This is a genomic window from Vibrio sp. 1401 (assembly GCF_033340295.1).
On the sequence record NZ_JAWOWF010000008.1, the window covers coordinates 57,672 to 140,568 of the forward strand.

The following is an 82,897-nucleotide window of genomic DNA, read 5'->3' on the forward strand; positions in this document are numbered from 1 at the left end:
AGACAATAGAAAGCCAGTGTACGCTGCAAGCACGATGGCTAAGAAGCCCAAGAACAATTCAATTGCGTTGTTGGCTTTCCCCGCCTTAATCAAAATGCCATCGGCAAAATCCAACAGTTTGCTCGGTAACTTACCCTCACAAAAGCTGATGATTTGATGGCGGAAGATAACGCCAATCCAAACAAACAGCACTAGCATGTACACTTGGAACAAGATCACGCCCATCGACATCACAGACGTTGGGTTGTAGTAGATCATGATCTTCCAAAACTCTAAAGGCTTGGTTAAATGGAAAATCAAAATTGCCAACCCAGCAATGATGCCAAATGGCGCAAGCCAAGCCATAGCTTTCATGATGCCGTTGTTTGCGGGATCACCTTCAATCACTTTGCGTTTTAAATAGATAGAAATCATCACCGCACCTGCTGACATCCCAGCAAGGAATAAGTAAATCGCGATGATCCAATCCCAGACTAACGAGTCAAAGTGGAATGCACTTTCGAAGCCGTTCATGATGACACCTCCCCTTTGCTATGCGGAATTTTGTACAGTTTAGGTTGCGTACCTAAATGCGATTTATCGCGATAGACAACATGGCTTTCGATAGCTTTGCTCACCTCGCTAGTTGGGTCATTCAAATCACCAAAGATGAGTGCTTTTGTTGGGCAAGATTCCACGCAAGCTGGCTGTTTACCTTGCGCTAGGTTGGTATCACGGCAGAAGTTACATTTATCCGCAGAGTGATCGACTGGATTAAAGAAGCGCACTTGGTAAGGGCAAGCGGCAAGGCAATAACCACATCCGACACATTTCTCTTTGTGTACATCCACGATGCCGGTCGCTTCATCTTTGTATGCAGCGCCTGTTGGACAAACGTATACACATGGTGGGTTATCACAGTGCTGACAGGATTCACGAGTAAACTGGTATTCCACATCTGGGAACTCGCCAATCGGTTCACTGCGATGAATTTTAAGTCGCGTTACGCCTTCAGGGACTTTATTTACTTCGCGACAAGCATCAGTACAGGCGGTACAGCCAATACAGGCATTTTCATCATGAACCATACCCATGCGTTTCGCTTGTTCACTGTTGCTGGCATAAAGAGAGGAGCTAACAACGGAAGTGCCTGCAACGCCTGTAGTTAAAATCAACGCGCCGCTGCCGGCTAAAAAGTTTCTTCTTGAACATTTCATGCTATCTCTCCTCTTCTTTGGCAAGTTCAGGTTCGACGGCAAATTCAGAGTGACAATCCACACACTGCTTGATCAGTTGTTTTCTGTCGTACGACAAGGCTTTGGTTTTCGCTGCGTGTACATCGTGGCAATTTGAACAAGTGAGGTTTTTGGCGTGCACATCGTGCGTCCAGTGGCTTTCTCTCAGCTGTGTCGGTGCGTGGCAATCCACACATTGGCTGTTAGCTTTAAGAATCATGCTTGGATCAAGGAACACTTTGTCGTGTACCTCTTTCGATTGCGCGGCAGAAAACTTAATCACATCAGGCGCACCTTCACGATGGTCGGGACCAATGTTGCTATGGCAATTGGTGCAATTAAGTTGCTTCCCTTGGCTGAGTAGAGCTTGCGGGTCATGCGAAAGGTTCAGAGTCTCTTTTGCATCCTTATGACATTGCAGACACTTGTAGTCACGGTCACGGATCAACTCGACTTGATGACGCTCAGCTTGAGCACCTTCAATCGGCTCTGAAGAAGTCGCATGGGCGGCGATGGAGAAACCATAGATGGCAAAGACGAAGAGAAGTTTCAGCATTGTCTCTATGGTCAATTTTATATTGCCCATATTGTTCTTTCCTTAGCTCGATAATAATTGATAACTATTCTCAATTATTTATTTGAGCGACAATTAATTTCCTCTGAAGATATTTTTTAGATCTTCAAATGACATCAATTCTTATTTCGGAAAGCCACAACGCTAAACCTATATTTATAATACCTCTATTATTCATAAGGGGTAGAAACGCCTGCTCAAAAAGCGAACCAAATCACCCTATTTTTAAAAAGGTTAAAAACCCAAAGCATTGCAGAACAATGACTTAACAACTACCACTTTAGAGGTGTACAAATTCAAACATGACTGAGATCACTGGTGTAAATTGATCTAAAACAAGACAAGATTCACTCACTATTTCATCTATCCAATTAAGCAATATTATTAATCGTAGATCTCCAGTTCTTATTTGGAATAGCTCCTCACAACGCTGCTAATAAAAACGAATATGGAGATAACACTGTGAGCATAAAACACTGGATGAGCGCACCTATTGCGGTTGCGACCTTATTCGCCAGCCAATTATTTTTGGTTGACGCTCCGTTAGCGGCAGAAGAGAAGGATTTTATCGATCCTCGTAACGATGTCTTTGAACAGAACCACCCTGATCAATACCATTCTTGGAAAGCAACATCCGAAAGTGAGCACATTGAAGATGCTCTAAGTGAAGACCCAAACATGGTTATCCTGTGGGCAGGTTATGGCTTCGCGAAAGACTACAACAAAGCGCGCGGTCACTTTTACGCACTTGATGATGTTCGCCAAACCTTACGTACCGGCGCACCAACCGACGAGAAGTCCGGGCCTATGCCGATGGCGTGCTGGAGCTGTAAAAGCCCAGACGTTGCTCGCGTGATTGATGAACGTGGTGAAGACGGTTATTTCGAAGGTAAATGGGCACGCTTAGGCTCAGAAATCGTCAACCCTATCGGTTGTTCCGATTGCCACAACACAGGCTCTGAAGCCTTCAAGAAAGACGAACCTGCGCTAGCACTGACTCGCCCATACGTCGAGCGTGCTTTTGATACTATTGGTAAAAACTTTGATGAACAGTCTCGCCTAGATAAGCAAGCATCGGTCTGCGCTCAATGTCACGTTGAATACTACTTCACCGGCCCAACTAAAGCGGTTAAATTCCCATGGGATATGGGCACCACCGTTAATGACATGGAGAAATACTACGACGCGTTGAATTTCAAAGATTGGACGCATGCCGTATCTAAAGCGCCGATGCTAAAAGCGCAACATCCAGGTTTCGAAACTTGGAGAGCGGGTATTCATGGTAAAAACAAAGTGGTGTGTGTGGACTGCCACATGCCTAAAGTGACCAAAGAAGACGGTACGGTGTACACAGACCACAAAGTGGGTAACCCATTTGATCGTTTTGAAGACACCTGTGCGCAATGCCATACCCAAACTAAAGAGCAGCTACAAGGCATCGTCTCGACTCGCAAAGCGCAAGTACTGAACATGAAGCTAACCGCCGAGAAGCAAATCGTAGCGGCACACTTTGAAGCAGGAGCAGCGTGGAAAGCAGGTGCAACAGAAGCAGAGATGGAACCTATCCTACAAGATATTCGCCATGCACAATGGCGTTGGGACTACGCGATTGCTTCTCACGGTGTTCACATGCATGCTCCTGAGGTAGCACTTGAAGTACTAGGTACTGCAGTTGACCGCGCTGCTGACGCCCGTACCAAATTGGTTCGTTTACTGGCAACCAAAGGCATTACTGACCCTGTTCAAATTCCAGATATCTCGACCAAAGCGAAAGCACAACAAGCACTGGGCATGGATATGGATAAGATGAACGCAGACAAGAAACACTTCCTAGAAACAGTAGCGCCAGAGTGGGATAAAGCAGCAGCTGAACGCGAAGCCACGTATTAGTCTAACTGGCAACGGTTAACTTATAGATACAACAAGGGGCGTACTGAACGCCCCTTTTCTTTCTTTATTATCTTTATCTCTTCATCCTGATTCTATCGAGAGACAAAAATCGAATGTACTAGCGACGAGGAAGCCTAGGTCTAGGTTGAATATTTGGACGTGCTTTAGGTATCTGCACATTTGGACGAGCAACTGGACGCTGGATCTTCGTTTCCGGTAATGCTTTTCTTTGTTGAACCTTTTCTTTCACCGCCTTGCCTTGTAAAGTCGCTGGTTCAATATGCTCCGGACGATTCTCCCATTGGGTTCGAATCTCTTGCTTTTGCTCGTCAGGCAGTGATTGCCAATGATCGTCAAGTTGGCGTTTCATGTTATCGATATTGGCGGACATATCGTCGTCTTTCCAATCTTCGATTTTGTCTTTGATGGATTGCTGTTGGTCTTCATCTAAACCATTCCACCACTCTTCCAGTTTCTCTTTGTATTCATCGTCGTTATCGCAACAGCCCGGATAGTAATAAATCCAGTAGTCGTCATGATCGTACCACCACGGGTCGTAGTAACCCGATGAATAATAAACCGTAGAGGAAGAGCCAGAATGATCGGAAGAGCTACAACCCGACAGCACAGAGCCGCACAGCAAAACCAATATGCTTAGTGCTTTATTTTTCATTCGTTGCCCACCTTTCCCTCTATTGCTTGTTAAATTGTACGCTTACAACAGCTCTTTTGCTTTGTTAATAGAGTTAATGATTTGCACCCTATCTAAATTTGGATCATTAGAATCTAATAATAGTACCCAGGCATCAATCGCTTCCTGAAATCGGAATGACAGAAAATGATCATTTGCGATCAAAGACAAAGCGGCTTCATTGTGCGGTTCTATCTGCAAAGCTTGCTCCAAAAGCAAGCTAACTTCTTGCGTCATTGATTGCTGGTGAATGTAGTACAAGGTCGTCGCTTTTGCGGCAAGTTGCGTGGCACTGACTGGCTCAGTCAGTTGGATCGCGTAATCAAAACAAATCAGCGCGCCATCAAATTCCCCCTCTAGCAGGTAGCCCTGCCCGAGTTGGAACCACAATTCAGCGTTGTTCGGATCTTCACGCAACTGGTCTTGAATCTCTTTCATGATGTCACGAGCAGTCATCATTCGTGACATTTCCGCTTGTATTGATTTAGGCGGAGTTTGATGCAGCAATAAGAAACTGGCACTCGTCACGACAAGTACTAACAGGCAAAAGCCAAACCATTGAGCAGGTTTAACTTTTGATGCACTCAGTGATAAGAGTACGATAAACAGCCCCATCAGAGTGATGGCAGCGAAAAACCAAACAGACATAACACGTCCTGTAAACAAAGATAACGTCAGTGTACGCATTTCTTACTTTAAATGCGTTGATACAGATACAAAAAAGCCGAGCAACTAAGGCTCGGCTTTTCATATCAGGATAACGATGTAAGATTACTCTTCGTTACCTTCCTCTGCATCATCAGCAGCTGGAGCGTCTTGCTGCGTATTTTCGTCTGTTGACTCTAACGCTTCTGCATCTTCATCAGCAGGCAGCTCTTCATCATCAACTTCTTCAATACGTTGCAAACCAACAACTGATTCATCTTCCGCAGTACGGATAAGCGTTACACCTTGTGTGTTACGACCAACTTGGCTAACTTCACCCACACGAGTACGTACTAACGTGCCAGCGTCGGTGATCATCATCATTTCATCACCTTCAACAACCTGGATAGCACCAACTACCGGGCCATTTCGCTCAGAAACTTTGATAGAAACTACACCTTGAGTGCCACGACCTTTTGTCGGGTACTCGCTAAGTGCTGTGCGTTTACCATAACCGTTTTCTGTAACCGTTAGGATGTCGCCTTCGTGCGAAGGAACAATAAGTGATACAACTTGGTCATTTTCAGCCAGTTTCATACCACGAACACCAGAGGCGGTACGACCCATAGGACGAACACCTTTAAACTTGATCTCTGGCTGACCATTCTCATCAAGAACTGGTTTACCATTTTCATCAAGTACTGGAATCTCTTCTGCTTCTTTAAAGCGAACCACTTTACCCGCTTTAGAGAACAGCATGATTTCATTTTCGCCGTTAGTGATATCCACACCGATTAACGAATCGTCTTCACGTAGGTTCACAGCGATTAGGCCGTTTGAACGTACGTTTGCAAACTGGTTCAACGGCGTTTTCTTAACCGTACCGTCACCTGTTGCCATGAAGATGAATTTGTCTTCAGAGAATTCATCAACACGTAGAATCGCGGTAATGCGCTCACCTTCTTCGAGTGGAAGGATGTTTACGATTGGCTTACCACGCGCAGTACGGCTCGCTAGAGGCAATTGGTAAACTTTCAGGCGGTATGTTTTACCACGAGTAGAGAAACACAAGATGTTATCGTGGGTATTCGCCACTAGAAGACGCTCGATATGGTCTTCATCTTTCATCTTAGTCGCACTCTTGCCTTTACCACCACGGCGCTGTGACTCGTAGTCGCTCAGTACTTGGTACTTAACGTAACCACCGTGAGATAGAGTAACCACAACGTCTTCACGTGCGATCAGCTCTTCCATGTCAATATCATGGCTCGCAGCTGTGATTTCTGTACGACGAGCGTCACCAAAGCCGTCACGAACCGCTTCAAGTTCTTCACGGATCACTTCCATCAAACGCTCAGTGCTCGCAAGGATATGCATGAGTTCAGCGATTTCTTCTAGAAGTGTTTTGTATTCGCCAAGAATCTTCTCGTGTTCTAGACCTGTTAGTTTATGTAAACGTAGATCTAGGATAGCTTGTGCTTGTTGCTCAGTCAGGAAGTACTGACCATCACGAATACCGTATTCAGGCTCTAGCCATTCAGGGCGCGCAGCATCTGTACCAGCACGCTCTAGCATTGCTGAAACGTTGCCTAAATCCCAACCACGAGCGATAAGACCCGCTTTTGCTTCAGCCGGTGTAGGTGCCTTACGGATAAGCTCAATAATTTCATCAATGTTAGCAAGCGCTAGAGCTAAACCTTCAAGGATATGAGCACGTTCACGCGCTTTACGCAGTTCGAAAATAGTACGGCGTGTCACAACTTCACGACGGTGATCAACAAAGCACTTCAACATATCTTTTAGGTTGAATAGCTGTGGCTGGCCATTGTTTAGGGCCACCATGTTGATACCGAAAGTGGTTTGCAGCTGAGTCTGAGCGTAAAGGTTGTTTAGAACTACTTCGCCCACAGCATCGCGCTTACACTCAATAACAATGCGCATACCGTCTTTATCTGACTCGTCGCGCAGTGCACTGATACCTTCTACTTTCTTATCTTTAACTAGCTCAGCGATCTTTTCGATCAAGCGAGCTTTGTTCACCTGGTAAGGAATTTCAGTGACGATAATGATCTCTTTACCATTCTTCTCCACTTCGATGTCCGCTTTCGAACGCATGTAGATTTTGCCGCGACCTGTTTTGTACGCGTCTACAATGCCTTTACGACCGCTGATAAGCGCCGCCGTTGGGAAATCAGGACCAGGAATGTAATCCATTAGTTCATCAATAGTGATTTCTTCATTATTGATGTATGCAAGACAGCCATCAATCACTTCGCCAAGGTTATGAGGCGGGATGTTGGTTGCCATACCTACTGCGATACCAGAAGCACCGTTAACCAATAGGTTTGGAATTTTAGTTGGAAGAACCGCTGGGATCTGCTCAGTACCGTCGTAGTTTGGTACGTAGTCTACGGTTTCTTTATCTAGGTCAGCCAATAGTTCATGGGCAATTTTTGCCATTCGAACTTCGGTGTAACGCATTGCCGCAGCAGAGTCGCCATCGATCGAGCCAAAGTTACCTTGACCATCGACCAGCATGTAACGAAGCGAGAACGGCTGAGCCATACGTACGATTGTGTCGTACACAGCACTATCACCATGTGGGTGATATTTACCGATTACGTCGCCGACAACACGGGCTGATTTTTTATATGGTTTGTTCCAATCGTTGCCTAGTACGTTCATCGCGAATAAAACGCGGCGGTGTACTGGTTTTAGGCCATCACGCACATCTGGAAGAGCACGACCCACGATGACTGACATCGCATAGTCTAGATATGAACCTCTAAGCTCATCTTCAATGTTTACGGGCGTGATCTCTTTAGCTAAATCGCTCATAGAGCCATTATCCCTCTATTATCTGATCGTAATTACGATACGTGTAAGGTGCAAAAATATAACACACAATTCATCACTTCGGCATCACTTTCCCTCTCCTTTTATCAGGTTGTGAGCTTGGTTATGAATCAAATGTCGAGAATTTGCACACTCATCCCATATCTTTCTGATTAGTGGTTATATTTCGGTCAATATTGAGCAAAATCGGACTCTTTACGCGGAAAAGCGAGGTAAATTCCTTTAACCACACAACGCGAAAATGCAGGTTTTAGAGTTATTGTCACTGGCACTAGTTCAAGGATGAACCAAAAACAATAGCTAGCGCTTTAAAAATTACAGGCACCTGTCTCGATTGCCGCGCCAGTGAACTCTGTCATTGTCCCTTAACTAAGCACATCGAGGTTGTTTGGGTGTAAAACGTTGGAGTATACTGGCGCCCTCTAAAGGACTCAGATTGAATGCAATAAAACCAATTATGACTAAAGCACAAAACGTCGACCCAAGTGAAATTAAGAAATTCGAGGACATGGCTTCTCGATGGTGGGATTTAGAAGGCGAGTTTAAGCCGCTTCATCAAATTAACCCACTTCGTTTGAACTATGTACTTGAAAAAGCAAATGGCTTGTTTGGCAAGCGAACACTTGATGTCGGCTGTGGTGGTGGCATTCTTGCTGAAAGCATGGCAAAAGAAGGCGCTATTGTGACGGGGCTTGATATGGGTAAAGAACCATTAGAAGTCGCGCGACTACATGCATTAGAAACAGGCACTCAACTGACCTACATTCAGAGCACAATAGAAGACCACGCTATAGAAAACGCAGGAACTTACGATGTCGTGACTTGTATGGAGATGCTTGAACACGTTCCAGATCCTCTCTCCGTTATCCGCTCTTGTGCTGCGCTAGTCAAACCCGGTGGTCACGTGTTTTTCTCAACTTTGAACCGAAACATTAAGTCGTACTTATTTGCTATTGTCGGTGCTGAGAAGCTTCTTAAGATTGTTCCTGAAGGCACTCATGAGCACGATAAGTTTATCAAGCCAGCCGAAATGATGAAGATGATAGACCAAACTGACCTGACGGAAATGGGCATTACTGGGCTTCATTACAACCCTCTAAATGACAGCTACAAACTCGGTCGTAATGTAGATGTAAACTACATCGTTCATACTAAAAAATACTGAACGCTATTAAGTTAAAAAATGAGTTTTGTGATTGACATTTTTTAAAGAAAATGAATCGGAAGCGGTAGCACAAAGTTGCCGCTTTTTTTGTCTTTTTATGGCTAAAATTCGTGCTCTAGATTCCATTTTGACCAAGCCATTTTTCGTAGATAAAAACGGCCAAAGATCAAGGAAAATATTTTTGCATGCGGTTATTTCTAAACCGATCTCGAAACCGTACTTTTAACCATTCAAGTCTGCCCTTTTCTCATCGGTTAGTGTTCACTTACTGATTTTTTTCATTTTGTCAGTTATCCACAAGTCATCCCCGATCTGTACCTTGATAAATCAGTGTAATAGCACTATCTTGTAACCCGCAAACAAATGAACCCCTATATGTTGTGTTTAAGCGACAATATATAGATAGACTTTGATCACAAAGCCGCCGCAAGCTTTACTCATATTGCACATAAACAAACAAAAATACGGCTTTTATCAGTTTTCTTAGGGAAATAAAGCAGAATGAACCAACAACTTACCGTCACCAAGCGTGATGGCCGTAAAGAAAGTATCGATCTGGATAAAATCCACCGCGTTATCACTTGGGCTGCAGAAGGTCTAGATAATGTTTCGGTTTCTCAAGTAGAACTTCGCGCTCACATCCAGTTTTACGACGGCATCACAACGACAGATATTCACGAGACAATCATCAAGTCTGCGGCAGACCTGATCTCTGAAGAGACTCCGGATTACCAATACCTAGCTGCTCGCCTAGCGGTATTCCATCTGCGTAAAAAAGCGTATGGCCAATACGAGCCACCAACGCTTTATGATCACGTGTCTCGCCTCGTCGATATGGGTAAGTACGATCAACATATTCTAGAAGACTACACAAAAGCAGAACTCGACGAACTTGATGCGTACCTCGACCATAAACGCGACCTAAATTTCTCATACGCGGCAGTTAAGCAGCTAGAGGGTAAGTACTTCGTACAGAACCGTGTTACGGGCCAAATTTACGAAAGTGCTCAGTTCTTATACATCCTTGTAGCAGCGTGCTTATTTGCGAAATATCCAAAAGCGACACGTCTTGATTACATCAAACGTTTCTACGATGCGACATCGACATTTAAGATTTCTCTACCTACGCCAATTATGTCTGGCGTGCGTACCCCTACTCGCCAGTTCAGCTCATGTGTTCTGATCGAGTGTGGCGACAGTCTTGATTCTATTAACGCAACAGCAAGCTCAATTGTTCGTTACGTATCTCAGCGCGCTGGTATTGGTATCAACGCAGGTCGTATCCGTGCATTAGGCTCAGAGATTCGCGGTGGTGAAGCATTCCACACTGGTTGTATTCCGTTCTACAAGTACTTCCAAACAGCAGTAAAATGTTGTTCACAAGGTGGTGTACGTGGTGGCGCAGCTACTGTGTTCTACCCAATGTGGCACGGTGAAGCACGCTCACTAATGGTACTTAAGAACAACCGTGGTGTTGAAGAAAACCGTGTTCGTCACATGGACTACGGTGTTCAGTTAAACAAACTGATGTACCAACGTTTAGTTGAAGGCGGCAATATTACGCTATTCTCACCATCTGATGTACCTGGTCTGTACGACGCATTCTTCGAAAACCAAGAAGAGTTTGAGCGTCTATACGTGAAGTACGAGAACGATCCTTCAATCAAGAAAGAAACGGTTAAAGCGATTGAAATGTTCACTCTGCTAATGCAAGAGCGTGCATCAACGGGTCGTATCTACATCCAGAACGTGGACCACTGTAATACTCACAGCCCATTTGATTCTGAAGTTGCTCCAGTTCGTCAGTCGAACCTATGTTTAGAAATCGCACTACCAACGAAACCATTAACTAACGTTGAAGATGACTCAGGCGAGATCGCACTGTGTACGCTTTCTGCATTCAACTTAGGTGCTATCAAGTCTCTAGATGATTTCGAAGAGCTATCCGATCTTGTTGTTCGTGCGTTAGATGCACTGCTTGATTACCAAGATTACCCTCTACCAGCGGCATACAAATCGACTATGAACCGTCGTACGCTAGGTGTTGGTGTGATTAACTTTGCTTACTACTTAGCGAAGAATGGCGTGAAATACTCTGACGGTAGCGCGAACGGCCTAACTCACCGTACGTTCGAAGCAATGCAGTACTACCTATTGAAAGCATCTGTAGCACTGGCGAAAGAACAAGGTAAGTGTCCTTCATTCGACGAGACGAACTACGCGAAAGGCTTACTGCCGATTGATACGTATAAGAAAGATATCGATCTAATTTGTGACGAAGCGCTGCACTACGACTGGGACAGCCTACGTAAAGAAATTATGGAGCACGGCCTACGTAACTCAACACTGACTGCACTAATGCCTTCTGAGACTTCTTCTCAGATTTCAAACGCAACTAACGGTATTGAGCCACCACGTGGTTACGTTTCAGTAAAAGCTTCGAAAGACGGTATCCTGAAGCAAGTTGTACCTGAGTTCACAGAACTTAAAGACAGCTATGAACTGCTTTGGAATATCGGTTCGAACGACGGTTATCTACACCTTGTGGGTATTATGCAGAAGTTTGTTGACCAAGCTATCTCTGCTAATACTAACTACGACCCGTCACGTTACGAGACTGGCAAGGTTCCAATGAAGAAACTACTTCAAGACCTGCTAACAGCGTATAAGTTTGGTGTGAAAACGCTTTACTACCACAACACTCGTGATGGCGCGAAAGATGAACAGAAAGACGCTGTTCAACCACAAGATGACGATTGTGCTGGCGGCGGTTGTAAGATTTAATCTTCCCGTACCTAGCGAACCCGTAAAGACAGACTATCGATAACCTCCCCCTTACGGGGAGGTTTAAAAGGAATTGAGGCATTATGGCTTACAGTACTTTTAACCAAAAAAAGAATGACCAATTGAAGGAACCAATGTTCCTAGGTCAATCAGTAAACGTTGCACGTTACGACCAACAAAAGTTTGAGATTTTCGAAAAACTTATCGAGAAACAACTTTCTTTCTTCTGGCGTCCAGAAGAAGTAGACGTATCTAGCGACCGTATCGATTACAACAAACTGCCAGATCACGAGAAGCACATCTTCATCTCTAACTTGAAGTACCAAACGCTTCTTGACTCTATCCAAGGCCGCAGCCCTAACGTGGCACTGCTGCCGCTTGTGTCTCTACCAGAACTAGAGACTTGGATTGAGACTTGGTCTTTCTCTGAAACGATTCACTCTCGTTCTTACACACACATTATTCGTAACATCGTGAACGACCCTGCTGTAGTGTTTGATGATATCGTTGAGAACGAGCACATTCTGAAGCGTGCAAAAGACATCGCGCACTACTACGACGATTTGATTCAAGCGACGAATGATTACCATCGCTACGGTGAAGGTGAGCATGTCCTTAACGGTGAAACGGTTAAGGTTAGTCTGTACGATCTTAAGAAGAAGCTGTACATCTGTCTGATGTCTGTTAACGCATTAGAAGCTATTCGTTTTTACGTAAGTTTCGCATGTTCTTTCGCTTTCGCAGAACGCGAACTAATGGAAGGTAACGCGAAAATCATCAAGCTGATCGCTCGTGACGAAGCACTTCACTTAAATGGCACGCAGCACATGATCAACCTGCTACGTAACGGTCAAGATGACTTCACTTTCATGCAAATCGCAGAAGAGGCAAAACAGGACTGTTTTGACCTATTCAAAGAAGCGGCTGAGCAAGAAAAAGAGTGGGCAGAGTATCTATTCAAAGATGGCTCTATGATCGGTCTAAACAAAGACATCCTAAGCCAATACGTTGAATACATCACAAATATTCGTATGCAAGCGGTAGGTCTACCAGCAGCGTATCCAGAAGCAACAACTAACCCAATTCCATGGATTAACGCTTGGTTGTCTTCAGATAACGTTCAAGTTGCGCCTCAAGAAGCAGAAATCTCTTCTTACCTTGTGGGTCAAATTGACAATGAAGTTCGCGCAGATGACTTCGAAGGATTCGAGCTGTAATGGCAACACTCAAAATCAACAAACTGATCAGCATTGAATCCAACCCTTCCAATACGATTTTGGAAACAATGGAGCAAGCTGGCCTATTACCAGAATACAACTGCCGTGATGGGCACTGCGGCGCCTGTCGCTGCAAATTGGAGTCTGGTGAAGTGGAGTATGTTGGTTTTGCCATGGCTTACACACAAAGTGATGAAATATTACCTTGTATCTGTAAAGCAAAATCAGATTTGTCACTTAGCGGCGTTAACTACGCGATGAAAGAAAAGCAGCGCGCATAACGTTGACTCGACGGTATAAAATGCAAAAGCCAAGGTAATCACCTTGGCTTTTTTGTCTCTGTGTTTTGTCTCTCAGACTACTGTATAGAGCTTTGGTTATAAAGCACTGCTCGGGAGGTGCATCTCTTTAACTTTCTCTAAAAATGCATAATGCGCAAACATCGGTTTACGTTCTAGGTAGCGACGCAACAAGTCTAGTGCTGCCGTGCTGATCACTTTAACTTGATCACTGCGCTGATACTTTTTCGAGAGTTTATATAATGCTCCCCACTCGCCTGACGGTGTCGATAAAGCGACGGAAAAAACACCCTCTTCAATATGGCCAGTAACGAGTGATAAATCCGTCCCACACTTCTCTCGCGTAGCGCCAGCCAGAGCAAACGTCTCTGCTAATGGATCTCCGCTGTTGGCCATCGCTTGAGTCAGGCTCGGTAGTATCCAACCATGCCCTAGTTGCTTTTCAGCGTTTTCATCGCCGTTTAGCCAGTACGTTAAGTATCCTCCGCTACTTTTTTCGGAGGTCGACACCGTTAGTCCTTTATCGACCAACAACTGGCCGACATTTTCAACCATAGGTAAGTCAATACTAACGGTATTACTCTCAAGGTGTTTATTAATTATCTGTACTAGTTTCAAACGCTGTTCAATCTGATCTGAAGGACCAAAAAGTTTCACTTCAATAAAAGGCAAGTAAGAGCGATACCCTAGCTCATAGCCTTGAGGAAGTTTTAGCTGATCTAGCTTATCTGAAATACCGGATTCAGACAGACCAAACGTGTAGATTCGACTACAACATGAACCTTGAACATCGGGAAACACTCTTCTCAGATCGGGAAGAATTTGCGTCTCTGCCATGAGCTTAAATTCACTTGGTACACCCGGTGTGAAATAAAAAATGGCATCATTAATCAGCATTTTGAAACCGCAAGCAGTGCCTATCGGGTTGTCCAATATCTCTGCCGTTTCTGGCAGCATTGCTTGCTTTAAATTACTGTCCGGCATAGGGATGCCACGTCGAGCATACAAACTTTCTAGATGCTGCAACCACTCTTGGAATAGCACCAGTTTACAATCGGCGGCTCTCGCGGCGGCGGCAGCACTCATGTCATCCGTTGTAGGGCCTAAACCACCATTAACAATAACCACATCGTTGTTAAAGCTGAGCATTAAAAACTCTTCAACCAAACTCGATAGGCTATCACCAACCGTTGAGCGCTTTGTTAAGCCAAATCCATGTTGATAAAACAGGCTAGACAACCATGCCGCATTAGTATCAACAATATCACCGTGGAGGACTTCCTCACCAGTACTAAGCATTGCTATTTTCACAACTGACTCCTGAACGTAAGCACAATCCTATTTTCGTTATAGCGCTTATTTTTCTTTTTATTTGGACAAATCTCGCCGAGGTTTGTTGGGACTAAATAAGGGTCAAGTGTTTAAATGATTGATGTTTTGAGGGATAATTACGAGCCCGAACATACACCATTAACTCGGAGACCTTTGTGTCAAAATCATCCATGTTCAAGACGACTCTAACAGGCCTTTGCTTGGCTTCGTCAGCGCTTGCGCACGCAAGTCACTATGATCTAAGCCGTCATACAGAGTTTTCTTACACACCTGATTGCTTGTCAGGTTACTGCGAAACGACGACTCTGTACACCTTCGAGGCTCAAAATCGCGGTGTTATGTATGAACAGAATAATGATGATTCGCTAAACCTTGACGCAGGGCTTCAGCCTAAACATCTCATCATCCCTCAAGATAAAGACTGGGATTACCTGATGGGTCAAACCTACACCATTCTAGGTCTCAGTATCGCGACCGTAGGCATGATGACTTTTCTTCCAGAAAGTATCACCAAATGGGACGAAGAAGACCGAGACATGAGTAAGTTGGGGCAAAAGTGGAAAGATAATGTCTCTGACGGCCCTGTTTGGGATCGCGATGAACATGTCCTCAACTACATCATGCACCCATATTTTGGCGGCGTTTACTACACGGCAGCACGTCACGCTGGCTATAATGAATTTCAGTCGTTTTTGTACTCCGCAACTATGTCGACGTTCTTTTGGGAGTATGGCGTGGAGGCGTTCGCAGAAGTACCATCTTGGCAGGATATTTTTATCACACCATTCTTTGGTGCTGTTGTTGGTGAAATGATGTTAACGGCTGAGCAAGACATTATTGCAAACGGCGGCGAAGTTATGGGCTCTGAAACCGCAGGTGATGTTTCGCTCTTCTTCTTAAACCCTGTTGGACATATTCATTATTGGGTAACTGATGCATGGGGCGGTAGTGCAGAACTACAATTCAATTCATCACCTTGGTTTGGAAACCAAGATGTTGCAAAATTCGCCATGGACGCAGGCGCAAACTATGACAGTCAATTTTATGGTGTCGAGTTAAAAGTAACCTTCTAATCCTAAGTTGATACTCGGTAAAAAGCAGCCTTACGATGGCTGCTTTTTTTGTGCTCTGAACATTGTTTTAATTATTTGCATCACGAATTAGTGTTAAAAATTGACTTTCATCAAACATTACCCGCCCTTAGCACCTACACTAAATAAAAGGATTTATTCCAATAACTTAAGTAGCACGTTTATTCGTACTGCGTCCAAACCTTGATTCCAGGAGGGGACATTATGAACACCGTATTTATTGTTAATTTTGTCGGACAAGCGTCACCCGCCACGATTAAAGAGCTCGCTGCAATCACACACGAAAACGGCGGGAAATGGCTGATCAGCAAAGTAAACTTTATCGAAGACCAAGTTGCAGGTGTCATCAAAGTAGAGCTTCCAAGAGAAAATGCCGACATCGTTAAACAGGCGTTCTCTTCTTGTCAGACTCTTGTTGTTAGGTTCGTCGACTCTGAACCTCATTCATATCGTGAAGACACTATCTTCCAACTTCGTTTAGATGCCAACGATAGAGCGGGTATTGTGAATGAAATTACTCACGTTCTCGATAATCAAGGTATCTCAATTTTAGATATGGATTGTCAGCGTGTATTCATTGCTGGAGGCGGAGGGGTAAGCTCTAGCTTATTCAGCGCTAAAATGGCGATAAAACTACCTAGCGAGCTAGAAATTGAAGACATAGCCAATGAGTTAGAATCTCTGAGTGAAGACACTCGTGTAATTGTAGAAAGCTAACTGCATACCTTTAACGCTTCCCCAATAAAAAGAGCAGCAATTCAGCTGCTCTTTGTCGTTCTAATACTCAATACGTTTTATTTCACTGACCACTGAGACAGTGAACGTTTGAAATCAGAGTAGTCAAATTCATTCAGTTTTTGAATGTCACCATTCGAGCGTTCACAGTAGACCGACGGCATACGTAGACCGTTAAACCAGTTCAGTTTCACCATGGTGTAACCGGCACTATCTAGAATATGCAGACGCTGTCCTATCTCTAGAGGCTGTTCGAAGTTCGCCACGCAGAACTGGTCACCAGCCAAACAAGAGCACGAGCCGATCACATACTCATGTTCACCATTTTCAGATGCTTCAAGAATTGACGCTGGCTCATTGTAGATCAACGTATCTAAGCGGTGAGCTTCTGTGGCTGAATCGACAATCGCCGTCTTCTTTACGTTCTCTACAATATCAACCACTGTTACAACGAGATCAGTTGTCTTAGTAATTATCGCTTCACCCGGCTCTAAATACATTTGTACGCCGTGTTTCTCTGAGAACGCTTTAAGTGCTAACCCCAACTTCTCGATATCGTACCCCGGCCATGTGAAGAACACGCCGCCGCCCATGCTTACCCAGTCCAGCTTATCTAGGTACTCGCCAAACTGATCTGAAATAGCATCGAGTAAGCCGATAAACGCATCCACGTCTTTGTTCTCACAGTTCATGTGGAACATTACGCCATCAATACCATCAAAAATTTCCGGTTTGATGTGATCAGCCTGAACACCAAGACGAGAGAATTGACGCGCTGGGTTTGCTAAGTCTTGCCCTGCATAGCTCACACCTGGGTTTAGGCGCAAGCCAATCGATGCTTTGCCTTCGACAATATGACGATAAGCCGCTAGCTGTGACTGAGAGTTAAAGATCATCTTGTCACAGATGTCCGCCACATCGCGAACGTCATCTTCGCTGTAACCCACACTGTATGCGTGTGTCTCACCACCGAACGTTTCGTAGCCAAGCTTCACTTCAAACGGGCCAGAACTTGTTGTTCCGTCTAGGTAAGGCTTGATGATGTCGAATACACCCCATGTTGAGAAGCACTTCAGTGCTAATACAAGCTTCACACCAGAGATGTCTTTTAGCTGTTTTGCTTTCTCTAGGTTCTCAATCAGCTTGTCTTCATTGATCATGAAGTATGGCGTTTTTAGTTCGTTTTGTTGCATTTTGATACCTTACGTCCCTTCGCCTTAGCAAAGACACTATAAAATCGAACAAAGCCGACGCAAGTGCATCGGCTTAAACGTACAAATAAGAGTCGCTAAATTCTTACTTCAATTTATGGATAACAGGTTGTCCTGGATCCAGTTCTTGAACATGCCAATCTAGACCAATAGATGGCATGGTTTCTAGGAATGGGTCTGGATCTAGCTGCTCCATGTTGAACACGCCTTTGTCTGCCCATTTGCCACGGAAGAACTGCAAAGCCGCAGTGATCGCTGGTACGCCAGTGGTGTATGAGATAGCTTGGTGTTCAACATCTTCGTATGCGACTTCGTGATCAGCGTTGTTGTAAATAAATACACTGCGCTCTTTACCATCTTTCTTACCTTGAACCCAAGTACCGATACACGTTAGGCCAGTGTAGCCTGGCGCGAGTGATGTTGGATCTGGTAGTAGTGCTTTTAGCACGTGCAAAGGTTGAACAACCGTACCGTCATGAAGCGTTAGTGGATCTGGGCTGAGTAGACCGATGTCGCGCATCACATTGAAGTAGTTTAGGTAACGGTCACCAAAGCCCATCCAGAATTCGATGCGTTTCGCCGGGATGAACTCTTGCATAGATCGAACTTCGTCGTGCGCCATTGAGTACACTTTGTGTGAACCACAATTCGGGAATTCAAACTCAAGCATACGTGAGTGACAAGGTACTTGTTTCCACTCGCCGTTTTCCCAGTAGAACGAATCGCCTTGAATCTCAAGCATGTTCGTTTCTGGATCAAAGTTAGTTGCGAACTTCTTACCGTGGTCGCCTGCGTTTACATCCATTACGTCGATAGTATCGATTTCATCGAACAGATGTTTCACTGCGTATGCGGCAAACACCGATACTACGCCCGGATCGAAACCAGCACCAAGAATACCTGTAATGCCCGCTTCTTCAAACTTCTCACGGTAACCCCACTGCCAATCGTAAGCTTGAGGTACTTGTTGGCCTTCAGAGCACAAATCAACCGCAACAGATGTATCAAGGTATGACACTTTAGCTTGGTAACATGCTTCCATAATAGACATGTTCACCCAAGGAGGACCTGCGTTGATCACTAAGTCAGGTTGTACTTCTTTAATTAAAGCAACTAAAGAATCTACGTCGTCCGCGTTTACCGCTCGCGCTTCTAATTTCTTAGTTGAATCTTTCAGATTGTTTTTCTTCTGAATCGATTCGATGATTTTCTCACACTTACCTACGGTACGTGATGCGATTGTGATATCACCCAGAACGTCGTTGTTTTGTGCTGCTTTATGTGCAACTACCCAGCCAACGCCGCCTGCACCAATCTGTAGAATTGCCATAGTTTTCCGTTACCTTTGTTAAACTAGCTCTGCCGCTAGCGTATTGATTTTTGAGAGCAAAGATTCAAAGTCCACCGTCGTCAGACACGGGTTCAAAATCGTAAATTTCAATGCAGTTTTATCGTCGACAATGGTTTCACCCAATACCGCGATACCGCGTGTTAACGCTTCTAAGCGCAACGTTTTGTTCAGTTCATCAAGATCCGCTGATTCATGTGTCGCGCGGAACAGAACCGTAGATAGTGATGGTTCAGCCAACAACTCAAAGTGTTTGTTATCTCGAATCATGTCCGCCACTTCAAGCGTCTGTTCAAGCAAATGATCATACATATCGCCTAGGGCTTTTGGCCCTACGCTTTGCATCGTCATAAACACTTTGAGCGCATCAAAACGCTTAGTTGTCGCAATAGACTTATCCACCAAGTTCGGTAGTTCGTCGTGTTCGCGGTTCAAATAGTCTGCATGGTGAAGCAGGAATTTAAAGTTAGACTTGTCATTTACCAATAGCGCACCACAACTGATGGTTTGGTAAAACAGCTTATGGAAGTCTACGCTGATGGAATGTGCACGCTCACAACCTTTCAGACGCGCTTTTTGGCTACTTAGAATCAGAGCTCCACCGTATGCACCGTCGACGTGCATCCACATGTCATGTTTCGCTGCGATATCGGCGATAAAGTCTAAGTCATCAATAGCACCGTGATCCGTTGTACCCGCAGTGCCAACAATGGCAAATGGGATTAAACCTTCTGCTTTGGCCTGATTGAGAACTTCGTCTAACTTAGTGACATCCATCGTTCCATCGGCATTAGCATCGACGGCCATGACCGCTTTTTCCCCCAATCCCATCCAAGACGCTGATTTTTGAACCGTGAAGTGGGATTTTTTCGAACATACAATACGTAGCTTGTCTGCGTATTCAGGAAGGCCAAGCTTTTGAATTGAGTGTGCACTGAGTTTGTCAGCAATCCAATCTCGCGCAAGCATCAAACCCATTTGGTTACTTTGCGTGCCGCCGCTCGTGAAGATACCGTCCGCTTTTTCACCTAACTCATATTTATCGCATAGCCAGTTCACAACTTTCTGTTCAACATAAGTCGCTGATGAAGCTTGATCCCATGAGTCCATCGACTGGTTCAAAGCCGCAATCATTGCCTCTGCCGCAATCGCTGGCATCAACGGTGGAGTATGCAGGTGAGCAATACAATCTGGATGTTGAGTAAAAATTGCGTTTTTCGCGACCAGATCAGCAGCATCGTCGATAACGGATTTAAGAGGCGCATTTCCATTATCAAGATCAACGTCGTGAATTGCTGCTTCCAATGCTTTTGGATCCATACCTGAATACGGTGCAGTCACTTGTTCAAACACTGACTTCATTGCCGTAGTAGTGTGATTCATCACCGAAGCAAATTCATTGCTGCCCATCTCTCCAGTGTGGATGAAATGCTTCTTCCATTCATCTTGTGGCTGAGTTTCGATGTGACTACCGCCAGCGGCTAAAATCGCGTCTTCAAATACACGTAAAGCAAAGTCGATTTGCTCAAACGAGATGATAAGAGGAGGAAGGAAACGAATTACTGCGCCTTCGCGTCCACCTTTCTCAACGATCAAGCCACGCTCGAGTGCTGCGCGTTGAATAGAAAGTGTAAGTTCACTATCCGCTTGAGGTTCACCAAATTTATTGAGCTCACCGTTTGGAGTTTTAATCTCCACGCCTAGCATCAAACCTTTGCCACGAACCTCTGCGATACAGTTCACACGCTTTTGAATACTTTCAAGGCCGTAGCGCAAGTACTGACCCGCAATATTGGCATGCTCAACAAGATTATCACGCTGGATAATTTCTAATGCTTTCGCACCAGAGACCATGGCTAACTGGTTACCACGAAATGTACCTGTGTGCTCGCCCGGCTTCCATGTATCATGTTGCTTATTGATAACCAATAGCGACATTGGTAATCCACCGCCAATTGCTTTTGATAAACACAGAATATCTGGAACAATGCCCGACTCTTCGAACGCGAAATTGTAGCCAGTTTTACCAACACCACACTGGATCTCATCGAAGATCAGTAAGATACCGTGTTCATCACAAATACGACGTAACTCTCGTAGCCAGAATGCTGGCGCAGGAACAACACCACCCTCACCTTGCACTGGCTCCACGATAATCGCGGCAGGCTTCATAATGCCTGACTCATCATCGTTTAAAAGACGATCGATATAGCGAATACTTGCTTTCGCACCTTCATCACCGCCAAGCCCAAAAGGACAACGCAGGTTGTATGGGAAAGGCATAAAGTGCACATCCGACATCAAACCAGTTCGACGCGCTTTCGTGCCTAAGTTACCCATCATCCCCATCGTACCATTAGTCATACCATGGTATGCGCCACGGAAGGCAAACATAGTGTTGCGACCGGTAGTCTGTTTCGCGAGCTTGATAGCAGCTTCAACCGCATCAGCTCCAGACGGGCCACAAAATTGGATAACGCTGTTCTCGCTTAACTCTTGAGGAAGAAAAGATTTAACAGATTGAATAAACGTCGTTTTTGCTGATGTTGCAATATCTAGCGTCTGATATGGCAGTCCTGAATCTAATTGCTCTTTCAGAGCTTGGTTTATTTCAGGATGGTTATACCCCAAAGCTAGAGTGCCTGCCCCCGCAAGGCAGTCTAGAAAGATCTGTCCACGCGTATCTTCAACCAAGCACCCAAAGGCTTGTTTAATTGCGATCGGCAAACGACGTGGATAAGAACGTACTTCAGATTCATGCTCAGCCTGATCAATCAATACTTGATCTGGCGTTAAGTCATACGTTCCCTCAACGATAGGAACCTGAGACGAAAAAATGTTTGCGATATTGCTATCGACTTCAAAGGCAGTGCTCATACTACATAATCCCTTGAATTATAATAATTCTGTATCCTGTATTAATAATCATTAGAATGAAATTACAGGAGGTGTGAATACCCCTCCGCATTTGTCAGTGCATAAATGACAAATACAGATCATCCACCACGATACTCGCGGCTTTATATGTAAAAGGGATTAATCAAGGTTCTGTAATGCACCCGTTTTGTAAAACAGGACATTTCGGCAGTATGAAGCTGATTAGTGTGTGTTTATTCAAAGGTTTCAATGTTGGGTTTCCCATTAATATGCCGCGTTTACAGCATTAGTATCCCGTCTATCGACAAAAGGCTTTGCCGATACCTACCCTACGCAGTGTCACAATCAGCTTGAATGGTCACTACGCGTATCCCCCAGAGATCAAACGTTGTTAATTACGCTCCGAGATTGCGCGCGAATTTATCACAAAATAAAATCTTCTGGCAACGATTTTTCATATTAGTAACAGTGATGTAAATCACAACAAAACATACCCCATTGCAACTCACATGTTCATATTCATGAGCTATGCTTTTCTGCTTCTCTCAAATAGCTGTTATTTAAACAAATATTCTTGAGATATCATCACCTCATCTAAACAGAGGTTTAAGGTTGTGCTGCTTAATCGTAAAACATTCCTTTCTATATCCGGAACATTTAAAAAGATAGCATTCTCGTCACAGCTTTGCCTGGTTCAAGAGTGGTTATTCTCCACAAGTGATGGTTTAAACATAGACTAGTAGGAATGGCTAAGATGCTTTGCAATGGCAGAATGAACAATCACTTGAGTCAATGAGACAAAGGGTTCGTTACTTAACGAAGTCTGTGACAGAAAAGAAGTTTGAGATTTTCAAAAAATACGAAAAAGGCCTAACATTTTCATGTTAGGCCTTAAATCTGGAGCGACACACGAGGTTCGAACTCGTGACCTCAACCTTGGCAAGGTTGCGCTCTACCAACTGAGCTAGTGTCGCATTTAATATGAGATGGTGCCCCGGGCCGGACTTGAACCGGCACAACGCGAACGTCGAGGGATTTTAAATCCCTTGTGTCTACCAATTCCACCACCAGGGCACACAAATATTCTTTGTGATGCCTTTACAGAAAAGTAAAACACCATCTGATACCGCTAATGCCATATCAATAAAACTTGGAGCGACACACGAGGTTCGAACTCGTGACCTCAACCTTGGCAAGGTTGCGCTCTACCAACTGAGCTAGTGTCGCATTCATTCTCGAAAGCCATTCGCTCTCAAAAGAATAATGGAGGCGCCTCCCGGAGTCGAACCGAGGTCCACGGATTTGCAATCCGCTGCATAGCCACTCTGCCAAGGCGCCTAATTTGTGAATAAAGCTAAGCTTTTTCACAACCCTTTTGAGCCGCGCTCTCTTGGGTACGGGATGCATTCTACGGATTCGAGCGATCGAGTCAACACTATTTTTATTTTTTTAAATCGTTTGACTAGAATTTGTGCGAAAGACGATGGATTGCTTAGTTTTAATACTAAAAATCGCTTAAATACACTTGTTTATCATAAAACTTTGGCTACGCCTTACACTGCTGGCCGTGCGTTGCGTGCATTGAAGTATTAATAATCAGAAGACTCGCCTCTCTAAGACTCTCCAAGGACAAAAACAAGACTTAGATCACAAATAGAACTCTATCGAAGCAAAAGCCCCAGATACAAATTGCAAACATGGCCGTTAGCAAGCATTGAAAAGCGAGAGAAGCCAAAAAATGCTGTAGATTGTCTTAGATACAAAAAAGCAGGCTATTAAGCCTGCTTTCTAACATCAGAATTTAATGGTGCTCTTCATTCAACAGATCGTCTTTCGCAGCAGCCAAATATTGAATCATTGACCAATATGTCAAGAAAGTTGCCACATACAAGGCCGCAAAGCCTAGCCAAACCATCCATTCATCGTAACGCCATATCAACACCCATAAGGCGAACATTTGCGAAACAGTTTTTACTTTGCCAACCCAAGATACCGCAACACTTGCTCGCTTACCGATTTCAGCCATCCATTCTCGCAATGCTGAGATAATGATTTCTCGCGCAATCATCGTTACCGCAGGAATGGTCACCCAAATTGAATGATAATGTTCCGTGATTAGAATCAATGCCGTTGCCACTAGCACTTTATCAGCGACAGGATCAATAAACGCGCCAAAACGAGAAGTTTGGCCAAGTTTACGGGCCAACATGCCGTCAAGCCAGTCAGTAAAACCCGCTACCCAAAACACCATTGCTGCTGCAAACGGTGCCCATGAATAAGGTAGATAAAAGACAACCACAAAAACAGGGATTAGGAACAGTCTAAGAAGAGACAGAATGTTCGGGATATTCAAACGCATTTTATTATTCTCTTACACATTGCGGCTTAATGTTGCGCGATTTTCCTTATTGTTTCAATGCTTGGAAAATAATTTCTGCTAAAGAGTGACTTATTCCCGGTACTTTGGCGATTTCTTCGACACTTGCACGTTTAAGTTCTTGTAACCCACCCATGTACTTGAGTAACGCCTGACGTCGTTTAGGGCCGATTCCCTCAATCCCTTCGAGTGCACTCGTACGTCTGGTTTTACCTCGCTTAGCACGGTGCCCCGCTATAGCATGGTTATGGCTTTCATCACGAATATGTTGGATAAGGTGCAGCGCAGGAGCATCGCTTGGTAAATGAAACTCCTCCCCATCGACTGTAATCAGCGTTTCTAAACCTGGTTTGCGAGTAACGCCTTTTGCAATACCAATCATGATGGGACGCTTTGGCCAATCCCCCCAATATTGCGAAATGATGTCATGCGCACGATTTAACTGACCTTTACCGCCATCGATAAAGATGATGTCGGGAATTTTCTCTACGTCCAATTGCTTCGAATAACGGCGCTCCAACGCTTGTCCCATTGCTGCGTAATCATCACCACCGGTAATCCCAGTAATGTTGTAGCGACGATACTCTTGCTTTACGGGGCCTTCGTTGTTGAACACCACACATGACGCAATCGTGCTTTCCCCCATCGTATGGGAGATATCAAAACATTCCATTCGAGCTATAGACTCCAACTTCAATGTTTCGCGAAGCGCATGAAAACGCTGATTAATTGTCATCTTGTGATTGATTTTGGTGGTAATCGCCGTTAGTGCATTCGTGTTCGAAAGCTTGAGATACCTTGCTCGAGAGCCAGTTGGCGACGTATGAAAATGAACCTTACGGCCTGCCACTTCACTTAACGCTTTCTGTATTGGCGCAATATCTTCTGCCAACTCTTGATTCAAAATAATACGAGAAGGAATTGTACGTGCTTCGTTATGGCTCAAATAGTATTGAGTCAGAAAACTATCGAACACTTCCTGCTGGCTTGTATTTTGTGGGATTTTCGGAAAATGGCTACGGCTACCAAGCACTTTGCCTTGGCGTATCATCAGGATATGGATACACGCGATACCATTCTCCTGAGCAAACCCGAGTACATCCATATCATCCATGCTGTCTTCTGAGACGTACTGCTGCTCTTGAACACGCCTAATCGCTTGGATTTGATCGCGAAATTTAGCGGCATCTTCAAAGCGCAATTGCTGACTGGCAACTTCCATTTTCTCGATCAGTTGTTTGAGTACTTGCTGATCTTTGCCTTGCAAAAACATTCGCACAAAGCCAACCAACTCTGCATATTCTTCATCAGAAATGATGGTATTAACGCATGGTCCTGCACAACGACCAATTTGGTACATCAAACATGGGCGCGTTCGGTTGGAATAGACAGTGTCTTCACACTGGCGCACAGGAAATATCTTTTGCAGCAAATGCAATGTTTCTCTTACTGCACCAGAATCTGGGTAGGGGCCAAAATATTCACCTTTGCGCTTCTTGGCGCCACGGTGGATAGAAAGCCGTGGGTGCTTATGACCGCTAATAAAGATATAAGGGTAAGACTTATCATCTCGCAGCAACACATTGTATTTCGGTAAATACTGCTTGATGTAGTTATGCTCTAAGATCAGCGCTTCTGTCTCAGTGTGAGTCACCGTGACGTCTATTTTGGCGATATTACTGACAAGCGCGCGAGTTTTCTCACTGTCTACTTTTTTTCGAAAGTAGCTTGAAAGGCGCTTTTTAAGGTCTTTGGCTTTACCTACGTAGATTACAACAGCTTCGGCGTTGTACATTCTGTAAACGCCGGGCTGATGAGTTACTGTCTTGAGAAAGGAAGCCGAATCGAAAGGAGGATTCACGCTAAAGGGTCTCGGTGTCCAGCATTCCGTGGCGAATCGCTAAGTGAGTTAACTCAACGTCACCATTAATGTCCAATTTACTAAAGAGTCGGTAGCGATAGCTGTTGACTGTCTTTGGACTTAAATTAAGTTGCTCAGAAATATCCGTTACCTTTTGGCCTTTGGTGATCATAAGCATGATCTGCAATTCACGTTCGGATAAGTCTTTAAAAGGGTTCTCAGAGGCTGGAGAAAATTGACTCAATGCCATCTGCTGCGCAATCTCTGGCGAGATGTAACGCTGCCCACTATTAACTACACGAATCGCATTCACCATTTCGTCAGGGCCAGCACCTTTGGTTAAATAACCAGACGCACCTGCCTGCATCACCTTGGTTGGAAACGGGTTTTCTGTATGAACGGTAAGTACGATGATTTTCACATCAGGATTCACGCGAAGAATTTTTTTAGTGGCTTCCAAGCCGCCAATTCCTGGCATGTTCATGTCCATTAAAACGACGTCAGCATGATTACTGCGACACCATTTTACTGCATCTTCACCGCTGTCAGCTTCTCCTGCTACGTTCATTCCACGGACGTCTTCAATAATACGTCGTATCCCTGTGCGAACCAGCTCGTGATCATCTACAAGGAAAACATTTATCAAACTTGTATCTCCACACTTTGTATTGGTTCTGCACCCACATAACCATTATTTGTTAAATGTGGATATCAGTATGACTGCCTATATACTAACGTAATCGACAAAAAATTGCTTTCTATGAATATGTGCTGAAACGCAAACTTTAGCAAGAACTTATTCATAAACCACTCTATTATTTTAGAGCGTGATGAGCAGAACCGAAATCTAAGAAAAGACAATTAACAACATTAAGTACAATAAATCAAGTAACTAGATTTCATATTGCCCAGAGAAACACGCTATAACTTAAAATGACACTGTCCCTCTTGCACCAAAGACTAACTTGTAATCACTAATTCCAGCAAAAATTGAGACGCTTTCTTTACTGGTTATTTTTACAGTTCTTAGTGTTAAACTAACGTTCTTCAAGTTTTCTAAGGTTTCTCACATTTGAATATCCAACAAGGCTTTCTGCTTACTCGACAGGCACGAGACATCAAAGGTCAAACTCAAATCGAGTTGTGGCTTTCGACAGAAGCAGGTCCTACTCAGTTACTTATTAATGGTGAGAAGCCAGTATTTTTCATCGCTCAGAAACACTCAGAGCAAGCAAAGACACTCGCACGAGAAAAAAACATATTCGTCGACATCCGCCTTTTGGATCTCAAAACGTTTGAACATACGCCTCTTGCTGCCTGCTATACCAATGTAACCAGAGACGCTCTCGCACTCAAAGACACATTCGCTCAAAAAGATATCACTACGTACGAAAGTGATATTCGCCTCGCCGATCGCTACCTAATGGAGCGTTTTATCAAAGGCAGTATCGAGTTTACAGGCAATGTGACTCGCACCAATGGCTACCAACGCGTCCAGAGCGCAAAATGCCGTGCGGGGCAATATGAGCCGAAGTTAAACGTTGTCTCGCTAGATATAGAATGCTCTGAGAAAGGCATTCTTTACTCAATCGGATTAGACAGCGTCATGGATTCCCGCGTTATCATGATCGGAGAAGCAGAACCTTCGGAGACACCGATACAATGGGTTAAGGATGAAAAAGCGCTTCTAGAAGCACTCATCGTTTGGTTTAAACAGTTCGACCCCGATGTCATTGTCGGTTGGAACGTCATTGATTTTGACTTTCGTCTGCTACACAAACGAGCAGAATGGCACAACATGAAGCTAATGCTTGGTAGAGCAGACCAAGCCAGCTTTTTCAGAAGTTCATCTCAAAGCCAACAAGGGTTTATTTCCATTCCAGGGCGAGTTGTAATGGACGGTATCGATACGTTAAAAACGGCGACTTATCACTTTCGGTCTTGGTCATTAGAGTCTGTATCTCAAGAACTCTTAGGGGAAGGGAAAGAAATCCACAACGTTCATGACCGCATGGATGAGATCAATCGTATGTACCGCTCCGACAAACCATCGCTGGCTAAATATAATTTACAAGACTGCGTGTTAGTGAATAAGATTTTCAATCACACTCACCTGCTTGACTTTGCAATAGAGCGCTCTCGTCTCACTGGTGTCGAACTGGATCGTGTCGGCGGTTCGGTTGCAGCATTCACAAACCTATACATGCCTCAGATACACCGAGCAGGCTACGTTGCCCCAAACCTACACCCTGAAAGTTGGATTGCGAGCCCAGGCGGTTACGTGATGGACTCCATCCCTAACCTATATGATTCTGTTTTAGTATTGGATTTTAAGAGTCTATATCCATCGATTATTCGCTCTTTCTTGATTGATCCTATGGGTTTAGTTGAGGGGTTATTGCTCGATATTGGAAAAGAAGAAAATCAGGCTGTACCTGGCTTTCGCGGTGGGCAGTTCCATCGTACGAAACACTTTTTACCAGAAATGATTGAACAGCTTTGGGCAGCACGTGATGTTGCAAAGAAGAACAATGAAAAAGCTTTTTCTCAGGCAATCAAAATCATCATGAACTCCTTTTATGGCGTACTGGGCTCATCGGGATGTCGTTTCTTTGATACTCGGTTAGCTTCTAGTATTACCATGCGCGGACATGAAATCATGAAGCAAACCAAGGTGCTGATCGAGGAGCAAGGATATCAAGTGATTTACGGCGATACGGATTCCACATTCGTGTCGTTGAATCGACCATACAGTCAAGTAGAAGCTGACGCTGTTGGAAATCAATTAGTTGATTACATCAACTCTTGGTGGCAAGAACACCTGCGTTCTGAGTACAACCTAACATCTATGTTGGAAATCGAGTATGAAACCCATTATCGCAGATTCCTTATGCCAACGATTCGTGGCGCAGAAACTGGCTCGAAAAAGCGCTATGCGGGTTTAATCGGTGAAGGAGAGCAAGAACGGATTGTATTTAAAGGGTTAGAAAGTGCCCGTACTGACTGGACCTCGTTAGCACAGAAATTTCAAAATACACTCTATAGCATGATTTTCCATGGTGAAGATCCAAGCGACTATGTCCGAGAGATGGTTGAGAAAACTAACAACGGTGAATTTGATGAACAGTTGGTGTATCAAAAGCGACTGCGCAGAAAACTGCATGAGTATCAGAAGAACGTCCCGCCACAAGTGCGTGCAGCTCGTTTAGCGGATGAGATAAATGCCAAGCTTGGCCGCCCATTACAGTATCAAAACCAAGGACGAATTGAATACATTATTACCGTGAACGGCCCTGAACCTTATGAGTACCTCAATAGCCCGATTGATTATCAACATTACATTGATAAACAACTCAAACCCGTTGCAGATGCGATTCTCCCTTTCATTGGGACGGACTTTGACAGGCTTTCAGCGCCGCAAATGGGGTTGTTTTAGCCGATACGAAACTCTGTTTTCTGGTACTGTTTGACTAACCAATCACCAAACGCATCAATTAGCCCGATAACAGAACGCTTGGGAATCCCCCGGCCAGAAAGTAAAATTTCTAGCCGCTCGATCTCAAGCTGCTTTTCAGGATGATAAGTTAAGAATACCTTGCCACACTCTACGGGGTCATCAAACCAACGTTTATCTCGATACATCACCAAAGAGTATGACGCTCTTAGTAACTTTTTAGCAATCACGCGCTGGGCGGCCACCTGCTCTTCTATCGTCTTCGCTTGTACGATTTTTTTGCGATAAGCCGTAATCCAATCTTCCACATCCATATTCCAGTGCTTAGCAATTTCCCAACTTGGGACGTAATCACCAAAACAGTCTGCTAGATCATCACCATAAACACAGACACAGCAATGCTTAAGCATAAAGCCCCAAGTGAAAATACTGTCTAAATTAGCTACTTCGCTCACTAAGGCTGTACGGACCGATACACCATTAACGTGAGGGTAACTCTGCTGCGCACGCCACTTAATTGTGTTGAGCAAAGTCGCGCTATTGTGCTCAAAGGATGATTGAGTAACGACAACCAAGTCTAAGTTCGACTTCCCAACGATCGCTGTTTTGCGAGCAACACTACCGTATACATAAACGCTGTGTAAGTTTTGCCCCAGTCCACCTTTGAGACAAGCGGTGACTTCCCTAATTAAAGGCGCAAACTCTGGTTGAAATGGTTGTTTAGGATCGATAACAGGCAGAGACATGACTTAAAACGTGTTCTCAGATGGTTCCAGAAGTTGGGCTATATGTTCTCTTAGCCGACTCACCGAATCAAGTCCATTCAGGTGTTTAGTCATGGGAGTAACAACAAATTTCTGCAATGAATTTTAATGCTAGGCGGCTAACTTAGCGCTATAATCACCGAGTTTTGCTTAATAAGTATGAATAGGAATATACAATGCCAAAGGCAAGTGAAATCAAAAAAGGCTTCGCAATCGAGTCTAATGGTAAAACTCTTCTAGTTAAAGACATCGAAGTAACGACTCCTGGCGGTCGTGGCGGCGCTAAAATCTACAAAATGCGTTGTACAGATCTAAACACGGGCGCACGTGTAGATGAGCGTTACAAGTCTGATGACGTTGTTGAAACGGTAGAAATGAACAAACGTGCAGTTGTGTACTCATACGCTGACGGCGATGAGCACATCTTCATGGATAACGAAGACTACTCACAATACACATTCAAGCACAATGAAGTTGAAGACGACATGCTGTTCATCAACGAAGATACACAAGGTATCCACATTATCCTTGTTAACGGTGCTGCAGTGGGTATTGAACTACCATCTTCTGTTGAGCTAGTGATTGAAGAAACTGACCCTTCAATCAAAGGTGCTTCTGCATCTGCTCGCACTAAGCCAGCACGCTTCGCTTCAGGTCTTGTCATCCAGGTTCCTGAGTACATTGCAACTGGTGACCGTGTTATCATTAACACAGCTGAACGTAAATACATGAGCCGAGCATAAGCATGTCTGATTTGATTTCTTACGACGACGTCATCGACGCAGCGTACGACATTTTCCTTGAGATGGCTCCAGATAACCTAGAGCCTGCTGACGTGATTCTGTTTACTGCGCAATTTGAAGATCGTGGTGCCGCAGAACTTGTTGAAACCAGTGATGACTGGGTTGAACATGTTGGCTTCGAGATCGACAAAGAAGTATATGCAGAGGTTCGTATCGGCCTAGTAAATGAGGAAAATGACGTTCTTGATGACGTATTTGCTCGTATGCTAATCAGCCGAGACCCTGAACATAAGTTCTGCCATATGCTTTGGAAACGCGATTAACGTTTCTTCATCATGAACAAAGATACCAGCCTAGTGCTGGTATTTTTTTATCTGTTATTTTCGTCTAGCTGAGATATTTGTTTATACAAAGCACCCTGCTCTATATAGGCTTTAGACCCTTTTGTTATGTAACAGATAAGAAAAAGGCTTGCCGAATTGGCAAGCCTTTCTGATGTTTTGCTATCGATTAACGATGCTTGTTGCGTGCGCCTTGGTCACCAGCAGTCTTCTTCGGCTTACGACGAGAAGGGTTGTTGCTGCGACCTTTTGGCGTGTTAACACGCTCTTCATGGCGCTTAACTGCGCGACGAATTTTTTGGCTGCGTGCACGCTCACGTTTGCGTGACGTGTTGTCTTTGTTCAGATCAAGCATGGTTTCTTTCTCTGGACGAAGCTCTACAAGCTCACGCAAGTAGTTTACTTCTTTCAGGTCAAGCTCCATCCAACCGCCACGAGGCAGTTTCTTGTCTAAGAAGATGTCGCCGTAACGAACACGTTTCAGACGGCTAACGGTACACTCTTGCGATTCCCATAGTCGACGAACTTCGCGGTTACGACCTTCGTTGATAACAACGTAAAACGTGTGGTTCATGCCTTCACCACCCGCGTAAACAACATCTTCAAAGCGAGCTAAACCGTCTTCCAGTTCAACACCTTTTACTAGATTACGAACTTTCTGTTCAGTTACTTCACCGAACACACGTACTAGGTATTCACGTTCAACTTGGCGGCTTGGGTGCATTAAGCGGTTCGCCAGTTCACCATCCGTTGTGAAAAGTAGAAGACCAGAAGTGTTCGCATCCAGACGACCAACTGAAATCCAACGAGAGCCACGAATTTTTGGCAGACGATCAAAAACAGTACGACGACCTTCTGGATCGTGACGAGTACACAGTTCACCCTCAGGTTTGTAGTACGCAAGTACACGACAAATCACTTCTTCTTGAATCTTTGCAGAGACAATGTGACCATCGATACGAACTACGCTGCTCTCGTCTTCAAGTCTTTCACCAAGCTTAGCGACTACACCGTTCACGCTAACGCGACCAGATTTAATTAACGATTCAATCTCACGACGAGAACCGTGACCAGCACGTGCTAATACTTTTTGTAACTTTTCGCTCATTTATCTACCTATGTGTCGTCTTCACAGACGTCTAGACCAGGATTGGTCTGCATTTTGCTATTTACCCATTTCAGTGGGATTTTTCGGTCGGACATTATACGTAACTTTCTTAGTTAATGTAAGCTAAATCGGCGCCATTCTCTACACCAAAATTCACTTCAAAAATGACCGAAATATTTGTCCTATTCTGCAACTTTTTTACTACTTAAAGCAGTCATTGCTCAACGAGAATCCCACTAATATCGGTCTTCCTGAACCACTTTAACCACGCGGTACCTGATAAAATTGTCAGGGTTACAACAATAACCACTTGGGGTGTGTTTACTGTTCGTATTGCTAGAAAACAACGAAGAATAAGCCGTCCCGGTTTGCTGCTAAGTAATACCAATCACCGCAGACAATGAGCGCTCATAGCAAAGCACGGTCGTGGGTAACAAGACAAAAATTGTCTTTAAGTCATTAGTTCACATCAAAAATAACACTAATGCTATCGTGTACTCTGACTCACTCGGTTCGCTCTGCACTCTCGGCGATTGGCATAAATCAGACAAAAAGGAATAGAACAATGTCTATGCTAAATCTCGACCTAAATTGGATTTTTGGGACATCTCAAGATGACGATATGACAGGCACAAAAGGCTCTGAAACAACCGATATTTTCTTCGGCTTCTGTGGTGATGATAAGTTTGTAGGATACGGAGGTAATGATATTGTCTTCGGTGGCTGGGGAGACGATACCTTGCTTGGTGGCCGAGGTAACGACTTTGTTTCTGGCGGCTTTGGAAACGATTTCCTATCCGGAGGATTAGGAAACGACAAACTCTTTGGTGGCTGTGGCGACGACACAATTTTTGATTATTCAGGCAACAACTACTTGAGTGGTGGCTGGGGTAACGACACCCTCGTTGTTGGTGATGGTGAATCAGTACTGAGCGGTGGCTGTGGAGACGACACCTTCGTGCTTACAAACCGCCTGGCTATTGGTGTACCTGATCAGCCAGTATCTTCCAACGATATTGATGTCAAAGCCGACATTGTCGATTTTAATATTTTCCATGACAAACTTGTCTTTGATATGGGCCGAGACACTGATAACGATGGCATTCGAGATACGTTCTTGGATTCAGCGGATGATCTGACTTTATCTTACAATGAATGTGGCTGGGCAGTATTCTCAAGTGATGAATACAATGTTGAAGTGACACTAAACGGTGTGAGCTCTGCATACATCAACTATGCAGAACAAAATGGTATCGACATTTTCGATTTTGCTTAACCTCAATCAGTTAAGTTCAATGAGATATTCGATATGACAACTAAAATAGGAGGCGCGATGCCTCCTATTTTGTTTGGCGGTGGTGCGTCTACTATTCGAATGGTGCAGGGTCACCTGATCCCAAACGAACTACAACAGGTTCACCTTCGCTAAAGTCAATTACAGTCGTAGGTTGTTCACCTAGGTAACCGCCATTAAGAATCACATCAACCGCATGTTCTAGTTTATCGCGAATATCCTCTGGATCAGATTCTGTTACGTCACTGCCAGGTAGAATCAACGACGTAGACATCATCGGTTCACCTAATGCTTCCAACAAGTCCAAGGCAATTTGATTGTCTGGGACACGGATACCGATGGTCTTACGTTTTGCATTCATCAAACGACGCGGCACTTCTTTTGTGCCTTTGAAGATGAAGGTGTAAGGACCTGGTGTGTTATTTTTCAGCAGTCGGAATGCAGAGTTATCCACTCGCGCATAGAGAGAAAGCTCCGACAAATCACGACACAGTAAAGTAAAGTTATGCTTATCATCCAGACGACGAATCTGACAGATTCGTTCCAGTGCTTGTTTGTTCTCCAACTGACAGCCAAGTGCGTACCCTGAATCAGTAGGGTAAACCACAACGCCGCCGTTACGAATGATTGCTACTGCTTGATTAATCAAGCGAGCCTGTGGGTTTTCTGGGTGAACGTAAAAAAACTGGCTCATTGTAATTCCTCATTATCGAGCCTCTCGGCTCTATATTTTTATGGGTTCTCGACTTCGTATTACTGAGTATTATTCAACGAAGGATCTATTCCCCAATCTTTCCAAACTGGTTCGACGCCAGCAGGCAACCATAGGTTCCTTCCTAGCTCCATCCACGGTGATGGGTAGTGAAAATCACTGCCTTGAGAGGCTAATAGTTTGTATTGTATAGCATAATCAGCCAAGTTGCGCCTTTCTTGTTGCGCTTGCTGTGGCTGTGCAACTTCCATCGCATCACCACCTGCTTCGACAAACGCTGCTAGAAGACGCTTAATCCACTTCGCTGTCAACTTATATCTGCCAGGATGCGCTAATACCGCCATTCCACCAGCCGCATGGATAGCATCAACCGCATCCTTCATCGAACACCAATTCGGTGGTACATAACCTGGGTTATTACGCGTTAGGTATTTTTTAAACACCATTTGCATGGTTTTTGCGTAACCATTATCTACCAACCATTTCGCGAAATGCGCTCTTGTCACTGGAGCATCACCGGCGATTTGCCTTACCTCTTCAAGCACACCTACTCGAGTTGCTTTTTGTAGTCGCTCTGCAATTAACTCAGATCGTGTTATGCGATGCTGCTTCTGCTGTTCTATGAGGGCAGATAATTGTTCATTTTCCGGATCAATATTCAGGCCGACAATATGAATGTCTTTGTTTTGCCAGACGGTCGATATCTCAATGCCATTGATGATTTTTATCGGCAAATTATTATCTTGAACGTATTGCTTAGCTAACGCCAAACCGTCAACCGTATCGTGATCAGTGATCGCCAAAACCTCGATATCAAAACTCAGCGCCCTTTCCACTAAATCTTTAGGTTCTAACCGACCGTCCGATGCAGTGGTGTGACTATGTAAATCAATTCTCATATTTTTATCGTTTTAATGCCGTTTTGGGGTTGACTTTTTACTCTCGCACTAGTTAACTAGTACACAAATACAAAGTACGTAATTTAAGGTTCACCATGTTACAAGAATTTAACCAAAACCAAAAAGCGAAAGTTGCGGTTTGTCTTAATAAGGCAAACTCATCAGATCTTGCTTGGTGGCGCACTTGGACTAGTTCTTGGTGGGCAAACGTATACTTCTAGTTTATAGAACCAAACGTTGTAAAGCCCGCTACTTAAGCGGGCTTTTTTGTTTTGTTGCTCATTTCACATTCAACTGCCTAAACATTAATCGAATATGGCCAACTCTAGATTGGGAGAACGTTTGCTTTATGCGACTATGTACGGCAGGAAGATTTAAACAGCTACAAGGAGGTCTTGTGAACAAGGCCATTGAAATTAAGAAACTTGGACAGCTTGAAGTGCTAACGGCTTCCGTCCCTTATACTCAAGACCCGACTCGCTTGTTCCACACACTATGTGAGAACAAAACTGACAGCCTATTGCTGGAATCTGCTGAGATCGATTCAAAGCAAAATTTAAAATCCCTGCTGATCGTAGATTCAGCGGTTCGCATTGTTTGCTTCGGCCATACCGTTAGCATGCACGCCTTGACCAATAACGGTAAAAACCTACTGTCTCACCTAAACCAAAACATCCGTGGTGACGTTGAGAGCAAGTTCGATGGCGAAACGCTAACTTTGGAGTTTAACCAGCCATGCGACACGTTAGATGAAGACTCTCGCCTACGTGAAGCCTCTTCTTTCGATGCGCTGCGTTTGGTTCAGCATAGTTTTGATATTTCGCAGCAAGACAAGCACGCGATTTTCCTTGGTGGTCTGTTTGCCTACGACTTAGTCGCAAACTTCGAGCCGCTTGGTAATGCAAAAGCAACAAATCAGTGTCCAGATTACGTTTTCTACGTAGCGGAAACACTACTTGTTGTCGACCATCAAACGGAATCTTGCCAGCTTCAAGCGACGTTGTTTGTTGATGGTTCAGAGAAAACAACGTTAGAGACTCGTATTGCAGAAATTAGCGTCCAGTGTGCAGCGCCAAAACTGTTGCCGAGTGCAGAGCAAATAACAGATGTAACGGTAGAACCTAGCGTGTCTGATACAGACTTCTGCCAAACCGTTCGCGACTTAAAAGAGTTCGTAGTGAAAGGCGATGTATTCCAAGTTGTACCGTCTCGTAGATTCACTCTACCTTGCCCTTCTCCACTCGCGGCTTACAAAGAACTGAAACAAAGTAACCCAAGCCCTTACATGTTTTACATGCAAGATGAGCTGTTCACTCTGTTTGGCGCATCACCAGAAAGTGCGCTTAAGTACGAAACACACACTAACCAAATTGAAATCTACCCAATAGCAGGCACACGTCGCCGTGGTAAGCGCCCTAACGGCGAGATTGATTTCGACCTAGATAGTCGCATCGAACTTGAACTGCGCACCGACATGAAAGAAAACGCAGAACACATGATGTTGGTTGACTTGGCACGTAACGACGTCGCTCGTATTGCTCAATCTGGTACTCGCCACGTAGCAGACCTTCTAAAAGTCGACCGCTACAGCCACGTAATGCACTTGGTGTCTCGTGTGGTTGGTCAACTGCGTGAAGACCTAGACGCGCTGCACGCATACCAAGCATGTATGAACATGGGTACGCTCACCGGCGCACCTAAGATTCGTGCCATGCAGTTGATTCGCGATGTAGAAGGCGCACGACGCGGTAGCTACGGCGGCGCTGTTGGCTACCTCACTGGTGAAGGCACACTCGACACCTGTATCGTGATCCGCTCAGCGTACGTTGAGAACGGCATTGCTCAAGTTCAAGCTGGTGCTGGCGTGGTGTTCGACTCTGATCCACAAGCGGAAGCAGACGAAACGCGCGGCAAAGCACAAGCGGTAATCTCTGCTATCCAAGCAGCGCATAATTCACAATAAGGAATAGGGTTCAGAGATGGCTAATATCATTTTTATCGACAACTTTGACTCGTTCACCTACAACCTTGTGGATCAATTCCGCTCGCTAGGTCACTCAGTCAAGATTTACCGAAACAACATCCCAGCAGAAACCATTGAACAAGCGGTAAATGAGCTTGAAAACCCAGTGGTTCTGCTATCACCAGGTCCTGGTGCACCTTCAGAGGCAGGCTCAATGCCAGAGCTTATCCAACGTATGAAAGGCAAAGTGCCGATGATCGGCATTTGTCTTGGTCACCAAGCGATTGTTGAAGCGTACGGCGGTACTGTTGCTGGCGCGGGCGAAATCATTCACGGTAAGGTCTCTATGATGGAGCACCAAAACCATGCGATTTACCAAAACCTACCATCACCACTTGCAATTGCACGTTACCACTCGCTGGTTGCGACCAAGGTTCCTGAGAGCCTAACCATCACAGCAGAAGTGGATGACTTGGTAATGTCTGTTGTACATGAAGAAGATAAAGTTTGCGGGTTCCAGTTCCACCCGGAATCTATTATGACGACCTACGGAGCAACACTGTTGGCCAATGCCATTGAATGGGCACTTGAAGAACAAACTTCAACGAACCCACTCACTGCTTAAAAAGCACTTGGCACATAAGAAATTTAGGAGAGGAAATATGGAAGCAATCATCAACCCTATTATTACCAAACTGTACGAGCAAGAATCGCTTACTCAGGAAGAGAGCCAACAGCTATTCGACATCATTATCCGTGGTGAACTAGACCCAATTTTGATGGCATCAGCACTGACTGCACTAAAAATCAAAGGCGAAACGCCGGATGAAATAGCAGGCGCGGCAAAAGCACTACTGGCAAACGCAAACCCATTCCCTCGCCCAGATTACGATTTCGCAGATATCGTAGGCACTGGCGGCGACGGTCACAACACCATCAACATTTCAACCACTGCGGCGTTTGTTGCTGCAGCATGTGGTCTAAAAGTAGCGAAACACGGTAACCGCAGCGTTTCAAGCAAATCTGGTTCTTCTGACCTTCTTGATTCATTTGGTATCAACCTAGCTATGAGCGCAGAAGATACGCGCAAAGCGGTAGACGAGATCGGTGTTGCTTTCCTATTTGCACCTCAGTACCACGGTGGTGTGCGCCATGCGATGCCAGTGCGTCAAACCATGAAAACACGCACCATCTTTAACATCCTTGGTCCACTGATTAACCCTGCTCGTCCTAACATCGAATTGATGGGCGTTTACAGTGAAGAACTGGTTCGTCCTATCGCAGAAACCATGCTACAAATGGGTATGAAGCGCGCCGCTGTAGTTCACGGCAGTGGCTTGGACGAAGTAGCAATTCACGGTGAAACAACCGTTGCCGAAATCAAAGACGGTAAGATCACAGAGTACACGCTAACGCCTGCAGACTTCGGTCTAGACGCGCACCCGCTAGAAGCGATCAAAGGTGGCGATCCTGAAGAAAACAAAGCGATCATTACCAATATTCTGACGGGTAAAGGTACAGATGCACAATTGGGTGCAGTGGCAGTAAACGTTGCTCTGCTAATGCGTCTATTCGGCCACGAAGATTTAAAAGCCAACACGCAACAAGCGCTTGAGGCAATGAACTCAGGCAAGGCGTACCATTTGGTACAACAACTTGCCGCACACGCTTAAGGAATTGAAGAAGATGACTGACTTCAACACTCAGCAAGCTGACAACCTGTCTGAACACGTTTCTAAGAAAGAAGCAGAAATGGCAGAAGTACTGGCGAAAATTGTCCGCGACAAATATCAGTGGGTAGCAGACCGTAAGGTGTCTCAACCGCTAAGCACATTTCAGTCTGATTTGCTGCCATCGGACCGCAGCTTCTACAATGCTCTGAGTGGCGAAAAGACGGCATTCATCACCGAATGTAAGAAGGCATCTCCTTCTAAAGGTTTGATTCGTGATCACTTCGACTTGGATTACATTGCATCGGTTTACAACAACCATGCTGATGCGATTTCAGTCCTAACAGACGAGAAGTACTTCCAAGGTAACTTTGACTTTCTTCCTCAAGTGCGTGGTCAAGTCAAACAACCAGTTATTTGTAAAGACTTCATGATAGACACCTACCAAGTTTACCTAGCACGTCATTACAGTGCTGATGCTGTGCTATTGATGCTTTCTGTCCTGAATGACGAAGAGTACAAAGCGCTAGAGGAGGCAGCACACAGCCTGAACATGGGTATCTTGACCGAAGTCAGCAACGAAGAAGAGCTTCATCGTGCCGTTAAGCTTGGCGCACGCGTTATCGGCATCAATAACCGTAACCTTCGCGACCTAAGTACTGATTTGAATCGTACTAAAGAACTGGCACCGACAATTCGCGAACTGGCTCCTAACGCAACAGTAATCTCAGAATCTGGCATTTATACACATAAACAAGTTCGTGATTTAGCGGAATACGCAGACGGCTTCTTGATTGGTAGTTCACTGATGGCGGAAGACAACCTAGAACTTGCTGTACGTAAAGTGACGTTAGGCGAAAACAAAGTGTGTGGCTTAACGCATCCAGATGACGCAGCAAAAGCATATCAAGCTGGCGCGGTATTTGGTGGCCTGATTTTTGTCGAGAAGTCGAAGCGTGCGGTTGACCTTGAAGGTGCTCGCTTAACCATGAGCGGTGCTCCACTGAACTATGTAGGCGTTTTCCAAAATCACGATATCGATTTTGTTGCTTCTGTCGTCACCTCTTTGGGTTTAAAAGCGGTGCAACTGCACGGTCAAGAAGACCAAGCTTACGTAAACCAACTCAAAGCCGAACTGCCAGCAACGGTAGAAATTTGGAAAGCTTACGGCGTGACTGATGCCAAGCCAGAACTGCTAGCAGACAACATTGATCGCCATTTATTAGATGCGCAAGTTGGCACTCAAACTGGCGGAACTGGTCAAGTGTTCGACTGGTCACTGATCGGCGACCCAAGTCAAATTATGCTAGCGGGCGGACTGTCGCCAGAAAATGCTCAACAAGCAGCGACACTAGGTTGCTTGGGATTAGATTTAAACTCTGGTGTAGAAAGCGCACCAGGCAAAAAAGATTCACAGAAGTTGCTCGCGGCATTCACCGCTATTCGCAGCTACTAAAGCTGGATATCAGCTAAAAAATTTAAAGCTATTCGTAGCGAAAAATACGAGAAGGAATATAACGATGGCAAAACTGAATGCCTACTTTGGCGAATACGGCGGTCAGTACGTTCCGCAAATTCTAGTTCCAGCACTGGAGCAACTAGAGCAAGCGTTTATCGACGCGCAAGAAGATCCAGAATTCCGCAGCGAATTCATGACGCTTCTTCAAGAGTATGCGGGCCGCCCAACGGCTTTAACTCTAACTCGTAACCTAACCAAAGGTACGAAAACCAAACTGTACCTAAAACGTGAAGACCTACTTCACGGTGGTGCCCACAAGACTAACCAAGTGTTGGGTCAAGCGCTACTTGCGAAACGCATGGGCAAAAACGAAATCATCGCTGAAACTGGCGCAGGTCAACACGGTGTTGCAACCGCACTAGCATGTGCACTGCTTGGCCTTAAGTGTCGCGTGTACATGGGTGCAAAAGACGTTGAGCGTCAAAGCCCGAACGTATTCCGTATGAAGCTAATGGGCGCAGAAGTTATTCCTGTCCACTCGGGCTCTGCGACACTTAAAGATGCATGTAACGAAGCGCTACGCGACTGGTCTGCAACTTATGAAGACGCGCACTACCTACTAGGTACAGCGGCAGGCCCTCACCCATTCCCAACGATCGTGCGTGACTTCCAACGCATGATTGGTGAAGAAACGAAGAATCAGATTTTGGCACGTGAAGGTCGTCTTCCTGATGCGGTTATCGCATGTGTGGGCGGTGGTTCAAACGCGATTGGTATGTTTGCTGACTTCATCGAAGAAGAAAGCGTTCGCCTAATTGGTGTTGAGCCAGCAGGTAAAGGTATCGATACTGACCAGCACGGTGCACCACTTAAACATGGTAAAACGGGTATTTTCTTTGGTATGAAAGCGCCATTGATGCAAGATCCAAACGGTCAGGTTGAAGAGTCATACTCTGTCTCTGCTGGTCTTGATTTCCCTTCAGTTGGTCCACAGCACGCACACCTAAACGCAATTGGCCGTGCTGAATACGACAACGTGACAGACGATGAAGCGCTAGAAGCATTCCAAGAGATTGCACGCCATGAAGGCATCATCCCTGCACTTGAATCTTCTCACGCCGTGGCACACGCACTGCGTATGGCACGTGAGAATCCAGAAAAAGAGCAATTGCTGGTTGTTAACCTATCTGGTCGTGGTGATAAAGATATCTTCACTGTACATGCCATCCTAGAAGAAAAAGGAGCGATCTAATGAGCCGTTATGAGAAGATGTTTGCGCGCCTAAACGAAAAGAACCAAGGCGCATTTGTACCGTTCGTAACGGTTTGCGATCCAAACGCAGAGCAGTCTTACAAAATCATGGAAACACTGGTTGAGTCTGGCGCAGATGCCCTTGAACTTGGTATTCCATTCTCAGATCCGCTTGCGGATGGCCCGACTATCCAAGGTGCGAACATTCGTGCTCTAGATTCAGGCGCAACACCGGATATCTGCTTCGAACAAATTGGTAAGATCCGAGCTAAGTACCCAGAGCTACCTATTGGCCTTCTGATGTACGCGAACCTTGTTTACTCTCGTGGTATCGAGAACTTCTATGAGCGTTGTGCAAAAGCAGGCATCGATTCTGTTTTGATTGCAGACGTACCAACTAATGAAAGTGCTGAATTTGTTGCTGCTGCAGAAAAGTTTGGTATTCACCCAATCTTCATCGCACCACCAACGGCAAGTGATGAAACACTGAAGCAAGTATCAGAGTTGGGTGGCGGATACACTTACCTACTCTCTCGTGCAGGTGTTACTGGCGCAGAAACCAAAGCAAACATGCCTGTAGGTCATATGCTCGATAGACTGAACCAATTTGATGCACCACCAGCGCTACTTGGTTTTGGCATCTCTGAGCCTGCACAGGTGAAACAAGCACTAGAATCTGGTGCGGCTGGTGCAATTTCTGGTTCAGCCGTGGTAAAAATCATTGAAGCGAACGTTGAGCAGCCACAAATTATGCTCGACAAGCTAGGTGAATTCGTTTCTACAATGAAAGCTGCCACTCAAAAATAATTTCAGTTTGATATGACACAACAACGCCCGCTTAACATTATGTTTAGTGGGCGTTTTCTTACTATCGCGTTTATACCACGTCATTTTTTGTTCAACGCCCGCACTTTCCAAATCTATCTCAAGCAGAGCACTCAAAGAGTGTTAAGCTTGGGTAACTTAACTAACTCAATAAAGCAATGTGCAGTAAGGTTGCTACATGGAAGAAGTCAAAACACTGCTAGCCAAATGTCCTGTACTATCAGGGCTGCCAGATAAAGGGCTTAGTGAAGCAGCGCAAATGACTAAGGTTCGCTGCTTCGACGAAAAAGCACTGATTTGCAATAAAGGTGCGCTTCAATCTTCTCTTATGGTCATAGCTCAAGGTGCAGTGAGAGTGAACTCAATTAGTTCAAAAGGCAAAGAAGTCACACTGATGATTTTCGAAGCTGGTGGCTGGTTTGGAGACAATGTTTTTTCTCCCGGCATGCCTCGTATTTTTGGTGCGACCGCGCATTCTGACGTGACTGTAATGGAGCTTCCTGGAGATAAATTTCGCCAATTACTCGCCAAATACCCTCAAAGTTACCCCACTATACTCGACTTACTTAGCCGCCGCTTGTGGTCTGCTATTTCTGTTATCGAAGATGACGCGATTAGAGGAATTGAAGAACGAGTCGCCAAAAGGTTGCTGCTGCTTGCTGAATACCAACTTAATCAAGCGATCGATACTCGACCATGCGTTGTCAGGGTAACAAGAGAACATATCGCTAATATGATGGGGCTAACTCGTCAGAGTGTACACAAGATACTAAAACGATTAGAAAGTATCGGGATGCTAGAGCTAAACTATGGCTCAGTAACCATTACCAATCCGAAGCGCTTAGAAGAATACTTTAAAAAACTCGAGCAATAGATCCATTCAACAAACGGTAAGTATTGTCTAACGATAGCTAAAAAACTTATGCATCTAATTAGTTAAGAGCACAACACCATTTGCGCTTAGGCAAGTGGCGCTGTGACACAAAAACCATTGAATTGACTAAGCTATATTCAATTCAGATTTCAACTCACGTTTCAAAATCTTTCCTGTCGCACTCATCGGGAGGTGTTCACGAATTTCGACATAACGAGGATACTTAAACGAGGCTAATTGCTCTTTACCCCACTTATGTAATGAATCGGCGTCAATGTATTCTTTTGGTTTAAGTACAACGTAGGCTTTTATCTCTTCGCCATACTCTTCATTTGGAATCCCTATCACAGCTACCATTGAAACTGCAGGATGAGTCATGAAAACTTCTTCAATTTCTCTGGGATAAACATTAAATCCACCTCGAATGATCAGATCTTTCATTCTATCGACAATAAATAAATTACCTGAACTGTCAAAGCGGCCCACATCACCAGTATGGAACCAACCATTTTGTAGCGCAGATTCAGTAACTTCTGGGCGGTCAAGATATCCCTTCATAACATTATGACCACGCACAACAATCTCACCTTCTTCGCCTATCGGTAGTGCATTACCTTCAATATCGATAACTTTTACTTCGACACCTTGAACCGGTTGACCTACCGAGCCTGGTATGCGCTCCTGATCCAAATGATTAAAACATGCAATAGGACTTGTCTCCGATAACCCGTATCCTTCTAAGATCGGCACATTAAATGTTTCTTCAAAGGTTCGAAAGATTTCGGTTGGCAATGGCGCACCACCGCTTACTGCAACACGCAATGACGAGGTATCAAATTGATGCTGCACATGAAGCAGACCGATGTACATCGTTGGCACACCAGCAAATATCGTCACCCTATGTTTTTCCACCAGCTCAAGAACATGTTTAGGCTCAAACCTAGGCACTAACACCAATGTTGCCCCGCCCAAAACACTAGCATTTAAGTGGACGGTTTGACCAAATGTATGAAATAAAGGCAAAGTTACTAAGTGAATATCATCGGCCTGGCTGCCCATAATGTTTTGTGCCACCAGAGCGTTCATTATGATGTTCTGCTGAGTCAGTTCAGCGCCTTTTGGTAAGCCTGTCGTCCCTGATGTATACAAAATCACACATGTATCATCCGCATTACGCGGTATATAATCCGGCAACGGTTGGACATCGGCTATAAACGCATTGAGAGTTATTACACCATTCCAATAGCTTTCATCTTGAGATTGAGTCAATACGACTATGCCTTCGCATGTATCGACTTGTTCAAAGGCTTTGACACCCTCTTTTGCCATTGGCAGTTCTTTCGTCCCTTCAAAGCAGAAATAAAACTTCGCTTTTGAATCTTCTAAGTGATACTTAATTTCTCGCGCTTTCAAAAGCACATTTAATGGGACTGCAACCGCGCCAGCTTTTTGTATTGCATAATAAACAAACGCGAAAAAAGGAATGTTTGGGCATGAAATCGCAACGCGGTCACCTGGCTTTACGCCTTTATTGATTAAAGACGCTGCGATCTTGCCGGCGGTCGCATCAAACTGCGCATAATTTATCTTTTCAGTGCCACATATCAACGCCGTTTTATCTGGTTTACTCGCAGCATTTCTTTGTAACGCAGCAGCAAGATTCATCATAGTCTCTTCACCTCTTACTTGTCTTTCTCGTCTAATCAGCTCAGGAGCATTAACTAAGCAAGTTATCTCTAACACTGGATCGTCAGCATTTGAGTCTCACCAGTCATTACAATTTAACATTATGTTTACAACGCAATTAGAGCCAAGAATGTAAAGCAATTAACATTTCAGAAGGCAAATTAATAAAAGTGTGAGCTTGAAAGAGATGAATTGTTATAAATATCAACCCAAGTCACTAAAAACTCTGACTGCAATAGCAAATACAAAAGCGGTTAAAATTAACAAAAAGAAAACAAATAAAGAAAAATAAACTTGAACAATCCTAAGCGCGACCCTTATAAGAAAAATCAATAGCAAACGTTTGCTATTGAACAAAACTTTATCGTTCGTCAATAAAATATCGATTAATCCATCAATAATACCTTGCTGCATATTGCCAATTGTAAACGATAAGTGTAAAAAGCAAGGCGAGATAATTATCCGTAAATCCATTTATGGTTAGTGGGTAATTTTAGGATTTTACATTTTATTAGCACAGAGGTTATGGAAGTGTTAAAAGAAAAGAGTTTGCTAAACAACATTGGCGTACAAGTCGTAATCGCCATGATCGTGGGCACAGCCGTTGGTGCCATGATGGGTCATGATGCGACAGTGCTCGCTCCTTTAGGTGCTATCTTTATCAACTTAATCAAAATGTTGGTTATTCCTTTGGTCGCTGTAGCCTTGATTTCTGGCGCCGCTGGTCTTGGGAACAGCCAGTCAGCAGGTAAAGTTGGCATCGTCACTCTAGGTTATTTTGGTTTAACATCCGCCCTAGCCGTTGCGCTTGCACTATTTATGGGTGAAGTATTCCAACCAGGCATGGGTATCGACGTCTCTGGCGTTGAAGGCATGTTCTCAGCAGAATACGCTTCAAAAGGTGAACTACCTACTTTCTGGGCAACCATCACTGGTATGATCCCAACCAACGTTTTCCAATCACTAAATGAAGCAAACATCCTACAGATCCTCGTTTTCTGTATGTTCTTTGGTATTGCGATTTCTAAGCAAGCAAAAGAGCGTCGTGAACCAATCATCAATGGTGTTAACTGCATCGTTGACGCAATGGTTTGGATGATCAACAAAGTAATGATCATTGCACCTATCGGTGTATTTGGTCTGATGGCAGAAGCCGTCGGTACGTTCGGTTTTGGTGCGCTAATGGTGGTGTTTAAACTGTTCGTTGTTTACGTTGCCGCCATCCTAATCTTCGGTTTCGTTGTTTACCCAGCAATGGTGCATGTTTTCACGAAGACATCTGCGAAGAAATTCCTGTCTTCAATGAAGAAACCGCAAGCAGTTGCGCTTTCAACAGCGTCTTCTATGGCAACACTGCCTGTTACAATGGACACCTGTGAAAAAGAGCTGGGCGTAAAAAATTCAACTGCATCATTTGTTCTGCCTCTAGGCGCAACGATCAACATGTCAGGTAATGCGATTTACTATGGCTTGGTTGCTATCTTCTTTGCTCAACTGTTCAATATCGATCTAGGCATGGGCGCTTACATTGCAATTATCGTAACGTCTACATTGGGTGCGGTTGGTCAAGCGGGTGTTCCTGGCCCTTCTTTCCTAGTGGTTGCCGTGCTTCTTGCCGCTGGCATTCCAATTGAAGGTCTACCGCTGCTATTCGCTCTTGACCGTATTTTCGATATGATTCGTACAGCACTGAACATCACAGGTGATGCTGCATGTGCAGTTATCGTTGATGCGCTAATTGAAGAAGAAACGGCAGAAGCTGAGCTAAAAAAGCAAGAAGCCTAACCCTTTCTTGAATAGACCAAAAACCGCTCATAATGAGCGGTTTTTTTGTCTTTTCTTGCATTACGTAACTATACAAATAGAAACCGATGGCATAAATTTTTCAAAATGATATAAACCATTACAAAATATAACAAAACGTTAGAGCTAGGTTTTATCATGAGTCTTGAGCAATCTTTGGAATATCTCACCAAAATAAATTTGCCGATCGAATCAAAGCAGCAGGCCCTGGTTGACTCAGTTATTCTTACCCTAACGAAACAAAAACGAGATGCTCTTTTTCAACAGGTTGCTCTGTATCGAATAAAACTGCTTAAATCTCTCTTTCCTAAACACGCATCAAAAAGTCTTTCTGCACTATTTGAGTTAATGGATTATCGAGATTTAGTGCAACAGTATCCGACAGGTTTCTCCAAAGAGATTCGTTTACTTGAACAACTTGCCGCAGATTGTTACCCGCATTGGATGGTTTTCTGGTGTCAATGCGAGATCGAAGCAATCAAGCAAAAATATCCTTCAAACGAAGCTGCGATTCCTACTCCGCTTCCGTTTGACGACCACAGCTATACTAGCGTGTTAATTGAAGATATCGCAGATTGCGATCTTGAGGTAATGCTGCCAAATCATGCAGCGTTAATGCCGATTTCCGAAGCGATCACACTGAGTAATCTTGAGCTTTTCGTCCAAACTGAACAATGGTTTGAAATCTTGCCTCTTTTATCACTCTCGCAAAAAGGGCAGCACTTTGCCCTCTTGCTCAAATCGTCATCTTCACCAATCATGGTCTCCTCCGCTTTAGTGCAAAGCTGGCATCAACGAAATAACTGGCTCAGTTACTCACCACAGTTTAGTAACGAACAATGGCAGTTTTGCTTTCCTAATCATGGGTACAGTGTTCTCAATCAACTGGGTATTTTGGAGTGTCGTGCTCTAACTCATGAGCACACTCTTATTGAGTTTGATGCTCAGTTTCAATCTCGTGTAAAGAACAGTGAAGCGGTTTGCGAAGTACTGCGTCTTACGGTGGGAGGCAACATTCAACAAAAGCTGTATTTTTTGTATCTGGCGCAAAAAACTATGATGAGCGAGCTCTATAAAGCAGGCTATAAGCTCGGCTTTACCATTATTGAGCAAGTATTTATGTTAAATTTCTATCAATCTATTGATTTAAGTGCCTACTTTCACTCAGGATACCGCGACATTAACGGTGACGGTACCAAGACATACCGCGGTTTCTGGAATTTAGGTATGATGGTTGAAGCATTTCAAGACATACAATTTCGCGACTACAAACATTGCGTACGAACAAAAAGAATGGATAAAAAGGTGAATGAGCATGCTTGATGTTCATTTGCACGGTCTCTTTTACCCAAAAGCAATGGCATTGTACGCGACTGTACTAATAGTATTCGCTTGGCTACTGTATTACTGCTATCGCCTAAAACAGAAGAGTGAATCAATCTTAGGCTCGCATCACGCGCCTTACATCGCTTATTCCAGCTGTATCATTGTTTGGATAAGCAGCAACGCCTATTTCCATACCGATTTATTGCCAGAATTAGGCTCTGTTGGTGGCATTTTTATGGCTAAGTTAGCGAACTTAGCGTCTTTTTTCGCCTTTGCGTTTGCATTCTATTTTTCTTGCCAGTTAACCGCAGATGTTAAAAAAACAGCGGTCAAAGTCTGGCAAAAAGTCGTCTTTGTCGCACTAGCAACGTATTCACTGTACATCAACTTAGTGCCGAATCTTACTGTCGAAAATGTCACCATTAGTGGTCCAAGCCAGTTCGTCATTGAATTTGGCCCACATACCTCATATTTTTTCATTAGTTTGCTAGCTTTCGTGGTACTAACGCTGCTTAACTTGATTGCCATGCGCGCTAACAGCAGTAAGCTCACGCTAGCAAAAAGCAACTATATGATCGCTGGCATTTTGGTATTCATGTTATCTACGGCAGTGATACACCTTGGAATGACGTATTTCCTTGGCGACTTCTCCCTAACTTGGTTACCACCAGCACTTTCAATCAGCGAAATGTTGTTTTTGGGCTATGCCCTACTTACCTCTCGCTTCTACAGCGCTAAATATCTCACGTACTTAACGGTAAGCGCGCTCTTAGTCTGCGCCATTTTTGTTCTGCCGCTAGGGGCGATATTTATTCCTATCTCTGAAGATAACCAATGGCTTGTTGCGGTACCTTTATGCGCGCTTATCGGTATCACTTGGCACTTGCTTTTTAAGCGAGTCAGTCGTTTCGCTTCGTATTTTATTTATGGGAAACGACACACTCCCGTTCAGCAAATCCTTGGGTTAGAGGAAGAGTTTAAACGCTCAATAGATGATGCTATGCGTCAGTTGGCATCGTTACTTAACATACCAAACAACAAGCTACAGCTAGTCACTAGCAATTACACAGAAACGTTTTACGAAGAGTACCTGCCGTCAAGCAAGTCAGTTCTCGTGCTAGATGAGTTGTCTGAAGAAATTGATTATGCCTCCTCTTCTAAAGGGTCGATGAGAAAGCTCTACGAGCGCATGCGCTCAAGCAATACTGCGCTCGTTATGCCTCTCTTCGGTCGTGGAAAGTCTGTTACTCACTTACTAATTTCTTCACATAAAATAGATAATAAGCTGTTTTCTAATGAAGAAATCTCAGCTCTGCAAACGTTATTAGTTCGCATCCAGAGCACCATTGAAGCCGATAGAAAGGTACGCCAAAGCCGTGCGCTGGCTAACTCCATTGCACATGAAATGCGTAACCCTCTCGCTCAAGTACAATTACAATTTGAAGCTTTAAAACAGCATATAGAGTCAAACGCCTCACTGGATACGCTAAAAAGAGAAATTGATAAAGGTGAAGCCGCTATACAACGCGGTAGACAACTTATCGATATTATTTTACGAGAAGTTAGCGACAGTTCACCAGAGCATGAGCCTTTAGCTCTCACTTCCATACATAAAGCCATCGACCAAGCAGTAAGCCGTTATGGTTTTGAAAACGATCAAATAATAGAGAGAATTAACCTGCCACAGGCACACGATTTTGTCGCGAAGTTAAATGAGACCCTGTTTAACTTTGTCATTTTCAATTTGATTCGTAACGCTATCTACTATTTTGATTCTTATCCCGACAGTCAAATTGAGATTCGTACCCAGACGGGGGCTTACGAAAACATTCTGATCTTCCGAGATAGTGGGCCAGGTATAGATAGCAGTATCTTACACAAGATATTTGATGACTTTTTCTCGTATCAAAAAAGCGGAGGCAGTGGCTTAGGTTTGGGCTATTGCCAACGTGTTATGCGCTCCTTCGGAGGACGAATAGAGTGCCAGTCTGAATTGAACGAGTTCACAGAATTCTACTTGTATTTCCCAGTCGTACCAAACGCACCAAAACCAGAGACATTAAGAGCACCGGACTTTGATAGCTGGAAAGCAACTGCATCACATTCTGAAAATCATTCAGCTCAACACGTACAAGTATGTAAAGATGCACCAACAGTGCTCATTGTAGATGACAAAGAGGTGCAACGCACCTTGGTACAGATGTATTTAAAAAGATTGGGAGTCAACAGCTTACAAGCAAATAATGGAGCCTCTGCGGTAGAACTATTCCACTCTCACAAGATTGATCTCGTTCTTATGGATGTCCAAATGCCGGTAATGAATGGATTTGACGCCAGCCAGCGGATTAAGCAAATCACATCCTCCGTTCCAATCATTGCCTTATCTGGTGAGTCTGGAGCTAGAGAGTTGGAGCTAATTTCGAAACTCATGGATGACAGGCTCGAAAAGCCCACCACGTTAAATGCACTTCAAGTCGTCATCCAAAGATGGTTACAGAACGAGAATTTTGCACCTTCCAGCACTTTTTAATTTGCAAATATAGAATTGGCACTAGATGTGCATTATTGGAGTAAATCGAATTATCCAGAAGGTCAAGCAGGCTGCAAATGAGTAGCGTATGAGCTTGATAAGGAGATCGCCATGTTACTTCATCGACATACATACTACGGCTTGATTCATCATGGAATCAAAACACTGTTACTTGATCGCTTAGGCCACTATACAGAAGAAGAGTATCATCAATATCTGACCCTGATGACTGGTAAATCCACTTGCTTCACGATGTCTCTCGAAGAGCTAGAAGCAACGGTCGATAACTTACTACGGGAAGGCTATTTAGAAGATGTAAAAACGCTTATTTCCCAATATCAACGTGTTGCTTAAGGTTTAAAACTCTCAACTTTATTGCCGCCTCATCGCGGCAATTTTTATTCCTTCCATTTGCTGTTTCGACGTGGAAGAAGCTTGCGGGCTGTACGATATACTAAGCGTTACTATTCTTACCTTAACTTCCTCAGTATTCACATCTTGTCAGATTCCGTTAGACTGTCTTCAATTCAATAATTAGGTAGATTTTGCCATCATGAAGCAGATCCTAGACTTTATACCACTCATCATTTTCTTCGCTTTATACAAGCTGTACGACATCTACGTGGCGACAGGTGCACTGATCGTAGCAACAGCCATTCAGCTTGTCGTCACCTACGCGCTGTATAAGAAAGTCGAAAAGATGCAACTAATAACATTTGTTATCGTCACTATCTTCGGCGGCATGACCCTTTTCTTCCACGACGACAATTTTATAAAGTGGAAAGTCACCATCATTTACGCGATTCTGGCGATTGGCTTAGCAGTGAGCCACGCATTGGGAAAATCAGCCATCAAGGGTATGCTAGGCAAGGAAATTACGTTACCTGACGCTGTTTGGGCAAAGATTAACTGGGCTTGGGTTGGCTTCTTCTCATTCTTCGCTGGCCTAAACATTTATATTGCTTACGAATTGCCGTTGGATGTTTGGGTTAACTTCAAAGTATTTGGAATGTTGATCGCGACATTTGCCTACATGATTGCGACTGGCTTTTACATTTATAAACACATGCCAAAAGAACAAAAAAATAACTCATCCGATGTGTCCACTGATGATTAAAAACTCAGTTTTGCTATAATCCGCGACTTCACAGCGACCTTAGGGTCGCTGTTTTGCTCCATGTATCAGTAAACCGCTCAAACAACGTACCGTTTTCAGACCATTCTTGCTGCTGTAAACCAACTTTCTCTGGTCCGGTATCTGCGGTTTTTTAAGGACCTTTGGTTCTAGGTATTTACTATGTTGGCGCTTAGTTTGAGCGCCTTTAAGATTTAGGATGTCACAATGAGTCAAGAAATTAGCTCTCCGAAAGGTCAAATGCTGCTTCGTACCCTTGCAATGCCTGCAGATACAAACGCCAATGGCGATATTTTTGGCGGTTGGATAATGTCTCAGCTCGACTTAGCGGGCGCGATTCTGGCAAAAGAGATCTCTTGTGGTCGCGTTGTCACCGTTTCGGTATCAAGCATTACGTTCAAAAAACCTGTTGGTGTGGGCGATGTCGTATGCTGCTACGGCGAATGCACTAAGATCGGCCGCACATCCATGAGTGTCGATTTGGAAGTATGGGTCAAACCCGTCAAAGCTCACGGTGTTGGCGAACGCTTCATGGTTTGTGATGCGACCTTCAACTACGTAGCCATTGACAGTGAAGGTAAACCACGTCCGGTTCAGAATTAGTCAACCTACAACGCTAACAGTTAGAAAGGATCTCACATTTTCTGTTGTTCACTTGTGAGAGACACAAAAAAGGCGTTAAATTAACACTTTACCCTACCAATTAAGGAACTATGCTATGTGGTATGTCATCTTTTCACAGGACGTTGAGAACTCGTTGGAAAAACGCATGAGCGTTCGCCCACAACACTTGGATCGCTTACAAAAGCTACAAGACGAAGGTCGCCTTCTTACAGCTGGTCCGATGCCTGCGATAGATTCTGACAATCCTGGTGAAGCTGGATTTACGGGCTCAACTGTCATCGCTGAATTCGCCTCTCTAGAGGATGCTAAAGCGTGGGCAGAAGCCGATCCTTACGTAGCGGCTGGTGTTTACGATCATGTAATCGTGAAACCGTTCAAAAAAGTGTTTTAATTTATGAAAAAATTACTGTGTCTTTTCTTGGTATTTGGTGCTCTGGCTGGCTGCTCATCAACCGATGATAAGCAGCGCCAACTTGAGCTTATGGCATCAAACCGAGCAGGAGTCTTGTCAGCGGGTCTCCCTTTAGAGTACGGTCCACTGCAAATAATGCGTGTCTCATCCAACAAAAATGTTGTAGAGATGATGATGATTTATAACGATGGCGCACTCGGTGCAAAGCCGTTAAATCAAGTACTGAATACCAGTATCTATACCTACTGCAGCAACCCAGAAGTTCGCAAGCAAATTGATATGGGCTTGATGTATCGTATTAAGGTACGTAATTCTCGCGGTCAGTTGATGGCAGATGAGTTGGTTTCCGCACAGACTTGTACTCAGGTGAAGTAGCTACAGTAATTTTTGTTGCTTTCGGCATGAGACGATGATTCGCTATTATTGGATAATCTGAAAACGAAAGTTAACAATTAAGAATAGAAAAACGGAGACCACAGTCTCCGTTTTTATTTGCTGCAACGATGTGTTACGCCAGCTCAGCACGGAGCTTCTTCGCCGCTGAAACCAGATTTGCCAATGCGGCTTCTGTCTCCTTCCAGTTTCGTGTTTTCAGACCACAATCTGGGTTTACCCACAAACGTTGAGCCGGAATTTTTTCTGCCGCTTTCTTGATTAAACCTTCAATCCATTCTTCCGTAGGAATGTTTGGTGAGTGAATGTCATAAACACCAGGGCCAATTTCGTTCGGGTAATTGAACTCTTCAAATGCTTTCAGCAACTCCATATTCGAGCGAGATGTTTCAATGGTAATGACGTCCGCATCGAGTGCCGCAACCGAATCAATGATTTCATTGAACTCGCTGTAACACATATGAGTGTGAATCTGAGTTTCTGGTTTTGCACTTGCCGCAGAGACCTTAAACGCATTTACGGCCCATTCTAAGTACGCTTTGTGATCGCGTTTTTTTAGTGGTAAACCTTCTCGAATGGCTGGCTCATCAATTTGAATGATATTGATGCCTGCATCTTGCAGGTCAGACACCTCATCACGCAGTGCCAAAGCAAGTTGCTGCGCAATTTCTTGACGTGTGATGTCTTCACGTGGGAACGTCCAACATAAAATCGTTACTGGTCCAGTCAACATGCCTTTCATCTGTTTGCGGGTTAGCGACTGGGCGTACGTCGACCATTCAACCGTGATCGGTTTTTCACGTTCAATGTCAGCAACTACAATGGCAGGTTTCACACAGCGAGAGCCATAACTCTGTACCCAACCAAATTTGGTCGTTTGAAAACCCGCCAAGTTCTCAGCGAAGTATTCCACCATGTCGTTACGCTCTGCTTCACCGTGAACAAGCACATCTAGGTCGAGCGCCTCTTGACGTTTCACTGCGTCAGCAATATGTCCTTTAAGTGCTTGGATATATTCAGACTCAGATAATTGACCTGTACGATAAGCGCTGCGCTGCACCCGGATTTCACCCGTTTGAGGAAAAGAGCCGATTGTCGTTGTTGGCAACAAAGGCAAGCCCAATACTTCAGCTTGATGCGCAGCACGCTCTGCATAAGGTGCGCTGCGCTCGGCAAGTGACGCGGTAATGTTGTTTAAACGCGCTTGTACTTGAGGTTTATTCACATGTGTTGCTGTCTTGCGCGCTTTGATTGGCTGGCTATAGGTATCACAAGCGCGAATCGCATTTTGATCACCATCGAGCGCTCGGCCAAGCAAGGCGACTTCTGCCACTTTTTGTTTTGCAAAGGCAAACCAACTTTTTACTTCTTCGCTCAGTTCTGTTTCCAGTGCTAAATCAACAGGGCTATGTAGCAGAGAACATGAACTGGCAACCCAAAGTTTGTCGCCCAGTTTCTCTTTGACTGGCTGTAGACGCTCGAGTTGGGTACTTAAATCTGAACGCCACACATTACGACCATTCACAACACCAGCAGAAAGCACCCAATCTTCCGGTAACTTGGTAACTACATCGTCAAGCTGCTTAGGGACGGTAGATAAATCGATATGCAAACCATCCACCGGTAACTCTACAATTTTGTCTAGCGTATCGCTTACGGAGTCAAAGTACGTCGTTAGCAGCACTTTTACATCGCTTCGAATCACTTGGTAGGCCAGCTTAAACGAATCAGCCCATTTGCTTTCTAGCTCCAGTGACAAAATTGGCTCATCAATCTGAACCCACTCAACACCTTGACTTGCTAGCTTTGCCAAAATAGCTTGGTAAGCAGTAAGTAAGCGTGGTAGCAGGGTTAAGCGGTCAAACCCTTCTTCGACCTCTTTGCCCAAGTAAAGGTAACTGACTGGGCCAAGCAAAACAGGCTTCACTTGGTGGCCAGCTTGAAGCGCTTCATTGACTTCTTCAAACAGTTGGGGCCAGCTCACTTCAAATGTATCGTCCTTACTGAATTCAGGGACGATGTAATGGTAGTTTGTGTTGAACCATTTGGTCATATCCGATGCCGCAGCGCCCGCACAGCTGCAACCCGCCTGAGATTGACCGCGACCCACTTTAAACAACGTATCCAGGTTAGGGAAACCACCAGCGTGACGCTTTGGCACATGACCCAATAGCAACGTGGTCGTCAGTACATGATCGTACCAAGCGAAATCGCCAGCTGTGGCAAAACTCAGACCAGCATCCGTTTGTGTTTGCCAGTTTTTGGCGCGTAGATCTGCCCCAACCTTTTTAAGCTCAGCTTGATCAATTTCTCCTCGCCAGTATTTCTCCTGAGCGAATTTTAATTCTCTTTTTTCACCAATGCGTGGATAACCTAGTATGTGAGTCGTTGTCGCCATGTCCCTATTCCTTTCTCAATTTTGTTCAATTTGTTTGGATCAGAGCATCTTTCGGTAAAGAATGAGATGTCTGGATGGCTAAACTATCGCTCTCATCTGATATTAGAACAACGTCCATTTATTCAACTTGTTTATTAAAAAAATTCATCATGAAGCGACATGATTCGCAGATAAAAACAACAAATAGACGTCTAGACGTTTACATATCCATTTTTTGTCGTTAAGTTATTTACACGATTGCTATTCTGTTCATAGCGAGCAACAAAGGATGAAAGGAATTCATGATAGAGCTAAAACATTTGCGGACACTCACTTCGCTTCGAGACACTGGCTCTCTAACGGCGACAGCGACCGCTTTGCATCTCACTCAGTCGGCACTGTCTCATCAGATCAAAGATTTGGAGGCGCGAATTGGAGGGCAACTGTTCCTGAGAAAGACTCGTCCGGTGAAGTTCACTTCAGAGGGAGAAATCCTATTGCGTCTTGCAGAAGATATCCTTCCGAAACTCGCAAGAGCAGAAAATGATTTAGCGAGCTTGAAAGAAGACGTCAATGGCCGATTACATATGGCCATTGAATGTCACTCTTGCTTCCAATGGCTAATGCCTGCACTTAGGGAGTACCAACTTGCTTGGCCTAGCGTAACATTGGACTTTTCCTCTGGTTTTGGCTTTGAACCACTCCCAGCTTTATTGGCAGGCGAACTCGATCTTGTTATTACTTCCGATATCCAACCTCGATCTGAAGTCCACTACGAGCCTCTATTCGACTTTGAAATGCGTTTAATTACCGCAACCAACCACCCATTGGCGGAAAAAGAAATTATTGATCCGCAAGATCTCGCAGATCAAACCATGCTCTCTTATCCTGTTCAAAAACAGAGGCTAGACGTCGTAAAACACTTTCTTCAGCCAGCAGGAATAGAACCTGCGAAATGGAAGCAAGCCGACAATACTCTCATGTTAGTTCAGATGGTCTCTGCTGGATTAGGGGTGGCGGCACTACCCAATTGGGCGATTTCTGAATTTTCTCGCCAAGGTCTTATTACCAGTAAACCTTTCGGCCAAGGCTTATGGCGTCGCTTGTTTGCAGCAACGCGTCACTCAGAGAGAGAGAAGCGTTACTTGCAAGCTTTTTTCGCAACCGCGAGGCTACAATGTAAAAGCCACCTTGACGGAATCAAGGTGGCTTAAAATATTTGGGTTATGAAAGGCTTAGCGTTGATATGCTTTAAATTGGTTAGTCAATGGATCGTACTGATAACCGAGCATATCAAGCTTGCCGACTACAGACTCTACATCCATCTCATACACTGATACTAACTCGTCAAAACTGTCGCACTCTAAACGTAGCTTTTCGTTGACGATACCTAGCAAAATAGTGCTGTCCAGATTACCTACATTGCTTAAATCCATCGCGACTCTCCTCTTCGACAAGGTATATAAACAAGCGTAGTAGTAATCACGCGAATTTAAAGTGAGTGAGATCTAAAACGTGATCACCTTATACCCAAGCACCAAGAAAGCACTTGGATATAAGCCGTCTAACTTTGTCTTTAGATTAGAGGTCAAGCCGCGAGAGAGAATAAACCTTGCAGGCTCGTCATCGACGCGAGTGCTAGCAACAAAGCTACGCTCAGTTGCACCTTTTCTGGTTTCTTATGCGTAAAAATATGCCAACACCACACGATAATTGAAGAAATTAGCATAGCTAAAGACAGCAAGATTGGCTGTGTTGCAGCGTTCAGTGCAGCTTCATTTAACTGGTAAGAAGCAAACAACGTTGCGATGACTAATAGCATTCCAGACACAATGCCAGTAACTGGTAAAATGCGGTGAAATGCCTGTAATCTGCTGCGAGCTATCGTAAGCAGCAATTGAGAAAATGACGCCCCAAGGAAAAATATCATTAGCGCCATCGCTATCGATGCTGGCCAGCTTGATTGCTCAAATACCTGAATACTTACATACGCAAAGGCCAAACCATTCGCTAAATGCATCGCCCATAGTGGCCCTTTTTCACGCGTTTTCTTGGTTTGAACCTGAGAATAGAAGTAGAAAATAGCAAACACGATCATAAATGCTTCAATGCGAAGTGACGCAACAGCGAGCCACAATACAGCTACTGCTGGCAACATTTTATGAAGACGTCCTCGCTGACCAGGACAAATATCGCCCTTGATTAGAAGCAAAGTCAGTAGCGCTTGTGCGCCAAATAGCATCGGAGGGAAAGTAACCAGCAATTGTTGAATCATGTTGAATGCACGCTCAAAAGTCATTTTGGGGGGCGATAATATCAAATCAACTATCGCCAAACCACCGAAAGTCGGCCCCCAAATGAGCTAAAACGGTAAGACAATTTTATTCACAGAGAAGCAAGATACTTCAACGCGTCTTCCTGCGTTAAAACTCCACGGTACTCTTCTTTGGTATTACACAGTACCCAAGGGAAACGAATCCCGATTTTAACCAACTCTCGAATAACAGAGACAGGTAAATCCTCATCAACCAACACAAATTCGGTGCTCATTATCTGATTAACAGGACGTTTCCAAATTCGGCTTTCTCGTTCAGTTTCTCGCTCTGTTCCCATCGAAGGCGTTAGGTGTAAATTCACTGTCTCTTTCGTAATTAACCCAACACAACGATTTTCATTGAGAACAACTAAAGGCAAGCTTGGATTCAAATTCATGTACTCCACTGCCAAGGAGAGCGGTTCTCCAGGGTCCATAGACCTGACTTGTTCATGGCTCACAGATTGCAACACATCACTTTGCTTAGACTCAATCGCGATGTCAGAGAACAGATGCTCATAACTGTCCGCTTTATCCATCAAATCGACAGGCACGGCAGCAGAAAATAGAAAGCCCTGCATGTAATCGACACCGATTTCTGCCAATACTTGAAGTTCTTGCTTAGATTCCACGCCTTCAGCAACCACTTTTACATTCATTTGCTGTGCAAGCTCGGTGACCATTTTCACAATGTTATAGCTGGTGCTCCCTTTATGAATGTTCTTAACGAATTTTCGGTCTATTTTCAGTAAATCAAACTGCCCTTTTTCTAGATAAGAAAAAGAAGAATACCCAGTACCGAAGTCATCAATCGCGATCTCAATGCCCTCTTTCCGCACTTCCTCTAGAGCTCGAGTATGCTCCTCATCTTGTTCAAAATACGCGGTTTCTGTTAGCTCGATAGTTACTCGCTTAGGGTCTACACCACTGGCTTTAATCAAATCATGCGACCGCTGAAGGATCTGAAGAGAATCCAATTTCGTATTGAGGGAGCGATTGATGGTCACGCCCACTTCCTCGCCATAAATTTCTTGTAAGCGCGGAAAGTGCTTCAACGCAGCTTGGCAGACCACATCATCAAGTGCCGCTATGAGTTCTAGATCTTCAATAATAGCGATCATCTTTTGCGTACAATACGCATCATTTTCATCATAGAAGCGTGCGAGAGCCTCGAACTTAACCACGCTTCCGGTTTGAACGTCGATAATCGGTTGAAAGTAAACGTCCACTAGCCCACTCTCTATTTGCGCCTCCAAAAACGCCTCGAGATGTTGGCGCTTCACTAATTCAGAGTGAAGTTCACTGTCGTAAAAGTTGAAATAGCTGCCTTCACCGGAAATAGAGGACAACATTGCTTGCGCTGCATGTGCTAGCGCTTGTCTTGGTCGGTTCGTATCATAGCCAAGGATTGACACACCAGTTTGGCCTTTAACGATAGTGGCATGCATTTTTGTGCCCATTTCATTTCTAAGCTCATTAAAGAACCCTTTCATGGCAATTTGGATCAAACGAACCGGGCTCAACCATTGACAATGAGGGGTCTGCAAGCATACGACAAACACATCCCGAGATAACTGCCCCGCAATACTGGTGTAGCGACTTCGCATAATAAAATCTGCAAAACCTAATTGCTGTTCAAGCAAGTATCTCTCCGAAAACTTGGGTCTTAGTGTCATAACAATGTTGAGTTCTTTATTTCTGCTTTCATTCGCTAAGGTAGCTAATTGGAGTTCAAATTCTTTCCTCGTCGGTAAAAAGGCAGCCCAATCATGCTGTTGTTCACAACGATTTTTCATCCACAACAACGAAGCAGAAATATCCGTAGAAAATCCGAGATAAAGAATTCGTCCAGAGTGAAACGTAAGTCGGTAAATACAAAGATGATGAGCTTGGTTGCTACCGTTTGCTGTTTTGCTCAGCAAGTTACCACACCAACATCCTTCATCATTAATTTGCTGCCACAGCTGATCATAAAACGCTTGGCTATGGTGAGAGGTACTGAATATATGAGTTTTAAGCCCAACCAGATCTCGGTTTTGATAGCCCATTTGTAACTCAAAGGCACGGTTACAACCTAAAATGCGCGTATCTTCATCGGCAACTAAAACGCCTACATTTGGCAAATCAAAAATCGTTTCGAGAATTTTCGCTAACTCCTCGCAACCAGTGATTGTTAATTGTGGAATGATAGTGCCTTGGATAATGCGCTTATTGAGCCTTTCAAAACTAATAGTAACGTGCACTAAGTTAACGTTTTTTAGCATCATGCAACAAGAAAACCGCCCCCGTCCGCCAAAGAGTTCCACTTCTAGAATTCGTTGTTTTAGCGTTTCTTGTTGCCCCATCAGCATATGATCAAACAAGTTATTTAGGCTGGTTACTGGCGTACTTATCCCAAATGCCTTTGCCATTCCTTGCTGATCACATTCGAACTCGCGAGTATCAATATCGTAAGACCACTCTATAACAGGAGTTAGACTGGAAGTCGTTTGCATTTTTGGATGCACTGTTGTCGTAGATTCACTCATACCCTAGCCCCTTTTTTTGTAATTAGCCCAAGGCTCAAAATTCACAGTCAATTCGCGACATTCCAGTTGGGACCTGCCGATCCTCTTTATAGATGGATTGTGTCAACGATAAGCCTATCGACTTAGAACTATTTCCAGAGCAGCTCAGCCTTTTGTATTTAATATGCACCAATTTGATTATAGGCTTTACCCCATATAAGCACACCATTGCTTATGCTTTGTATTAAGATTGCGACATTTTTCATGAACCGATCTATAACCATGAGGCTTTCAAGGTGAAATTAGACAGAAAATCGCCGATAGAGCATTGATATTTTTACAAACCAAATAAAACTCGATGAACTAAGCTTGAATAGATGAGTTTGTTATAGATACCTGATAATCAAATCGCTATAATTCGCGCTCCCTGGAACAGAGAGCAAAATATGACCAATAACATCACTCCTATTCATGAGTACAAAAAATACTGGGCAGAGTGTTTTGGTACGGCACCTTTCTTGCCGACCAGTCGCAAAGAAATGGATGCCCTAGGATGGGATAGCTGTGACATTATCATTGTAACCGGTGACGCTTATGTGGATCACCCAAGCTTTGGTATGGCTATCATTGGCCGCCTGCTAGAAGCACAAGGTTTCCGTGTCGGTATCATTGCTCAACCAGAATGGCAAAATAAAGATGCGTTCATGCAACTTGGTAAGCCAAATCTGTTCTTCGGGATCACTGCGGGTAACATGGACTCCATGATCAACCGTTACACCGCGGATAAAAAGCTTCGTCACGATGACGCGTACACACCGAATAACGAAGGTGGTAAACGCCCAGACCGAGCAACGTTGGTTTACTCTCAACGTTGTCGTGAGGCATACAAAGAAGTACCTATTGTTTTAGGTGGTATCGAAGCTAGCCTACGCCGTGTTGCACACTACGATTACTGGTCAGATAAAGTTCGCCGTTCTGTACTGTTTGATGCAAAAGCAGACATCCTACTTTTTGGTAACGCAGAGCGCGCACTTGTCGAAGTAGCACATCGCATCGCAAACGGCGAAGACATCAGCACCATGACCAATATTCGTGGTACTGCCGTGAACTTGCCAGCTGCACCAGAAGGCTACACGGTTATTGATTCTTCTCGCATTGAAAAACCTCGTAAAGAAGCGTTCGTACCAAAGAACCCGTACGAAGTAGAAACTCAGTGTGAAACTAAAAAAGACGAGCCAGTTGCACAACCAATCACAATTCGCCCATCACGCCACGATGCTGCGACGACTGCGGTCCGTTTACCTTCGTTTGAAAAGCTAAGAAACGATCGCATTCTTTATGCGCATGCAAGCCGTGTACTGCATTTAGAAACGAACCCGTACTCTGGTCGAGCGTTACTTCAAAGCCATGGTGATCGTGAACTTTGGGTAAACCAAGCTCCAATTCCATTGACGACCGAAGAGATGGACTTTGTGTTTGGCCTGCCTTACGCGCGTGTTCCTCATCCTATGTACGGCAAAGCAAAAATTCCTGCGTACGACATGATCAAGACGTCTGTGAACATCATGCGTGGTTGCTTTGGTGGCTGTTCTTTCTGTTCGATTACCGAGCATGAAGGTCGAATCATTCAAAACCGTTCGAAAGAGTCTATCATCAACGAGATTGAAGAAATTCGCGACAAAGTTCCAGGCTTTACCGGCACAATTTCCGATCTTGGTGGCCCGACTGCAAACATGTACCGCCTGGGCTGTAAAGATCCAAAAGCGGAAGCGAACTGTCGTCGTCCTTCTTGTGTATTCCCGGGCATCTGTAACAAGCTAAACACAGACCACAAACACACGATCGATTTATACCGCGAAGCGCGTAAAGTTGAAGGCGTGAAGAAAGTGATGGTTGCATCTGGCGTACGTTACGACCTTGCGATTGAATCACCAGAATACGTGAAAGAGCTCGTGACTCACCACGTAGGCGGTTACTTGAAGATTGCACCGGAACATACAGAGAAAGGTCCTCTTGATCTGATGATGAAGCCAGGCATGGGTACGTACGATCGCTTTAAAGAGATGTTCGAGAAATACAGTGCAGAAGCAGGCAAGAAGCAGTACTTAATCCCTTATTTTATCTCTGCGCACCCAGGCACAGAAGACGAAGACATGCTGAACCTTGCTCTGTGGCTGAAAAAGAACAACTTCGAATGTGACCAAGTACAAAACTTCTACCCTTCGCCAATGTGTAACGCAACGTCGATGTACTACTCAGAGACAAACCCTCTGAAACGCGTGAAGTACAAAAAACGTGAAGATGTACCTGTAGCAAAAGGTGAACGTCAACGTCGCCTGCATAAAGCGCTGTTGCGTTATCACGATCCAGCAAACTGGCCAATGATCCGTGAAGCCCTAGTCAGTATGGGTAAAAAACATTTGATCGGTGACAAACAAGGCTGTCTCGTTCCTGCGGAAGACATTGAAGCACAAACACCTGCGCAACGTCGTAAATCTGGTCGTCACGGGGCAAACCGCTTTGCAACCAAACATACCAAAAACCAACCAGGCTTCGGTGGTCATTTGAACAAACGTTCTGAAGGCGGTTCAAAAGATGGTAAACCATCTGGCAACCGTAACGGTTCGGGTAAAGCTACAGGTGGTCAACGCCCTGCAAGCAACGGCCAACGTCCTAGCGGCAACGGTGCAAACCGCCCGGCAGGTAGCAAGCCGCAAGGCCAAGGTCGCCCACAAGGACAAAGCAAACCAGCTGGTCAACGTAAACCAAAGCGTCGCTAACTCTTTAGCACTTAAATACTAGAAAGGGCTCCAGAGGTAACTCTGGAGCCCTTTTGTTTTGTCGGCTCATTGAGGCATCACTCACAACTAAAACTTTGATTCAATCAATACAAAAAATGGTAAACACCAACCAACTTATTGGAAAAACAAACAATTATTTGATTGACGCAAAACCATAAAAATCTAACTCATTGATTTTTAATTGCTTTATTTTGGTGCGATATTTGCGTAATAGAATAAAACTCTTAAACATGGGCTAACGATGAATAATCCACTTCCCCCAAAAACTTCTATGTTCTGGTATGACAACAGCTATACCTATGAGGAGGCCGTTCAGGCATTTGAAAGCGATGGTACACTGAAATCGCTGAATATCGTTCCAACCACGGAATCCGATGATCTTGCTGGCTCACCCCCAGAGCGCAGTATGTTTTGGGAGGGAGAAACAAAAAAAATCGATCCGCCACCGCCGTCTGAACCAGAGCCTCTCAATTTAAAAACTGAGAAAGAAGCAACGGAAGCATCACCTGCGCACTTTATCCCAGTCCGCTATGCCATCGATCAGCTAGAAACAGAAGAGACACAACCTTTTGGTTTGCCTGAAGAATGGAAAGGGCAAGGCCCAGCCAAACTCAATACCGTTGGTTACACCCTGCGTCAACTGCGCGACGGTTGGCTGTATGTCTATGATGCAATCAACAAAAGCTTAGACGAATACGAAATCAAAGGAACGCAATTCACGCTCTATAAGTTGGGAGAATCAGAAAGCCCAAAATCAGAGCAGCGTGGGACACCACAAGATGCAAAGCCCTTTCTTACTTACGTCAACGGAAGCGTACTATCGATTTGCTTCTCTGAGCACCGCTGGACATGGCACACGTTCATGCGCGTACTTAACAATCCGAGTAATCATATCGATCGCATGCAAACCATTGTTCTATCCTCAAACGAGAATCAGCACAACATTGCACCAATTGATAAGTTAACCCAAGTCGCTGATATTGAATCTTCTGCCGTCGATGATGGTCGCTTTGCGGATTCTGGCATCGCCACCAAAGCAGATGAAGATGGTTCTGTTTTTAAACCTGTCGCAGTCGAAAGCGATTTAACCTCTGCGATTCCAGAAGAAGAATCAGGCAACTTCGTCGCGATAAAAGATTACGCCGCAGACATTCAAGATATGTCACTGCATTTTGTTGGTGCCGCAAGCCCTTACCGCCTTTTCACTGACCAGTTTTCAAACCAGTGGAACTTGATGCAGACCGCCATGCAACTGTGTATGTTTGGTGCAAGTGACGAGATAGACATGCCAGCTAGCGTTAAGCGTAACGGCGAAGAGCTGTCGTTTTATACCGACATGGCTGACTATTATGACTCTTCTCACCAACTTGATTTGGCAGAGCAGAACAAAAGCTCAGTTCAGTCCGGCTATCCTGCTAAATTTTCCGCTGGAGCGATTGAATCACACCAACATACCCAAAGTGACATTGCTAAAGCGATACAGGACAAATATCGAATTTCTGCGAGCCGTTTTGGTAAATACGAACAATGGATAGCGACTGAACGCTGGCGTCAGCAGCTCAACTGGAAGCAAATGCTGAGCGAGATGCAAGAGCTGTCAGAGCAAAAAGAAACCATGCTAGCCCAAGTGGTTTCGGTCAAACGCGACTTTATCGCAGTAATGGAGTCCTTAACACCTCATCATCTTGAGAGAACCTTCGACCTATACAGCGAAGACACGCAGTACAGCTTGTATCAACTGCACAAGCAAGCCGTTGAGTCATTTACTCTGGTGATGCAAGAAGAAGACCGCCAATGGGCTGAAAGCCAATGGGAAAGACCAACCAGTTTACTTGCTCTCTATGCCTCTGGGTTTAGTCGTAGTTTATTTAAAGTGATGGAGAAGAATATTACAGAGGCGCTTGATGAACAGTCGATCGTCTCAGAAAATCCTGATCCTGATAATCAGTTGATGGACCAGATATCTGATACCAGCAACCGCGTGAATATATACTCTAAGATCATGGACTTTGTTTCCAACCCAAACACTGCGGAAACAGCCTTTCTCAAAGATATCGCCAAAGGTTTCCAAGAGCTGGATATTATTTTTAAATCTGCAATAGGTGCGCTTGCAAAAGGCGTTGTAGAGTTTGGTGTTAGCATGACCTCACAAGTATCAATTTCGCTGATGCCTGTTTTCGCTAAACCTCTGAACCGTCATAGCTATTATTTATTTGCCGTTATTGCAGAACATATGGCACACAATATGCCCGTAACAATAAAAGAAGGTTACGCTCACGATTTTAAAAAATGGAAAACACGCGTAAATGATTATCTGATTAAGCTCGAAAAAAACGATGCAATCATTGCTGACTTCCAGAAAAATAACCGCAAAGCTGACTCTAAATACACAACAGCTTTAGAAAATAGAAAGACTATTAAGAAGGCTCTCGCTGTAGCTACATTGGAGTACCCGCAGTACATTGAGTTACCTGATGATCTACCTCAAAGAACCATCGAGCTTAGAACGCGGATCGTGATGAATAAGCTCAATGACTTGAATAAACTGTTCGAGAATGCCGGTGGTCTAGGCTTTCTGGCATTAGTATTTAACTGCATCGCGCTTGGTGATGCCATGAGCAGTATCCAAGACACAGGGTTAACATCCTCAGATGAATTTTTAGATATTCAGCAAAAGCTTTTTTATACAGCAAACGCTTGGACGGGTATTCGTACGGGTAAGTATTGGGATAAGGTTAAGGGAAGTGACGAACTCAGAGAGCACTCGCTAAAAACTCTAAAAAAGTTAGTAGATCGAAATACAAAAGGCTTTGAAAACCTGATTCTTGATGACTTAAAAGTATTTAATAAATGGCTTGCGATTACAGGGGCTTTAGGAGCGCTGGCTTCAGGTATTGAGGCTTACCGTTCTTGGCAGAGTATCGATAACGTTTATGGCCTCGAAAGCAAATTATATTTAGCGAATACCGTAACACTTGGTTTAACTGGTGCGATTGGTGCGTTTCAGTTCTTAGGAGCCTCTACTGGTACTTTTTCGACTAACTTGCTTTTTGGTGGCCCGGTAACGGCAGCTTTAGTTATTCTTACAGTTACATACTTAGCCATCAATTATAAGTTGAATAAACTGAAACAAGATGATTTCCAAAAATGGTTAGATAAACTGCCTTGGGGTTATCACCCTGCTCGCACTCAGTGGAGCCAATCTTCGAGCTTGCCCGAAAGAGAGAAGCATAATTCAGCATTAGTGCAGCAAGCGCTGTTTGACTTACAATCTATTATTCAACAGCCTACGATATACCATCAACCTATTGAAAATATACAGGCTTATCCAGGCTATACACATCGTGAGTTAGTTGGCTTGGAAGTGCATATTCAGCTGCCACGGCGCGCTGCAACGAATGGTATTATGGTGAGTACTAACAGCAAGGCAACAGAAGATGATTTGACGTCCGGCTCGTGGCATCAAAACGCAGATTTAGTCACTCTTAAAACTCAAGACCTAGCTAGTGCCGAATTGGTGGTGTACAAGGTAGCATTGCCAATCACAGAAGTAGACCATTACCTTGCAATGCAAGTGGTGTACGATACGGAAGATGATGCTCCATCAAAGCGTGAGTATTGGTTCCAAAATAGCGTAAAACAGAGTGCAACTTATCGCGTGATTTCAGACAATACCAAACAAAATATCATTAAAAAATCACTCACCACCGTTGTTGGCACATTAGGTTTTAAGGAGTAACCCTTGGCATATTCACCATTTTATATCACTCCAGAAGAGTTGGCAGTTTATCAAGAGGCACAAGAGCAAGAAATACTCGCAGGCGATAACGTCAGAACATGGCATAAGTATGATGTAGAGGAACCATTTCGCTATTACTTTAAACTTTTTGCGTTTCCATTTGTGATCGCTCCATTCCTATTAACTTTGTTTATACATACGAGTGACACGGTTGACGTAACTATTTTTTCTTTTATTTTATCGGTGATGGTGTCTGGAGCCTTTTACCTTACGATTGGCCTCGACTATCGCTATGACTATATTTTTTCTGACAAAGGCTTTGTGATGAAGAAACGTCGCAACATGCCTAAGTGGGTGAATACCGCCACGCAAGCCGTTGGCTGGATAGGTGCAGTGGTATGTGTGGTGATGGTAGCGATGGTTGGCCCGATGGCGTTAGCAGGTGCAGGTGCTTTTATATTAGTCTCCTTTAAAATGCTTAAACGCCAACCAGATGAACCAACAGAAGTGAGAATTGGAGAGCGTGAGGATTGGCTGTTTGCGGACTACAATAAAAAAAGGAAAGTGATCCAGTTCTATTTTAAGCATGACATATGCAGATATCGAGATACTGCTCATAAGACTATCTTTCGCTCACAAGATAGATCAGATTGTTATGTTTTCTTTAAAACTGAAGCGGATTTAGAATCCATGGTCACACAACTGTCAGAGGTCTACAAACTGGATTGTAAAGAGGTCGATGATCATAAAAAGCTGTTTGAAGCAAAGCCAGAATCAAGGCTCTTTAGTATTCCAGTTTGTAGTAGAGAATATCAAACCGAAGAGGTATTTGATTTAAGGGCGTCAAATGCCCCACTTCCTGAGCGTGAATACCTTTACAACGGCAAGTGGCAAACGGAATCTGAAATCGAACAATCAAAATCTGAACTAACGGCAGCCAAGGTATAAACCTTGGCTTGTTTACCTTTTTACATCCCCCCATGAAAAGCTTTAGATTTACTCTGATGTACAAAAAGAAAAATTGGTTCAAATAACGAATTTTTAACTCGAGGATAGGATAGTAAGCCCGAACCTTTCTATCCTCAACTAAACACCCATTTTGCACTGAGTAAATAGTTACTCACCATGCCTACCAATATGCCTAAGATCAAAGCCAAATAGACCATCACTCCTTGCGTCCCTAACGAGAGCGTTACGCCTTTGAACACAATAAAGTTCGGCAAAGCACTGATACAGGCACTCGCCATAAATTTTTGCCATTGAGCGAAAGGGTTGGTTTTTTCTGCTTGAGAGAAAGTCAGCCAGCGATTGCCACGCCAAGTCGTGGTTGCCGCAAACAAAAATGCTATCCCACGAGCCAGCATCAACTCCAGACCAAGCCAATGGAACAACACAGAAAAGATAAGGGTGTCGACCATAAAGCCGACACCACCTACTAGAGCAAACCTTGTTAACGAAGCAAACCTTTCCAGCGAAGCAAATTTTGGTAATTTGCCCATTCCGCTATCCAACCACACAGGTGTAGAGTGAGCGTTTCGATTTTGCTGTGAACTCGTTGGTACAACTCAACGCATTTTCATGAATCATGCTATCCACTTGCTGCGATTTACCAATCAGGTGGAATTTCTTCAGATTGTTTAAGTCATTCTTATCTTCAAGCTTTTTCGCCTGACCATGACTATAGAACTGACCTGAGAACGGGCGCTTACCAATGTAAAAGACCGGAGCGTTGTCATTAATTTGCGCGAAGATTATACGGTCGCTGCGGCTATCTGCTTTGCCCATATTCAAAACCAACATCGCAATCATAAGCAGGGCTGGCAACACCGCTGCCGTTCCGGTCAACCATTTGAAATCGTGTTTATCCACCAGCATTGCAATCAAAATACCCAACGCAGGCACACCCGGTAATACGTAAGCAGGCAGAATATTCCCAGCCATGGTGAACAAGATCATTGGAGAAATCAGCCAACACATCAGGAAGCTAAACAAACCTTGATGATCGGTTTCAATAGCTTTGAGTACCTTACGACGTTTCCAAGCCAAGATAGGCAATACAATTGACCAAGGCGCAGCCGATTGCAGCCAGAATACCCAGATCATCCCACGTGGTTGATCATGAGCAGAGCCATACAGGTCCCCTTCCCAACCGCTGACAACAAAACGCTTGAAGTGCTCGCCAACAATGAAGTAATCAATAAATCCAGGCGTCGCCATTTCTGCCATGATGTACCAAGGCAGAGCAATCGCCAGCATAAGCGCCAAACCCGATACAATTGGAAAACGCTGCCACAAGGCTTTGAAGGCACCGAAGAAACCATGCTGAATCACAAGCCAAGGAAACACTGCGATGCCCATGATCACGATCGCCACTGGACCTTTTGCTAATAATCCACAAGCCAAACCAAAGAAACCGAGGTAACCCCACAATCGGCTGTGTTTGTCTTTGCCAAGCCAGCAGTAGTAAAAGCCGACCATCGCCATCGTCATTGCCAACGTCAGCGCCATGTCTGTCATCACCGCACCCGCAGCAATTGAAAAGATGCCACACGTCGCCAGTACCAACGCTGCGATGACTGCATTAAAGCCAGCGCGATGCGCCATGAAAGCAACAAAAACAATCGTCGCAACACCCGCTAACCAATGAGGCGCGCGCACTGCAAATTCATTCAATCCAAACAGCTCAATGCCGTAAGCACTCATCCAAGTGAACAGGGGTGGTTTCCCCCAAAAAGGCACGCCGTAATCAAACTGTGGGGTAAGCCAATTGCCTGTTTCCACCATTAAACGCGCCATTTCACCGTAGCGGGCTTCTGTGGTGTCCATCAAAGGGTAGGCAGCAAGTGAAATAAGACGAAGTAAAAGAGCAAACGCCAACAACAACCACAGATGGGTTTTATTAATACTCATGATTACGCGGTTTCTCCCAGTTTAAACTTCATGGTTTGGATGGATTGATGTTTTGCAGGCTGCTCGTAAACAGACTGAACAAGATAAAGAGGACGTTGCTTGGTCTCGACAAAAATGCGACCAATGTATTCACCCAAAAGGCCAATCGACAGCAGTTGCACACCGCCCAAGGCAAGTTGGACGACCATCATGGATGGGTAGCCAGTGACAGGCTCACCAAACACTACGGTTTTCATCACTATGAATGCGCCATAGATAAAGGCACTGAACGCCACTAACGCACCAGCAAGTGTCGCTAAGCGCAAAGGACGAATGGAAAACGAGGTAATGCCGTCCATTGCAAGGCCAATTAGCTTGAGGTAGTTCCATTTGGTTTCACCACAAAAACGAGCATCACGCTCAAACTGAACCGTCACTTGCTTGAAACCCGGCCAAGAAAAAATGCCTTTCATATATCGGTTACGTTCTGGCAGCGCATTGATGTGTTTAACCACTTTTGCGCTCAGTAGACGGAAATCGCCCACGTTCTCCGGCACATCCAATTTCGCCATGCTATTAAGCACTTTGTAAAAGCAAGCGGCCGAGAAGCGTTTGAACCAGGTTTCACCGTGGCGTTCACTGCGCTGCATGTTCACCACGTCATAACCTTCACGCCATTTTGATACCATTTGCGGGATCAACTCCGGTGGGTCTTGCAAGTCGGCATCAATCACAATCACCGCTTCACCTTGGCAGTGTTCCAGACCCGCACTCATGGCGGACTCTTTGCCAAAGTTACGGCTTAATGCAATACAACGAACGTCGCTAGAAGATTGAGAAAAGTTTTGCGCGATCATTAGGCTGTCATCTTTGCTGCCGTCGTCGACATAGACGATTTCGCAATGTTCTGGCATTTCATCCAAAACGGCGGCTAAACGACGATGAAATTCAGTCAAGACTTCTTGCTCGTTAAAGAATGGCACCACAACAGACAAAACTGTTTTAGGCTCAGTGTGTTGGCTCACCTTTGAAAAGGTTGCAGCGTGAATGTTGAAGGTTGACATGCTACTCTTCCACTAAATCCGATGAATGAATCCAGTCTACAAACATCAACGTGAAAGAGATGTTATTGACATCTTTTTCACGTCCTTAGTGAATAATGTTCGGTTAAGACGAAGTCTTATTTTCGAACACCTGCCCACTTGGAGAGAAATACATGAAACGCGTACTTTTAGTCGAAGATAATCGAGAAATTGCAGGCATGCTGTTCGATTATTTTGAGTGTGCAGGTATGGAACTCGATTATGCAGACAACGGCGAACTCGGCCTGAAACTAGCGATGGAAAACACCTTCGACATCATCTTGCTCGATCTCATGCTGCCACGCATGGATGGCCTGACCATGTGTAATAAACTTCGCGACGCGGGCAACAACACACCGGTACTTATGCTGACGGCGCTCGATAGCCGTGACGATATGCTCAAAGGCTTCCAACACGGTGCGGATGACTATCTGACCAAACCTTTCGATCTGGATATTCTTGAAGCGCGCATGATGGCACTGATCCGCCGTTACCGTGGCACTGTCGCATCGAGCAAGTTGGAATACGGTGAAGTGTCTATCGACCAAAAAACGCGTAAAGCTTATCGCCAAGATAAACTGTTGGCGCTAAACCCTACCACTTACACCATTCTGGAAATGCTTGTGAAAAGCGCGCCAGACGTAGTGACACGCGAAGAAATTGCCTTCCAACTTTGGCAAGAGAACGAGCCGAACAACGACGTTCTGCGCAGCCACATTTACCAACTTCGCAACCAACTTGATAAGCCATTTGAACAACATGTGCTTATCACCGTGCCGAAAGTTGGCTTCCGCTTGGAGACAGGTGCATGATCAATCGCTTACTTGCTAGCACGCAAAGCACACAAAGTATGACAGGGCGACTCGCTCTGTTTTTCTCTTTTGTGTCGGTCGTGATTGGCATCTTCTGCTTTTTGTTGATTACCGGCTCCCTGCTTTGGTCTGAAGACCGCGTGGGCGAGCGTCGTATTATGGTCGACAAAAAAGAAGCAATTGAACATTTCCAGTCCCACCCAGAGCAAGGCAGTATTCAACTTGACCTGCTCACCACTGCATACAACGACATCTCATTGGTTGCCGAGCGCTATCAAAAATACCTGATTGGTCAAAAGCACTTTCTTGATGAAGTAGAAGACGGTGAATACTCGCGCATGGTTTACATGAGCACTTACACCTACAAAGGCGTTGAACATCCCGTTATTCTGGTTTCCTTGATTGATGAAATCGAGATCACCTCAGAGGAATTCATTCTCGTCGTCGCTATGGTGCTGTCCATTGTCGCCGTGCTGGTGTTCCTGTTTGGTAGCCTCCTGCTGCGCTTATCACAACGCTTGATTGAACCCGTCAATGCGCTTAAAACTCAACTCGACCATCATCAAGGCGATGCTACGCAAACTTTTAGCGTGCCAGAGGGCTCGGCCAAAGAGTTCCAAACCCTCGCGGATGAGTTGAATGAGTATCGCCACAAAATCAACCAAGTCATCAAGCGTGAGCAAGCCTTTGCACGATACGCAAGCCATGAACTGCGTACACCGTTAACCGTAATGAAAGGCTCAAGCAGTTTACTGGCAAGAAGTGCGAACACGGATTTCCAGACCCGCCAGGTGAACCGAATTCAAGATGCAACGCAGCAGATGTCGACTATGGTGGATGCCCTACTCGGCTTAGTGCGTTACGAGCGTAATGCAGATGATTCACCAGTGCGCAGCATCACCGAAGAAGAACTCATCCAAATCATCTTCCAAAGCCAAGCTCAGGCGGATGAGAAAGCACTCAGCTTTGATGTACAGATCGACGGCAACCCTAGAACGCGCGCGACCAATGCCGTGTTGACCATTATTCTTGGCAACCTGATTCGCAACGGCATCGCCGCGACACCATCGGGATCAATTCATATCAGCATCGGGGAAAACACCATCTCGGTACGTGATGAAGGCGAAGGCTTTTCGACCATTCCACATTCTGATGGGCACGGATTGGGTTTGATGATTGTGGATGATTTATGCCAGCGTTATGGCTGGCAATTTAAGATTGGTACACATCCAGAAGGTGGTTGTGAGGCGGTGATTAATCTTGCGTCAGAGCATCAAGAGGCTTGATCAGAGTAACTTCCTCAGCGCCTAATTCAATTGAGAGGTATCTACTTTGCTAAGTATCAAACGAGCAATTCGATACCTCTTTTTAATTTCGATTGAATGAAATCTTATGCTGCAAGCGCTGCTAGTCGATTGAATGCTTGCGATGCCGATTCCGACGCCTCACACACAGAAAACATATCTTCGATAAAGTACTTCAACGCTCTAGATTCAATGGTTCGGATTGCCGCTTGCTGTTCGTCCGATAAGTAACCGTAAATGCTCGCCGCACCAAAATCGCCGAAGATCATCTCACCTTGCTCATTAACCAAAGTATTGTGCGCATACAAATCGCCATGGCACACCTTGTTGTCGTGCAGGTGATTAAACACGTCCACCATCTGCTCAACAATGGAATTGACTTGCTCGACCGTCAACGTAAAACCTTGTGGGAATGTATCTCGGGTGCAAGTTTCCAACGTTGGTGGCAAACCCAAGTTGTAGTAACAGTTTGGGATCAGCTCCATCACCAAAGCAAGCTCATTACCGTCATCCACTTGCGCGATGGATTTCACCAAGTTGTTGTGATGCCCGGCTTGCAAACATGCTTCAAGTTCATCATGTGGGTAGCCGTCGCTGGTCACTTCGCCCTTGAACACTTTCACCGCCACTTCATTCGGGAAGTCGTATTGAGCGTCAGTCCAGTTAGCATGAGAAATCACACCACTCGCACCTTGGCCAAGAACATGATTAAGCGAGTAACTGTTTGTCGTCACTTTCGGCACACTGTCTAACGAAGATGGGTGTTTGCAGAATGGGTTACCTGCGAAAGCAAACCATGCCAATTTAGGCAGCTTCATCAACACATCCGGGAAGTGCTCTAACTGGTTCGCAGATAAACGAATCAATTCTAAATTGACCAAGTTTTCCATGCTGTTTGGCAGTTGTTTGATGCGATTGCCCGCCAATGCAAGCTTTCTTAGGCGTGGTCTTTCACCCAGACTGTTTGGCAGAACTTCAATCTCGTTGTCGGTCAGAATCAACCAACGTAACTGAGTTGGTAGTGAGGCTTCACTCACCACTTTAATCTTGTTGGTTTTAAACCCAACCATCTCAAGGTTTGGCAATTTACCCAAGACCTCTGGCAGATGGGTGAACTGGTTGTTGGAAGCAAAGATGATTTTTAGCTTGGTCAACTGTTCCAACTCTGGTGGTAAATCTGACAGTGCGTTACCAGACAAATCTAACACTTCAAGCGTTTCTGCAAGCTCTAAAATTTCCATAGGAAACTCAGTTAGCCCTTCTGCCAACTTCAGTTGTTTCGTTCCTACTAATTGTCCTGTTTTTAATTGTTCTAGAGTTTGCAAAACCAAGCCTTCTGATTGAGTTGAAATAAGCGGCGTAGTTTACGTGGCTTGAAGCAGAAAGGCGAGCCATTGCATTACAGCCCCAGTAAAAGCGCGTCAAAACATCAGGAATAACCGAAATGGTTGTACTGAAACACAGACTTTTTATCTGGGTTTAATGGCGTTACACTACGCGCCCTTTTTAAATGGCAAAGGTGACACGGTTTATTCCGTCAGCATCGACATGAAACTCTCAGAAAGTCCTATCACCCAACATAGCTTTAATGGGCACAAATTTTTCCTTAAACGTGACGACATGCTCCACTCCCACTTTTCTGGGAACAAAGCACGTAAGTTTATGACGTTAATGGAAGAGCACAATCCCGACATCACCACGTTAATAAGCTTTGGCTCCGCTCAATCTAATGCCATGTACTCGCTAGCGGCTCTCGCCCAGATTAAAGATTGGGCATTTGAGTTTTATGTTCATCACATTCCATCTTGGCTAAAAAGCTCCCCCATCGGAAACTATCGCGGCGCTCTCGATTTGGGTATGAAAATCACCGCCATGCAAGACATCGGTAGCGAACTCCACCCTAGTGAGTACATCCACCAGGTACGAAGATTAGATGAATCGACATTGCTTATTCCAGAAGGTGGACGTTCCCACCTCGCTGAAGCTGGCATCAAACAGTTAGCACGAGAAATTCTTGATTGGACGCGATTGAGAGGTAAAGAGCAGTTTGCGGTCGCCCTGCCATCAGGCACTGGCACGACGTCTTTATATCTTCATAAACATTTAAGTCCACACGGCATTGAAGTGCTAACTTGCCCTTGCGTAGGCGATGCAGATTACTTAACTGAGCAGTTCAACCAGCTCGGTGAAAACAGCCACCCAACCATTTTAACTATCCGCAACAAACACCATTTTGGTCGCTTGTACGAAGAAGATTACATCACATGGAAAGCACTCTTTGAGCAAACCGACCTCGAATTTGACCTGTTATACGACCCGTATATGTGGCAATGCCTCACCCCTTGGTTGGAAGAGAACACAGATAAAATGGTGATTTATATTCACCAAGGCGGGTTACTTGGCAACGAGTCGATGTTGCCAAGATATCAACGAGAATTTGAATAGCGTGTTCAGATAAAGTTGTTGTTGATTCCAGTGATTACTCTATTTGATGAGCGCCAGAATTTCTTTGAATTCAGGTGCTCGGCAATCTTCGACCATTTCATACAAACACATTTCTAGCCCAGTGAGCACCACACCGTTAGCGGTTAACTTCGCAAGAGCGAGCGCTTTATTGGCAGCGGTTCGGGAAGATACACAATCCGTGACTAATTCAACGCGATAACCGGACTGGCGCAGAGAAACCGCGGTTTGATAGACGCAAATGTGGGATTCAATACCGCAAACCAACCAGGTATCAACTTTCGCGTTCTCCACCGCGACCTTAAACGTCGCCTCTTTGCAACCATCAAACGTGTACTTGGTAATAGGTAAATGCGTGCTTTCAAGCACTTCACGAATCGGCTCCGCGGTTGGGCCCAACCTTTCTCGATTCTGTTCTAGCCACAGAATAGGCAAATCTAGTGCTTTGGCACCCTTTACCAGTTTCGTGATATTTTCAATCAGTGCGTCGCTTTCATGCATTAATGTAGCGAGTTTGCCCTGAACATCCACCACAATCAGGCCCGTGTTTCCTTTCGATAACATTTCCATCTCCTATCTTGTGCGACCACAAACCATACTCAACAAGTTGAGCAACAGTTAATGTATCAGAACCCTTTCATGTTAGAGCAATAAAACCTAGAAAGATGACCTTCGCTCACACATTTGCCCTTAGGTAAGTGTGGTTTGAACTGACTATTTAAATTTCTCTCGAATTAGCTCAATCAAGGCTTTGACTTTATTGGGCAGAAATAAGGCCGAGGGATAAATCAGAGTAAGATGCTGCTTCGGATGCGCGAATTGAGGCAGCACCTCGACCAACAAACCGTCTCTCAGTGCAGGCTTGGAATGAATTTGTGGAATAAACGCGATGCCGTTTCCTGCTATCGCCATCGAGCGCAGCAAGTTGAGGTCGTCCGAGCGCAACGCCACATGCAGATCTGAATCGAGCAAATCAGCATTGTAACGATTAGTTAAAAGGCGATGCTGCTTAAGATCTTCCACCGTTTTTACTGGCGGATGCGATTCTAGATAGGCTTTTGACGCAACAAAGTGACTACGATAAGGCAAAAGACTGAACTGCACATAGCTGTCATCGGTGACTTTGACCACGCTCGGAAGAAGCTGCAAATCAAACGATTGACGCTTGAGATCGACACTCTCTTGATGGTTTTCAATCTCGACCGAAATATCCGGATACCGCGTTGTGTACTCGGTGATGATCGCGTTAAACGCGGCAGAGCTCATCAATGCGGAAGGAATGGCTAAACGCACCTTGCCCGTCAGCTCTTGTTGATATTCGTGCATGGCATTTAAACCTTGCTGAATATGGTCAATAGGCTGCCCCACCAACTCAAACAAGCGTTTCCCGTGCTCCGTCAACTCAATGCTGCGTGTTGTGCGGATCAAAAGCTGTACCCCGAGCGATTTCTCTAATTCTTGCAGACGACGACTCACTTTTGAGCGTTGTAGTTGATTCGCCTCTGCCGCTGCACTTATACCGCCGTGAACCACCGTCTGAGTGAATAGGTAAATATCATCAAAATTAACGTTCATTGTCCTATTTTTAGGTCATTTATGTTCGTATTATCATTCTACTGAATTGTGAGTGACTTCTCTATAATCCGCTATCCAATATGTTTAATGGAACTTGTAATGACGGCTGACCAAAAATTCAAACACTGGATGCGAACTTTGATTGTCCTGTTCATCGTACTATTTTTGTACATTATCATTGCTGACCGCCACGCCCCCTTAACGACCGAAGGACGAGTGCAAGGATACGTTGTCCAAGTCGCACCCGAGGTATCTGGTAAAGTGACCGACGTTCTCATCGAGAATAACCAGTCCGTTCAAAAAGGCGATGTGTTGTTTACGATTGATGATCGTAAATACAAGATAGCACTTGAACAGGCGGAGCTGTCTCTGCAATCCGCTTATGAAAAAGAAGCAACACTGTATTCTCAACGCGAAGCCGCTCTTGCCAATATTGCCCGCGCACAAGCGACATTTGATAATGCACACCGCGAATACAACCGCTTACTGACGTTATCGAAGCAGAAAGTCATCTCTCAATCGACACTCGATAATGCCTTTGCCCAAAATCAGGTATCACGTGCAGCGCTTAAAGCGGAACGACAAAACTTAAAAGTCATTGAGGCGCAATTAGGCGATCAAAAAGGTCAAAGCACCGCCGTTCGAATTGCCAAAAACGGCATCGAAAAGGCGCAACTTGATTTGGCAAATACCGCGGTACTCGCTCCCAGTGATGGTGTCGTGACCAACCTGCAACTAGAAGTTGGCACGATGGCAAACACCAACATGCCATTGCTGACATTTGTACCAACAGGATCACTCTGGGTAGCCGCTGATTTTCGTGAAAAATCCGTCGCGAACGTAGACAAGACTTTCCACGCCTTGGTCACATTTGATGCCAACCCGGGTTCGGTGTACGACTTTGATTTAGCTAGCCGCGATTACGGTGTAGCAGCCGCACAACAAACGCCTAATGGCGCACTAACCAAAGTGGAAGTGAACAACCGCTGGGTACGTGATGCGCAGCGTACACGAGTGAACCTAACCAGCAGCGAAGAGTTACCACCAGCACTGTTTGTCGGCTCTCGCGCTACCATTGTTTTGTACCCAGACAACAGCATTTTCTGGCAGTTGATGGCGCAAGCACAGATTCACCTCGCAAGCTGGTTCCACTTCATTTACTAGGCGGCGACAATGAAAACCTTACGAATTTGGTTCGGCTGCTCTTTAGGGCTCGCGCTAAGCATGATCTTCGGTTGGTCTTACGGATTTTTTGCCATCATGATGCCGCTGTTTATATTGGGCAGAATGGACCACTTTAACCTAGCGGCTTTATTGATCGTGTTTTTCTCTGCGGTGTGGACAACCATACAAGCCACATTTTTACTGGAATACTTGCAGTTTCATCCAACATTAATGAACGTAGCCGTTGGAATCATGATGCTGTTCAAGTGCATTGCAATGATGAACCAGAAAACCTATTTGTTTGGTTACATGGGGCTGTTGGTGGGTTCAATTGTGTTGAATTTTGCCAGCTATAACTTCATGGATATTGAAGAGTTCAACGTCAACATGTGGGTGATGGCGTTCAGCAATATTTTTGTTTGCGCATTCGCGTATTGGTTGTTCCCGGAGCCAAAATCCTCCGCCGAACACATTGAGATATCGACCCCCGTGAAAAGCGATATTGACTACATCAGCCAAGTTGCCATGGGTTGGGTAGTGGCGATGGCGGCATTTATCGTATTCCAAGTAGCAGACTTATATGACTCGCTATCCGCACAAGCTTCCATTTTGATCATCCTAACCCCAATGACTTTAGCGGGCTCGCTCGCCATGGCAAAAATTCGCATCATCGGCACCGCACTAGGCTGCATCGCAGGGATGGCTGTTCAGCTCATATTGGGCAGTTGGTATGGGCATGGGCTACTCTTTTGGCTCGCCTTTACCATTGCGATGGGGCCATTCTGCTTGTGGCTCACCAAGGGGCAAATTAAAGCGGCTATCGCGTTTTCTGCCATGTCTGCCCTATCGGTTCCGCTGACGACCTCATTGGTGCCAGAACAAAAAGACGCGTTCTTTTCGATCTTGTACCGTTTCAGCTCGATTTTCGTTGCTGTTCTGCTCACCGCGATGGTGATGTGGGTGGTGCATCACTGGATTCGTGTGATATTGCTAAAGCATCCTGAGATGAAGAACGTGGAGTTGAATTAAGCCTTGGCAGAGGCTGGAAACGGGAAATGTATGTCGCTCACTTTACTGTGAGCGGCATTTTTATTTAAAACGGTCACCCTGAACATTGAGGAACGAGCGTGGTTCAGGATCTACTCACCGAGTGCTGTAAAGTTCTAAGGTTATCGCCATTTTCCAGTGAGTTGTTAGTAGATTCCTAGTCTCGTCTAGACTCGCTGGAATGACCAAAATTTGAATACAAGCCAAATAGTTGGGTATGTGAGTAACGTATCTTCCAACATCCGTCATCCTGAACAGCGAGGGACGAAGTGATTCAGAATCTACTAATCACGTGCTTTGAAGTGCGAAAGTTCTCGTCATTTACCAGCGAGCTGTTATCAGATTCCTAGTCTCGTTTAAACTCGCTGGAATGACGCTATCTTGAAACTGCTCTAATAACTAGGGTTGTGGCGAGCAATATATCTTCCAATATCCGTCATCCTGAACAACGAGGGACGAGGTGATTCAGGAGCTACCCACCGAGTGCTTTGAAGTGCGAAAGTTATCGTCATTTCCTAGCGAGCTGTAATCAGATTCCTAGTCTCGTCTAGACTCGCTGGAATGACCCTATCTTGGAGCAGATCCAATACCTAGGGTTGTGGCGAGCAATGTATCTTCCAACATCCGTCATCCTGAACAGCGAGGGACGAGCGTGATTCAGGATCTACCCACCGAGTGCTTTGAAGTGCGGAAGTTATCGCTATTTCCTAGCGAGCAGTAAACCGATTCCTAGTCTCATTTAAACTCGCTAGAATGACCCTCTCTTGGAGCAGATCCAATACCTAGGGTTGTGGCGAGCAATGTATCTTCCAACATCCGTCATCCTGAACAGCGAGGGACGAGCGTGATTCAGGATCTACCCACCGAGTGCTTTGAAGTGCGGAAGTTATCGCTATTTCCTAGCGAGCAGTAAACCGACTCCTAGTCTCATTTAAACTCGCTAGAATGACCCTAATTTTAGTTCATGGTGCGGAGCCTAAGTATTAACATCAACCCACCAACTCTTTACGAATGATCTCCGCACCCGCACTTAACGCATTGAGCTTAGCGGTCGATACTTCAAGAGACAAAGGCGCCATACCACAGTTGGTACATGGGTAAAGCTTGTCGGCATCAACGTATTTCAATGCCTCTCGCAGTGTATTCGCCACTTCTTCTGGCGTTTCAATTTCGTTGGTTGCAACGTCAATCGCACCAACCATCACTTTCTTACCGCGAATCAACTCAAGTAACTCAATAGGCACTCGTGAGTTATGACACTCAAGCGAGATAATATCGATATTTGACTGCTGCAATTTAGGGAATACTTCTTCGTATTGTCGCCATTCAGTGCCTAGCGTTTGCTTCCAATCCGTGTTCGCTTTGATGCCGTAGCCATAGCAGATGTGCACTGCAGTTTCACATTTCAGCCCTTCAATCGCACGCTCTAAACACGCAATGCCCCATTCGTTCACATCATCGAAAAACACATTGAACGCAGGTTCATCGAATTGAATAATGTCGACACCCGCCGCTTCAAGCTCTTTCGCTTCTTGGTTGAGGATCTTTGCAAATTCCCAAGCCAGCTTTTCACGGCTACCGTAATGATCATCATAAAGTGTGTCGATCATCGTCATAGGGCCTGGCAGCGCCCACTTGATAGGTTGCTTAGTTTGCTGACGCAAGAACTTGGCATCTTCAACAAACACGGGCTTTGTGCGGCTTACTGGGCCAACCACCGTCGGAACACTTGCTTCATAACGGTTGCGAATGGTCACCGTTTTACGGTTTTCAAAATCTACGCCGCTTAAATGCTCAATAAAGGTCGTCACAAAATGTTGCCGAGTTTGCTCTCCATCACTGACGATATCAACGCCTGCCAATTCTTGCTCTTGCAAAGCGACGCGTAGTGCATCACGTTTGCCATCAATCAGTTCTTCACCTTGCAGTTTCCACGGTGACCAAAGTTTTTCTGGTTCGGCCAGCCAAGAAGGTTTCGGTAAACTGCCAGCCGTTGAAGTCGGTAATAGTGTTTTCATCGTCATTCCTTTCTAGATTCTCGTTGTCGATTACGCGTAGTTTGCAGACCATTGTTCAAGCACAGATTGATAAGGTTTGATGAAATGCTCCTCGGCAAATTTTCCTTGTTCAATCGCCAGTTGGCTGCGCTCTTCTCGGTCGTAAACGATTTGAGTTAGCGAGTGGTCTAGGTTTTTTAGGTTTGGCTGGTAGCAATTACCGGCAACCGCGTTGGCATTGTAAATCTCAGGTCGGTAAATCTTCTGGAATGTCTCCATCGTGCTAATCGTGCTGATAAGCTCTAGGTTTGAATAATCGTTCAACAAGTCACCGAAGAAGTAAAATGCCAACGGTGCAACGCTGTTTGGCGGCATAAAGTAGCGCACCTGTAAGCCCATCTTCTTGAAGTACTGCTCCGTCAACGAAGATTCGTTCGGCTGATATTCAAAGCCCAAAACAGGATGTTGGTTTTCGGTGCGTCGGTATACCTTGTTGTCCGATACACTCAGACAAATCACCGGCAGCTTTTTGAAATGCTGTTTGTAAGACTCAGAATTAACGAAAGCTTTGAACAGTTTGCCATGCAAATCACCGAAGTTCGCTGGGATGCTGAACTGTGGCTGGTTTTTGTTGTGGTCCAACAGCAAAACGCTAAAGTCGTAATCACGCACGTATGAAGAGAAGTTGTTGCCCACAATGCCTTCAATGCGCTCGTTAGTGTTGTGGTCAACAATGTTGGTTTTGAGCACTTCAATCGATGGGAAGGCTTCTCCACTACCTTGGATATCCATATCAACGGAGATGATTTCAAGTTCAACGGAGTAGCGGTCACCTTGCGCGTTATCCCAATATGCCAACGCATTAAAACGATTGTCGATCATTCGGAGCGCATTGCGCAGATTCTCTCGGCGGTAGTTTCCGCGAGCCAGATTAGCAAAGTTGGTAGTGATTCGCGTGTTGTCTGATGGTTGGTAATTCTCATCAAAGCGAATGCTTTTGATAGCAAATGTGAAATCGTTATTCATCGTGAGTTGGTATCCTATTTCCTTAGATAAAGCAGACTTTTCCTAACTCTGTGCATGGGGACATTTTTTGTTTTTTGGTTTTCCCAATCGTTAGGTTGCACAGCACTTACGACGAACGGTTCGTACAAAAAATGACCGTCGCAGTGCCTAACACCAGAGCAGTCCTTTTTTATACTTGCTTCACGAGTTGAGTAATATTGGTATTGTTTCACATTGAACATGAAGGAAATTCATAGTGGGAGTTCCAACCCTGAGAGAGCTATCGTAGATACTGTTTTTCATTGACACCAATACACGTAACTTGGCGAGCATATTGCCAATATGTGTAATTAAGAAACGGATAAGAGATTAGCAGTACGTAAACCAG

At 44.7% G+C, this 82,897-nt stretch carries 66 protein-coding genes, 4 tRNA genes and 1 other annotated feature (1 of these 71 running past the window's edge); of the genes, 36 read left to right on the forward strand and 34 right to left on the reverse strand.

The features are described from left to right. The 3 genes in view from nrfD to nrfB are tightly spaced (at most 1 nt apart) and all read right to left on the reverse strand, a layout consistent with a single transcriptional unit that may run on beyond the window. Positions 1-513: the 5' portion of a cytochrome c nitrite reductase subunit NrfD gene (gene nrfD, locus R7Z77_RS06670; protein ID WP_213967806.1), read on the reverse strand. It extends 459 nt beyond the left edge of the window; only the first 513 of its 972 coding nucleotides appear in the window; the start codon lies at positions 511-513; its stop codon lies off the left edge, out of view. Beyond that, positions 510-1,196, reverse strand: coding sequence for a cytochrome c nitrite reductase Fe-S protein (gene nrfC, locus R7Z77_RS06675; RefSeq protein ID WP_017636123.1), 687 nt, complete (start codon positions 1,194-1,196; stop codon positions 510-512). Before nrfC ends, nrfD begins: the two co-directional genes overlap by 4 nt. Position 1,197: 1 nt before the next feature. Beyond that, positions 1,198-1,800: a cytochrome c nitrite reductase pentaheme subunit gene (nrfB, locus tag R7Z77_RS06680; RefSeq protein ID WP_009706898.1), complete on the reverse strand. Its 603-nt coding sequence runs from the start codon at positions 1,798-1,800 to the stop codon at positions 1,198-1,200. A gap of 450 nt (positions 1,801-2,250) precedes the next feature. Between nrfB and nrfA the strand changes: the two genes are divergently transcribed. Next, on the forward strand, positions 2,251-3,678 hold the full coding sequence (nrfA, locus tag R7Z77_RS06685; protein ID WP_213967807.1) for an ammonia-forming nitrite reductase cytochrome c552 subunit: 1,428 nt from the start codon (positions 2,251-2,253) through the stop codon (positions 3,676-3,678). A 118-nt stretch (positions 3,679-3,796) separates the two neighbouring features. On the opposite strand, the gene R7Z77_RS06690 is transcribed toward nrfA, so the two are convergent. The 3 genes from R7Z77_RS06690 to gyrA all read right to left on the reverse strand — a co-directional run bounded on the left by R7Z77_RS06690 (position 3,797) and on the right by gyrA (position 7,852). Next, positions 3,797-4,351, reverse strand: a complete 555-nt coding sequence (locus R7Z77_RS06690; RefSeq protein WP_054729065.1) for a hypothetical protein — start codon at positions 4,349-4,351, stop codon at positions 3,797-3,799. 42 nt (positions 4,352-4,393) lie between these two features. Continuing rightward, a complete protein-coding gene (locus tag R7Z77_RS06695) occupies positions 4,394-5,017 on the reverse strand; it encodes a tetratricopeptide repeat protein (RefSeq protein WP_017636127.1) in 624 nt (207 codons plus the stop codon). A 123-nt stretch (positions 5,018-5,140) separates the two neighbouring features. Then, the gene (gene gyrA, locus R7Z77_RS06700; protein ID WP_213967809.1) at positions 5,141-7,852 is read right to left on the reverse strand and encodes a DNA topoisomerase (ATP-hydrolyzing) subunit A; all 2,712 of its coding nucleotides are present in this window, start codon (positions 7,850-7,852) and stop codon (positions 5,141-5,143) included. Between the two features lie 475 nt (positions 7,853-8,327). On the opposite strand from gyrA, the gene ubiG reads away from it, so the two are divergent. From ubiG to yfaE, 4 genes are all read left to right on the forward strand, one after another. After that, a complete protein-coding gene (gene ubiG / locus R7Z77_RS06705; RefSeq protein WP_017636129.1) occupies positions 8,328-9,035 on the forward strand; it encodes a bifunctional 2-polyprenyl-6-hydroxyphenol methylase/3-demethylubiquinol 3-O-methyltransferase UbiG in 708 nt (235 codons plus the stop codon). Positions 9,036-9,536: 501 nt separating this feature from the next. Continuing rightward, positions 9,537-11,819 (forward strand): class 1a ribonucleoside-diphosphate reductase subunit alpha, encoded by a 2,283-nt coding sequence (gene nrdA / locus R7Z77_RS06710; protein WP_005376819.1) that lies wholly within the window; start codon positions 9,537-9,539, stop codon positions 11,817-11,819. An 83-nt stretch (positions 11,820-11,902) separates the two neighbouring features. Beyond that, a complete protein-coding gene (nrdB, locus tag R7Z77_RS06715; RefSeq protein ID WP_005376818.1) occupies positions 11,903-13,036 on the forward strand; it encodes a class Ia ribonucleoside-diphosphate reductase subunit beta in 1,134 nt (377 codons plus the stop codon). After that, positions 13,036-13,317 carry a class I ribonucleotide reductase maintenance protein YfaE gene (gene yfaE / locus R7Z77_RS06720; RefSeq protein WP_005376817.1) on the forward strand — a complete coding sequence of 94 codons (282 nt, stop codon included), beginning with the start codon at positions 13,036-13,038 and terminating at the stop codon, positions 13,315-13,317. Before nrdB ends, yfaE begins: the two co-directional genes overlap by 1 nt. A gap of 96 nt (positions 13,318-13,413) precedes the next feature. Here the strand turns inward: yfaE and R7Z77_RS06725 are convergent, their stop codons facing one another. Continuing rightward, on the reverse strand, positions 13,414-14,646 hold the full coding sequence (locus R7Z77_RS06725; RefSeq protein ID WP_213967810.1) for a CinA family nicotinamide mononucleotide deamidase-related protein: 1,233 nt from the start codon (positions 14,644-14,646) through the stop codon (positions 13,414-13,416). 191 nt (positions 14,647-14,837) lie between these two features. Between R7Z77_RS06725 and R7Z77_RS06730 the strand changes: the two genes are divergently transcribed. Continuing rightward, on the forward strand, positions 14,838-15,740 hold the full coding sequence (locus R7Z77_RS06730) for a DUF3943 domain-containing protein (protein ID WP_005376815.1): 903 nt from the start codon (positions 14,838-14,840) through the stop codon (positions 15,738-15,740). 222 nt (positions 15,741-15,962) lie between these two features. Next, on the forward strand, positions 15,963-16,475 hold the full coding sequence (locus R7Z77_RS06735; protein WP_005376814.1) for a glycine cleavage system protein R: 513 nt from the start codon (positions 15,963-15,965) through the stop codon (positions 16,473-16,475). A gap of 77 nt (positions 16,476-16,552) precedes the next feature. Here R7Z77_RS06735 and nspC read toward each other — a convergent pair whose 3' ends face one another. The 10 genes from nspC to uvrY form a co-directional block, all read right to left on the reverse strand. Further along, positions 16,553-17,686, reverse strand: a complete 1,134-nt coding sequence (gene nspC / locus R7Z77_RS06740; protein WP_025767273.1) for a carboxynorspermidine decarboxylase — start codon at positions 17,684-17,686, stop codon at positions 16,553-16,555. 103 nt (positions 17,687-17,789) lie between these two features. After that, positions 17,790-19,034 carry a carboxynorspermidine synthase gene (locus tag R7Z77_RS06745; RefSeq protein ID WP_170891606.1) on the reverse strand — a complete coding sequence of 415 codons (1,245 nt, stop codon included), beginning with the start codon at positions 19,032-19,034 and terminating at the stop codon, positions 17,790-17,792. A gap of 18 nt (positions 19,035-19,052) precedes the next feature. Further along, entirely contained in the window at positions 19,053-21,929 is a 2,877-nt protein-coding gene (locus R7Z77_RS06750; RefSeq protein ID WP_213967811.1) for a pyridoxal phosphate-dependent class III aminotransferase, read from the reverse strand. An 898-nt stretch (positions 21,930-22,827) separates the two neighbouring features. After that, positions 22,828-22,903 (reverse strand) — tRNA-Gly (locus R7Z77_RS06755). Positions 22,904-22,916: 13 nt separating this feature from the next. Further along, positions 22,917-23,003: transfer RNA gene (locus tag R7Z77_RS06760), tRNA-Leu, on the reverse strand. Between the two features lie 77 nt (positions 23,004-23,080). After that, a tRNA-Gly gene (locus tag R7Z77_RS06765) sits at positions 23,081-23,156 on the reverse strand. Positions 23,157-23,193: 37 nt separating this feature from the next. Next, positions 23,194-23,267: transfer RNA gene (locus R7Z77_RS06770), tRNA-Cys, on the reverse strand. A gap of 463 nt (positions 23,268-23,730) precedes the next feature. Further along, the gene (gene pgsA, locus R7Z77_RS06775) at positions 23,731-24,288 is read right to left on the reverse strand and encodes a CDP-diacylglycerol--glycerol-3-phosphate 3-phosphatidyltransferase (protein ID WP_005394805.1); all 558 of its coding nucleotides are present in this window, start codon (positions 24,286-24,288) and stop codon (positions 23,731-23,733) included. A 46-nt stretch (positions 24,289-24,334) separates the two neighbouring features. After that, entirely contained in the window at positions 24,335-26,167 is a 1,833-nt protein-coding gene (gene uvrC / locus R7Z77_RS06780; protein ID WP_025998705.1) for an excinuclease ABC subunit UvrC, read from the reverse strand. 1 nt (position 26,168) lies between these two features. After that, on the reverse strand, positions 26,169-26,813 hold the full coding sequence (uvrY, locus tag R7Z77_RS06785; RefSeq protein WP_005386783.1) for a UvrY/SirA/GacA family response regulator transcription factor: 645 nt from the start codon (positions 26,811-26,813) through the stop codon (positions 26,169-26,171). A gap of 426 nt (positions 26,814-27,239) precedes the next feature. On the opposite strand from uvrY, the gene R7Z77_RS06790 reads away from it, so the two are divergent. Beyond that, complete coding sequence (locus tag R7Z77_RS06790) at positions 27,240-29,603, forward strand: DNA polymerase II (protein WP_213967812.1); 2,364 nt, start codon at positions 27,240-27,242, stop codon at positions 29,601-29,603. On the opposite strand, the gene R7Z77_RS06795 is transcribed toward R7Z77_RS06790, so the two are convergent. Next, complete coding sequence (locus tag R7Z77_RS06795) at positions 29,600-30,367, reverse strand: hypothetical protein (protein WP_064354136.1); 768 nt, start codon at positions 30,365-30,367, stop codon at positions 29,600-29,602. The two genes, R7Z77_RS06790 and R7Z77_RS06795, sit on opposite strands and share 4 nt — an antisense overlap. 194 nt (positions 30,368-30,561) lie before the next feature. On the opposite strand from R7Z77_RS06795, the gene yeiP reads away from it, so the two are divergent. Together yeiP and R7Z77_RS06805 are read left to right on the forward strand one after the other, a co-directional pair. Further along, complete coding sequence (gene yeiP, locus R7Z77_RS06800) at positions 30,562-31,128, forward strand: elongation factor P-like protein YeiP (protein ID WP_005376801.1); 567 nt, start codon at positions 30,562-30,564, stop codon at positions 31,126-31,128. A 2-nt stretch (positions 31,129-31,130) separates the two neighbouring features. Next, positions 31,131-31,451, forward strand: a complete 321-nt coding sequence (locus R7Z77_RS06805) for an HI1450 family dsDNA-mimic protein (protein WP_074191537.1) — start codon at positions 31,131-31,133, stop codon at positions 31,449-31,451. A gap of 187 nt (positions 31,452-31,638) precedes the next feature. Here the strand turns inward: R7Z77_RS06805 and rluB are convergent, their stop codons facing one another. Then, positions 31,639-32,577 (reverse strand): 23S rRNA pseudouridine(2605) synthase RluB, encoded by a 939-nt coding sequence (gene rluB / locus R7Z77_RS06810; RefSeq protein WP_005376798.1) that lies wholly within the window; start codon positions 32,575-32,577, stop codon positions 31,639-31,641. Positions 32,578-33,142: 565 nt separating this feature from the next. On the opposite strand from rluB, the gene R7Z77_RS06815 reads away from it, so the two are divergent. Further along, the gene (locus R7Z77_RS06815) at positions 33,143-33,853 is read left to right on the forward strand and encodes a calcium-binding protein (protein WP_005376796.1); all 711 of its coding nucleotides are present in this window, start codon (positions 33,143-33,145) and stop codon (positions 33,851-33,853) included. A 91-nt stretch (positions 33,854-33,944) separates the two neighbouring features. On the opposite strand, the gene R7Z77_RS06820 is transcribed toward R7Z77_RS06815, so the two are convergent. After that, positions 33,945-34,565, reverse strand: coding sequence for an L-threonylcarbamoyladenylate synthase (locus tag R7Z77_RS06820; protein ID WP_005376791.1), 621 nt, complete (start codon positions 34,563-34,565; stop codon positions 33,945-33,947). 59 nt (positions 34,566-34,624) lie between these two features. Further along, a complete protein-coding gene (gene rnm / locus R7Z77_RS06825; RefSeq protein ID WP_005386777.1) occupies positions 34,625-35,482 on the reverse strand; it encodes an RNase RNM in 858 nt (285 codons plus the stop codon). A gap of 95 nt (positions 35,483-35,577) precedes the next feature. On the opposite strand from rnm, the gene R7Z77_RS06830 reads away from it, so the two are divergent. The 8 genes from R7Z77_RS06830 (at position 35,578) to R7Z77_RS06865 (ending at position 43,524) form a co-directional block, all read left to right on the forward strand. Next, on the forward strand, positions 35,578-35,703 hold the full coding sequence (locus R7Z77_RS06830) for a trp operon leader peptide (protein WP_005376787.1): 126 nt from the start codon (positions 35,578-35,580) through the stop codon (positions 35,701-35,703). After that, positions 35,650-35,753 (forward strand) — a sequence feature (Trp leader region). Its footprint overlaps the gene before it by 54 nt. A 126-nt stretch (positions 35,754-35,879) precedes the next feature. Further along, entirely contained in the window at positions 35,880-37,445 is a 1,566-nt protein-coding gene (locus R7Z77_RS06835; RefSeq protein ID WP_064354137.1) for an anthranilate synthase component 1, read from the forward strand. Between the two features lie 16 nt (positions 37,446-37,461). Continuing rightward, positions 37,462-38,070 (forward strand): aminodeoxychorismate/anthranilate synthase component II, encoded by a 609-nt coding sequence (locus R7Z77_RS06840; RefSeq protein WP_053807588.1) that lies wholly within the window; start codon positions 37,462-37,464, stop codon positions 38,068-38,070. A gap of 37 nt (positions 38,071-38,107) precedes the next feature. Next, positions 38,108-39,118: an anthranilate phosphoribosyltransferase gene (gene trpD / locus R7Z77_RS06845; RefSeq protein ID WP_318136624.1), complete on the forward strand. Its 1,011-nt coding sequence runs from the start codon at positions 38,108-38,110 to the stop codon at positions 39,116-39,118. Positions 39,119-39,131: 13 nt separating this feature from the next. Next, complete coding sequence (trpCF, locus tag R7Z77_RS06850; RefSeq protein ID WP_213967814.1) at positions 39,132-40,571, forward strand: bifunctional indole-3-glycerol-phosphate synthase TrpC/phosphoribosylanthranilate isomerase TrpF; 1,440 nt, start codon at positions 39,132-39,134, stop codon at positions 40,569-40,571. Positions 40,572-40,635: 64 nt separating this feature from the next. Beyond that, positions 40,636-41,826, forward strand: coding sequence for a tryptophan synthase subunit beta (gene trpB / locus R7Z77_RS06855; protein WP_005376781.1), 1,191 nt, complete (start codon positions 40,636-40,638; stop codon positions 41,824-41,826). Further along, positions 41,826-42,632, forward strand: a complete 807-nt coding sequence (gene trpA / locus R7Z77_RS06860) for a tryptophan synthase subunit alpha (protein WP_213967815.1) — start codon at positions 41,826-41,828, stop codon at positions 42,630-42,632. Before trpB ends, trpA begins: the two co-directional genes overlap by 1 nt. Positions 42,633-42,828: 196 nt before the next feature. Then, the gene (locus tag R7Z77_RS06865) at positions 42,829-43,524 is read left to right on the forward strand and encodes a Crp/Fnr family transcriptional regulator (RefSeq protein ID WP_182016734.1); all 696 of its coding nucleotides are present in this window, start codon (positions 42,829-42,831) and stop codon (positions 43,522-43,524) included. Positions 43,525-43,650: 126 nt separating this feature from the next. Here R7Z77_RS06865 and R7Z77_RS06870 read toward each other — a convergent pair whose 3' ends face one another. Beyond that, complete coding sequence (locus R7Z77_RS06870) at positions 43,651-45,192, reverse strand: long-chain-fatty-acid--CoA ligase (protein WP_213967816.1); 1,542 nt, start codon at positions 45,190-45,192, stop codon at positions 43,651-43,653. Positions 45,193-45,735: 543 nt separating this feature from the next. On the opposite strand from R7Z77_RS06870, the gene R7Z77_RS06875 reads away from it, so the two are divergent. The 8 genes from R7Z77_RS06875 to R7Z77_RS06910 all read left to right on the forward strand — a co-directional run bounded on the left by R7Z77_RS06875 (position 45,736) and on the right by R7Z77_RS06910 (position 53,415). After that, positions 45,736-46,995, forward strand: coding sequence for a dicarboxylate/amino acid:cation symporter (locus R7Z77_RS06875; protein ID WP_318136625.1), 1,260 nt, complete (start codon positions 45,736-45,738; stop codon positions 46,993-46,995). A 156-nt stretch (positions 46,996-47,151) separates the two neighbouring features. Further along, positions 47,152-48,336 (forward strand): acyl-homoserine-lactone synthase, encoded by a 1,185-nt coding sequence (locus R7Z77_RS06880; protein ID WP_054730548.1) that lies wholly within the window; start codon positions 47,152-47,154, stop codon positions 48,334-48,336. Then, a complete protein-coding gene (locus R7Z77_RS06885) occupies positions 48,329-50,869 on the forward strand; it encodes a hybrid sensor histidine kinase/response regulator (protein WP_318136626.1) in 2,541 nt (846 codons plus the stop codon). The genes R7Z77_RS06880 and R7Z77_RS06885 overlap by 8 nt, the downstream gene beginning before the upstream one ends. 111 nt (positions 50,870-50,980) lie before the next feature. After that, positions 50,981-51,223 carry a hypothetical protein gene (locus R7Z77_RS06890; RefSeq protein ID WP_017634694.1) on the forward strand — a complete coding sequence of 81 codons (243 nt, stop codon included), beginning with the start codon at positions 50,981-50,983 and terminating at the stop codon, positions 51,221-51,223. A gap of 199 nt (positions 51,224-51,422) precedes the next feature. Then, on the forward strand, positions 51,423-51,986 hold the full coding sequence (locus tag R7Z77_RS06895) for a septation protein A (RefSeq protein ID WP_033905687.1): 564 nt from the start codon (positions 51,423-51,425) through the stop codon (positions 51,984-51,986). Positions 51,987-52,211: 225 nt separating this feature from the next. Beyond that, on the forward strand, positions 52,212-52,607 hold the full coding sequence (gene yciA, locus R7Z77_RS06900; RefSeq protein ID WP_005376768.1) for an acyl-CoA thioester hydrolase YciA: 396 nt from the start codon (positions 52,212-52,214) through the stop codon (positions 52,605-52,607). Between the two features lie 115 nt (positions 52,608-52,722). Beyond that, a complete protein-coding gene (locus tag R7Z77_RS06905) occupies positions 52,723-53,019 on the forward strand; it encodes a YciI family protein (protein ID WP_005386727.1) in 297 nt (98 codons plus the stop codon). A gap of 3 nt (positions 53,020-53,022) precedes the next feature. Further along, entirely contained in the window at positions 53,023-53,415 is a 393-nt protein-coding gene (locus R7Z77_RS06910) for a GspS/AspS pilotin family protein (RefSeq protein ID WP_005376765.1), read from the forward strand. Positions 53,416-53,548: 133 nt separating this feature from the next. On the opposite strand, the gene metE is transcribed toward R7Z77_RS06910, so the two are convergent. After that, the gene (metE, locus tag R7Z77_RS06915; RefSeq protein ID WP_064354143.1) at positions 53,549-55,831 is read right to left on the reverse strand and encodes a 5-methyltetrahydropteroyltriglutamate--homocysteine S-methyltransferase; all 2,283 of its coding nucleotides are present in this window, start codon (positions 55,829-55,831) and stop codon (positions 53,549-53,551) included. A 281-nt stretch (positions 55,832-56,112) separates the two neighbouring features. Here metE and metR point away from each other — a divergent pair, with 281 nt between their 5' ends. Next, on the forward strand, positions 56,113-57,024 hold the full coding sequence (metR, locus tag R7Z77_RS06920) for an HTH-type transcriptional regulator MetR (RefSeq protein WP_054730490.1): 912 nt from the start codon (positions 56,113-56,115) through the stop codon (positions 57,022-57,024). A gap of 21 nt (positions 57,025-57,045) precedes the next feature. On the opposite strand, the gene R7Z77_RS06925 is transcribed toward metR, so the two are convergent. The 3 genes from R7Z77_RS06925 to R7Z77_RS06935 all read right to left on the reverse strand — a co-directional run bounded on the left by R7Z77_RS06925 (position 57,046) and on the right by R7Z77_RS06935 (position 60,652). After that, on the reverse strand, positions 57,046-57,246 hold the full coding sequence (locus R7Z77_RS06925) for a DUF4250 domain-containing protein (protein WP_005376762.1): 201 nt from the start codon (positions 57,244-57,246) through the stop codon (positions 57,046-57,048). A gap of 152 nt (positions 57,247-57,398) precedes the next feature. Then, complete coding sequence (locus R7Z77_RS06930; protein ID WP_064354144.1) at positions 57,399-58,109, reverse strand: hypothetical protein; 711 nt, start codon at positions 58,107-58,109, stop codon at positions 57,399-57,401. Positions 58,110-58,195: 86 nt separating this feature from the next. Continuing rightward, positions 58,196-60,652 (reverse strand): EAL domain-containing protein, encoded by a 2,457-nt coding sequence (locus R7Z77_RS06935; RefSeq protein WP_064354145.1) that lies wholly within the window; start codon positions 60,650-60,652, stop codon positions 58,196-58,198. Positions 60,653-61,077: 425 nt separating this feature from the next. On the opposite strand from R7Z77_RS06935, the gene R7Z77_RS06940 reads away from it, so the two are divergent. The 3 genes from R7Z77_RS06940 (at position 61,078) to R7Z77_RS06950 (ending at position 68,119) form a co-directional block, all read left to right on the forward strand. Further along, positions 61,078-63,411, forward strand: coding sequence for a YgiQ family radical SAM protein (locus R7Z77_RS06940; protein WP_064354146.1), 2,334 nt, complete (start codon positions 61,078-61,080; stop codon positions 63,409-63,411). Between the two features lie 262 nt (positions 63,412-63,673). Continuing rightward, complete coding sequence (locus tag R7Z77_RS06945) at positions 63,674-67,171, forward strand: T6SS effector BTH_I2691 family protein (RefSeq protein WP_064354147.1); 3,498 nt, start codon at positions 63,674-63,676, stop codon at positions 67,169-67,171. A gap of 3 nt (positions 67,172-67,174) precedes the next feature. Beyond that, the gene (locus R7Z77_RS06950; RefSeq protein WP_064354148.1) at positions 67,175-68,119 is read left to right on the forward strand and encodes a hypothetical protein; all 945 of its coding nucleotides are present in this window, start codon (positions 67,175-67,177) and stop codon (positions 68,117-68,119) included. A gap of 134 nt (positions 68,120-68,253) precedes the next feature. On the opposite strand, the gene R7Z77_RS06955 is transcribed toward R7Z77_RS06950, so the two are convergent. Genes R7Z77_RS06955 through R7Z77_RS06965 form a run of 3 tightly spaced genes read right to left on the reverse strand, consistent with a single transcriptional unit; the run spans position 68,254 to position 71,124 of the window. After that, entirely contained in the window at positions 68,254-68,670 is a 417-nt protein-coding gene (locus R7Z77_RS06955) for a GtrA family protein (RefSeq protein ID WP_064354149.1), read from the reverse strand. 4 nt (positions 68,671-68,674) lie between these two features. Beyond that, positions 68,675-70,081 carry an ArnT family glycosyltransferase gene (locus R7Z77_RS06960; protein ID WP_045412049.1) on the reverse strand — a complete coding sequence of 469 codons (1,407 nt, stop codon included), beginning with the start codon at positions 70,079-70,081 and terminating at the stop codon, positions 68,675-68,677. Positions 70,082-70,083: 2 nt separating this feature from the next. After that, positions 70,084-71,124 (reverse strand): glycosyltransferase family 2 protein, encoded by a 1,041-nt coding sequence (locus R7Z77_RS06965; RefSeq protein ID WP_017820495.1) that lies wholly within the window; start codon positions 71,122-71,124, stop codon positions 70,084-70,086. A gap of 152 nt (positions 71,125-71,276) precedes the next feature. Here R7Z77_RS06965 and R7Z77_RS06970 point away from each other — a divergent pair, with 152 nt between their 5' ends. Next, positions 71,277-71,954: a response regulator transcription factor gene (locus R7Z77_RS06970; RefSeq protein ID WP_005389368.1), complete on the forward strand. Its 678-nt coding sequence runs from the start codon at positions 71,277-71,279 to the stop codon at positions 71,952-71,954. After that, the gene (locus tag R7Z77_RS06975; protein ID WP_213967568.1) at positions 71,951-73,240 is read left to right on the forward strand and encodes a sensor histidine kinase; all 1,290 of its coding nucleotides are present in this window, start codon (positions 71,951-71,953) and stop codon (positions 73,238-73,240) included. Before R7Z77_RS06970 ends, R7Z77_RS06975 begins: the two co-directional genes overlap by 4 nt. A gap of 104 nt (positions 73,241-73,344) precedes the next feature. Here the strand turns inward: R7Z77_RS06975 and R7Z77_RS06980 are convergent, their stop codons facing one another. Further along, positions 73,345-74,583, reverse strand: a complete 1,239-nt coding sequence (locus tag R7Z77_RS06980; RefSeq protein WP_064354152.1) for a leucine-rich repeat-containing protein kinase family protein — start codon at positions 74,581-74,583, stop codon at positions 73,345-73,347. 223 nt (positions 74,584-74,806) lie between these two features. Here R7Z77_RS06980 and R7Z77_RS06985 point away from each other — a divergent pair, with 223 nt between their 5' ends. Continuing rightward, positions 74,807-75,703, forward strand: a complete 897-nt coding sequence (locus tag R7Z77_RS06985) for a 1-aminocyclopropane-1-carboxylate deaminase/D-cysteine desulfhydrase (RefSeq protein ID WP_064354217.1) — start codon at positions 74,807-74,809, stop codon at positions 75,701-75,703. Between the two features lie 39 nt (positions 75,704-75,742). On the opposite strand, the gene R7Z77_RS06990 is transcribed toward R7Z77_RS06985, so the two are convergent. Both R7Z77_RS06990 and R7Z77_RS06995 read right to left on the reverse strand, forming a co-directional pair. Then, positions 75,743-76,285, reverse strand: a complete 543-nt coding sequence (locus R7Z77_RS06990) for an isochorismatase family protein (RefSeq protein WP_064354153.1) — start codon at positions 76,283-76,285, stop codon at positions 75,743-75,745. Positions 76,286-76,435: 150 nt separating this feature from the next. Continuing rightward, on the reverse strand, positions 76,436-77,296 hold the full coding sequence (locus tag R7Z77_RS06995) for a LysR family transcriptional regulator (RefSeq protein WP_064354154.1): 861 nt from the start codon (positions 77,294-77,296) through the stop codon (positions 76,436-76,438). Between the two features lie 99 nt (positions 77,297-77,395). Here R7Z77_RS06995 and R7Z77_RS07000 point away from each other — a divergent pair, with 99 nt between their 5' ends. Further along, the gene (locus R7Z77_RS07000; RefSeq protein ID WP_005376744.1) at positions 77,396-78,460 is read left to right on the forward strand and encodes an HlyD family secretion protein; all 1,065 of its coding nucleotides are present in this window, start codon (positions 77,396-77,398) and stop codon (positions 78,458-78,460) included. Between the two features lie 9 nt (positions 78,461-78,469). Then, the gene (locus tag R7Z77_RS07005) at positions 78,470-79,489 is read left to right on the forward strand and encodes a DUF2955 domain-containing protein (protein WP_064354155.1); all 1,020 of its coding nucleotides are present in this window, start codon (positions 78,470-78,472) and stop codon (positions 79,487-79,489) included. 1,007 nt (positions 79,490-80,496) lie between these two features. Here R7Z77_RS07005 and R7Z77_RS07010 read toward each other — a convergent pair. Beyond that, the gene (locus tag R7Z77_RS07010; RefSeq protein WP_017636058.1) at positions 80,497-81,525 is read right to left on the reverse strand and encodes a methionine synthase; all 1,029 of its coding nucleotides are present in this window, start codon (positions 81,523-81,525) and stop codon (positions 80,497-80,499) included. A gap of 30 nt (positions 81,526-81,555) precedes the next feature. Next, positions 81,556-82,530, reverse strand: a complete 975-nt coding sequence (locus R7Z77_RS07015) for a DUF1852 domain-containing protein (RefSeq protein WP_017636059.1) — start codon at positions 82,528-82,530, stop codon at positions 81,556-81,558. Positions 82,531-82,897: the final 367 nt, after the last annotated feature.

Bases quoted from the DNA above. Each gene is read 5' to 3' on its own strand.
- R7Z77_RS07015 (WP_017636059.1), bottom strand. From the start codon at position 82,530: ATGAATAACGATTTCACATTTGCTATCAAAAGCATTCGCTTTGATGAG.
- R7Z77_RS06820 (WP_005376791.1), bottom strand. From the start codon at position 34,565: ATGAGCCAGTTTTTTTACGTTCACCCAGAAAACCCACAGGCTCGCTTG.
- R7Z77_RS06695 (WP_017636127.1), bottom strand. From the start codon at position 5,017: ATGTCTGTTTGGTTTTTCGCTGCCATCACTCTGATGGGGCTGTTTATC.
- R7Z77_RS06805 (WP_074191537.1), top strand. From the start codon at position 31,131: ATGTCTGATTTGATTTCTTACGACGACGTCATCGACGCAGCGTACGAC.
- rluB (WP_005376798.1), bottom strand. From the start codon at position 32,577: ATGAGCGAAAAGTTACAAAAAGTATTAGCACGTGCTGGTCACGGTTCT.
- ubiG (WP_017636129.1), top strand. From the start codon at position 8,328: ATGACTAAAGCACAAAACGTCGACCCAAGTGAAATTAAGAAATTCGAG.
- R7Z77_RS06840 (WP_053807588.1), top strand. From the start codon at position 37,462: ATGGCTAATATCATTTTTATCGACAACTTTGACTCGTTCACCTACAAC.
- R7Z77_RS06750 (WP_213967811.1), bottom strand. From the start codon at position 21,929: ATGAGCACTGCCTTTGAAGTCGATAGCAATATCGCAAACATTTTTTCG.
- R7Z77_RS06930 (WP_064354144.1), bottom strand. From the start codon at position 58,109: ATGACTTTTGAGCGTGCATTCAACATGATTCAACAATTGCTGGTTACT.
- R7Z77_RS06935 (WP_064354145.1), bottom strand. From the start codon at position 60,652: ATGAGTGAATCTACGACAACAGTGCATCCAAAAATGCAAACGACTTCC.
- R7Z77_RS06730 (WP_005376815.1), top strand. From the start codon at position 14,838: ATGTTCAAGACGACTCTAACAGGCCTTTGCTTGGCTTCGTCAGCGCTT.
- yeiP (WP_005376801.1), top strand. From the start codon at position 30,562: ATGCCAAAGGCAAGTGAAATCAAAAAAGGCTTCGCAATCGAGTCTAAT.
- metE (WP_064354143.1), bottom strand. From the start codon at position 55,831: ATGGCGACAACGACTCACATACTAGGTTATCCACGCATTGGTGAAAAA.
- R7Z77_RS06830 (WP_005376787.1), top strand. From the start codon at position 35,578: ATGTTACAAGAATTTAACCAAAACCAAAAAGCGAAAGTTGCGGTTTGT.
- yciA (WP_005376768.1), top strand. From the start codon at position 52,212: ATGAGTCAAGAAATTAGCTCTCCGAAAGGTCAAATGCTGCTTCGTACC.
- R7Z77_RS06945 (WP_064354147.1), top strand. From the start codon at position 63,674: ATGAATAATCCACTTCCCCCAAAAACTTCTATGTTCTGGTATGACAAC.
- yfaE (WP_005376817.1), top strand. From the start codon at position 13,036: ATGGCAACACTCAAAATCAACAAACTGATCAGCATTGAATCCAACCCT.
- R7Z77_RS06885 (WP_318136626.1), top strand. From the start codon at position 48,329: ATGCTTGATGTTCATTTGCACGGTCTCTTTTACCCAAAAGCAATGGCA.
- R7Z77_RS06995 (WP_064354154.1), bottom strand. From the start codon at position 77,296: ATGAACGTTAATTTTGATGATATTTACCTATTCACTCAGACGGTGGTT.
- R7Z77_RS06985 (WP_064354217.1), top strand. From the start codon at position 74,807: ATGAAACTCTCAGAAAGTCCTATCACCCAACATAGCTTTAATGGGCAC.
- R7Z77_RS06910 (WP_005376765.1), top strand. From the start codon at position 53,023: ATGAAAAAATTACTGTGTCTTTTCTTGGTATTTGGTGCTCTGGCTGGC.
- R7Z77_RS06690 (WP_054729065.1), bottom strand. From the start codon at position 4,351: ATGAAAAATAAAGCACTAAGCATATTGGTTTTGCTGTGCGGCTCTGTG.
- R7Z77_RS06905 (WP_005386727.1), top strand. From the start codon at position 52,723: ATGTGGTATGTCATCTTTTCACAGGACGTTGAGAACTCGTTGGAAAAA.
- R7Z77_RS06890 (WP_017634694.1), top strand. From the start codon at position 50,981: ATGTTACTTCATCGACATACATACTACGGCTTGATTCATCATGGAATC.
- R7Z77_RS07005 (WP_064354155.1), top strand. From the start codon at position 78,470: ATGAAAACCTTACGAATTTGGTTCGGCTGCTCTTTAGGGCTCGCGCTA.
- nrfB (WP_009706898.1), bottom strand. From the start codon at position 1,800: ATGGGCAATATAAAATTGACCATAGAGACAATGCTGAAACTTCTCTTC.
- R7Z77_RS06955 (WP_064354149.1), bottom strand. From the start codon at position 68,670: ATGGGCAAATTACCAAAATTTGCTTCGCTGGAAAGGTTTGCTTCGTTA.
- R7Z77_RS06870 (WP_213967816.1), bottom strand. From the start codon at position 45,192: ATGATGAATCTTGCTGCTGCGTTACAAAGAAATGCTGCGAGTAAACCA.
- trpA (WP_213967815.1), top strand. From the start codon at position 41,826: ATGAGCCGTTATGAGAAGATGTTTGCGCGCCTAAACGAAAAGAACCAA.
- rnm (WP_005386777.1), bottom strand. From the start codon at position 35,482: ATGAGAATTGATTTACATAGTCACACCACTGCATCGGACGGTCGGTTA.
- R7Z77_RS06880 (WP_054730548.1), top strand. From the start codon at position 47,152: ATGAGTCTTGAGCAATCTTTGGAATATCTCACCAAAATAAATTTGCCG.
- trpB (WP_005376781.1), top strand. From the start codon at position 40,636: ATGGCAAAACTGAATGCCTACTTTGGCGAATACGGCGGTCAGTACGTT.
- R7Z77_RS06990 (WP_064354153.1), bottom strand. From the start codon at position 76,285: ATGTTATCGAAAGGAAACACGGGCCTGATTGTGGTGGATGTTCAGGGC.
- R7Z77_RS06940 (WP_064354146.1), top strand. From the start codon at position 61,078: ATGACCAATAACATCACTCCTATTCATGAGTACAAAAAATACTGGGCA.
- R7Z77_RS06815 (WP_005376796.1), top strand. From the start codon at position 33,143: ATGTCTATGCTAAATCTCGACCTAAATTGGATTTTTGGGACATCTCAA.
- R7Z77_RS06960 (WP_045412049.1), bottom strand. From the start codon at position 70,081: ATGAGTATTAATAAAACCCATCTGTGGTTGTTGTTGGCGTTTGCTCTT.
- trpCF (WP_213967814.1), top strand. From the start codon at position 39,132: ATGACTGACTTCAACACTCAGCAAGCTGACAACCTGTCTGAACACGTT.
- R7Z77_RS06925 (WP_005376762.1), bottom strand. From the start codon at position 57,246: ATGGATTTAAGCAATGTAGGTAATCTGGACAGCACTATTTTGCTAGGT.
- R7Z77_RS07010 (WP_017636058.1), bottom strand. From the start codon at position 81,525: ATGAAAACACTATTACCGACTTCAACGGCTGGCAGTTTACCGAAACCT.
- R7Z77_RS06970 (WP_005389368.1), top strand. From the start codon at position 71,277: ATGAAACGCGTACTTTTAGTCGAAGATAATCGAGAAATTGCAGGCATG.
- R7Z77_RS06875 (WP_318136625.1), top strand. From the start codon at position 45,736: ATGGAAGTGTTAAAAGAAAAGAGTTTGCTAAACAACATTGGCGTACAA.
- R7Z77_RS06735 (WP_005376814.1), top strand. From the start codon at position 15,963: ATGAACACCGTATTTATTGTTAATTTTGTCGGACAAGCGTCACCCGCC.
- nspC (WP_025767273.1), bottom strand. From the start codon at position 17,686: ATGCAACAAAACGAACTAAAAACGCCATACTTCATGATCAATGAAGAC.
- R7Z77_RS06895 (WP_033905687.1), top strand. From the start codon at position 51,423: ATGAAGCAGATCCTAGACTTTATACCACTCATCATTTTCTTCGCTTTA.
- R7Z77_RS07000 (WP_005376744.1), top strand. From the start codon at position 77,396: ATGACGGCTGACCAAAAATTCAAACACTGGATGCGAACTTTGATTGTC.
- nrfC (WP_017636123.1), bottom strand. From the start codon at position 1,196: ATGAAATGTTCAAGAAGAAACTTTTTAGCCGGCAGCGGCGCGTTGATT.
- R7Z77_RS06975 (WP_213967568.1), top strand. From the start codon at position 71,951: ATGATCAATCGCTTACTTGCTAGCACGCAAAGCACACAAAGTATGACA.
- R7Z77_RS06795 (WP_064354136.1), bottom strand. From the start codon at position 30,367: ATGTCTCTGCCTGTTATCGATCCTAAACAACCATTTCAACCAGAGTTT.
- pgsA (WP_005394805.1), bottom strand. From the start codon at position 24,288: ATGCGTTTGAATATCCCGAACATTCTGTCTCTTCTTAGACTGTTCCTA.
- nrdA (WP_005376819.1), top strand. From the start codon at position 9,537: ATGAACCAACAACTTACCGTCACCAAGCGTGATGGCCGTAAAGAAAGT.
- R7Z77_RS06745 (WP_170891606.1), bottom strand. From the start codon at position 19,034: ATGGCAATTCTACAGATTGGTGCAGGCGGCGTTGGCTGGGTAGTTGCA.
- nrdB (WP_005376818.1), top strand. From the start codon at position 11,903: ATGGCTTACAGTACTTTTAACCAAAAAAAGAATGACCAATTGAAGGAA.
- R7Z77_RS06865 (WP_182016734.1), top strand. From the start codon at position 42,829: ATGGAAGAAGTCAAAACACTGCTAGCCAAATGTCCTGTACTATCAGGG.
- trpD (WP_318136624.1), top strand. From the start codon at position 38,108: ATGGAAGCAATCATCAACCCTATTATTACCAAACTGTACGAGCAAGAA.
- gyrA (WP_213967809.1), bottom strand. From the start codon at position 7,852: ATGAGCGATTTAGCTAAAGAGATCACGCCCGTAAACATTGAAGATGAG.
- R7Z77_RS06965 (WP_017820495.1), bottom strand. From the start codon at position 71,124: ATGTCAACCTTCAACATTCACGCTGCAACCTTTTCAAAGGTGAGCCAA.
- metR (WP_054730490.1), top strand. From the start codon at position 56,113: ATGATAGAGCTAAAACATTTGCGGACACTCACTTCGCTTCGAGACACT.